Annotated in this window: 101 protein-coding genes, 1 tRNA gene and 1 pseudogene (2 of these 103 running past the window's edge); 46 read left to right on the top strand and 57 right to left on the bottom strand. The window is 70.7% G+C overall.

Features of this window, described 5'->3' with window-relative positions; all coding sequences use genetic code 11:
- Window positions 1-673 carry the 5' portion of a chromosomal replication initiator protein DnaA gene (gene dnaA, locus CP982_RS21605; RefSeq protein ID WP_150512041.1) on the bottom strand. Its footprint begins 1,277 nt before the window's first position, so 673 of the gene's 1,950 nt are visible here — the first part of the coding sequence; its start codon is at window positions 671-673; its stop codon lies off the left edge, out of view.
- Window positions 674-1,059: 386 nt separating this feature from the next.
- Between dnaA and rpmH the strand changes: the two genes are divergently transcribed.
- The 9 genes from rpmH (at window position 1,060) to CP982_RS21560 (ending at window position 8,168) form a co-directional block, all read left to right on the top strand.
- Window positions 1,060-1,197, top strand: a complete 138-nt coding sequence (rpmH, locus tag CP982_RS21600; protein ID WP_006348049.1) for a 50S ribosomal protein L34 — start codon at window positions 1,060-1,062, stop codon at window positions 1,195-1,197.
- A 21-nt stretch (window positions 1,198-1,218) separates the two neighbouring features.
- On the top strand, window positions 1,219-1,590 hold the full coding sequence (gene rnpA, locus CP982_RS21595; RefSeq protein ID WP_078868812.1) for a ribonuclease P protein component: 372 nt from the start codon (window positions 1,219-1,221) through the stop codon (window positions 1,588-1,590).
- Window positions 1,587-1,946 carry a membrane protein insertion efficiency factor YidD gene (gene yidD / locus CP982_RS21590; RefSeq protein WP_144319904.1) on the top strand — a complete coding sequence of 120 codons (360 nt, stop codon included), beginning with the start codon at window positions 1,587-1,589 and terminating at the stop codon, window positions 1,944-1,946. The genes rnpA and yidD overlap by 4 nt, the downstream gene beginning before the upstream one ends.
- 3 nt (window positions 1,947-1,949) lie before the next feature.
- Window positions 1,950-3,263, top strand: coding sequence for a membrane protein insertase YidC (yidC, locus tag CP982_RS21585; protein WP_150512040.1), 1,314 nt, complete (start codon window positions 1,950-1,952; stop codon window positions 3,261-3,263).
- 14 nt (window positions 3,264-3,277) lie between these two features.
- Window positions 3,278-3,793, top strand: a complete 516-nt coding sequence (locus CP982_RS21580) for a Jag family protein (protein ID WP_150512039.1) — start codon at window positions 3,278-3,280, stop codon at window positions 3,791-3,793.
- Between the two features lie 98 nt (window positions 3,794-3,891).
- Window positions 3,892-4,608, top strand: a complete 717-nt coding sequence (gene rsmG, locus CP982_RS21575; protein WP_138960696.1) for a 16S rRNA (guanine(527)-N(7))-methyltransferase RsmG — start codon at window positions 3,892-3,894, stop codon at window positions 4,606-4,608.
- A 379-nt stretch (window positions 4,609-4,987) separates the two neighbouring features.
- Window positions 4,988-6,061 (top strand): ParA family protein, encoded by a 1,074-nt coding sequence (locus tag CP982_RS21570; protein ID WP_078868827.1) that lies wholly within the window; start codon window positions 4,988-4,990, stop codon window positions 6,059-6,061.
- On the top strand, window positions 6,058-7,182 hold the full coding sequence (locus CP982_RS21565; RefSeq protein WP_150512038.1) for a ParB/RepB/Spo0J family partition protein: 1,125 nt from the start codon (window positions 6,058-6,060) through the stop codon (window positions 7,180-7,182). Before CP982_RS21570 ends, CP982_RS21565 begins: the two co-directional genes overlap by 4 nt.
- 368 nt (window positions 7,183-7,550) lie before the next feature.
- Window positions 7,551-8,168 (top strand): GNAT family N-acetyltransferase, encoded by a 618-nt coding sequence (locus tag CP982_RS21560; protein WP_150512037.1) that lies wholly within the window; start codon window positions 7,551-7,553, stop codon window positions 8,166-8,168.
- A 135-nt stretch (window positions 8,169-8,303) separates the two neighbouring features.
- Here the strand turns inward: CP982_RS21560 and trxA are convergent, their stop codons facing one another.
- The 7 genes from trxA to CP982_RS21525 form a co-directional block, all read right to left on the bottom strand.
- Complete coding sequence (gene trxA / locus CP982_RS21555) at window positions 8,304-8,633, bottom strand: thioredoxin (RefSeq protein ID WP_150512036.1); 330 nt, start codon at window positions 8,631-8,633, stop codon at window positions 8,304-8,306.
- A 43-nt stretch (window positions 8,634-8,676) separates the two neighbouring features.
- The gene (gene trxB, locus CP982_RS21550; protein WP_150512035.1) at window positions 8,677-9,639 is read right to left on the bottom strand and encodes a thioredoxin-disulfide reductase; all 963 of its coding nucleotides are present in this window, start codon (window positions 9,637-9,639) and stop codon (window positions 8,677-8,679) included.
- A 181-nt stretch (window positions 9,640-9,820) separates the two neighbouring features.
- On the bottom strand, window positions 9,821-10,897 hold the full coding sequence (locus tag CP982_RS21545; RefSeq protein ID WP_150512034.1) for an anti-sigma factor family protein: 1,077 nt from the start codon (window positions 10,895-10,897) through the stop codon (window positions 9,821-9,823).
- Window positions 10,894-11,643 carry an RNA polymerase sigma factor SigM gene (gene sigM / locus CP982_RS21540; protein WP_150512033.1) on the bottom strand — a complete coding sequence of 250 codons (750 nt, stop codon included), beginning with the start codon at window positions 11,641-11,643 and terminating at the stop codon, window positions 10,894-10,896. Before sigM ends, CP982_RS21545 begins: the two co-directional genes overlap by 4 nt.
- Before the next feature lie 34 nt (window positions 11,644-11,677).
- The gene (locus CP982_RS21535; RefSeq protein ID WP_150512032.1) at window positions 11,678-13,381 is read right to left on the bottom strand and encodes a protein kinase family protein; all 1,704 of its coding nucleotides are present in this window, start codon (window positions 13,379-13,381) and stop codon (window positions 11,678-11,680) included.
- A gap of 118 nt (window positions 13,382-13,499) precedes the next feature.
- Window positions 13,500-16,151, bottom strand: coding sequence for a murein biosynthesis integral membrane protein MurJ (gene murJ / locus CP982_RS21530; RefSeq protein WP_221515020.1), 2,652 nt, complete (start codon window positions 16,149-16,151; stop codon window positions 13,500-13,502).
- 47 nt (window positions 16,152-16,198) lie between these two features.
- On the bottom strand, window positions 16,199-18,619 hold the full coding sequence (locus CP982_RS21525) for a DUF6049 family protein (RefSeq protein ID WP_150512031.1): 2,421 nt from the start codon (window positions 18,617-18,619) through the stop codon (window positions 16,199-16,201).
- A gap of 227 nt (window positions 18,620-18,846) precedes the next feature.
- Between CP982_RS21525 and CP982_RS21520 the strand changes: the two genes are divergently transcribed.
- Window positions 18,847-20,322, top strand: a complete 1,476-nt coding sequence (locus CP982_RS21520; RefSeq protein WP_150512030.1) for a CCA tRNA nucleotidyltransferase — start codon at window positions 18,847-18,849, stop codon at window positions 20,320-20,322.
- 188 nt (window positions 20,323-20,510) lie between these two features.
- Here the strand turns inward: CP982_RS21520 and CP982_RS21515 are convergent, their stop codons facing one another.
- The 4 genes from CP982_RS21515 to CP982_RS21500 all read right to left on the bottom strand — a co-directional run bounded on the left by CP982_RS21515 (window position 20,511) and on the right by CP982_RS21500 (window position 24,332).
- The gene (locus CP982_RS21515) at window positions 20,511-21,041 is read right to left on the bottom strand and encodes an LppU/SCO3897 family protein (RefSeq protein WP_150512029.1); all 531 of its coding nucleotides are present in this window, start codon (window positions 21,039-21,041) and stop codon (window positions 20,511-20,513) included.
- Window positions 21,042-21,169: 128 nt separating this feature from the next.
- On the bottom strand, window positions 21,170-22,426 hold the full coding sequence (locus tag CP982_RS21510) for an MFS transporter (protein WP_150512028.1): 1,257 nt from the start codon (window positions 22,424-22,426) through the stop codon (window positions 21,170-21,172).
- Window positions 22,427-22,504: 78 nt separating this feature from the next.
- Window positions 22,505-23,587 (bottom strand): inositol-3-phosphate synthase, encoded by a 1,083-nt coding sequence (locus CP982_RS21505; protein ID WP_150512027.1) that lies wholly within the window; start codon window positions 23,585-23,587, stop codon window positions 22,505-22,507.
- Between the two features lie 58 nt (window positions 23,588-23,645).
- Window positions 23,646-24,332, bottom strand: a complete 687-nt coding sequence (locus CP982_RS21500; protein WP_150512026.1) for a PadR family transcriptional regulator — start codon at window positions 24,330-24,332, stop codon at window positions 23,646-23,648.
- 374 nt (window positions 24,333-24,706) lie between these two features.
- On the opposite strand from CP982_RS21500, the gene CP982_RS21495 reads away from it, so the two are divergent.
- Together CP982_RS21495 and CP982_RS21490 are read left to right on the top strand one after the other, a co-directional pair.
- Window positions 24,707-27,415: a transglycosylase domain-containing protein gene (locus CP982_RS21495; RefSeq protein ID WP_150512025.1), complete on the top strand. Its 2,709-nt coding sequence runs from the start codon at window positions 24,707-24,709 to the stop codon at window positions 27,413-27,415.
- 268 nt (window positions 27,416-27,683) lie between these two features.
- Window positions 27,684-29,159 (top strand): glycosyltransferase family 87 protein, encoded by a 1,476-nt coding sequence (locus CP982_RS21490; protein WP_425329809.1) that lies wholly within the window; start codon window positions 27,684-27,686, stop codon window positions 29,157-29,159.
- 229 nt (window positions 29,160-29,388) lie between these two features.
- Here the strand turns inward: CP982_RS21490 and CP982_RS21485 are convergent, their stop codons facing one another.
- The 3 genes from CP982_RS21485 to CP982_RS21475 form a co-directional block, all read right to left on the bottom strand.
- Window positions 29,389-30,420: an alanine racemase gene (locus tag CP982_RS21485; RefSeq protein ID WP_150512024.1), complete on the bottom strand. Its 1,032-nt coding sequence runs from the start codon at window positions 30,418-30,420 to the stop codon at window positions 29,389-29,391.
- A gap of 77 nt (window positions 30,421-30,497) precedes the next feature.
- Complete coding sequence (locus CP982_RS21480) at window positions 30,498-31,619, bottom strand: lipid II:glycine glycyltransferase FemX (protein WP_030676906.1); 1,122 nt, start codon at window positions 31,617-31,619, stop codon at window positions 30,498-30,500.
- Window positions 31,620-31,827: 208 nt separating this feature from the next.
- Entirely contained in the window at window positions 31,828-32,139 is a 312-nt protein-coding gene (locus CP982_RS21475) for a hypothetical protein (RefSeq protein ID WP_150512023.1), read from the bottom strand.
- Window positions 32,140-32,448: 309 nt separating this feature from the next.
- On the opposite strand from CP982_RS21475, the gene rpsF reads away from it, so the two are divergent.
- From rpsF to rplI, 4 genes are all read left to right on the top strand, one after another.
- Window positions 32,449-32,739 (top strand): 30S ribosomal protein S6, encoded by a 291-nt coding sequence (rpsF, locus tag CP982_RS21470; protein ID WP_006604399.1) that lies wholly within the window; start codon window positions 32,449-32,451, stop codon window positions 32,737-32,739.
- 101 nt (window positions 32,740-32,840) lie between these two features.
- Window positions 32,841-33,434 (top strand): single-stranded DNA-binding protein, encoded by a 594-nt coding sequence (locus tag CP982_RS21465; protein WP_150512022.1) that lies wholly within the window; start codon window positions 32,841-32,843, stop codon window positions 33,432-33,434.
- Between the two features lie 72 nt (window positions 33,435-33,506).
- Entirely contained in the window at window positions 33,507-33,743 is a 237-nt protein-coding gene (gene rpsR, locus CP982_RS21460) for a 30S ribosomal protein S18 (protein ID WP_003949403.1), read from the top strand.
- Between the two features lie 18 nt (window positions 33,744-33,761).
- Window positions 33,762-34,208 carry a 50S ribosomal protein L9 gene (gene rplI / locus CP982_RS21455; RefSeq protein WP_150512021.1) on the top strand — a complete coding sequence of 149 codons (447 nt, stop codon included), beginning with the start codon at window positions 33,762-33,764 and terminating at the stop codon, window positions 34,206-34,208.
- Between the two features lie 162 nt (window positions 34,209-34,370).
- Here the strand turns inward: rplI and CP982_RS21450 are convergent, their stop codons facing one another.
- Window positions 34,371-35,708: an MATE family efflux transporter gene (locus CP982_RS21450; protein WP_150512020.1), complete on the bottom strand. Its 1,338-nt coding sequence runs from the start codon at window positions 35,706-35,708 to the stop codon at window positions 34,371-34,373.
- A gap of 460 nt (window positions 35,709-36,168) precedes the next feature.
- Here CP982_RS21450 and dnaB point away from each other — a divergent pair, with 460 nt between their 5' ends.
- Window positions 36,169-37,632 carry a replicative DNA helicase gene (gene dnaB / locus CP982_RS21445; RefSeq protein WP_150512019.1) on the top strand — a complete coding sequence of 488 codons (1,464 nt, stop codon included), beginning with the start codon at window positions 36,169-36,171 and terminating at the stop codon, window positions 37,630-37,632.
- A 31-nt stretch (window positions 37,633-37,663) separates the two neighbouring features.
- On the opposite strand, the gene CP982_RS21440 is transcribed toward dnaB, so the two are convergent.
- The 3 genes from CP982_RS21440 to CP982_RS21430 form a co-directional block, all read right to left on the bottom strand.
- Window positions 37,664-38,227: a dihydrofolate reductase family protein gene (locus CP982_RS21440; protein ID WP_150512018.1), complete on the bottom strand. Its 564-nt coding sequence runs from the start codon at window positions 38,225-38,227 to the stop codon at window positions 37,664-37,666.
- A gap of 187 nt (window positions 38,228-38,414) precedes the next feature.
- On the bottom strand, window positions 38,415-39,545 hold the full coding sequence (locus tag CP982_RS21435; protein ID WP_150512017.1) for an NAD(P)/FAD-dependent oxidoreductase: 1,131 nt from the start codon (window positions 39,543-39,545) through the stop codon (window positions 38,415-38,417).
- 115 nt (window positions 39,546-39,660) lie between these two features.
- Complete coding sequence (locus CP982_RS21430) at window positions 39,661-40,533, bottom strand: RNA polymerase sigma-70 factor (protein ID WP_150512016.1); 873 nt, start codon at window positions 40,531-40,533, stop codon at window positions 39,661-39,663.
- A 194-nt stretch (window positions 40,534-40,727) separates the two neighbouring features.
- Between CP982_RS21430 and CP982_RS21425 the strand changes: the two genes are divergently transcribed.
- A complete protein-coding gene (locus tag CP982_RS21425) occupies window positions 40,728-42,101 on the top strand; it encodes a serine hydrolase domain-containing protein (RefSeq protein WP_150512015.1) in 1,374 nt (457 codons plus the stop codon).
- Window positions 42,102-42,298: 197 nt separating this feature from the next.
- Here CP982_RS21425 and CP982_RS21420 read toward each other — a convergent pair whose 3' ends face one another.
- Window positions 42,299-42,751 (bottom strand): GNAT family N-acetyltransferase, encoded by a 453-nt coding sequence (locus CP982_RS21420; protein ID WP_150512014.1) that lies wholly within the window; start codon window positions 42,749-42,751, stop codon window positions 42,299-42,301.
- Between the two features lie 91 nt (window positions 42,752-42,842).
- Entirely contained in the window at window positions 42,843-43,301 is a 459-nt protein-coding gene (locus tag CP982_RS21415; protein WP_150512013.1) for a MarR family winged helix-turn-helix transcriptional regulator, read from the bottom strand.
- A 146-nt stretch (window positions 43,302-43,447) separates the two neighbouring features.
- On the opposite strand from CP982_RS21415, the gene CP982_RS21410 reads away from it, so the two are divergent.
- Window positions 43,448-44,659, top strand: coding sequence for an MFS transporter (locus tag CP982_RS21410; protein ID WP_150512012.1), 1,212 nt, complete (start codon window positions 43,448-43,450; stop codon window positions 44,657-44,659).
- 84 nt (window positions 44,660-44,743) lie between these two features.
- Complete coding sequence (locus CP982_RS21405) at window positions 44,744-45,175, top strand: GlcG/HbpS family heme-binding protein (RefSeq protein WP_150512011.1); 432 nt, start codon at window positions 44,744-44,746, stop codon at window positions 45,173-45,175.
- 105 nt (window positions 45,176-45,280) lie between these two features.
- Here CP982_RS21405 and CP982_RS21400 read toward each other — a convergent pair whose 3' ends face one another.
- Together CP982_RS21400 and CP982_RS21395 are read right to left on the bottom strand one after the other, a co-directional pair.
- Window positions 45,281-46,159: a GNAT family N-acetyltransferase gene (locus CP982_RS21400; RefSeq protein ID WP_150512010.1), complete on the bottom strand. Its 879-nt coding sequence runs from the start codon at window positions 46,157-46,159 to the stop codon at window positions 45,281-45,283.
- Between the two features lie 5 nt (window positions 46,160-46,164).
- Complete coding sequence (locus CP982_RS21395) at window positions 46,165-46,746, bottom strand: DUF2269 domain-containing protein (RefSeq protein WP_150515619.1); 582 nt, start codon at window positions 46,744-46,746, stop codon at window positions 46,165-46,167.
- Window positions 46,747-46,822: 76 nt separating this feature from the next.
- Between CP982_RS21395 and CP982_RS21390 the strand changes: the two genes are divergently transcribed.
- Together CP982_RS21390 and CP982_RS21385 are read left to right on the top strand one after the other, a co-directional pair.
- A complete protein-coding gene (locus tag CP982_RS21390) occupies window positions 46,823-47,494 on the top strand; it encodes an HAD family hydrolase (protein ID WP_150512009.1) in 672 nt (223 codons plus the stop codon).
- 350 nt (window positions 47,495-47,844) lie between these two features.
- Window positions 47,845-49,563, top strand: a complete 1,719-nt coding sequence (locus tag CP982_RS21385) for a globin domain-containing protein (protein ID WP_150512008.1) — start codon at window positions 47,845-47,847, stop codon at window positions 49,561-49,563.
- A 28-nt stretch (window positions 49,564-49,591) separates the two neighbouring features.
- Here CP982_RS21385 and CP982_RS21380 read toward each other — a convergent pair whose 3' ends face one another.
- The 5 genes from CP982_RS21380 to CP982_RS21360 all read right to left on the bottom strand — a co-directional run bounded on the left by CP982_RS21380 (window position 49,592) and on the right by CP982_RS21360 (window position 53,429).
- The gene (locus CP982_RS21380; protein WP_150512007.1) at window positions 49,592-50,074 is read right to left on the bottom strand and encodes an NUDIX domain-containing protein; all 483 of its coding nucleotides are present in this window, start codon (window positions 50,072-50,074) and stop codon (window positions 49,592-49,594) included.
- A gap of 59 nt (window positions 50,075-50,133) precedes the next feature.
- Entirely contained in the window at window positions 50,134-51,039 is a 906-nt protein-coding gene (locus CP982_RS21375) for a LysR family transcriptional regulator (protein WP_150512006.1), read from the bottom strand.
- A 262-nt stretch (window positions 51,040-51,301) separates the two neighbouring features.
- On the bottom strand, window positions 51,302-52,510 hold the full coding sequence (locus tag CP982_RS21370; RefSeq protein WP_372503390.1) for a cystathionine gamma-lyase: 1,209 nt from the start codon (window positions 52,508-52,510) through the stop codon (window positions 51,302-51,304).
- Window positions 52,507-53,040, bottom strand: coding sequence for a low molecular weight protein-tyrosine-phosphatase (locus CP982_RS21365; RefSeq protein WP_150512004.1), 534 nt, complete (start codon window positions 53,038-53,040; stop codon window positions 52,507-52,509). Before CP982_RS21365 ends, CP982_RS21370 begins: the two co-directional genes overlap by 4 nt.
- An 8-nt stretch (window positions 53,041-53,048) precedes the next feature.
- Window positions 53,049-53,429 carry a phage holin family protein gene (locus tag CP982_RS21360; RefSeq protein ID WP_150512003.1) on the bottom strand — a complete coding sequence of 127 codons (381 nt, stop codon included), beginning with the start codon at window positions 53,427-53,429 and terminating at the stop codon, window positions 53,049-53,051.
- Between the two features lie 71 nt (window positions 53,430-53,500).
- Here CP982_RS21360 and CP982_RS21355 point away from each other — a divergent pair, with 71 nt between their 5' ends.
- The 4 genes from CP982_RS21355 (at window position 53,501) to CP982_RS21340 (ending at window position 56,159) form a co-directional block, all read left to right on the top strand.
- A complete protein-coding gene (locus CP982_RS21355) occupies window positions 53,501-53,818 on the top strand; it encodes a cupin domain-containing protein (RefSeq protein ID WP_150512002.1) in 318 nt (105 codons plus the stop codon).
- 213 nt (window positions 53,819-54,031) lie between these two features.
- Window positions 54,032-54,259, top strand: coding sequence for a DUF5326 family protein (locus CP982_RS21350; RefSeq protein WP_144319867.1), 228 nt, complete (start codon window positions 54,032-54,034; stop codon window positions 54,257-54,259).
- A gap of 647 nt (window positions 54,260-54,906) precedes the next feature.
- Complete coding sequence (locus CP982_RS21345) at window positions 54,907-55,620, top strand: IclR family transcriptional regulator (protein WP_184925175.1); 714 nt, start codon at window positions 54,907-54,909, stop codon at window positions 55,618-55,620.
- Window positions 55,621-55,721: 101 nt separating this feature from the next.
- Window positions 55,722-56,159 (top strand): SsgA family sporulation/cell division regulator, encoded by a 438-nt coding sequence (locus CP982_RS21340; RefSeq protein ID WP_150512000.1) that lies wholly within the window; start codon window positions 55,722-55,724, stop codon window positions 56,157-56,159.
- Between the two features lie 99 nt (window positions 56,160-56,258).
- On the opposite strand, the gene CP982_RS21335 is transcribed toward CP982_RS21340, so the two are convergent.
- Window positions 56,259-57,854, bottom strand: a complete 1,596-nt coding sequence (locus CP982_RS21335; protein ID WP_229879308.1) for a YibE/F family protein — start codon at window positions 57,852-57,854, stop codon at window positions 56,259-56,261.
- 209 nt (window positions 57,855-58,063) lie between these two features.
- Between CP982_RS21335 and thiC the strand changes: the two genes are divergently transcribed.
- A complete protein-coding gene (gene thiC, locus CP982_RS21330; protein WP_150511999.1) occupies window positions 58,064-59,848 on the top strand; it encodes a phosphomethylpyrimidine synthase ThiC in 1,785 nt (594 codons plus the stop codon).
- 173 nt (window positions 59,849-60,021) lie between these two features.
- Here the strand turns inward: thiC and CP982_RS21325 are convergent, their stop codons facing one another.
- The 3 genes from CP982_RS21325 to CP982_RS21315 form a co-directional block, all read right to left on the bottom strand.
- A complete protein-coding gene (locus CP982_RS21325; protein ID WP_150511998.1) occupies window positions 60,022-60,900 on the bottom strand; it encodes a hypothetical protein in 879 nt (292 codons plus the stop codon).
- 192 nt (window positions 60,901-61,092) lie between these two features.
- Complete coding sequence (locus CP982_RS21320) at window positions 61,093-62,466, bottom strand: metallophosphoesterase family protein (RefSeq protein WP_242785949.1); 1,374 nt, start codon at window positions 62,464-62,466, stop codon at window positions 61,093-61,095.
- Window positions 62,467-62,690: 224 nt separating this feature from the next.
- A complete protein-coding gene (locus tag CP982_RS21315; protein ID WP_030677002.1) occupies window positions 62,691-63,812 on the bottom strand; it encodes a LacI family DNA-binding transcriptional regulator in 1,122 nt (373 codons plus the stop codon).
- Between the two features lie 461 nt (window positions 63,813-64,273).
- On the opposite strand from CP982_RS21315, the gene hisC reads away from it, so the two are divergent.
- The 6 genes from hisC to CP982_RS21285 all read left to right on the top strand — a co-directional run bounded on the left by hisC (window position 64,274) and on the right by CP982_RS21285 (window position 75,238).
- On the top strand, window positions 64,274-65,353 hold the full coding sequence (gene hisC, locus CP982_RS21310; RefSeq protein ID WP_150511996.1) for a histidinol-phosphate transaminase: 1,080 nt from the start codon (window positions 64,274-64,276) through the stop codon (window positions 65,351-65,353).
- A gap of 418 nt (window positions 65,354-65,771) precedes the next feature.
- On the top strand, window positions 65,772-67,313 hold the full coding sequence (locus CP982_RS21305; protein WP_150511995.1) for a cytochrome ubiquinol oxidase subunit I: 1,542 nt from the start codon (window positions 65,772-65,774) through the stop codon (window positions 67,311-67,313).
- A 15-nt stretch (window positions 67,314-67,328) separates the two neighbouring features.
- Window positions 67,329-68,348, top strand: coding sequence for a cytochrome d ubiquinol oxidase subunit II (gene cydB, locus CP982_RS21300; RefSeq protein ID WP_150511994.1), 1,020 nt, complete (start codon window positions 67,329-67,331; stop codon window positions 68,346-68,348).
- A gap of 65 nt (window positions 68,349-68,413) precedes the next feature.
- Window positions 68,414-72,079 (top strand): thiol reductant ABC exporter subunit CydD, encoded by a 3,666-nt coding sequence (gene cydD / locus CP982_RS21295; RefSeq protein ID WP_150511993.1) that lies wholly within the window; start codon window positions 68,414-68,416, stop codon window positions 72,077-72,079.
- A 130-nt stretch (window positions 72,080-72,209) separates the two neighbouring features.
- Window positions 72,210-73,973 (top strand): GAF domain-containing sensor histidine kinase, encoded by a 1,764-nt coding sequence (locus CP982_RS21290; protein ID WP_150511992.1) that lies wholly within the window; start codon window positions 72,210-72,212, stop codon window positions 73,971-73,973.
- 125 nt (window positions 73,974-74,098) lie between these two features.
- The gene (locus CP982_RS21285; RefSeq protein ID WP_150511991.1) at window positions 74,099-75,238 is read left to right on the top strand and encodes a M23 family metallopeptidase; all 1,140 of its coding nucleotides are present in this window, start codon (window positions 74,099-74,101) and stop codon (window positions 75,236-75,238) included.
- A 32-nt stretch (window positions 75,239-75,270) separates the two neighbouring features.
- Here the strand turns inward: CP982_RS21285 and CP982_RS21280 are convergent, their stop codons facing one another.
- From CP982_RS21280 to CP982_RS21245, 8 genes are all read right to left on the bottom strand, one after another.
- Window positions 75,271-76,155, bottom strand: coding sequence for a Cof-type HAD-IIB family hydrolase (locus tag CP982_RS21280; protein ID WP_150511990.1), 885 nt, complete (start codon window positions 76,153-76,155; stop codon window positions 75,271-75,273).
- A gap of 175 nt (window positions 76,156-76,330) precedes the next feature.
- On the bottom strand, window positions 76,331-77,233 hold the full coding sequence (locus CP982_RS21275) for an LLM class flavin-dependent oxidoreductase (RefSeq protein ID WP_150511989.1): 903 nt from the start codon (window positions 77,231-77,233) through the stop codon (window positions 76,331-76,333).
- Between the two features lie 105 nt (window positions 77,234-77,338).
- Window positions 77,339-77,785 (bottom strand): hypothetical protein, encoded by a 447-nt coding sequence (locus tag CP982_RS21270; protein WP_150511988.1) that lies wholly within the window; start codon window positions 77,783-77,785, stop codon window positions 77,339-77,341.
- A gap of 44 nt (window positions 77,786-77,829) precedes the next feature.
- Window positions 77,830-78,408, bottom strand: a complete 579-nt coding sequence (locus tag CP982_RS21265; protein WP_229879317.1) for an RNA 2'-phosphotransferase — start codon at window positions 78,406-78,408, stop codon at window positions 77,830-77,832.
- A 174-nt stretch (window positions 78,409-78,582) separates the two neighbouring features.
- Window positions 78,583-79,539, bottom strand: a complete 957-nt coding sequence (locus CP982_RS21260) for a MerR family transcriptional regulator (RefSeq protein WP_372503518.1) — start codon at window positions 79,537-79,539, stop codon at window positions 78,583-78,585.
- 113 nt (window positions 79,540-79,652) lie between these two features.
- Window positions 79,653-80,585, bottom strand: a complete 933-nt coding sequence (locus CP982_RS21255; RefSeq protein ID WP_150511986.1) for a metal-dependent hydrolase — start codon at window positions 80,583-80,585, stop codon at window positions 79,653-79,655.
- On the bottom strand, window positions 80,582-82,357 hold the full coding sequence (locus CP982_RS21250) for an SDR family oxidoreductase (RefSeq protein WP_150511985.1): 1,776 nt from the start codon (window positions 82,355-82,357) through the stop codon (window positions 80,582-80,584). Before CP982_RS21250 ends, CP982_RS21255 begins: the two co-directional genes overlap by 4 nt.
- Entirely contained in the window at window positions 82,354-83,214 is an 861-nt protein-coding gene (locus tag CP982_RS21245) for a M24 family metallopeptidase (RefSeq protein WP_150511984.1), read from the bottom strand. The genes CP982_RS21250 and CP982_RS21245 overlap by 4 nt, the downstream gene beginning before the upstream one ends.
- A 312-nt stretch (window positions 83,215-83,526) precedes the next feature.
- On the opposite strand from CP982_RS21245, the gene CP982_RS21240 reads away from it, so the two are divergent.
- From CP982_RS21240 to CP982_RS21220, 5 genes are all read left to right on the top strand, one after another.
- Window positions 83,527-84,546 (top strand): ABC transporter ATP-binding protein, encoded by a 1,020-nt coding sequence (locus CP982_RS21240; protein ID WP_150515617.1) that lies wholly within the window; start codon window positions 83,527-83,529, stop codon window positions 84,544-84,546.
- Complete coding sequence (locus tag CP982_RS21235; RefSeq protein WP_150511983.1) at window positions 84,543-85,451, top strand: ABC transporter permease; 909 nt, start codon at window positions 84,543-84,545, stop codon at window positions 85,449-85,451. Before CP982_RS21240 ends, CP982_RS21235 begins: the two co-directional genes overlap by 4 nt.
- Window positions 85,452-86,363, top strand: coding sequence for an ABC transporter ATP-binding protein (locus CP982_RS21230; protein ID WP_150511982.1), 912 nt, complete (start codon window positions 85,452-85,454; stop codon window positions 86,361-86,363). It begins immediately after the preceding gene.
- A gap of 11 nt (window positions 86,364-86,374) precedes the next feature.
- Window positions 86,375-87,097: an ABC transporter permease gene (locus CP982_RS21225; protein WP_150511981.1), complete on the top strand. Its 723-nt coding sequence runs from the start codon at window positions 86,375-86,377 to the stop codon at window positions 87,095-87,097.
- 88 nt (window positions 87,098-87,185) lie between these two features.
- Window positions 87,186-87,425 carry an SGM_3592 family protein gene (locus tag CP982_RS21220; protein WP_150511980.1) on the top strand — a complete coding sequence of 80 codons (240 nt, stop codon included), beginning with the start codon at window positions 87,186-87,188 and terminating at the stop codon, window positions 87,423-87,425.
- Window positions 87,426-87,737: 312 nt separating this feature from the next.
- Here the strand turns inward: CP982_RS21220 and CP982_RS21215 are convergent, their stop codons facing one another.
- The 9 genes from CP982_RS21215 to CP982_RS21175 form a co-directional block, all read right to left on the bottom strand.
- Window positions 87,738-88,553 (bottom strand): HAD family hydrolase, encoded by an 816-nt coding sequence (locus CP982_RS21215; RefSeq protein ID WP_150511979.1) that lies wholly within the window; start codon window positions 88,551-88,553, stop codon window positions 87,738-87,740.
- Window positions 88,550-89,839 (bottom strand): serine--tRNA ligase, encoded by a 1,290-nt coding sequence (gene serS / locus CP982_RS21210; RefSeq protein WP_150511978.1) that lies wholly within the window; start codon window positions 89,837-89,839, stop codon window positions 88,550-88,552. Before serS ends, CP982_RS21215 begins: the two co-directional genes overlap by 4 nt.
- 663 nt (window positions 89,840-90,502) lie before the next feature.
- Window positions 90,503-91,438 (bottom strand): prephenate dehydratase, encoded by a 936-nt coding sequence (gene pheA, locus CP982_RS21205; RefSeq protein ID WP_150511977.1) that lies wholly within the window; start codon window positions 91,436-91,438, stop codon window positions 90,503-90,505.
- Between the two features lie 235 nt (window positions 91,439-91,673).
- Entirely contained in the window at window positions 91,674-92,939 is a 1,266-nt protein-coding gene (efeB, locus tag CP982_RS21200) for an iron uptake transporter deferrochelatase/peroxidase subunit (RefSeq protein WP_150511976.1), read from the bottom strand.
- 6 nt (window positions 92,940-92,945) lie between these two features.
- Window positions 92,946-95,036, bottom strand: a complete 2,091-nt coding sequence (locus tag CP982_RS21195) for a copper resistance CopC/CopD family protein (protein WP_150511975.1) — start codon at window positions 95,034-95,036, stop codon at window positions 92,946-92,948.
- 16 nt (window positions 95,037-95,052) lie between these two features.
- Window positions 95,053-95,724, bottom strand: a complete 672-nt coding sequence (locus CP982_RS21190) for a copper chaperone PCu(A)C (protein WP_184925139.1) — start codon at window positions 95,722-95,724, stop codon at window positions 95,053-95,055.
- Window positions 95,721-96,446, bottom strand: a complete 726-nt coding sequence (locus CP982_RS21185; protein ID WP_150511974.1) for an SCO family protein — start codon at window positions 96,444-96,446, stop codon at window positions 95,721-95,723. Before CP982_RS21185 ends, CP982_RS21190 begins: the two co-directional genes overlap by 4 nt.
- A 92-nt stretch (window positions 96,447-96,538) precedes the next feature.
- Complete coding sequence (locus CP982_RS21180) at window positions 96,539-97,294, bottom strand: YcnI family copper-binding membrane protein (RefSeq protein ID WP_150511973.1); 756 nt, start codon at window positions 97,292-97,294, stop codon at window positions 96,539-96,541.
- A 267-nt stretch (window positions 97,295-97,561) separates the two neighbouring features.
- Entirely contained in the window at window positions 97,562-98,395 is an 834-nt protein-coding gene (locus CP982_RS21175; RefSeq protein WP_150511972.1) for a hypothetical protein, read from the bottom strand.
- 320 nt (window positions 98,396-98,715) lie between these two features.
- Between CP982_RS21175 and CP982_RS21170 the strand changes: the two genes are divergently transcribed.
- Window positions 98,716-99,300, top strand: coding sequence for an ATP-binding protein (locus tag CP982_RS21170; RefSeq protein WP_150511971.1), 585 nt, complete (start codon window positions 98,716-98,718; stop codon window positions 99,298-99,300).
- 42 nt (window positions 99,301-99,342) lie between these two features.
- On the opposite strand, the gene CP982_RS21165 is transcribed toward CP982_RS21170, so the two are convergent.
- Window positions 99,343-100,176, bottom strand: coding sequence for an NAD(P)H-binding protein (locus tag CP982_RS21165; protein ID WP_150511970.1), 834 nt, complete (start codon window positions 100,174-100,176; stop codon window positions 99,343-99,345).
- A gap of 117 nt (window positions 100,177-100,293) precedes the next feature.
- Between CP982_RS21165 and CP982_RS21160 the strand changes: the two genes are divergently transcribed.
- Both CP982_RS21160 and CP982_RS21155 read left to right on the top strand, forming a co-directional pair.
- Entirely contained in the window at window positions 100,294-100,740 is a 447-nt protein-coding gene (locus CP982_RS21160) for a winged helix-turn-helix transcriptional regulator (RefSeq protein WP_150511969.1), read from the top strand.
- A 106-nt stretch (window positions 100,741-100,846) separates the two neighbouring features.
- Window positions 100,847-101,257: a cupin domain-containing protein gene (locus tag CP982_RS21155; RefSeq protein WP_150511968.1), complete on the top strand. Its 411-nt coding sequence runs from the start codon at window positions 100,847-100,849 to the stop codon at window positions 101,255-101,257.
- Window positions 101,258-101,364: 107 nt separating this feature from the next.
- Here CP982_RS21155 and pdxR read toward each other — a convergent pair whose 3' ends face one another.
- On the bottom strand, window positions 101,365-102,831 hold the full coding sequence (gene pdxR / locus CP982_RS21150) for a MocR-like pyridoxine biosynthesis transcription factor PdxR (protein ID WP_150511967.1): 1,467 nt from the start codon (window positions 102,829-102,831) through the stop codon (window positions 101,365-101,367).
- Window positions 102,832-102,878: 47 nt separating this feature from the next.
- Between pdxR and CP982_RS21145 the strand changes: the two genes are divergently transcribed.
- Entirely contained in the window at window positions 102,879-103,379 is a 501-nt protein-coding gene (locus CP982_RS21145; RefSeq protein ID WP_184925179.1) for a carboxymuconolactone decarboxylase family protein, read from the top strand.
- Between the two features lie 69 nt (window positions 103,380-103,448).
- On the opposite strand, the pseudogene CP982_RS21140 reads toward CP982_RS21145, so the two are convergent.
- From CP982_RS21140 to CP982_RS21130, 3 genes and pseudogenes are all read right to left on the bottom strand, one after another.
- A pseudogene (locus tag CP982_RS21140) lies at window positions 103,449-104,645 on the bottom strand (MFS transporter); the annotation flags it as partial.
- A 166-nt stretch (window positions 104,646-104,811) separates the two neighbouring features.
- A complete protein-coding gene (locus CP982_RS21135; RefSeq protein ID WP_150511966.1) occupies window positions 104,812-106,281 on the bottom strand; it encodes an aminopeptidase P family protein in 1,470 nt (489 codons plus the stop codon).
- Window positions 106,282-106,420: 139 nt separating this feature from the next.
- On the bottom strand, window positions 106,421-107,803 hold the full coding sequence (locus CP982_RS21130) for a PP2C family protein-serine/threonine phosphatase (RefSeq protein WP_245004350.1): 1,383 nt from the start codon (window positions 107,801-107,803) through the stop codon (window positions 106,421-106,423).
- 759 nt (window positions 107,804-108,562) lie between these two features.
- Between CP982_RS21130 and CP982_RS21125 the strand changes: the two genes are divergently transcribed.
- Both CP982_RS21125 and CP982_RS21120 read left to right on the top strand, forming a co-directional pair.
- On the top strand, window positions 108,563-109,315 hold the full coding sequence (locus CP982_RS21125) for a bifunctional DNA primase/polymerase (RefSeq protein WP_229879306.1): 753 nt from the start codon (window positions 108,563-108,565) through the stop codon (window positions 109,313-109,315).
- A gap of 54 nt (window positions 109,316-109,369) precedes the next feature.
- Window positions 109,370-109,996, top strand: a complete 627-nt coding sequence (locus CP982_RS21120; RefSeq protein ID WP_150511963.1) for a hypothetical protein — start codon at window positions 109,370-109,372, stop codon at window positions 109,994-109,996.
- Between the two features lie 537 nt (window positions 109,997-110,533).
- Here the strand turns inward: CP982_RS21120 and CP982_RS21115 are convergent.
- The 3 genes from CP982_RS21115 to CP982_RS21105 all read right to left on the bottom strand — a co-directional run bounded on the left by CP982_RS21115 (window position 110,534) and on the right by CP982_RS21105 (window position 113,251).
- On the bottom strand, window positions 110,534-111,499 hold the full coding sequence (locus CP982_RS21115; protein ID WP_150511962.1) for a DUF5926 family protein: 966 nt from the start codon (window positions 111,497-111,499) through the stop codon (window positions 110,534-110,536).
- Window positions 111,500-111,719: 220 nt separating this feature from the next.
- Window positions 111,720-112,364 carry an ATP-binding protein gene (locus CP982_RS21110; RefSeq protein ID WP_150511961.1) on the bottom strand — a complete coding sequence of 215 codons (645 nt, stop codon included), beginning with the start codon at window positions 112,362-112,364 and terminating at the stop codon, window positions 111,720-111,722.
- Between the two features lie 53 nt (window positions 112,365-112,417).
- Window positions 112,418-113,251 (bottom strand): glycerophosphodiester phosphodiesterase, encoded by an 834-nt coding sequence (locus tag CP982_RS21105; protein WP_150511960.1) that lies wholly within the window; start codon window positions 113,249-113,251, stop codon window positions 112,418-112,420.
- A gap of 353 nt (window positions 113,252-113,604) precedes the next feature.
- On the opposite strand from CP982_RS21105, the gene CP982_RS21100 reads away from it, so the two are divergent.
- A complete protein-coding gene (locus CP982_RS21100; protein ID WP_150511959.1) occupies window positions 113,605-115,215 on the top strand; it encodes a S1C family serine protease in 1,611 nt (536 codons plus the stop codon).
- A gap of 53 nt (window positions 115,216-115,268) precedes the next feature.
- Window positions 115,269-115,343 (top strand) — tRNA-Ser (locus CP982_RS21095) (it continues 10 nt past the right edge of the window).

Here is a 115,343-nt window from a genome sequence, read left to right as displayed (position 1 = left end):
GCTCCTGCGGCGGCTGCGGGCGGTAGTCGTGCTGAGGCTGTTGCCCGGGGCTCGCGTACGGGTCGCGCTCGGGGAAGCCGAGGCGCGGCTGCTGCCAGCCGTAGTCGTCCTGCGGCTGCTGCGGCCAGGCGCCGGGGCGCTGGTAGTCCGGATACGCCGGGCGGGCCGACGGCATCTGGTCCGGGCGCGGGCCCGCGGAGCGCTCGTCCCCGGGGTGGCGCCCGTACGCGTCGTACGTGTCATGCCCCTGCCCGGAGGCGGAAGGCATCTCCGGCTCCTCGTACCGGGGCGCGGGCTCTTCGTAGCGGGGCGGCTGCTCCTCGTAGCGGGAGGGCTGGTCCTCGTACCGCGGCTGCTGTTGCTGGACCGGCGGCGCGGGCGGGGTCTGCGGCTCGCCCATGGAGTCGTCGACCGTGATGGCGATGCGGATCGGGCGCCCGCACTCCCGGCTCAGCGTCTCGCTGACGACTGGGGCGAGGCGGCCCTCCAGGACGCCCTTCGCAAATTCGTTCGGAACGGCAAGGAGGGCGGTGTCGGCGACGAGCGCGAGCGGCTGGCACCGTCGGATCCAGTGCTCGTCCTTCGCCTCGACGCCCTGCCCCCGGCCTTCGCCCAGCAGCTGCTCCAGAACCCTTGGCCACACTGCGGCAAGATCGGCAGGTACGTCAGCCACAGGGCACGCTCTCTCACAGGTCCCACGAAGGTGTGGTTCTTGGGACGGGTCGGGACGGAAATCGGGAGGGGCAGGGGGAAGGGAACGAATCGGAGTTCAGCCACGGTAGTCAGGGCGACGGGTGCGGTTCAAGTTGTTGTCCACAGGCTGTGCACAGTGTCTCTCCCTGACGGCTGGTTTGACCGGATGGCGTAGCCCCGCGTACCGTAACCAGGTCGAGTTGTCGATGGCTGCTGCCGCCTGCCTCCGATGGGCAAAGATCACGGTCAGTGATTGTGAAGCGGTGCACTCGGTGCCTACACGCGAGCTTCTCCGAGCTTCTCGTGGGCGCACGGTGACAGCCAGGCGATACCCGCCAACACACGAGTCATTTCTGGAGCCCCCGAGTGAGCAAGCGCACCTTCCAGCCGAACAACCGTCGTCGCGCGAAGACCCACGGCTTCCGGCTGCGTATGCGCACCCGTGCCGGCCGCGCCATCCTGGCGTCCCGCCGTAGCAAGGGTCGCGCCAGCCTGTCCGCCTAAGCGCAACTAGGTCATGACGTCGTGCTGCCTACCGAGCATCGGCTGAGGCGGCGCGAAGATTTCGCGACCGCGGTACGCCGAGGACGCCGGGCCGGACGCCCGCTACTCGTCGTCCATCTACGCAGCGGTGCAACGGACCCGCACGTGCCGGGGGAGAGCCTTCCCCCGACGCGTGCGGGTTTCGTCGTGAGCAAGGCCGTGGGTGGAGCCGTCGTACGCAATACGGTCAAGCGCCGACTTCGCCATCTGACACGCGACCGGTTGGCCTTGGTGCCCCCCGGTAGCCTGGTAGTCGTACGAGCGTTGCCCGGCGCGGGCGACGCCACCTACGCACAGCTGGCCCAAGACCTGGACGCCGCCCTGCGGCGCCTCCTTGGAGGGGGCGCGCGATGAAGTACCCGCTGCTGGCGCTGATCAAGCTGTACCAGTGGACGATCAGTCCACTCCTCGGCCCGGTGTGCAAGTACTACCCGTCGTGCTCCCGCTACGGCTACCTCGCCATCGACCGGCACGGTGCGGTCAAGGGAACAGCGCTCACAGCCTGGCGCATCCTGCGATGCAATCCGTGGTCGCTCGGTGGTGTAGATCACGTTCCGCCGCGCAAGCGTCCGCGGTGGCACGAGATGCTGCGCGCCGCCTGGCGCGAACGCAAGGGCGGGCCCTCCGCCGCTGGCGTGCCGACCGGAGACCTCCCACCGGCTCCCCCGAGCCCGGCCGCCGAGACCCCGTCCCATGCTCAAGGAGCCTGATTAGTGGACACGATTGCCGGTTTCTTCAGCTTCATCACGACACCCGTCTCCTGGGTCATCGTGCAGTTCCACAAGCTGTACGGTGCGATCTTCGGCCCTGACACGGGCTGGGCCTGGGGCCTGTCGATCGTGTCCCTGGTGATCCTGATCCGAATCTGCCTGATCCCGCTCTTCGTGAAGCAGATCAAGGCGACCCGGGCCATGCAGACGCTGCAGCCCGAGATGAAGAAGATCCAGGAACGCTACAAGAGCGACAAGCAGCGTCAGTCCGAAGAGATGATGAAGCTGTACAAGGAGTCGGGTACCAACCCGCTCTCCTCGTGCCTTCCCATCCTGGCGCAGTCGCCGTTCTTCTTCGCGCTGTACCACGTGCTCAACGGCATCGCGTCCAACAAGAAGGTCGGCGTCATCGACCAGCAGCTGCTGGACAGCGCCCGTGACGCCCACATCTTCGGTGCCCCGCTCGCGGTGAAGTTCACGGACAGCGCCGACAAGGTCGCCTCCCTCGGCGCCTCGCTGACCGACGTGCGCGTCGTGACCGCGCTCATGATCATCCTGATGTCGGCGTCGCAGTTTTTCACCCAGCGCCAGCTGATGACGAAGAACGTCGACACCACGGTGAAGACGCCGTTCATGCAGCAGCAGAAGATGCTGATGTACGTCTTCCCCATCATGTTCGCCGTCTTCGGCATCAACTTCCCGGTCGGTGTCCTCGTCTACTGGCTGACCACCAACGTGTGGACCATGGGCCAGCAGATGTACGTGATCCGCCAGAACCCGACGCCCGGCTCCAAGGCCCAGGCCTCGTACCTGGAGCGCCTGCAGAAGCACATCACGGACGCGGGCAAGACCCGCAGCCGTGGCCAGGTCAGGGCCGTGAAGGCCATCGTCGCCAAGGGCCGCGACCGCAACGAGTACGAGCGGAAGTTCATCAACGGCCTGAACAAGGCCGGTTTCGCCGCCCAGGCCGACGGCACCGTGATCGTCAGCGAGCCCGAGGTCACCACGGCCGAGGACGGTACGCCCGCCACGCCCAAGCGGCAGCAGCCCAAGCGCCAGAGCAAGGCCAAGCGCCAGTCCGGCACCACCACGGGCGGCAAGGCCGACGGCGGCGCCACGAGTGACCCGGCCTCCGACGCTTCCGGCACGAAGACATCGCTGACCAAGTCCGAGGCCAGCGCGCCCCAGGACGCCCCGGCCAAGGCCAAGTCCACCGGCGGCGCCTCGGGCAACCAGCCCGGCCAGGGCACCCGCAGCAAAGCCAAGTCCGGACAGCGCAAGGGCCAGCAGCGGCCCAAGCACCCGTCCAAGAAGTAAAAGGAGTCCATCCCGTGACGGAAGGCACCACCACCTCCGCCGCAGCTGAGGCCGGCGACGCTCTGACCCGCCTCGAGCAGGAGGGGGAGATCGCGGCGGACTACCTCGAGGGTCTGCTGGACATCGCCGACCTCGACGGCGACATCGACATGGACGTCGAGGCCGACCGGGCCGCGGTGTCGATCATCAGTGACGCCGGCAGCCGCGACCTGCAGAAGCTGGTCGGCCGGGACGGCGAGGTCCTGGAGGCGCTCCAGGAGCTCACCCGCCTCGCGGTGCACCGGGAGACCGGCGACCGCAGCCGCCTGATGCTGGACATCGGGGGCTACCGCGCCAAGAAGCGCGAGGAGCTCTCCGAGCTGGGCGCCAAGGCCGCTGCCGACGCGAAGAGCTCCGGTGAACCGGTCAAGCTCAAGCCGATGACGCCGTTCGAGCGCAAGGTCGTGCACGACGCGGTCAAGGCCGCGGGCCTGCGCAGCGAGTCCGAGGGCGAGGAGCCGCAGCGCTTCGTCGTGGTACTCCCGGCCTGATCTGTACGTCTCATCCCGGCCCCGTCTGTTCGCAGACGGGGCCGGTCTTTGTCAGCCTGATAGTCAGCGATCCAGTGCGGTACGGAAGGACGGTCCCCGTGACGGAGGAAGCGGAGCTCCCCCCGGCGCCGGAGCAGGCGCGCGCGGTTTTCGGCGAGCGATTCCCGGACGCGGTCCGGTATGCGGAGCTGCTTGCCGAGGCGGGAGTGCGGCGTGGTCTGATCGGCCCCCGTGAGGTTCCCCGGCTGTGGGAGCGGCACCTGCTGAACTGCGCCGTGCTGTCCGAGGTGGTCCCCGAGGGCGTGACGGTGTGCGATGTCGGCTCCGGTGCCGGGCTGCCGGGCATCCCGCTCGCGCTCGTCCGTGAGGACCTCAAGATCACGCTCCTTGAGCCGCTCCTCCGGCGGACGAACTTCCTCAGCGAGGTCGTCGAGCTGCTGGGGCTGGACCATGTGACGGTCGTCCGTGGCCGCGCCGAGGAGGTCCTCGGCAAGCTTCAGCCCGTCCATGTCGTGACCGCGCGTGCCGTCGCTCCGCTGGACCGTCTCGCCGGATGGGGCGTCCCGCTGCTGCGTCCGTACGGAGAGATGCTGGCGCTCAAGGGCGACACGGCCGAGGAAGAGGTCAAGGCCGCGGGCGCCGCCCTGAGCAAGCTCGGTGCCGAGTCCGTCTCCGTGGTGCAGGTCGGTGAAGGGGTAGTGGACCCCCTGTCCACCGTGGTGCGGGTCGAGGTGGGCGAGAGCCCCGGCGGTGTGCGCTTCGCCGCCAAGCGGGCCAAGGCCGCACGGGTCGGACGGGTACGCCGCCGCCGCTGAGAGACGTGGGCGCTGCCGCAGACGCCGACGCAGACGATGAGGGCGGGGTGGAGCTGAGCTGCCTCACCTCATCGCTCGTCGACCGCATGGCTGATGCATGTTGACGTTCGTCGCTGATCCGTCCTGACGACGAGCCGTACTCCACAAAAGCTGTCAAACGTACGCGTACCGGGGTGTCGCACCAGCGGCACCCCGGTCGCCATGCATCGTGTTTCACGTGAAACGTCGCTCACTGCTGCATGGCATCATCAGTCGCGGTCGCGCTGCCGAACCTCGCGAGCGTCGGCCACTTGGTTCCCTCGATAAGGGAACGGAGTTGTCCACAGAGACGGATTCGTCCACAGAAGACCGGGCCTCGCTGGTTCACGACCCCGAAAGCATGGGAGGCTCTGTTCATTGCGAGCCTGAAGTCGAGGAGAGTGAATCCTTGCGGTCCGACGCCAACATCGCGGGACCGATGACCGATCCGGTCCCCGGTCCCCGTACCGAGTCGGCGGGGGAGGATGTTTCACGTGAAACACCGAGCCCGATGGACGACACCCCCATCGGTCGTGCGGCCCAACTGGCGGTGGAAGCCCTTGGCCGCGCGGGCGAGGGTCTGCCACGGCCCGAGCAGACCCGAGTCATGGTGGTCGCCAACCAGAAGGGTGGAGTAGGCAAGACGACGACGACCGTCAACCTTGCCGCCTCACTGGCCTTGCACGGCGCGCGCGTTCTGGTGATCGACCTGGACCCGCAGGGGAATGCCTCCACGGCGCTCGGTATCGACCACCACGCCGAAGTCCCCTCCATCTACGACGTGTTGGTCGAGAGCAAGCCTCTCGCCGAGGTCGTCCAGCCGGTCCCCGATGTCGAGGGCCTCTTCTGCGCCCCGGCCACCATCGACCTCGCCGGTGCGGAGATCGAACTGGTGTCGCTGGTGGCTCGGGAGAGCCGACTGCAGCGAGCGATCCAGGCGTACGAGCAGCCGCTCGACTACATCCTCATCGACTGCCCGCCGTCGCTGGGGCTGTTGACGGTGAACGCCCTGGTGGCCGGTGCGGAGGTGCTGATCCCCATCCAGTGCGAGTACTACGCCCTGGAGGGTCTCGGTCAGCTCCTGCGCAACGTCGATCTGGTGCGGGGCCACCTCAACCCGCGCCTGCATGTATCGACCATCCTGCTCACCATGTACGACGGCCGGACCCGGCTCGCCTCCCAGGTGGCTGACGAAGTGCGCAACCACTTCGGCGAGGAGGTGCTGCGGACGAGCATCCCGCGCTCGGTGCGCATCTCCGAGGCGCCCAGCTACGGCCAGACCGTGCTGACCTACGATCCAGGATCAAGCGGTGCCCTGTCGTACTTCGAGGCGGCGCGCGAGATCGCGCTGCGCGGAGTAGGCGTGCGGTTCGACGTGCAGCACGCCCACACGGGCATCCAGAACGACCAGAACATGACGGAGGGGATCCAGTGAGCGAGCGACGAAGAGGGCTGGGCCGTGGCCTGGGCGCTCTGATCCCTGCGGCTCCGACCGAGAAGGCAGCTACTCCGAGCACGGGTGGGGCGTCCACCTCGCCGACGGCCGTGCCGGTGCTCACGGCGGAGCGCGGAGTGGCGGCCGCCACGGTGGCCACGCTTCCGCAGAGCTCCCTTGTACAACCGCCCGTTTCACAGGAAACGGAGGCGCCCGGCAACGGGACGGTGGAAGAACTGCGGAGCCCGGCCGGTGCGCACTTCGCGGAGCTGCCCCTCGACTCCATCACGCCCAACCCGAGGCAGCCGCGTGAGGTCTTCGACGAGGACGCCCTCGCCGAGCTGGTGACCTCCATCAAGGAGGTCGGACTCCTCCAGCCCGTGGTCGTACGGCAGCTGGGTCCGTCGCGGTACGAGCTCATCATGGGCGAGCGGCGCTGGCGGGCCTGCCGTGAGGCGGGCCTGGAGCGCATCCCCGCCATCGTGCGGGCGACGGAGGACGACAAGCTCCTCCTGGACGCCCTCCTTGAGAACCTGCACCGCGCTCAGCTGAACCCGCTGGAAGAGGCCGCGGCCTACGACCAGCTGCTCAAGGACTTCAAGTGCACGCATGACCAGCTGGCGGACCGGATCGGCCGTTCCCGCCCCCAGGTCTCCAACACGCTGCGGCTCCTGAAGCTGTCGCCGAAGGTGCAGAACAGGGTCGCCGCCGGCGTGCTGTCCGCGGGTCATGCCCGCGCGCTGCTGTCCGTCGAGGACCCGGAGGAGCAGGACCGTCTCGCCTACCGGATCGTGGCCGAAGGGCTCTCGGTGCGGGCGGTCGAGGAGATCGTGACCCTCATGGGCTCGCGGCCGCAGACCAAGCCGAAGGCCAAGGGGCCCCGCGCCGGAGCGCGTGTGTCCCCCGCGCTGACGAGTCTCGCCACGCGGCTCTCGGACCGGTTCGAGACGCGGGTACGGGTCGATCTGGGCCAGAAGAAGGGCAAGATCGTCGTTGACTTCGCCTCGCTGGAGGACCTGGAGCGCATCCTCACCACCCTCGCTCCCGAAGAGGGCTCGGTCCTCAAGCGTGGTCTGGCCGAGGTAGCGGCCGAGGAAGCCTCGGAGGACGAGCAGAGCTGAGCTGCGAAGGCAGCGCCCTGAGGGCCTGAGTGCTGAGCGCGGGCATCGGCGGACTGTCGTAGCCGAATCCCGTGGCGCCTGTGAAAGCGGGCCGTGTCCGGTGTGTGCCGGAACACGGCCCGCTCTTTGCTTTCTTCCGGTATCGATGCAATCACATCGTGGATACGATGCGCTTGGGTATGGCGCAACACCTGACGGCACCTCTTAGGGGAGGCGGGGGCCATGCGATCGGTGAGCCGCACCGGATTGATGACCGCGGGGTTCGGCCTGGGCGCGGTCGGTGGGTTCGTCGGCAGCCTGCTCAGGGAACGGAGCGCACTGACAGCTGCTCGTGGCGTCGCGGGCGAAGGAAGTGAGGAACCGCCTTCATGGGGCGACGGCTCGTACCGCTCACGCTGGACAACCTTCCGGACCTTCCCAGGCGTTGCCGCGCGTGTGTCTTCTGGGAGCTGGACCCGGTCAGCGGCCAGGCCGCGCTGAAGGCCGGAACGCCCGAGCTGGAGAAGGAGGCGTGGATCTCCGCCGTCCTGCTGGAGTGGGGGTCCTGCGGTCGGGTCGTCTACGTCGACGAGGTGCCGGTGGGCTTCGTCCTCTACGCTCCCCCCGCCTATGTGCCGCGGTCCACGGCCTTTCCCACGAGTCCGGTCTCGCCGGACGCCGTTCAGCTGATGACTGCCTGGATCATGCCGGGCTATCAAGGGCAGGGGCTTGGCCGCGTCATCGTGCAGACGGTCGCCAAGGATCTGCTGCGCCGGGGGTTCAAGGCCATCGAGGCCTTCGGCGACGCGCGCTGGGAGAAGCCCGCGTGTGTGCTTCCCGCGGACCATCTCCTCGCGGTGGGCTTCAAGACGGTCCGCCCACACCCTGCCTATCCGAGGCTCCGGCTGGAGCTGCGGACGACGCTCTCGTGGAAGGAAGACGTCGAGCTGGCGCTCGACCGGCTGCTGGGAGCAGTGCAGAAGGAGCCCGCGCTTCGGCCGCTCTAGGCGGTCCCGGTGTACTCCAGCGGCGGTGAATCTCAGCGGACAGACGAATGGGCCGACCCCGTGGGGTTGGCCCATTCGTGTTTCACGTGAAACATCGCTCTCCGCCGATGCGGCGGACCCCGATGACGTGGTGCCTTACTCGGCGATGAAGTCGGCCAGGTCGCGCTCGATGGCCGCCTTCGGCTTGGCGCCGACGATGGTCTTGGCGACCTCACCGTTCTGGTATACGTTCAGCGTCGGGATCGACATGACGCCGTACTTGGCGGCCGTGCCCGGGTTCTCGTCGATGTTGAGCTTGACGATCTCGATCTTGTCGCCGTGCTCCTGCGCGATCGCCTCGAGCGACGGCGCGATCTGGCGGCACGGACCGCACCAGGCGGCCCAGAAGTCCACGAGTACGGGCTTGTCGCTCTTGAGGACGTCCTCGTCGAAGGAAGCGTCGGTCACGTTCTTCAGGTTGGCCACGGCGGGCTCCTCACATGGTGGTGCGGGTGGGGGCGAAACGAGGTCAGACAGCAGCAGCGGCCGCAGTCTCGCTGTCCGCGAGGGCGGCGAGGAAGCGCTCGGCGTCCAGAGCGGCGGCACAGCCGGTGCCCGCCGCCGTGATCGCCTGGCGGTAGGTGTGGTCGACGACGTCACCGGCGGCGAAGACACCGGTGAGGTTCGTCCGGGTCGACGGCGCGTCGACCTTCAGGTAGCCCTCACCATCCAGGTCCAGCTGGCCCTTGAAGAGCTCGGTGCGCGGGTCGTGGCCGATCGCGATGAACAGGCCGGTCACCGGCAGCTCGGACGTCTCGCCCGTCTTGACGTTGCGCAGGGTGAGACCGGCGAGCTTCTGCTCGCCCTTGATCTCGGCGACCTCGCTGTCCCAGACGAACTTGATCTTCGGGTCGGCGAAGGCGCGCTCCTGCATCGCCTTGGAGGCACGCAGGCTGTCGCGGCGGTGGACGACCGTCACGGACTTGGCGAACCGGGAGAGGAAGGTCGCCTCCTCCATCGCGGTGTCGCCACCGCCGATGACGGCGATGTCCTGGTCCTTGAAGAAGAACCCGTCGCAGGTCGCGCACCAGGAGACGCCACGGCCGGACAGCGCGTCCTCGTTCGGCAGGCTCAGCTTGCGGTGCTGGGAACCCGTCGTCACGATGACGGCCTTCGCGCGGTGCACCGTGCCGGCCGTGTCCGTGACGGTCTTGATCTCACCGGTGAGGTCGACGGAGACCACGTCGTCGGGCACGAGCTCGGCGCCGAAGCGCTCGGCCTGGGCGCGCATGTTGTCCATGAGCTCCGGGCCCATGATGCCGTCCTGGAAGCCCGGGAAGTTCTCCACATCGGTGGTGTTCATCAGCGCGCCGCCCGCGGTGACGGCGCCCTCGAACACCAGAGGCTTCAGGGACGCGCGCGCGGTGTAGAGCGCCGCCGTGTAGCCGGCGGGCCCGGAGCCGATGATGATCACGTTACGGACGTCGGTCACGGCTTGATTCCTCGTCTCTGAAGACTGCTGCGTACTGCTGGCGGGTGCCTGTCTCAGGGCTCTCACCCCACCCAACGGATCCTACGGGGCGCGCATTCCCAAACGTGTCCGAGCACACGGAAGCGCCGGGTGCGGGACAGCGGGGGTGAGATCGGCGCAAGTCAGCCGGGCCGGGCGCTGCTCAGTTCCGGTTGTAGGACTCGACGAGCAGTACCTTGCCGGTGGCGTCGGGCGACGAGGACTCGTTCACACAGGCGGCATCGACGATATACGCGGACACCTTGGTGCCGTCGGTCTTGTGCGGCACCACGACCAGGTAGGCGCTCTTGCCTTCGTAGGTGCCCTTGTCCGCGGCCAGGGGGGCTCCGCCGCCGAGGCTCCGCTCGATACAGGCGGGAATCTCGACGTAGTCGTCGGGTTCCGTCGCGCCCTTCTTCGGGCGGGCCGGGGTGGTCTGGGGGCCGATGCTCTGCTTGGGAGAGGGCGTGTCCTCGGTGCCGGCGATCCTCTGCTCGCCAGTGAGCATCTTGTTGACGCGGTCCTTGAGCTTGCCCTTGGAGAAGGCGTCGGCGCTTGCCGTTCGGCCCGCCGTGGCCTTCTGCGAGCCCTCTGAGTCGTCCCACGGCTGGATCAGCAGTGCACCCAGCCCCAGGGCGGCAGCGGTGAACACGGCACCGAGGGCCGCGGTACGCCGACGCCGACCCCGGAAACGACCGCCTCGCCCCGGACCGGTGGCCGCACGGGGACGTCCGGACGGGCCGTGGGTGCCGCTGCCACTGCCGGTTGCGGTACCGGCTGAGGTTGCGGACTTGCTCGATGAAGCGGTCGCTTCGCTCGGCTCGGAGGCCGATGTTTCACGTGAAACATGAGCGGCGCCCTCGGTGACGGATGCGCCGACAGGTTCGAGGCTCGGTTCGCGGCCGGATTCAAGGCTCGGTTCACGCCTGGAAGCGGTCTCGGCTTCGTGAGCTGACGGGGAAGCGCCCGCGTCGTCCGTGACCGCGGAGTCCAGGAGCGCCTCGGCCGCGAGGGCCGCGTCGATGCGCTCCGCGACATCGGCGGGCATGCGCGAGGGCCCGGGCAGCGTGCCGAGCATGCCGCGAATCTCTTCGAGGGAGTCGTAGACGTCGGTACAGAGCGCGCATTCGTCCAGATGCCGCCGCACATCGAGGGTGCGGGACGGCGAGAGCAGGCCCTCGGTGAGGTCGGAGATCTCGGAGACGTCCGGGTGCCCAGTCGAGTCCGTCGTCGTGGTCACGCTCGCCCACCTCCGCCCTTCACTGCCGCTGAATCGCCGGGTTCCGTGTCCTGGGACGACCCCGTACGCGGGGGGTCCGCTGCCGGTGGGACGGTTGTCCCCTGCGTCCGGTTCCTTCCTGGGGCGGCCCTTTTTCCTTCGCCCTGGCTGCCGGGGCCGCTTTCGCCCGGTGGCGCCGTCCGCAGATGGGTCAGGAGGGGCAGGAGCCTCGCTCTGCCCCGTGCGCAGCGGCTCTTCACCGTGCCGGTGGGGACGTCGAGCACCTGGGCTGCCTCGGCCACGGGATAGCCCTGCATGTCCACCAGGACGAGGGCGGCCCGCTGGTCGGGCGGCAGCGTGTTGAGCGCCCGCAGGAGCTCCCGGTGCAGATCGCCGCGCTCGACCGGTGCCGCGGCGGACTCGTGCGGTTCGAGGAGCTGGTCCAGGCGCTCGGTGTCGTCGACGGGCGAGGTCTTCCGGGAGGCGGCCTTGCGCGCCCGGTCGAGGCAGGCGTTCACGGTGATGCGGTGCAGCCAGGTCGTCACGGCGGACTGGCCGCGGAAGGTGTGCGCGGCCCGGTACGCGGAGACCAGGGCGTCCTGGACGGCGTCCGCGGCCTCCTCACGGTCTCCGAGGGTGCGCAGGGCCACGGCCCACAGCCGGTCTCGGTGGCGGCGGACGAGTTCGCCGAAGGCGTCCTTGTCGCCGTCGACGTGGCGGGACAGGAGGTCCTGGTCGCTCAGCTCACCGTGCGCGGCGTCGTCCACCTCGAACCCCCTCCCCACCCCGAGCCGCGTGGCCTCAGCCCTTGAGACCCTTGAACTGGACGCCCGTGATGCCCTGCCGGAAGCCGGCGCCCCGGTACTGCTCGGCCGGGACCGACGGAACCGCCGTCACCCAGAGGAGTACGTACCGGGTCTTCACCTTGGAGTTCGCCTTGATCTTCAAGGAGCTGCCGGTTGCTTCGCCCGAGCCGATCTTCTTCATCGAGCCGGCAGGTCCTGTGGGCGACATCGAGTCGGCCGCGTGCAGTGAGATCGTCGTGTGGTCACCGCTGTACAGGAGCTTGATCGACACGTCCGAGAGCTGCTTTTCCGATCCCAGGTCGTAGACGATGCCGGCACCCGGCTTGTACGGGGCGAGGTTGGGCCCCTCGTTGTACGTCGCGGTGCGCCAGAGCTCGGAGCCGCCCTCGGTGGACTTCTTGAATTCCCCGCCCATGCCGCTCGCCTGGGCGTTCTGGATCGTGATCGGCTTGCCCGGCTTGGGCTTGTTCTTGTCGCCGCCCTCGGACGTCTGCGAGGTGCCCGAGTCCCCCGACTTGTTGTCGTGGTCCATGAGGGCGTCCGCCAGCTGCCAGCTGCCCAGGCCGAGCGCGGCGATGAGCAGCGCCGAAACGGCCCATTTGAGGGCCTTGCCGGTGCGGCTCTGCAATGGGGGCGGCGGGGGCTGGATGACCTGCGTGGCGCCCGGAGGCGGTGCGCCGCGGCCGTACGTGCCCTGCTGGTACGTCGTGCGCTGGTACTCCGGCGGAGCCGTGAAGGAGGGCTCCGGCGGGCGGATGCGGGGCATCTCGCCAACGGCCTTCGCCAGGTCGTCCGGCGTGGTGCAGGCGGGCTCCTGGCGGGACGCGGTCGCGCCGTCGTTGGCGAGCGCGCGCATGGAGAGCTCCGACAGGCCCCGGTGCACACCCGCGCGGACCTGGTCGGGGGCGATGAGGCCGACGCCCTTGGGCAGCCCGGACAGGCCGTGTGCGTCGTTCTCGTACGGCCAACGCTGGGTCAGGGCGGCGTACAGGAGGGCGCCGATGGCCTCCGTGTCGGTGCGCTGCGGGGCCTCGGAGGTGATGCCGCGCAGGGCGGCGTTCACGGCGAGGCCGCGGATGCGGTACTGGCCCGATGAGGTGCGCAGCACGGCGCCGGGGGTCAGCCGCAGATGGGCGAGGCCCTCGCGGTGCGCCGCCGCCATGGCCTGGGCGACCTGGCTGACGAGCTGGTAGGCATCGTGGGCCTCCAGCGGACCGGCGGCCAGCAGAGCGGTGAGCTCCGTGGCGTCCGGTAGCCATTCGTGGACCACGTAGACGAGGTCGTTCTCCTCGACCGCGTCCAGGACCTGCACGAAGCGCGGGTCGCCGAGGAGGGCCGCGGACCGGGCCGCGGCGAGCACCGAGCGCCCGCGCGGATGGTCCGCGGGCAGCACGTGCACACCCACCGCCCGGCGGAGCTTCTCATCCACCGCGCGCCAGCTGCTGAAACCGTCCAGACGGGTGACGCACTCCTCGAGGCGATAGCGTCTGGCGAGTTTGTGGCCGCTGTGCAGTTCAGGGGGCGTGGTCGCCCCGGGCGGACTCGAGGGCCCCTTCGTCTCCGCCGCGCTGTCGTCCGCCGTGTCCCGCTCCCGGGTCTGGGCCACCCCGTCGGCCGTGGACTGCTCCGCCTTCGCGGTCAGCGGCTCGTCGCCGCTGTTGTCTGCCACGTCGACGGCAGCCGTGCTCCGTTCCGCCACCGTCGTTCCTGCCTCCCCATCCGTTGCGCTACGTCAGACGCCAAAGCCAATTGTGCCCACAGACCGCCGCTATGCACGACACGCGGTGGCCGCCGATGGTTGTGCGGACTTCCGCGCCTCAGCGTCCCAGGCGCCCCCGTACCGTGCCGACCAGGGAGTTGAGTTCCTGGATGCGCAGGCGCCGCGCGACGAGGAAGAAGACGCCGAACAGTACCGCGCAGCCGACGACCAGCGCGGCCAGTGAGCCGAAGACGCCCTGTCCCAGCGCCTTGGTGATCGCGTACCCGGCCGCGGCGCCGAGAATCGCACCCGGCACCGAGGCGATCACGAGACGGGCGTACGTACGGACCACGTTCGCACCGTCCAGATCGCCCCCCAGCCGCTTGCTTAGCCGTCGCCAGGCCACACCCACACCGATCGCGTAGGCGAGGCCGTAGGAAGCGGCCATGCCCGCTACGGCCCAGCGGGCGGGCAGCACCATGTAGCAGAGCGCGGAGGCGGCGGCGTTGAAGGCGGCCACGATGACGGTGTTGTAGAAGGGGGTGCGGGTGTCCTCGTACGCGTAGAAGGCGCGGAGCACGACGTACTGCACGGAGTACGGGATCAGACCGAGGCCGAAGGCCATCAGCATGTAGCCCATGCGAGTGGCGCCGTTGACGCCGGACGAGCCGAACATGAGCGTGCACATCGGGATGCCGAGTGCGACGAAGCTGAAGGCGATCGGCACGATCGCGACGGCGGAGGTGCGCAGGCCCTGGGAGATGTCGTCGCGGACCGCTCCGGCGTCGCCCTCGTGGGCCGCGCGGGCGAGCCGGGGCAGCAGGGCGGCCATCAGCGAGACGGTGATGATGGCCTGCGGGAGCCCCCAGATGAGCTGGGCGTTGGAGTAGGCCGAGAAGCCGGTGCCGTCCATGCCGGAGTGCTTGACGGCCGCGGTGCCCAGCTGGGTCACGACGATCGCGCCGGCCTGGTTGGCGAGGACGAAGAGGATCGTCCACTTGGCGAGCATGGCGGCCTTGCCGAGGCCCTGGCCCTTCCAGTCGAAGCGCAGACGCGGCTTGAAGCCCGTCTCCCGGAGGTACGGGATCATCGCGAGCGACTGGACGACCATGCCGAGCAGGACGCCGACGCCGAGGAGGCGCACACCGTCGTCGGGGATCGACGTGACGCGCATGCCCGACTTCTCCGAGGTGCCGTACACCCACAGGAACATGCCGAGCGTCGCGATGATGACGACGTTGTTGAGGACCGGCGTCCACATCATCGCGCCGAACTTCCCGCGCGCGTTGAGGATCTGGCCCATCACGACGTGGATGCCCATGAAGAAGATCGAGGGCAGGAAGTACCGGACGAAGGTGATCGCGACTTCGTTGGCCGCCGGGTCACTGGCGACCGGTGTCGACAGCAGGTGCACCAGGACGGGCGCGGCGAACCAGCCGACCACGGTGAGGAAGCCCAGCGCCACCATGACCAGTGTGAGCAGGCGGTTGGCGTACGCCTGGCCGCCGTCCTCGTCGTCCTTCATGGCACGCACGAGCTGCGGCACGAAGACCGAGTTCAGACCGCCGCCCACGGTGAGGATGTAGATCATCGTCGGCAGCTGGTAGGCGACCTGGAAGGTGTCGCCGAGGAGGCCGATGCCGAGCGCCGAGACGATCATGGCGGAGCGGACGAAGCCGGTGAGCCGGGACACCATCGTGCCCGCGGCCATCACGGCGCTCGACTTCAGCAGGCTGGACGCGCGGCCGCCGGACTTCGCCGCGGGCGCCGCGGGCGCGGGCTCCTGCGCCGGGGCCGGGGCCGGCACGGCGGGGGACTCGCCGGGCGGACGCGAGATGTCGTACTGCGGCGCGTCCTGGTACGGCTGGCCCTGCTGGTTCGGGTCCTGGTAGTAGCCGCCCGCCTGCTGGTTCGCGTACGGGGTGTTCTGGTGGTTCACGTACGGGGTGCCGCTCTGGGGGTAGTACTGGGGGTCGTTCTGCGGGTACGCGTACTGCGCGTTTCCCTGCTGCTGGTCGTACGGGGCCGCCGCGCCCTGCTGCTGGTACGGGTACGCGGCCTGGTCCGGGTAACCGGCGCCCTGCTGGCCCTGCTGAGCCTGGTACGCGGCGCCTTGCTGGTGGGCCGCGCCCTGCCGGTGCTGGTATCCGGCGTCCTGCTGCTGATAGCCGCCCTGGGGATGACCTTGATCGGGGTAGCCGCCCGCCTGGTACGCCTGGTTCCGCGGGTCCTGCTGGTAGCCGTCGCCCAGGTGCGGGTCCTGCTGGTGTGCTCCGGCGCGCGGGTCGGGGTAGCCGCTGCCCTGCTGGTCGCGGAAGAGGTGGGCGAAGGCGTCCGGCTGGTGCCGCTCCTCGCCGGCCTGGGTGACGAGGTCGTCGACGCCGACGTACTGCGTCGTGCGCGGGTCGTCGCCGTACGGAAGGTGCCGGGTGGCGCCGTCCGGCTCCGGGGGCGGCGTCTGGGCCCAAACACGGGGGTCCGGGGCGTGCTGGGGCGACGGCGGCTGGGCGTAGAGCTGCTGCGGGTCCTGGTACGTGCCGGGCGGGGGCGGGGGGTGCGCGGCACGATCGTAGAGCGCCTCGGCCACCGGGTCCTGGGCAGAGAGGTCCTGAGCGCGGTAGGGGTCCTGGGCGTAGGCGTCCTGGAGGTAGGCGTCGGGCGCCTGCTGCTGGGGCACCTGGCCGTCCTCATGGGGCCCTGGCGGCGGGCCCCCGGCAGCGCCGGAGCCGCCCGCGCCCTGGCCGCGCTCACCGTCGTACGGCGCGTTCATGGTTTACCCCACCTCATGGTCCCCGGGCCCACCGGCCACGACATCGCTCAACGGTCCACTCTCTCACCCGTGTGCGACGGCTCGGTGCTTTCCGGAGCGGTGTCCGGTGTCGGGTCACTCGGCTGCTCGGGTTCCCCCGCGTCGGGTCCCGTGTCGGGGGTGGGCTCGTCCGTGGCGTCGCCGTCGCCGTCGGGGCCGCCGTCCGGGCCCGCCTCCGCCCGCTGCCGCGCCGCGCGCTTGCGCTGGGTGTACATGCGGAACCCGGCGAGGACGAGCAGCAGGACGCCGCCGGCGATGACCAGCATCACCGTGGGGGTGACCTCGGTGACGTTGACGTCGAAGTACACGGCCTCGCCGTACGGCTGGTTGTCCTCGGTGTAGAGCTGGGCGTACACCTGGACCGGGCCGTTGGCGTTGGCCGTGGTGGTGAACTTCACCGACTGGGTGTGACCGCCGCCCGTGATCTTGACTGGCTGCTCCTCGTAGAGGCCGTCGCCGATCTTCAGACGTGTGGGGTTCGTCGACGTGAGCCGGAGCCTGAGGTGGTCGACGCCCTGGACGAGGTTGTTCTGGACCGTCACCGGGATCGTCGCGCTGCGGCCCGACAGCTTCGCGTCGGACTTCTTGATCAGCGAGACCTGGCGCATGAGGCTGGTCAGATAGCCCTGCACGCTCTTGCGGTAGCCCTGCGCCGCCTCCGCGCGACCGCGCCACGACGTGGACATCTCGCGGTCCATGGCCCGCCCGAAGGGCGTGATCACCCGGTCCGGCTCGGAGAGGACCATCTTGAAGACGTCGAGCTTGTCCTGGGTGCCCCGGATCTCCTCGAACGCCGACCGGGGCAGCTCCTGCCTGCGGAGCGAGGCCGGGTAGGAGGCGGCCGATGGCACCTGGGTGGTGGCGCCCGGATCGGGCTTGGCCTTCGCGGCCGTGGTCAGGTCCTGCGGCTGCGACCAGCGCTCGTCGTCGAGCGCGGTCAGTGCCTTGGCCATCGCCTGGGCCTGGCTCGTGGTGGGCGTGCGCTGCGGGGCGACGACGATGTTGCGCTGCTTGGTGTCCTGGAGCGTGATCATGAAGCTTTGGGCGAGGAACTCCTGGACCGCGAGGGTGGAGTTCTCGGACCGCGTCATGTCGCCCTGGAAGGCCGTGGAGAGCCGGGCGTCGGCGACCACAGCGGTAGTGCCGCCGCCGATGGGCCGGGCCGCGCTGGGCGTGTACAGCAGACCGTGGGTCTCACGCAGGCTGTCACTGCGGGTGATCACCCGGTGGGCGCCCGCCGAGGTCGCGACGTCGACGACGGACGGGTCGATGGCACCGTCGGCAGGCCAGGCGAAGTCGGTGGTCGGCTTCACGAAGAGGATGTCGCGCACGGCCTTGGCGCCGACCTCGGTGGCCTCCTTGAGGTGGCCGAGGGACCCGGAGACCGCCTTGCCGTTGTGCGCGAGCGAGGCGAGGTCGGGGTCGGCGAACGGCAGCGCGACGACCTTCTTGCCCTTCACCGTCTGTTGCAGCTCGGTGAGCCACTGCTGCGCGACCGTGTCGTAGCGGCCGGGAACCGTCGTCCCGTCCGGCCCCTCGACCTCGTACTTGTCCGCCATCGCCTCCACGGAGACCAGCAGGTCGGGATCGATGACCCAAGTGACGTCGAGCTGCTCGCCGAGCGTCACCAGCTGCTCGAGGCGGCCGCCCGGCTGGATCTCCTTGGCGAGGTCCTCGTTCTTGAAGACGGGCGTCTGCTGTTCGTCGGAGCGCGTCCGCGCGGTGAGGTGCGTGGTGGAGATGAGCGGCCACAGGTACGTGGTCTTCGTCTTCGTGTCCGCGGACCCGTCCTGCCACGGCAGGAACGTCCGCTCGATGCCGAGCACCTGCGGGTACGGCTGGGCCGCCGTCTGGCCCGTCAGCGTCACACCGAGCTGATAGACGCCGTCCATGCCGAGGTCGAGGGCGCTGACGGGCACGGAGATGCTGAAGCGCTGCGGGACGCCCGGGGCGAGCGCGGCGAACTTCTTTACGTACTTCCCGCCGACCTCGGTGCCGTCGGCACCCGGCTGGAACCCCTTGCGCTCCGCGGCCGTGTCGATCGCGGTGCGGCTGCCGAGGGGAGGCGCGATACGCAGACCGACCTGGGCCGCGGTCACCGCCTGGCGGCCGTCGTTCGTGACCGTGCCGGAGACGGTGACGGTGTCGCCCTTACGGGGCGCGCTGGGCGTCAGGGCGTCCAGGGAGACGTCGACGGTCCGAGATCCCGTGGCGGCGGCCTTCAGACCCGTCCGCACGCTGTTGGCGGTGCTCTTCGCCCCTGTGGGCGCGGTCTTCACGTCCGGTGTGGCGGCGATCGCGGCGGAGCCTGCGGGCACCTGGAGCAGACCGGCCAGTAGGGGCGCTCCGGCCAGCAGTGCCGCTGTGCGCCGGAGCCACCGGCGGGCAGGTGAGGGGGTGGTCCCCGGGAAGTCTGCCGCCTCGGCCACGCGTTGCCCGTCCCTCGTCGTCGTCAGCTGTGTCGGTGGTTGTCGGATGCTGCGTCCACGCATGGTAACGAGGCGCGCCGGGCCTGAGTGCCGCGGACCGCTTCACAAGATCGGAAGACCGTGTCCTGCGGCTGGCAAGGGCCGAGGTGAGCGCTGTGGACGGCCTTCGTGGAGCCCGGCGAAATCGGGGCGGCCTCGGGGCGCCGGGGCACGTACCCTTTTCTGTTGTGCCGAACGCCAACGAAGACAACCCCCGTGCCCTGAGTCAGGTGCAGCAGCGTGCCGTGAGCGAGCTGCTGCGCGTGTCCCCTGTCGCAGACGACCTCGCCCGCCGCTTTCAGGAGGCCGGGTTCTCGCTCGCCCTGGTCGGCGGTTCGGTCCGGGACGCCCTCCTCGGCAGGCTCGGCAATGACCTGGACTTCACGACGGACGCCCGCCCCGAGGACGTACTGAAGATCGTTCGTCCGTGGGCGGACGCGGTCTGGGAGGTCGGAATCGCCTTCGGCACGGTGGGCTGCCAGAAGGACGCCCGTGTCGACGGTGTCGAGCAGCGCTTCGAGATCGAAGTGACGACATATCGATCGGAGGCGTACGACAGGACCTCCCGCAAGCCCGAGGTGTCGTACGGCGACTCCATCGAGGAAGACCTCGTGCGCCGCGACTTCACCGTGAACGCCATGGCCGTGGCGCTCCCGGAGAAGGAGTTCATCGACCCGCACGGAGGGCTCGACGACCTCGCGGAGCGGGTCCTGCGCACCCCCGGCACCCCCGAGGAGTCCTTCTCGGACGACCCGCTGCGGATGATGCGGGCCGCGCGCTTCGCCGCGCAGCTGGACTTCGACGTGGCCCCGGAGGTCGTCGCCGCGATGACGGCGATGGCCGAGCGCATCGAGATCGTGTCCGCCGAGCGGGTCCGTGACGAGCTGAACAAGCTGATCCTGGCCGCGCACCCCCGCAAGGGTCTCGCCCTCCTGGTGGACACCGGCCTCGCGGCCCACGTGCTGCCGGAGCTGCCGGCGCTGCGCCTGGAGCGCGACGAGCACCACCGGCACAAGGACGTCTACGACCACACCCTGATCGTCCTCGAGCAGGCGATGGCCCTGGAGGCGGACGGCCCGGACCTGAGGCTGCGGCTCGCCGCGCTGCTGCACGACATCGGCAAGCCGAAGACGCGCCGCTTCGAGAAGGACGGCCGGGTCTCCTTCCACCACCACGAGGTGGTGGGCGCCAAGATGACCAAGAAGCGGATGACGGCTCTCAAGTACTCCAACGAGCTCGTCAAGGACGTCTCGCGGCTGGTGGAGCTGCACCTGCGCTTCCACGGCTACGGCACGGGCGAGTGGACGGACTCCGCTGTGCGCCGCTATGTCCGCGACGCCGGTCCGCTCCTCGACCGCCTGCACAAGCTGACCCGGTCCGACTGCACGACCCGCAACAAGCGCAAGGCCAATGCCCTGTCCCGGGCGTACGACGGCCTGGAGGAGCGCATCGCCCGCCTGCAGGAGCAGGAGGAGCTGGACGCTATCCGCCCCGACCTCGACGGCAACGAGATCATGGAAATCCTGGGCGTGGGCCCGGGCCCGGTGATCGGCCAGGCCTACAAGTTCCTGCTGGAGCTGCGCCTGGAGAACGGCCCGACGGAGCGGGATGCGGCGGCCGCGGCGCTCAAGGAGTGGTGGGCCGCACAGAACGCGGACAGCTGACGCAAAGCTGACCAAGAGAAGGGGCGCGATGTTTCACGTGAAACACCGCGCCCCTTCTCTTGGCTCTGAGGGCCCCTATGCCGGGGCCGCCTATGCCGAGGGGCCATGTTTCACGTGAAACATGGCCCCTCGGCAGGCGCACTGTCATCGACAGAGTCACACGGTCAGCCTCGTGACACTGCCAAGCCCTACTTGTCCGTCGAGCCTGACGGCACGTACGGCTTCAGGCAGAGGGTGAAGTCATCGCTGCCGCCCGTCTCGCGGTACTCGGCGTACTTGTTGCGGTCGCAGGCCCCGCTTTCCTTCTTCTCCATGACCTTGTACTTGGCCTTCTTGTCGCCGCAGTCGACGATCTTGAGGTCCGGGTCCGTGGAGTTCGCCGGGTTGCCGATGCTCATGCAGTCGCCGACCTTGGCTGCGGAAGGCTCGTCCTTGCCCGCCATGACGGCCGTGACCGCGAGGCCGATGACCACGGCGACCGCCACGCCGATGAATATGAACTTCTTCTTGCCCTTGCGCGGAGCCACCGGGTCCGGGCCGCCCTGGTAGAAGGGGACGCCCTGCTGCGGTGCGCCACCCGGGTGCTGCGGGTACGGCGGGGGCGTCTGGCCGTAAGGAGCCGCGCCCTGGGGGTGCGGAGCGCCCGGGCCCTGCGGCTGACCGTAGGGCTGCTGGCCCTGGCCGAATGGGTTCTGGCCCTGGGGCGGCGGAGTGGACACGGGGATCCCCCTAGAAGAGAAACAGGACGAAGGGATGGGAGCGCGAGGGCGCGTAAGACCTCCGTAAGTTATCCGGCTCCTGTGGGCGTGACGAACCTCAGCCGGGCTCTGTGGCATTGATGTGACACTTACTGAGCGTCAAACCTGGTCATAGCCCCAGCAATCGCCGCGTAGACCAGCGCTACCGAGGCAACCAACAGGACCGATTTGCCGTCAGGGGGCAGCATCAGCGCCGCTACACCCGCCGCCCCGACGAAGGCGACGTTGAAGAGCACGTCGTACAGGGAGAAGATCCGGCCGCGGAAGCCGTCGTCGGCCGCCGACTGCACGACCGTGTCCGTAGCGATCTTCGCGCCCTGGGTGGTGAGCCCGATGACGAAGGCGGCGGCGAGTATCGAGCCCGGCGCGAAGGGCAGCAGGAGCGCGGGGCCGAGGACTGCGGCGGTGGCCGCACAGACGATCATCCAGCCCCGGGCTCCGAACCTCCCGACGGCCCACGGCGTCATGACGGCGGCGGCGAAGAATCCGGCGCCGGAGAACACCACGGCGATGCCGAGCAGCGCGAGCCCGTCGTCCTCCGACGACGACCACGCGTACCGGCACAGCATCAGGACCATGACGGTCAGGGCGCCGAAGCAGAACCGCATCAGGGTCATCGAGACCAGGGCGTGGGCCGCCGCACGGCGCTCGGCGAGGTGGCGTACGCCTGCCAGCAGCCCGCGTGCGGTGCCGGCGAGCGCCACCGCCAGACGCGGCTGCACCAACTCCTTCTCGGGCCCGAGCAGCTCCCGCGGCATGCGCAGGGAGGCCAACGCCGAGCACAGATAGAGGGCGGCTCCGAGGAGGACGACGGCCGCGTCCGAGTCGGCGGCGACGATGCGGACGAGGAAGGCGAGGCCTCCGCCCGCCGTCGCCGCCAGCGTCCCCGCGGTCGGCGACAGGGAGTTGGCCATGACGAGACGGTCGGCGTCGACGACGCGCGGCAGCGCCGCCGAGAGCCCCGCCAGGACGAAGCGGTTGACGGCGGTGACGCACAGCGCGGAGGCGTAGAAGAGCCAGTCCGGCGCGTCGCCGAGCATCAGGACGGCCGTCAGGGACGCCAGGGCGGCCCGCAGGACGTTGCCGTACACGAGGACCTGGCGGCGCCGCCAGCGGTCGAGGAGGACGCCCGCGAAGGGGCCGACGAGCGAGTACGGAAGCAGCAGCACCGCCATCGCGGAGGCGATCGCCGCGGGAGAGGCCTCCTTCTCCGGCGCGAAGACCACATAGGTGGCGAGCGCGACCTGGTAGACCCCGTCCGCGCCCTGGGAGAGCAGGCGCACGGCGAGCAGCCGCCGGAAGTCCCGAAGGCGCAGCAGAACGCGCAGGTCACCGACGACAGCCATGGCGCACAGCCTCACATACGACAAGGGTCCCCGGGTCGACGACCCGGGGACCCTTGGCAGGTCAGGTGTTCAGCGCGGTCAGCGCTCGACCTCGCCCTTGATGAACTTCTCGACGTTCGCGAAGGCCTCGTCGTCGAAGTACTGCACCGGCGGGGACTTCATGAAGTACGAGGACGCCGAGAGGATCGGGCCACCGATGCCCCGGTCCTTGGCGATCTTCGCGGCGCGCAGGGCGTCGATGATGACACCCGCCGAGTTCGGGGAGTCCCAGACCTCGAGCTTGTACTCCAGGTTCAGCGGGACGTCGCCGAAGGCGCGGCCCTCGAGGCGGACGTACGCCCACTTGCGGTCGTCGAGCCACGCCACGTAGTCGGACGGGCCGATGTGGACGTTCTTCTCGCCCAGCTCGCGGTCGGGGATCTGCGAGGTGACGGCCTGCGTCTTCGAGATCTTCTTGGACTCGAGGCGGTCGCGCTCCAACATGTTCTTGAAGTCCATGTTGCCGCCGACGTTCAGCTGCATGGTGCGCTCGAGACGGACGCCGCGGTCCTCGAAGAGCTTCGCCATGACGCGGTGCGTGATGGTGGCGCCGACCTGGGACTTGATGTCGTCACCGACGATCGGGACACCGGCCTCGGTGAACTTGTCCGCCCACTCCTTGGTGCCGGCGATGAAGACCGGGAGGGCGTTGACGAAGGCGACCTTGGCGTCGATGGCGCACTGGGCGTAGAACTTCGCCGCGTCCTCGGAGCCGACGGGCAGGTAGCAGACCAGGACGTCGACCTTGCGGTCCTTGAGGATCTGGACGACGTCGACCGGGGCCTCGGCGGACTCCTCGATGGTCTGGCGGTAGTACTTGCCCAGGCCGTCGTGGGTGTGGCCACGCTGGACCTGCACGCCGGTGTTCGGCACGTCGCAGATCTTGATGGTGTTGTTCTCGCTGGCACCGATGGCGTCCGCGAGGTCGAGGCCGACCTTCTTCGCGTCGACGTCGAAGGCGGCGACGAACTCGACGTCACCGACGTGGTAGTCGCCGAACTGGACGTGCATCAGGCCCGGGACCTTGCTGTCCGGGTCGGCGTCCTTGTAGTACTCGACGCCCTGGACCAGCGAGGCGGCGCAGTTGCCCACGCCGACGATGGCTACGCGAACCGAACCCATTCCGGTTGCTCCCTGTGTGATCTCGGTATTCCGGATGGCACCCCGCGAGTGCGGGGTGTCACTTGGCGGTGTCGCCGGACGTATCCGGCGGCGGGTTGTCCCCCCGCCGCCGGGGCAGGACGTCCGACTCCCCAGATGTGCTGTTCTGCTGAGCGGAGCCCCCGGGACCGGACCGTTGCTGGTCGCGGCCCGCGCGCTCGCTCTCGATGAGCTCGTTCAGCCAGCGCACTTCGCGCTCCACGGACTCCATGCCGTGGCGCTGCAGCTCAAGCGTGTAGTCGTCGAGGCGCTCCCGGGTGCGGGCCAGGGAGGCGCGCATCTTCTCCAGGCGCTCCTCCAGGCGGCTGCGGCGGCCCTCGAGCACCCGCATCCGCACGTCCCGCGAGGTCTGGCCGAAGAAGGCGAAGCGGGCGGCGAAGTGCTCGTCCTCGTACGCGTCGGGGCCGGTCTGCGAGAGCAGCTCCTCGAAGTGTTCCTTACCTTCCGCGGTCAGCCGGTAGACGATCTTGGCCCGGCGCCCGGCGAGCGGAGCCGCCAGGGCCTCTGCGGTGGCGGTGCCCGACTCCTCGATCAACCAGCCGTTGGCAACCAGTGTCTTCAGGCAGGGGTACAGCGACCCGTAGCTGAAGGCGCGGAACACGCCCAGTGAGGTATTGAGCCGTTTGCGCAGCTCGTAGCCGTGCATCGGGGACTCGCGGAGCAGGCCGAGCACAGCGAACTCGAGGATGCCGGAGCGCCTGCTCATGGTCTCCTCCTGTCTGTCCCGGTCTGCCTCACACGGCCCTTTATGCCGAGCTGATGTATCGACTCGATACATCACGACGATAGAACGACGTGCCTGCTGCGACAAGAGGGGGGACGGTGAACGGCGTCACATCACCGATTCGTAGGAAGTAACTTGCCTGATTTGGGGTGAACTTCAGCGCTAAGAGGGTTTTGACGGTGCGTAGTCTGTGCGCCATGCGTACTGCCGGGAACCAAGTGACGTGAGATGGCGTTACTGTCCCGGTGCCGTGCGGACGAGTGCCGGAATGGACTCGTCCGTACGTCGGGGGGACCGGAAACCAGCTGCCGTTTCCAGGTGCGGATCACCGCGCCTGCCCGAGGAGTAGTCGTTCGATGAGCGAGCACCGTCGCAAGCCGCCGCAGGGCGGCGGACGCGCCGCGGCCAGGCGGGGCGCGTCCGGCGCGCCGTCCGGTCGTCGCGCAGCACCGCGAGGCGCCACCGGATCGCCGTCTTCGTCGTACGGACCTTCGTCGTCGTACGAGTCCGGCGCCACCGAGGACGAGGACCGGCCTTACGGGGGGCGCGCGGAGGCCAGGCGCGCCGCCCGCAACGGCTCCGTGAGCGGAGGCCGACGCCGGGCGCCGGAGAGCGGCGGACGCGGCCGCGGGCGGGGCTACGGCCCTCCCAAGAAGCGCTTCATCGACTATCCGCGCGCGGGTCGGAGCGGGCCGCGGCGCTGGATCCCGTCGTGGCGGCTGATCACGAGCCTGATCATCGGGTTCTTCGGCAGCCTGCTGGCGGTCGCGGGCATCGCGTACGCGCTCGTCGAAATCCCTGAGGTCGCCAACGCGGCCAAGGCGCAGAACAACGTCTACTACTGGGCCGACGGCTCGCAGATGGTCGCGACCGGCGGCGAGACCAACCGCCAGATCATCAAGTACGAGGACATCCCCGAGGCGATGCGCAACGCCGTCATCTCGGCGGAGAACAAGACGTTCTACAAGGACAAGGGCGTCGACCCGATGGGTATCGCCCGCGCCGTGGTGAACATGGCCAAGGGCGGCCAGACCCAGGGCGGCTCGACCATCACGCAGCAGTACGTGAAGAACGCCCGGCTCGACGACCAGTCGCAGACGTTCAGCCGGAAGTTCAAGGAGCTGTTCATCTCCATAAAGGTCGGCCGGACCGTCAGCAAGGAAGACATCATGGCGGGGTACCTCAACACCGCCTACTACGGCCGCAACGCCTACGGCATCCAGGCCGCCGCGCGCGCCTACTTCGGCAAGGAGGCGCAGAAGCTGAACCCGAGCGAGTGCGCCCTGCTCGCCACGGTCCTCAAGGGCGCCACCTACTACGACCCGGCGGGCTACCCCGAGATCGACCCCGCGGCCGGTCCGAAGGAGAACACGGAGCGCGCCAAGAAGCGCTGGGCGTGGATCCTCGACGAGGAGGTCAAGGACGGCAGCATGGAGGCCGCTGACCGGGCCAAGTACACCGAGTTCCCGACGCCGCAGAACCCGCGCTCGAACGTCAAGCTGAGCGGCCAGATCGGCTACCTGGTCTCGCTCGCCAAGGCGTACGTCGTCAACAACACCAACATCTCCGCCCGCGAGCTGGACCAGGGCGGCTACGAGATCCACACGACCTTCAGCAAGAAGAAGGTCACGGCGCTCGAAAAGGCCGTGCAGAAGGTCCGCAAGGAGAACATCAAGCCCAAGCTGCGCCCGGACAAGGACAAGCACGTCCAGTTCGGTGGCGCCTCGGTCAATCCCAGGACCGGTGCGATCGAGGCCATCTACGGCGGTGAGGACGCGACCAAGCACTTCACCAACAACGCCGACACGACCGGCGCCCAGGTCGGCTCCACGTATAAGCCCTTCGTGCTCGCCGCGGCCTTCAAGAACGGCATCCGGAGCAAGACCGGAGGCGCCGAGCAGGACAGCAGCCAGCGCATCATCATCAACCCGAAGAGCCTGTACAGCGGCAAGAACAAGCTCAAGATCCAGAATTACGACGGTACGGTCTGGACGGACAAGGACGGCAAGGAGTGGCTGCAGACCAACGACGGCCACCAGTCCTACAACCCGCCGTCGTACAAGATCGACCTGCGTGAGGCGATGCGGGAGTCGGTCAACTCCGCCTACGTCCAGCTCGGCATGGACGTCGGACTCGACAAGGTGAAGGCCGCGGCCATAGACGCTGGTCTGCGGGACGACAACTCCATGGCGGGCGCCACTTACCCATCCTTCTCCCTCGGTACGTCGTCCCCGAGCGCGATCCGGATGGCCGGCGCGTACGCCACGTTCGCGGCCAGCGGCAAGCAGAACGACCCGTTCTCGGTCAAGGAGATCGAGAAGGAGGGCCAGTCGGTCTACCGCCACGACACCAGGCCCAAGTCCGCTTTCGACCCCGCGGTTGCGAACAACGTCACGGACGTCCTGCGCACCGTCGTCGAGAAGGGCACGGGCACCTCCGCCAAGCTGCCCGGTCGGCAGGTAGCGGGTAAGACCGGTACGACCGACGGCAACAAGTCCGCCTGGTTCGTCGGCTACACCCCGCAGTTGTCCACGGCGATCAGCATGTACCGGATGGACGACGACGAGACCAACAAGAAGCGCAAGTTCCTGGAGATGTTCGGCACGGGCGGCCAGGAGAAGATCCACGGCGCCTCGTTCCCCGCCGAGATCTGGCAGGACTACATGGCCGTCGCGCTTAAGGACAAGCCCGCCCTGAGGTTCCCTACGCCGGAGCCCATCGGCGAGATCGTCGGCCAGCCCGTCGTGCCCTCGCCCACGCAGACCGAGGAGGAAGAGGAGCCCAGCGACTCCCCGTCGCCCACGCCCACGGAGACCAAGTCCTCCGCGCCGCCCACGACGAAGTCCCCCGACCCGACGGAGACCTGCAAGGAATGGGACCCGTCGTGCAAGGACGACGGCGGGGCCTCCGAAGGCGGGGACGACGACGGAGGCGTCATCGGTGATCCGGGCGGTGAGTCACCACCGCCGACGGGCGACGCGGACGGCGGCAACGGAAACGGCAACGGGAACGGCCACAACGGCAATGGTGGAGGGATCTTCGCCGGTCCTACCGGAGGGGACTGACCGCCGAGCACGCCGTGTGTTTCACGTGAAACAAGGCCGCCGCACCCGCGTGGTGCGGCGGCCTTGTCCGTGCCCGAAGGCTTGCCGGCGCGTGTGGGTGGCCTGCTGGAGCCCGGCTGAGAGTCCGCTGCCGCCCGGCTGGCGCCTCCGGGCGCCGATGCCACGGGACGGGGCACGTCGATGCTTCCAGGGCCTGACAGGGTCCGTACGGCAGGATGTGCGCCATGCCCAGCGCAGAGAAGACGCCCCCCACACGCGCACACCCCCCTTGAACGAACGGGTGCCGCAGCCCGCGCTTCCCACGAAGCAGGACGAGGTCGCGGCCTCCGGCAGTGAGCTGCTCGGCGGTCCCGTCGGCCGCAGAGCGCTCCTCACGGCGACCTGGTGGACGCCCGTACGTGTCATCGCACTGGTCGCCCTCGGCATGTTCGCCCTCGGCATGGTGCAGAAGGCACCGTGCTACAACGGCGCCTGGTTCGTCGGCGCGAGCTCGCAGTACACACACGCGTGCTACTCCGACATCCCCCACCTCTACCAGGGCCGTGGCTTCGCGGACGGGCTGACGCCGTACTTCGACAAGCTGCCCGGTGACATGGAGTACCTGGAGTACCCGGTGCTCACGGGGCTGTTCATGGAGGTGGCCGCCTGGCTGACGCCGGGCAGCGGCAGCCTGCAGCACCAGGAGAAGTTCTACTGGATGGTCAACGCGGGCATGCTGATGGCCTGCACAGTCGTCATCGCCGTCTGCGTGGCGCGCACCCACCGGCGCCGCCCCTGGGACGCGCTCCTCGTCGCCCTGGCGCCCGCCTTCGCGCTGACGGCCACGATCAACTGGGACCTGTTCGCCGTCGCTCTCACCGCCGCCGCGATGCTGATGTGGTCGCGCGGTCGCGCGGTCACCTTCGGCATCCTGCTGGGGCTCGCGACGGCCGCCAAGCTCTACCCCGCACTGCTTCTGGGCCCGCTGCTCGTGCTGTGCTGGCGCGCGGGCAAATGGCGGGAGTTCGGGTCCGCGCTCATCGCTACGACCGCCGCCTGGCTGGCGGTGAACCTGCCGGTGATACTGCGGGCGCCGGACGGCTGGGCGAAGTTCTACAGCTTCAGCCGGGAGCGGGGCGTCGACTTCGGCTCGTTCTGGCTCATCCTCGCCCAGCGCATGGACGACCCGCCGACCACGGACACGGTGAACAAGCTGGCGATGGCGCTCATGCTGCTCGCCTGTCTCGGCGTCGCCGCGCTCGGTTTCACCGCCCCCAGGCGACCGCGCTTCGCACAGCTGGCGTTCTTGTTGGTCGCCGCCTTCATCCTCACCAACAAGGTCTACTCGCCGCAGTACGTACTGTGGCTGGTTCCGCTCGCCGCGCTGGCCCGTCCGCGCTGGCGGGACTTCCTGATCTGGCAGGCGTGCGAGGTGGCGTACTTCCTGGGCATCTGGATGTACCTCGCGTACACGACGAGCGGAGACGCCCACAAGGGGCTGCCGACCGAGGGCTACCAAGTGGTCATCGCCATCCATCTGCTGGGGACGCTGTACCTGTGCGCCGTGGTCGTCCGCGACATCCTCATGCCGGAGAGGGACGTGGTGCGGCGCAACGGCGAGGACGATCCTTCGGGCGGCGTCCTGGACGGCGCGCCGGACGTGTTCGTGCTGGGTGCGGCCGGGCAGTCACCGCGGTACGACGGGGCGCGGGACGGCGAGGAGACGTACGTGAAATGGGGGACGCCGGGAAAGCGTTCGCTCTGAGCGAACGCGATGAGCCCCGGATGGCGGTGGGCCGGAGCGGCCGGGAGCTGTAGCCGACCGGTACGTGAGCAAGAGCTGTAGCCGACCGGCACCTGGGCGAGAGCGACAGCTGACCGGCACGTGGGCGGGAGCTGCAGCTGACCGGCACGTGAAAGGGCCGGGCGCGACAACCTCGCGCCCGGCCCTTTCGCCGTTCAGAGCCGCGCCCTCGGGCGCGGGAGCCGGAGGATCAGCGGTCGAGGATCCGGTCGAACTGCGTGGTCGTGTGGCGCAGATGGGCCACCAGTTCCTCGCCCACCGTCGGCTCAGGGGCGTCCGACGGCACGAACAGGATCGACACCTGCATGTGCGGCGGTTCCGCGAACCAGCGCTGCTTGGCACCCCAGACGAACGGCGAGAGGTTGCGGTTCACGGTCGCGAGACCCGCGCGGGCCACGCCCTTCGCGCGCGGCATCATCCCGTGCAGCGCCTTCGGAGCCTCCAGGCCGACGCCGTGGGAGGTGCCGCCCGCGACGACGACGAGCCAGCCGTCGGACGCGGCCTTCTGCTGCCGGTAGCCGAAACGGTCCCCCTTGGCGACGCGCGTCACGTCCAGGACGGAGCCCCGGTACTCGGTCGCGTGGTGGTCGCCCAGCCACAGGTGCGTGCCGATCCGCGCGCGGAAGCGGGTCTGCGGGAACTGCTGCTGCAGACGCGCGAGTTCATCGGCCTTGAGGTGGCTGACGAACATCGTGTGCAGCGGCAGCCGGGCCGTGCGCAGCCGGTCCATCCAGCCGATGACCTCGTCGACGGCGTCCGAGCCGTCGGGGCGGTCGAGCGGCAGGTGGATCGCGAAGCCTTCGAGGCGCACGTCCTCGATGGCGGCGTGCAGATGCGGCAGGTCCTGCTCGGTGATGCCGTGGCGCTTCATCGAGGACATGACCTCGATGACGACACGGGCGCCCACGAGCCCGTGCACGCCGTCCAGCGACGACACGGAGCGGATGACGCGGTCGGGCAGCGGCACGGGCTCCTCGCCCCGCCTGAACGGGGTGAGGACCAGCAGGTCGCCGCCGAACCAGTCCTTGATCCGAGCGGCTTCGTAGGTCGTGCCGACGGCCAGGATGTCGGCGCCGAATCGCGTGGCTTCCTCGGCGAGGCGCTCGTGGCCGAACCCGTAGCCGTTGCCCTTGCAGACCGGGACGATGCCTGGGAACTGGTCAAGCACGTGCTTCTGGTGTGCCCGCCAGCGCGCGGTGTCGACATAGAGCGTGAGCGCCATGGCTGGTCCCGGAACCTTTCTGGTGGCTGCGGTGTAACAGAGATATGGAAGGAATTGCGGAAGTCGACTGCGCGGGATCAGCGACGCGACATGTAGATGTCGAGCGCCTTGTGCAGCAGCTTGTTCAGCGGGAAGTCCCACTCGCCGACGTACTCGACGGCCTCGCCGCCGGTGCCGACCTTGAACTGGATCAGGCCGAAGAGGTGGTCCGTCTCGTCCAGCGAGTCGGAGATGCCGCGCAGGTCGTAGACCGAGGCACCCAGGGCGTAGGCGTCGCGCAGCATCCGCCACTGCATCGCGTTCGAGGGCCGGACCTCACGGCCGATGTTGTCGGACGCGCCGTAGGAGTACCAGACGTGCCCGCCCACGACGAGCATCGTCGCCGCCGAAAGGTTCACGCCGTTGTGCCGCGCGAAGTACAGCCGCATGCGGTTGGGGTCCTCGGAGTTGAGGGCCCGCCACTGCTGCTGGAAGTAGCTCAGCGGCCGCGGCCGGAACTTGTCGCGGATCGCCGTGATCTCGTAGAGCCGCTGCCACTCGGGAAGGTCGTTGTAGCCGCCCTGGACGACCTCGACACCGGCCTTCTCGGCCTTCTTGATGTTGCGGCGCCACAGCTGGTTGAAGTTCTTGAGGACCTCGTCCAGCGAGCGGTTGGCCAGCGGCACCTGGAACACATAGCGGGGCTGCACGTCGCCGAAGCCGGCGCCGCCGTCCTCGCCCTGCTGCCAGCCCATGCGGCGCAGCTTGTCCGAGACTTCGAAGGCACGCGGCTCGATGTGCGTGGCCTCGATGTCGCGCAGACGCTTCACGTCGGGGTTCTGGATGCCCGCCTTGATCGCGGGGGCGTTCCAGCGGCGGATGACGACCGGCGGGCCCATCTTCACCGAGAAGGCACCCTGCTTCTTCAGGTGCGCGAGCATCGGCTGGAGCCACTCGTCCAGGTTCGGCGCGTACCAGTTGATGACCGGGCCCTCGGGGAGATAGGCGAGATAGCGCTTCACCTTGGGCAGCTGGCGGTAGAGCACCAGGCCCGCGCCCACCATGTGACCGGTCCTGTCATCGAACCAACCGAGGTTCTCCGAACGCCATTCACTCTTCACGTCTGCCCATGCGGGGACCTGGCAATGGCTCGCCGACGGCAGGCTCTGGATGTACGCCAGATGTTGCTCTCGGCTGATGGTCCTCAGGGTCAGGCTCATTCGCGGCGCTCCTCGGGCTGGTCTGTCCCCATGGGTACAGGGGCTCCGGCTCTAGCGCCGAAGCCTACTGCGCCCTGCGAGCGCCCCGTCTGGGCGTATCGCACCTTCGCCCCTGGCCCGTCTCTGACCAGGGGTGGTGCGGATCGGTCAACGGCCGGTCCGGAGAAGGCCGTGCGGCCCCGGATCGCTCATCCGCGGCCGTCGCCGGTCACCAGAGTCCGCCGAAGAGGCCGCCGTGCGCCATGCCCAGGAAGAAGCCCATCGCACAGGCCCCGAGTCCGACGATGAGGAAGAAGCGTTCCCGTGTCGTCACCGAGATGAACTGCCCGTACGCGCCGGTGGCGATGCCCACCAGGCCGGTCCAGGAACTGAGCAGATGGAGGTTGTGGAACATCGCGGACACGAAGGCGATCGCGCCGAGGATCAGCGTGACGCCGAGCAGTGTGTCCTGGAGGGGATGGGGCTTGCCGTCGGTCGCGAAGAGAGAGCCGGCGGTGTCACGTCGCAATGTCTGTGCCATGGAGACACCTCCTGCGGAAGGCAGCGCATCGTAGCGCCATACACACCCGATGTGTACAGATTCTGCCCGCCCGCCGCCGGATTTCAACCGGAAGCCTAGGTGCGGGTAGTCTGTACCGTCTGCACCGGTGTCTGCCCAGGCCAGTCACTGATCCGTCACTGACTGGTACAGCCACACGGCACGGCTCCCCCTCGGATCTCCGCTCGGGGCGGTCGATTGTCAGTGGCGGCCGATACCGTTGCGTACGCATCACGACCCTCCTGCCACGGAACGACCGTGGCCGCTGAGTCCAAAGGAGGTGGGTTCCACATGCGTCACTACGAGGTGATGGTCATCCTCGACCCCGATCTCGAGGAGCGCGCTGTCTCCCCGCTGATCGAGAACTTCCTCTCCGTCGTCCGTGAGGGCAACGGAAAGGTCGAGAAGGTCGACACCTGGGGCCGTCGTCGTCTCTCGTACGAGATCAAGAAGAAGCCCGAGGGCATCTACTCGGTCATCGACCTGCAGGCCGAGCCTGCGGTCGTCAAGGAGCTCGACCGCCAGATGAACCTGAACGAGTCGGTCCTCCGGACCAAGGTCCTCCGTCCCGAGACCCACTGAGCCCCCTGGCTCAGATCCGTTGAGCCGAGAGGCTCGGCGGCACTCGGGATTCGAGTAGCAGCACCAGCAGCCAGCAGCAAACCCGCCGAGAGGTTCCCCCAATGGCAGGCGAGACCGTCATCACGGTCGTCGGCAATCTTGTCGACGACCCCGAGCTGCGCTTCACCCCGTCCGGTGCGGCGGTCGCGAAGTTCCGCGTCGCGTCCACTCCCCGCATCTTCGACAAGCAGACCAATGAGTGGAAGGACGGCGAAGGCCTGTTCCTGACCTGCTCGGTCTGGCGTCAGGCGGCGGAGAACGTCGCGGAGTCGCTCCAGCGAGGCATGCGCGTCATCGTGCAGGGCCGGCTGAAGCAGCGGTCCTACGAGGACCGTGAGGGCGTCAAGCGCACGGTCTACGAGCTGGACGTCGAGGAAGTCGGCGCCAGCCTGAAGACCGCCACGGCCAAGGTCACCAAGACCACCGGTCGAGGCGGCCAGGGTGGATACGGCGGCGGTGGCGGCGGCCAGCAGGGCGGCAACTGGGGCGGAAGCTCCGGCGGCGGTCAGCAGCAGGGCGGCGGCGGTGCTCCCGCCGACGACCCCTGGGCGACCGGTGCGCCGGCCGGTGGCGGCCAGCAGGGCGGCGGCGGTGGCGGCTGGGGCGGAAGCTCCGGCGGCTCCGGCGGCGGCTACTCGGACGAACCCCCCTTCTAGGACCCAGGGCCCAGCGCCCGGGACGAGAAGGCGGGTCGTACCCACACTTCTTGATCACACAGGAGAAACACCATGGCGAAGCCGCCTGTGCGCAAGCCTAAGAAGAAGGTCTGCGCATTCTGCAAGGACAAGGTCACGTACGTGGACTACAAGGACACGAACATGCTGCGGAAGTTCATTTCCGACCGCGGCAAGATCCGTGCCCGCCGCGTGACCGGCAACTGCACGCAGCACCAGCGTGACGTCGCCACGGCCGTCAAGAACAGCCGTGAGATGGCGCTGCTGCCCTACACGTCCACCGCGCGATAAGGGAAGGGTGACCGAAACATGAAGATCATCCTCACCCACGAGGTCTCCGGCCTCGGCGCCGCTGGCGACGTCGTCGACGTCAAGGACGGCTACGCTCGCAACTACCTGATCCCGCGGAACTTCGCGATCCGCTGGACCAAGGGCGGCGAGAAGGACGTGGCGCAGATCCGCCGCGCCCGCAAGATCCACGAGATCGCGACCATCGAGCAGGCCAACGAGATCAAGGCCCAGCTCGAGGGCGTCAAGGTCCGTCTGGCCGTTCGCTCCGGCGACGCCGGTCGTCTCTTCGGCTCCGTCACCCCGGCTGACGTCGCTTCGGCGATCGAGGCTGCCGGTGGCCCGAAGGTCGACAAGCGCCGTGTCGAGCTGGGCGCGCCGATCAAGACGCTGGGCGCCCACGCGACGTCCGTGCGTCTGCACCCCGAGGTTGCCGCGAAGGTCAACGTCGAGGTCATCTCTGCCTGAGTGTCGCGTTAGCGCCTCGCAGGACTGAGCAAGAGGGCCGCACCTACGGGTGCGGCCCTCTTGTCATGCGTGGACTTGTCGTGCGTGGAGGGGGCGCGGTATGCGGCCGGCGCTCAGCGAATGGTGCGCAAACAGAGGCCGTGTTTCACGTGAAACATCGCCTCAGCGCGTGGCCCCCGTGACGATCCAGCGACCCGAGCGCGAGCGTAGCCACAGGGTGACCATGCGCACGGTCATCATGAGCGTCATCGCGACCCACAGGGCGGTCAGCGCTCCGCCGAGCGTGGGGACGAGCAGTGCAGCGGGTGCGAACACCGCGAGGGTGATCAACATGGCCCACGCCAGATAGGGCCCGTCTCCTGCGCCCATGAGGACACCGTCGAGCACGTAGACGATGCCGCAGATCGGCTGTGCGAGGGCTATCACGATCAGGGCGGGCAGCGCGGCGTCCTGGACGGCGGCGTCGCTGGAGAAGAGCGGGACGAACACGGGCCGGGCCAGGACGACCAGCAGACCGAGGACGACGCCCGAGGCGAAGCCCCACTGCACCATGCGGCGGCAGGCGTCGCGGGCGCCGTCGGTGTCACCTGCTCCCAGATAGCGACCGATGATGGCCTGCCCGGCGATCGCGATGGCATCGAGGGCGAAGGACAGCAGGCTCCACAGGGACAGGATGATCTGGTGGGCGGCTATGTCGGCATCGCCGAGCCGGGCGGCCACGGCGGTGGCGATGATGACGATCGCCTTGAGAGAGAGCGTGCGCGCCAGGAGAGGGACGCCTGCCTGGGCGCAGGCCCTGATCCCCGCGGCGTCCGGTCGCAGCGAGGCGCCGTGGCGCCGGGCACCGCGGACGACGACGGTCAGATAGACGGCGGCCATCGCGCACTGGGCAAGGACGGTGCCCCAGGCGGAACCGGCGATGCCGAGGCCCGCTCCGTAGACGAGGAGCACGTTGAGCACGCCGTTGGCGACGAAGCCGCTGACGGCCACATACAGCGGGGTCTTGGTGTCCTGAAGGCCGCGCAGGACACCGGTGGCGGCGAGGACGGCCAGCATCGCGGGGATGCCGAGGACGGAGATCCTCAGATAGGTGACCGCGTGCGGCGTGGCCGAGTCCGAGGCTCCGAAGAGGCCCACGAGGGCGGGCGCCGTGGGCAGGGCGACGGCGATCACGACCGCGCCGAGCAGGAGGGCGAGCCAGATGCCGTCCATGCCCTGCCGGATGGCGGCCTGGAGGTCACCGGCGCCGACGCGGCGGGCGACGGCGGCGGTGGTGGCGTACGCGAGGAAGACGAAGACGCTGACGGCGGTCGTCAGGAGGGCCGAGGCGATGCCGAGGCCGGCGAGCTGAGCGGTGCCGAGATGGCCGACGATGGCACTGTCGGCCATGACGAAGAGGGGCTCGGCCACGAGTGCGCCGAAGGCGGGGACGGCGAGTGCGACGATCTCTCGGTCGTGTCGTCGCCGTGCGGCCTTGGGTGCCGCGGGAGCCTGTGTCATGAGCACCAATCTAATCTTCCACAGGTAAGAGATGCAATTGACTTAGGACCCTTACCTGAGCTGAGGGTGGGCGCGCGGACGGGCGCAGTTCGACAAGATCTTGGGCCGACTGGGGAAGTTTTTCTTCTGCACAGCCGGTGGATGGTAAAGATGCAGGTCAGAGCGGCTGTGGAAAGTCATCTGAGGGCTTGTTCACAGGGCTGTCCACCGGGCCGTGCACAGGTTTCCCGGGGTTCTCCACAGCATCGGGCCAGTCATCCACACCGCCTGTGGATAACCAGATTGGCTGACGGTGCCGACGGGCCTACGGTTGTGCGGCGCCCGCCTCGTCCTGTCATCGGCGAAACCACGCAAATCCGACGCGTCAGAACCGGAGTTGGGCCCCCTTATTTGTCAGTGTCGTGCCGTAGGAAAGAGGGGCACGGCGAGGTCCGCGCGGCGGACGGGAGGAGGTGGCCCGGTGAGTATTTCCGAGCCCTTGGACGACCCGTGGGCCGACAGCGGACCGGGGGACCGGCTGCCCGCATCCCGCCCGCGCCGCGACGGCGGTCGGGGCCGCGAGGAGCAGCACGAGCGGGGCTGGGACGGAGGCAGTTCCTCCTTCGAGCGCGTACCGCCCCAGGACCTGGACGCGGAGCAGTCCGTGCTCGGCGGCATGCTCCTGTCGAAGGACGCCATCGCCGACGTCGTCGAGGTGCTCAAGGGCCACGACTTCTACCGCCCGGCCCACGAGACGATCTACACCGCGATCCTCGATCTGTACGCCAAGGGCGAGCCGGCCGACCCCATCACGGTCGCCGCCGAGCTCACCAAGCGCGGTGAGATCACCAAGGTCGGCGGCCCCTCGTATCTGCACTCGCTGGTCCAGACGGTCCCGACCGCGGCGAACGCCGAGTACTACGCGGAGATCGTGCACGAGCGCGCGGTCCTGCGCCGTCTGGTGGAGGCGGGCACCCGCATCACGCAGATGGGATACGCGGCGGACGGCGACGTCGACGAGATCGTCAACAGCGCCCAGGCCGAGATCTACGCCGTCACCGAGCAGCGCACCAGCGAGGACTATCTGCCGCTGGGCGACATCATGGAGGGCGCCCTCGACGAGATCGAGGCGATCGGCTCCCGCAGCGGCGAGATGACGGGTGTGCCGACGGGCTTCACCGACTTCGACTCGCTCACCAACGGTCTGCACCCCGGCCAGATGATCGTCATCGCGGCCCGCCCCGCCATGGGTAAGTCCACGCTGGCCCTCGACTTCGCGCGCGCCGCCTCCATCAAGCACAACCTGCCCAGCGTGATCTTCTCCCTGGAAATGGGGCGCAACGAGATCGCGATGCGTCTGCTGTCCGCGGAGGCGCGCGTGGCGCTGCACCACATGCGGTCCGGCACGATGACGGACGAGGACTGGACCCGGCTCGCCCGGCGGATGCCCGAGGTGTCGGCGGCCCCGCTCTACATCGACGACTCCCCGAACCTGTCGATGATGGAGATCCGTGCGAAGTGCCGCCGCCTCAAGCAGCGCAGCGACATCAAGCTCGTGATCATCGACTATCTCCAGCTGATGCAGTCCGGTGGTTCGAAGCGCGCCGAGAGCCGCCAGCAGGAGGTCTCGGACATGTCGCGAAACCTGAAGCTGCTCGCCAAGGAGCTGGAGGTCCCGGTCATCGCGCTCTCGCAGCTGAACCGTGGCCCCGAGCAGCGCACGGACAAGAAGCCCCAGGTCTCCGACCTGCGTGAATCCGGCTCCATCGAGCAGGACGCCGACATGGTCATCCTGCTGCACCGCGAGGACGCGTACGAGAAGGAGTCACCGCGCGCGGGCGAGGCGGACATCATCGTCGGCAAGCACCGTAACGGCCCCACGGCGACGATCACCGTCGCCTTCCAGGGCCACTACTCGCGCTTCGTGGACATGGCGCAGACGTAGGCCCAGGGTGTGCAGGGTCTCGGATGGGCTCTCAGCGCCTCGTCTCGTACCTCGTCAGGATCACGCCGCACGGAAGAGTCCGCGTCTCCACCAGGTTCAGGTTCACCCAGCTGTCCAGCGCGGTGAAGAACGGCGTGCCGCCGCCCACCAGGACCGGCGCGGTGGCCAGCACGTACTCGTCGATCAGCCCGGCCCGCATGGCAGCCCCGGCGAGCGTCGCGCCGCCGATGTCCATCGGGCCGCCGTCCTCGGCCTTGAGCCGGGCGATCTCGGCGACCGCGTCGCCGGTGACCAGGCGGGTGTTCCAGTCGACCTTGTCGATCGTCGAGGAGAACACCACCTTCGACATGTCCCGCCAGCGGCGTGCGAACTCGATCTCCGCCGGGGTCGCGTTGGGCTGCTGGTCGCCGGTCGGCCAGTACGAGCTCATCGTCTGCCACAGCTTGCGTCCGTACAGCGTCAGGTCGGTCGCCTGCAACTGGTCGGACCAGAACTGGAACAGCTCGTCGCTCGGCACGCTCCAGCCGATGTCGTCGCCGGGCGCGGCGATGTAGCCGTCCAGGCTCAGGTTCATGCCGTAGATCAATTTCCGCATGGCGCCAGCCTTCCGTGAGTCGGTCTCACGCGTACAGACCGACGCGGCGCGGGAAACTCATCGGTGCGCGACCTGAGACCGATCTCGGGTGATGCCGCGGTGAGACAGCAGAGAACCAGCAGGTCGCAGAAGATCGACATGCCATCGGCGGCGAGACCCTACAGGGCCGCGGTACGCGCCTGCCGGGCTAGGCCTCCTTGCGCCCGCGCGGGGTCAGCTTCACGAGGCCCGGATGGCGCTGGGCCGACAGGGCGCCGCGGACGACGAACTCCTTGTACCAGGCGGCGACGCGGCCGGTGAGCACGCGTTCGACCGCGCTGTCGTCGTCCCGTACGAACTGGATGAGGCCGTCGCGGCGGCCCAGGCTGACGCACTGGTTGACGTACCGGAACCGCAGCGGGCGCGGGGTCCGGCCCGCCAGGCGGTCGCTGATCGACTGCGCCACGTGGGCCGCCGCCGGCAGGCCGGTGGCGCAGGCCATGCGCAGTTCCTGCCCGTCCTGCCGACGGGCCGCGGCCGCGTCGCCGATGGCGTAGACGTCCGGGTGCGAGACCGAGCGCAGCGTCGCGTCGACGAGCATGCGGCCGTGGTCGTCGCACGCGATCCCGGCCTCGCGTGCGATCTCCGGCACACGGAAGCCTGTCGTCCACACCACCGTGTCCGCGGGCAGCAGTACCCCGTCGGCGAGGAGCACGCCGTCCGCGCGGACCTCGGCGACCCTGGCGTGGTCCTGTACCTCTACGCCGAGCCGGGCGAAGACGCGCCGCAGATGGAGTCGGCCCCGCTCGGAGAGCGCCGCGCCGAACGCGCCGCCGGTGACAAGGCGCACCTTCAACTCCGGCTGCGTCTCGGCCAGTTCGGCCGCTGCCTCGATGCCGGTCAGGCCGCCGCCGACGACCGTCACGCTGCCGCCCGCGGTCAGCCGCGCGCGCAGGCGGTCGGCGTCCTCGGCGACGGCCAGCGGGTACGCGTGCTCGGCCGCTCCCGGCACGGCGTCGTGGGCGGCGCGGCTGCCCAGCGCGTAGACCAGCGTGTCGTAGACGAGGGGCGCGCCCTCGGCCAGGACGACCTCACGGCGTTCGGTGTCGAGGGCGACGACACGGTCGACGACGAACTCCACCGGCGAGCCCGTGAGCAGCTCGGCGATCGGACGCTGCCGCACCGGCTGGCCCACCGCGACCTGGTGCATCCGCACCCGCTCGACGAACAGATCGCTCGCGTTCACCAAGGTGACCCGGGTGCCGGGCTGCTTGGCGATCGACTTGGCCGCGACCACGCCCGCGTAGCCCGCTCCCAGCACCACGATGCGCGTTGCCATGACGTTCTCCCTCCGACGCCTGCCGACGATGGGGCGTCGAAGAGTTGACCGGACGGGGGTGCCGATCCGTGACATGTGCCGGCGAGACGTGAGTCACACACGTTGGGGCGGGCGGTCACACGGGCTGGGCCGACGCGAAGGCGAGCTTGGCCGGGTTGACCACGTTGCGCACGGCCGTCACGAGGCCGTTCTCGATCTCCAGATGCAGCACGGCGATCAGCTCGCCCGCCAGATGCGCCACGATCGCCGGTCCGCCGTTGACCGTACGGACATCCAGGGCCGCACCGGCCGCCCGCGGGTGCGCGGCGATGCCGATCAGCAGACGGGCGACCTTGTCCGCCCCGGCGACCGGACGGCGCGCGGCCGAGACCTGGCCGCCGCCGTCCGCCCACGCCACGACGTCCTTGGCGAGCAACTGTTCGAGACCTGCCACGTCCCCTTCCGCCGCGGCGGCCAGGAACCGGCGCACGATCTCCACACGGTGCTCCGGATCCGCGACGAACCGTCGACGTGGCTGCTGCACGTGCTCGCGAGCCCGTCGGTACAACTGGCGCACTCGTGTCTCCGGTACGTCCAGGACCTCGGCGATGTCCGCGTGCGGATAGCCGAAGGCCTCACGCAGGACGAACGCCGCGCGCTCGGCAGGTGTCAGCCGCTCCAGGAGGACGAGCAGTCCGACCGACACCGAGTCGCGCTGCTCGACCGTCTCCAACGGGCCCAGTTGCCCGCCGTCGGTGAAGACCGGCTCGGGCAGCCACGGCCCCACATAGCTTTCACGGCGCGCGCGTGCCGAACTCAGCCGGTTCAGACAGAGGTTGGTCACCACCTTGGTCAGCCACGCCGCGGGAACCTCCACCGGACCGCTGTCCGCCCAGCGCACATAGGCGTCCTGGAGCACGTCCTCGGCTTCGGCGGCCTCGCCGAGCAGCCGGTAGGCGAGGCCGAACAACCGCGCACGGTTCTCCTCGTACGTCGCCAGCCTGTCCATCGGCGGTGCTCTCCGATCGTGTCTCGCCAGCAGGAGGACCACCCTTTCCGGCTCAGCAGCTCGTGCGCAAGGGGGGAAGTTTCACGTGAAACATGGCGTGGTCAGGCCGGATGCGGACTGACGGCGTCCCGGTGGTCAGGGACGCGTTCGTAATGGACTCGACGCCCGGGGACGCGCCCGTATGAACTGTCCCCATGACTAACGAAGAGCTGCTTCCCGCTACCCGACGGGCCCTGACGCATCGGATTGCCACTGCTCAGACGGAGGGGCGAGCACCGTCCCTGGTCGCTGCCGTCGTACGCGGAGGCGAGCTGGTGTGGACGGGGAGCCGTACCTCGGTCGATGGCCATGGGCCGGACGAGAACGTCCAGTACCGCATTGGATCGATCACCAAGACGTTCACCGCCGTCCTGGTGATGCGGCTGCGCGACGAGGGTGTGCTCGATCTCGCCGATCCCCTGGAGAAGCATCTGCCGGGTACTGGCGTCGGTGAGGTCACCATCGCCGAACTCCTGTCGCACCGGGGCGGTCTCGCGGCCGAGACGCCGGGGCAGTGGTGGGAGCGCAGCCCCGCGTCACTGCGACCCGAGCTGAGTGACGTCCTCGGGGAGCAGCCCTTCAAGCATCCTGTCGGGCGCCGATTCCACTACTCCAACCCCGGCTACACACTGCTGGGTTCGCTGATCGAGGCGCTGCGTGGTGCGCCGTGGGAGGACGTGCTGCGCAGGGAGGTCTTGGAGCCGCTCGGCCTGAACCGTACGAGTGGGCAGCCGATGGCTCCGAGCGCGGGCGGCTGGGCTGTGCATCCGTGGGCCGATGTGCTGCTGCCCGAGCCCGTGGAGGACTTGGGTCTGATGGCTCCCGCCGGGCAGCTGTGGTCGACGACGGCTGATCTGGCGCGCTTCGCCGTGTTCCTGATGCGCGGCGATGACCGTGTGCTCTGTCTCGACTCGGTCCGGGAGATGAAGGCGCCGGCGGCGGTCGCGGAGCTCGGTGACACGGAGCAGACGTACGGGCTCGGCGTCAGCATCGTGCGGTTCAGCGGCGGCGCGCTCATCGGTCACACGGGTTCGCTGCCGGGCTTCGTCGCCAGCCTCTGGACCTGCGAAGAGGACGATGTCGCGGCCGTGGTCCTCGCCAACTGCACCTCCGGGCTCCCGGTGGCCACGGTGGCGGCTGAGCTCGTACGGATCGTGGCGGAGGCGGAGCCGCGCATCCCCGAGCCGTGGCGGCCGCTGCCCGAGGTCGACCCGTCCGTGCTGGAGCTGACCGGGCCCTGGCATTGGGGGACGAGCACGCAGGTGCTGCGCCTCGCGGCAGATGGCGCGGTCCAGCTGGGCCCGCTGGCGGGCGGCGGCCGTGGCTCGCGGTTCCGGCCGAACGGGGACGGGACATGGACCGGGCTCGACGGGTACTACGCGGGGGAGCTCCTGCGAGCCGTCCGACGGCCGGACGGCTCGGTGAGCCACCTCGACCTGGGATCGTTCGTCTTTACGCGAGAGCCGTACGACGCGAAGGCGCCGGTGCCCGGCGGGGTGGACCCGGAGGGGTGGCGGGGCCTCGCATAGGCCGGGAGAGGCAAGGACCGGGCTGCTGCCCTGTTTCACGTGAAACAGGGCAGCAGGGCACCCTGGTGCGCTTCGCCTCGCACGTCAGAAGCCGCGTTCGAAGCCGGGGCAGTAGCCGGTGGCAGACGCCGCGTCAGACGCCGCGTTCCGCGTTCAGAAGCCCCGTCAGCGGCCGCTCAGGAGTTTCGCCACCCGCTTCAGAGCTGGAGCTTGAAGCCCACGTGCGAGGCCGTGAACCCCAGGCGCTCGTAGAAGCGATGCGCGTCGGTGCGGGTGGCGTCCGAGGTCAGCTGCACCAACTGGCAGCCCTGGCGCCGGGATTCATCGACGGCCCACTCGATGAACCGGGTGCCGAGGCCGCTGCCCCGCTCCTCTGCGTGCACCCGCACGGCCTCGATGATCGACCGCGTGGCGCCCTTCCGGGACAGGCCCGGAATGATCGTGAGCTGGAGCGTGCCGACCACACGGCCTTCGCGGACGGCGACGACCAGATGCTGGTTCGGGTCCTCGGCGAGCCGCTGGAAGGCGGGGAAGTACGGGCTGAGGTCGTCCAGTGACTCGCGCTGGGCGCCCAGGGGATCGTCCGCCAGCATGGCCACGATCGCGGGGATGTCATCGGTGACGGCAGGTCGTATCTCAAGATCTCCCATGGCCGCAGCCTATGCGCAGGCCCCTGCGTGAGCCGTTGGGGTCTGCGGTGGCCTCGCGTGCTCCTTCGAGCCCGGTCCGGGGGCCCGTGTCTCACGCGGGCACGCGCGCCGTTTCGACGACCCTGACCAGCGGGGCGAGCTCGGGGTTCCGCGCGGCCTCGTCCAGGGCCTCGCGCAGGGCCGTGTCGTTGGTGGGCCGCGCCTCGGCGAGGAGCTGAAAGCCGCTCTCGCTGACGTTCGTGTAGATGCCGCGCCGGTCAGTCGGGCACAGATAGCGCGAGAGGAGACCGCGGTCCTCAAGGCGGGTGACCAGGCGCGTGGTGGCGCTCTGGCTGAGGACCACGGCATCGGCGACCTGCTTCATCTGCAGATGGCCGCCTTCGCCGTCGTGCTGGCGGCTGAGCACGTCGAGCAGGCTGTACTCCCGCACGCTCAGGCCGTGCTTGGCCTGGAGCGCCCGCTCCACATGGGACTCGATCTTCCCGTGGAGCAGGGAGAGCGCGCACCAGCCCTGGGCCAGCGCGGTGAGTGCGGGGTCGGTCGCTGTCATGGCTGTTCCTCCGTCTTCCTGCGTCCCGGAGCGGCTGCGTCCAGGATAGTCCACCGCTGCAATATCCAGCGCTTGCAATTATCCCGCGTCTGCAACTATTGTGGACGCACGTTAAGTGCTCCCGCAATCGTTTGGAAGGTAGCTCCATGCCTCTCGCGCTTCTGGCCCTGGCGATCGGGGCCTTCGGAATCGGGACCACCGAGTTCGTGATCATGGGACTGCTTCCCGAGGTCGCGGGTGACTTCGACGTCTCCATCCCGACCGCAGGGTTCCTCGTGACCGGCTACGCCCTGGGCGTCGTGCTCGGTGCCCCGCTGATGACCGCCCTCGGCACCCGCATCTCGCGCAAGCGGATGCTGATGCTGCTGATGGGCCTGTTCATCGCGGGCAATCTGCTCTCGGCCGTCGCACCGGCCTTCGGCGTGATGGTCGCCGGACGCGTCGTCGCCTCCCTCGCCCACGGTGCCTTCTTCGGCATCGGCTCGGTCGTCGCGGCCGAGCTGGTCGCCCCCGAGAAGAAGGCCGGGGCGATCGCCACCATGTTCTCGGGCCTGACCGTGGCCAACGTGGTCGGCGTCCCGCTCGGTACGTTCGTCGGCCAGGCCATCGGCTGGCGGTTCACCTTCGTCATCGTCGCCGCCCTGGGCGTGGTCGGCCTCGTCGGTGTCGCCAAGCTCGTGCCGGACCTGCCCAAGCCCGAAGGCGTGAGCCTGCGCCACGAGATCAGCGCGTTCCGCAATGTGCAGGTGCTGCTCGCCATGGCGATGACCGTCCTCGGCTTCGGCGGCGTGTTCGCGGCCATCACCTACATCACGCCGATGATGACGGAGGTCGCCGGCTACTCGGAGTCCTCGGTGACCTGGCTGCTCGTCCTCTTCGGTCTCGGCATGGTCGCCGGCAATCTGATCGGCGGCCGGTTCGCGGACCGCGCCCTGATGCCCATGCTGTACGTCTCGCTCGGTGCTCTGGCCCTGGTCCTCGCCGTCTTCACGCTCACTGCGCACAACAAGATCGCCTCTGCGGTGACCATCGTCCTGATCGGCGCGCTGGGCTTCGCCACGGTGCCGCCGCTGCAGAAGCGGGTCCTCGACCAGGCCTCCGGAGCCCCCACGCTCGCTTCCGCCGTCAACATCGGCGCCTTCAACCTGGGCAACGCCCTGGCGGCCTGGTTCGGCGGGATCGTCATCTCCGCGGGCTTCGGCTACACCGCCCCGAACTGGGTCGGCGCGGTGCTCGCCGCGTCCGCCCTCGTCCTCGCCTTCCTGTCGGCCGCTCTGGAACGCCGGTCCCCCGCGCCCACCAAGGTCGTCACGGGCGCCACGCCCATGCCCGAGCCGGCGGTCGCTGCCCACCGCTGACCCCAAGTCTCCCTCGCCCCGGCTTCCCCCGGCCCGGGGCGAGGGGCATCACCGAAACACCGTTCCGCCAAGGAGAGACCCCTCGTGAGCACCACCCCCGCCCCCACCGCCGTCGCCCCGCTGACCATCGCCGACGCCGAGGCCCTCGTGAGCGCCGCGCACCGTGCCGCCGACGCCGCCGGAGTCACGGTCAGCGTCACCGTCCTCGACGCCGGTGGCCATCTGCTCGCCTTCCGGCGCGACGACCGGGCGGTGCTGATCTCCGGCGAGACCAGCACCCGCAAGGCGTACACCGCGCTCCAGTTGAACGCCCCGACCGCAGACCTCGTCGACGCCGTCCAGCCCGGCGGCCTCTTCCACACGCTGCCGACGGCCCTCGACCGGCCGATGCTGTTTATCGCGGGCGGCCTGCCCGTCCACCGCGACGGCCGTCTCATCGGTGCCATCGGTGTCGGCGGTGGCGCCCCGGAGCAGGACCACGGATTCGCGACGACGGCCGTGGAGTCCCTCGCCTAGCTCCCCCATGGGCCCTCTCTGGGCCATGCAGAAGCCCGCCCTCACTGCCGGAAGAGTCACGGCACGTGAGGGCGGGCTTTCGCGTGGAGGCGGCTCTGCGTGTGGTCAGCCTGCCGCCACCGTCAGCGGAGCGAATCGGCGCGTCCAGTCGCCGCCCAGCTCCGGAATCCCGTACGCCATCACGGAGTTGAAGGCGACCGACTCCAGGCCACGCGCCTTGACCCATGCGAGCAGTTCCTCGTGGCGGACGTCGATGTCCGTGCGCAGCGGGCGGTCGGTCCGGGCGCCGAGTGAGGCGATGAGCGCCTTGGCCGTGTCCGTGTCCCTGGCGATCAGCGGGCCGACGACGTGGGTCTCCATGTTCGGCCAGGCCCCCGCGTAGCCGACGATCTCGCCGTCCGCCTCCGCGACCCGCAGCAGGTCGGTGAAGGCCGGGAGGCGGGTGAGGATGGGGGTGCGGTCGAGCCCGAAGACCTCTGTGTCGAGCCGGATCAGGGTGGGCAGGTCCTCCGCGGCCGCCGCCCGGGTGACGATGCCCGGTACCTCGCCCTCCGGGCCTTCGGCGGCGAAGCGGCCGCGGACCATCTCGGCCCGGCCGATCGTCTTGAAGCCGAGCTGTTCATAGAGGGGACGGCCGTTGGGCGTCGCGTGCAGGGTCAGCGGGGTGGTGCCCGCGGCCTCGACGACGTAGCGCATCAGATGGCGGCCGATGCCTTTGCGGGCGTGCCGTTCGGCGACCAGCACCATGCCGATCGCCGAGAGTCCTGGGTTTTCGTACGGTCCGTACTGCGTCACGACGCACGCGGCGACGAGGCCGGGGCGGTCGGGGTCGTCGATGCCGTAGCCCGTTCCGGCCGAGAGGAGCAGCCCCCATTTGTGTTCCTCGCGGGGCCAGCCGCGGTCCTCGGACAGATCGGCGCAGGCGGTGAGGTCGCGGGGGGTGAGCTTGCGGATGGGCAGTGCGGAGAGGGTAGGTGTCGACACGCGGGTCAGGCTGTCTGACGCATGACCTCGGCGTCCACCTCTTTGTGGGGAGAAGCACTCTGCTTTTCGGCGAGTTGTCTCTGACCACGCTGGTGAGCGGCGCGGAGGCGACGGCCGCGCCGGGTCTGTCCCCAGGGCTTGAGCACGGAGATGACCGTCATGAAGAGGTAGGCGCTGAGGGAGACGATCGGCCCCATGATGAGGTCGGTCGAACTGGCCGGTGCGTCCCCCGCGGACACGGTCGCGGCCGCTTCGTTGATCCCTGGCCGCAGCGCGAAGGCCGACGCGACCGTCGTCGCCAGTGTCAGCCAGAACTTCGTGTACACCCAGCGATGGCGGGCGAGACCCCAGGACGTGCCGAGCGAGAGCAGCAGACCGCTCAGCAGGGTGAGCAGCGCCAAGGGGAGTACGAGCCAGTCGGTGAAGACCTTCATCGCGCGGACGGAAGCGTCAATGGTCGGATGGGAATCCGTGGTGATCGCAGCCGTGGCGAGTGCGAGCAGCCCGAGGGTGAGCCCGAGCCAGCCGGCCGAGGCGGCGACATGGACAACGAGTGTGGCCCGGCGTGCGGGGCGACGTAGTTTCACGTGAAACACGGTGCCGGGAGCGGCGGACTTCGGCGTCTGACAGCGGGAGTAACCGCGGGTACTAGTCTCGGCGTACATGGCACGCCTACACCTCTTTGACCTGGACGGAACGCTGCTGTACGGCACTGCGGCGCCGGTGGAGATATCCCGGCAACTGGGCCTGGAGCAAGAAATAGCCGCACTTGAACGGGATTTCATCTCGGGGCGTATCGATTCGATCCAGTACGGAGTACGGGTCCATGCGCTGTGGGCGGATCTCACCGATGCCCAGGTGGGCCTGGCCTTCGACGGGGCGCCCTGGCTGTCCGGCATCCAGGACACCTGGGCCGAGATCCGGGCGAACGGCGACTACTGCGCCGTCGTCTCGCTCTCGCCCTCGTTCTTCGTCGAACGGCTCCTCGGCTGGGGCACCCATGCCGCGCACGGCTCCCGGTTCCCCTCGGTGCCGTTCAGCGAGCCCATGGATCCCACCGGCATCCTCAACGCGGCGGCGAAGGTGAAGATCGCGAACCGGCTCTGTGAAGAGTTCGGCGTGGCCAAGGACGACTGCGTTGCCTATGGAGACTCACTGTCCGACCTGGATCTGTTCGCCGCCGTGCCGGTTTCGGTCGCGGTCAACGCGGATCCGCGGCTGGTCGACCTGGCCACGCACTCCTATGTCGGGAGGGATTTGCGACAGGCGTACGAACTGGTGCGCACGTCGGCAATGGAGGCAATCGGAGAGTGCGGATTCCAGAATTCCGAATGAAGGAAGAGCACTTGTGTGTTCGACGGCTGCCGGTATGGTCGAGTCCGGTTCAAGCCGGATGGGTTCCGGTGCGCGCCGGGTGCGCGGGAGGCGCACCCCTGAAGGCGCGCACGGATCAGCAAAGTTTAACGGGGTAGAGAGATCGACAACCCGTTCTTCCGGCTAAGGGCCCCGCGTGACGGGCACGGATGCGATGCTGCGGGAGAGGTGACTGCGGCCAATGTCACATTCTTTCCCTACTTGTCCGTAAGGCGTGGGGCATCAAGGTTCAATGTGATCAACATGGGTTGCCGAGGCAAGGCGGGGAAGCAAGCACCTTCCGGTGGGGAAGTGCGCGGACCGACTGAGAGATGTTCGAGGCGAGGCACAGCATGGACGCTCCGACCACCACGTCGGCGGGCAACGGCACTTCCGGGCACGGCGGCGGCTGGTTCACGCCACGGAGGCCGCCGGAGCGGCCGGAGGCGGCCGCTGCCTCCGACGGGGGCGCGGACGGCCCAGACCACGCCGAGCAGGGGCAGGGCGGGCCCGAGGCCGGCCATCCCCAGGCGCCCGAGGGGCGGCGGGTAGCGACCATACGGCCCCTCGGCAGACCGGCCGCCATGGCTCCCGGGGCCGGGCGAATACCCCCTGCCGGGTCCGCCCCGCCGGAGCCGACTCCGGAAGCAGCCCAGGAGCGCGTGCCGGAAACGTCCCTCCGTACGGTGGTCGAGCCTTCTCGCCGGACGGCGGCGGAGAGCGTGCCAACGGGCCCCGAGGACACCGAGGTTGGTGCCGCTGACAGCAGTACGGAGGCACTTCCGGAACCTGAAGACGCGGTCGAGGTTCCGGGGGCGGAGGCCGAGGCCACGGCCGGGCGTCCGGCGCCCGAAGAGGCGGTCACGGCCGAGGCGGACGCGGGCCCGGACGGCACTGCTACGGCCCGGCCCGACTTCCCGCAGGCCTCCCCCGAGCCTGCCCCGTCACCCGACGCCGTGCTCGTGCAGCGCACCATGGCCGAGGTCGCTCCCATCGCCGACAAGGTCACCTCGTACTTCTACGCGCTGCTCTTCACCCGCCACCCCGACCTGCGCGCGCTGTTCCCCGCGGCGATGGACACCCAGCGCGACCGGCTCCTGACGGCTCTGCTGACCGCCGCGGAGCACATCGACGAGACCGACGTCCTCGTCGACTATCTGCGCAACCTCGGCCGCGGGCACCGCAAGTACGGCACGCAGGCCGAGCACTACCCGGCCGTCGGGGAGTGCCTGATCGGGGCGCTGAGCCGGTACGCGGGCGCGGTCTGGGACGACGACACCGAGGCCGCGTGGGTCCGTACGTACACGACGATCTCCCAGGTGATGATCGACGCGGCGGCGGAGGACGAACTGCGCGCGCCGGCGTGGTGGTACGCCGAGGTGGTCGCGCACGACCTGCGGACGCCCGACATCGCCGTCATCACCGTCCGCCCCGACCAGCCCTACCCCTTCCTCGCCGGGCAGTACACGAGCCTGGAGACCCCATGGTGGCCGCGCATCTGGCGGCACTACTCCTTCGCGTCGGCGCCCCGCTCCGACGGGCTGCTCTCCTTCCACGTCAAGGCGATCCCGGCGGGCTGGGTCTCCAACGCGCTCGTGCACCACGCGCGCCCCGGCGACGTGCTCCGGCTCGGCCCGCCGTCCGGCTCCATGACCGTCGACCACAGCACGGACAGCGGACTGCTCTGTCTCGGCGGTGGAACCGGCATCGCGCCTATCAAGGCCCTCGTGGAGGACGTCGCCGAACACGGCAGGCGGCGCCCCGTCGAGGTCTTCTACGGCGCCCGCACCAACCACGACCTGTACGACATCGACACCATGCTGCGGCTCCAGCGGACCCACCCGTGGCTGGCCGTCCGCCCCGTCGTCGACACCCGCGCGCAACTGCCGGACGCCGTACGCGAGTACGGCCCGTGGAACGAGTACGACGCGTATCTGTCAGGCCCGCCCGGAATGATCCGCAGCGGCGTCGACGCGCTGCGGGAGGTGGGCATACCGGCGGGCCGGATCAGGCACGACTCCGTGGAGGAACTGGTCTCCGCGGGTGGCTGACCGCTGGGGCAAGCCCGAGCCCAGAGCTTCAGCCCAGGTCAGGCGCGTGCATCGCGCGTACGCCCTCGATGTTGCCGTCCAGATAGTGCCGTAGTGACAACGGCACCAGATGGACCGAGGCGATCCCGACACGGGTGAACGGCACCCGGACGATCTCGTACTCGCCGCTCGGCTCCTCGACCTCGGGGCCGTGCCGCTGGCCCGGGTCCATGGACTCCAGACGGCAGACGAAGAAGTGCTGGACCTTCACGCCGGTGGCGCCGCCGTCCTCACCGATGTGCTCGACCGTGTCGACGAAGCACGGCACCACATCAATGATCTTGGCGCCGAGTTCCTCGTGCACTTCGCGGTGGAGCGCGTCCACCACCGTCGCGTCCTCGGCTTCCACCCCGCCGCCGGGAGTGACCCAGTACGGATCCACGCCTGGCTTGGTCCGCTTGATGAGGATCAGATTGTCCCCGTCCAGGAGGACGGCACGTGCGGTGCGCTTGACCACTGGTCGGACGGTCATGGGGGAAATGTGGCCCGGACTGTTCCACGTGAAACATCGTGAACCAGTCGGGGCTCGCCTTACGCCCAGTCGACCGCAGCACGCAGCAGCCACTCGTGCGCCCGCGCGATGTGCGGCATGGCGAGTGTGCCGGTGCGTACGACGAGGAAATAGGTGCGCAGGGGCGGCACCGCGGGGTCGAGCAGTGCCACGACCTCGCACCGCTCCAGGGCGGGCGCGCACAGATAGCGGGGCAGGACCGCGAGTCCGGCGCCCTGGATGACACATGCCAGTACGGCCCGCAGATCCGGCACGATGACGGCGCCCGCCGCGGCCGGGCGGGAGTCGAAGACGGCGGCCCAGTAGCGGGCGACGAGCGGCAGCGACTCGTGAACCTCCACGACCGGCAGGTTCTCCACCGTCAGGGCACCCTTGCGGCGCAGTTTGCCGGGGCCGATGCGGGCGGCCCAGCGCGGTGCCGCGACCAGGACGTGCTCCTCGTCGCAGAGCGGTGTCGCGGTGAGCAGCGCGCCACGGGGGCGGGCGGTGGTGATGGCCAGGTCGTGGTGCCCGGCGGCGAGCCCCTCCAGGACCTCCTCGGCGTTGCCGAACGACGCGCGCAGGGCGAAGCCCTGCCCATCGGCGCCGGTCAGCGCGGTCAGCGTCGGAAGAGCCCGCTCCGCCGTGAACTCGGGCGGTCCCGCGAGGTGCAGGGTGCGGACGGACGAGTCCTCGTCGAGCCCGGCCTCGGCGATCTCCACGAGCGCGTCGAGGTGCGGGGCGGCCTTGTGGGCGAGCTCGTCGCCGATGGTCGTCGGTGTGACGCCGCGGGCCTGGCGCAGGAAGAGCGGGCGGCCCAGCTGGCGCTCCAGCGTGCGGATCTGAGAGGTCACCGCGGGCTGGGAGAGACCGAGGAGGGCCGCGGCACGCGTGAAGGAGCCGGCCCGGTGCACCGTGACGAATGTGCGCAACAGGGCCAGATCCATGGTGTCTCCCTCTCCTCCGTGACGGCCCCCGGCGCAGCCCAACTATAAATTTGTCGATAGGTTGCTGTCGCTACTGTGATTGGACACTGACACAGAGTCAACTAGCCTTGTTCGCGCGGTTCTTCGCGCGCAGAACCGAGGGCGGTCCGAGCCACGAGGGGGGAGGCTCGGACCGTCCGATGTGCGTAGCCCCGACGCCCGCTACCGGGGCCCGATACGCGGGAAGTGCCTTGGTCAGGCGATGGAGGGCGCCCGGAGGGCATCAGTCCGCCGTCTCGTCCAGCGCACGCAGCACATCGGCCACCAGGTCCTCGCCGTCCTCAGCCCCGGCCGAGAAGCGGATGAAACCTTCCGGAACGGCGTCCCCGCCCCAGCGGCCGCGCCGCTCGGCCGTGGAACGTACGCCTCCGAAACTCGTCGCATCGTCCACGAACCGCAGCGCTTCGAGGAAGCGATCCGCACGCGCGCGTGAGGGCAGTGCGAACGACACCACGCACCCGAAGCGCCGCATCTGCCGCTCCGCGACCTTGTACGAGGGGTCGTCGGGCAGACCCGGGTAGCGCAGGCCGGTCACGTCGGGATGGCCGCGCAGCGCCTCGGCGAGAGCCAGGGCGTTCGCGTTCTGCCGGTCGACCCGCAGCTGGAGCGTGGCGAGCGAGCGGTGCGCGAGCCAGGCCTCCATGGGTCCCGGAATGGCACCGACGATCTTGCGCCAGCGCCGCACGGCGGCCGCGCGCTCGGCATCCAGGCAGGTCACGTATCCGAGCAGCAGGTCGCCATGGCCGGTGAGCTGCTTGGTGCCGCTGGCCACGGAGAAGTCGGCGCCGAGGTCGAGCGGGCGCTGTCCGAGCGGAGTGGCAAGGGTGTTGTCGACGGCCACCAGGGCGCCACGCGCGTGTGCCGCGTCGGCGAGACGGCGTACGTCACAGACGTCGAGGCCGGGGTTCGACGGGGTCTCCAGCCACAGCAGCCGGGCGCCGTCGAGGACGTCGAGCTGCGCGTCGCCGGCCGTGGGCGCGGTGCGGACCTCGATGCCGTACGCGGCGAGCTGCTCACGGACCAGGGGCAGCGCCTGGTAGCCGTCGTTCGGCAGCACCACGGCGTCGCCGGTGCGGAGCTGGGAGAAGAGCACCGCGGAGATCGCGGCCATCCCGGAGGCGAAGACCAGTGTCTCCGCCCCGCCGCCAGGGGCTTCGAGCTCCCCGATGGCCCGCTCCAGGAGCGTCCAGGTCGGGTTCTCGTCGCGGCCGTAGGTGTACGGGCCCGTGGGGTCGCCGGGCAGATGGAAGTGCGCGGCGAAGACCGGCCCCGGCAGCGTCGGCTCGTGCTTCACGGGCTCGGGAAGCCCGGCTCGCACGGCGCGCGTGCCGTCGCCGGGGCCCTTGGCCGCTGAAGGGCCCGTGCCGGCGTCGGCTCCCACCGCTCGTGCGGGGCCCGCACCCGTTGCCCGTATGCGCTCCGACTCCGTCATTCCGGCCGCCCTTCCACCGTGTCCCGTACGACGTCGAGCAGACCCTCGCACGCCGCTTCGACCATCTTCAGGCACTCCTCGAAGCCCACGAAGTCCCCGTAGTACGGATCCGGGACGTCGAGGTCGCCGGCCGCTACGGCCGAGGGGTCGAAGGAGCGCAGCAGGCGCACCTTGTCGGCGTCCTGGGGAGTCCGTGCCAGACGGCGCAGGGCGCGCTGGTGGCCGCGGTCGAGCGCGACCACCAGGTCGAGCCGCGCGAACCAGCCTGCCTGGAACTGACGGGCCGCGTGCGCGGTGTCGAAGCCCGCCGACGCGAGGACGGCGACGGTGCGCGGATCGGCCTCGTCCCCTTCGTGCCAGCCGTCGGTGCCCGCGCTGTCCACCAGGACGAGGCCGTCGAGGTCCGCGTCGCGCACCAGGGCGCGGAACACCGACTCGGCCATGGGCGAGCGGCAGATGTTGCCGGTGCACACGAAGCAGACGCTGAACGGCGCGGTGGCGGGACGGGACGACGGGGCGGAGGAGGCCATGGGGCGGCTCAGTCCTTGTGGTCGGGCAGGGCGACGTTCAGCGCCCAGGAGACGATCGAAATGATCAGGCCACCGAACACCGCGGTCCAGAAGCCCTCGACGTGGAAGCTGACGTCCAGTTTGTCGGCGAGCCACGACGTCAGGAGCAGCATCAAGGCGTTGACCACCAGTGTGATCAGGCCGAGCGTCAGAATGAACAGCGGGAAGGTGAGCACCTGTACGACGGGCTTGACCAGGAAGTTCACCAGACCGAAGAGCAGGGCGACGACGATCAGCGTGAGCGCCTTCTCGCCCGTGCTGTCGCCGGTGAGCGTGATCTTGTCGAGCAGCCAGACCGCGACGGCGAGGGCCACCGCGTTGGCGATCGTCTTGACTACGAAATTCTTCATGTGTCTGATCGTGGCAGACGTAGGTCAGCAGCGGTCGGTCCACGACCTGGGGCAAGGGGCGCACAAGAGCGATGAAGGCATTCCGACTGGACGAGCTGGAAGCGGAGCGAGCCGCGAACGACGGCGCGTATCTGCAGTTTCTGCGGGAGCGGAACATGTCGGTCGGGCTCTACGCGCTGGACGCCGGGGAGACCGATCCGCAGCAGCCTCATCGTCAGGATGAGGTGTACATGATCGTCAGTGGCCGTGCGTCGATCACCGTGGGGATGGAGACGACGTCGGTGGCGCGGGGCAGCGTGGTGTACGTCCCGGCCGGGGTGCCGCACAAGTTCCACCACATCACCGAGGACCTGCGGGTACTCGTCGTGTTCTCGCCGCCGGAGCGGTGACCGGCCCGGCTTTCGGCCTGGCCCCGTCTTGGGGACGGGGGTTGATCAGGGTCGGGGCCCCTGGGTTCCCTAGGGGACGAGTCAGGGGCGGACAAGGGATCTCGCGGCCCCGAACGGGCTCTTTCCGTCCTAGCATCGAATGCGAGACACAAGGAATCCGCGCAGAGGCGGAGAACCGAACGCAGTGATGGAGAAACGGGAAAGGGCGAGGCAATGCGAGAGATCTTCGCGGGTATGCCGTGGTGGGTGAAGTGGGTCGCGGTGCCGATCGTCGCTCTGGTCGTGTTCGGGGGGCTGATAGCGAGTGTCATCGGCTTCGTGTTCACCCTGCTCTTCAAGGCGCTGCTCTTCGTGGCCCTGGTCGGCGGACTGATCTACATAGTGCGGAAGTTCATATCCCGCTCGCCTTCGTCCCGGGGCTCGTCGCACGCCGACTGGTGAGCGCGGCGCAGGCTGCTCGATGAGCTTGGCGCATGTCGCCCGGTGAGTGTCGCCCGCGCCGATGTGGACTCCCGCAGCGAGCAGAGGGGGACTGGCAGCAGGCCGAGGGGACACCCAGCAGGCCGAGGGGACACCCAGCGGACCGAGGGAACAGCCGGCGGACCGAGGGAACAGCCGGCGGACCGAGGGGGACACGCAGCACGCCAGAGCGAGGGCGCGCGGCAACAGGCTGAGGGGGCCCAGCAGTAGGCCGACAAGGGCTGCTACCCACAGATCTGCGAAGTCCTCGCACACCGGCAGGTGAAGACCGCCGCGATTCCCTCCCGAGGGGGAAGTTTCCCCACGCGGAGCCCCGGAGCGGTGGCCAAGGGTTAGAGTCCGAAAACCGACGCGGGGCCGCCCCCGCAGGCGGGACCACTGCCCCCTCCCGTGTATCCCCGACACGGGTGGACCCCCATGTGCACCGGGAGTGACCCATGGCCACGGTTGACGCCTCACCCCCACACACTTCCCACCACGCCACCGCCCCCGCACGCGAAGCCAACACGTGCGGGAACGGCTCGACTTCCGCTTCGGCGGAGTCGACTGCGGCGGACACCGGCTCAACCGGAGTCGGCCCGACGCTGATCGGCTCCGTGCAGCGGGCGATGCGGCTGCTCGAGGCCGCCGCGTCCCACCCGGACGGGGCGCCCGCGAAGCAGTTGGCCCGTGAGTCCGGGCTCGCGCTCCCGACGGCGTACCACTTGCTGAGGACGCTGACCCACGAAGGCTATCTGCGCCGGGAGCACGGGGTGTTCGTGCTCGGTGAGGCGGCGGAGCGGCTGGGGGCCAGCGCGGCGCAGCAGAACCGGCGCTCCATGATCGGTGATGTGCTGGCGCACTGGCGGGATGCCATCGGTGTGCCGGTGTACTTCGCCATCTACCGCGACGGAGAGATCGAGGTCGTCTCCATCGCCGACACCTCGGGCAATCCGGCCGTCGAGGAGTGGGCCGACTTCCGCGAGACCGGTCACGCCCATGCGATCGGGCAGTGCCTGCTGGCCCAGCTCGACGACGAGGCGCGGCGCGAGCACCTCGACCGCCACCCGGTGCGGTCGCTCACGCCGAACACGGTGCGTGACGAACGGACGTTGCTGCGCAGGCTGGACGCGCTGGGGCGGATGACACCGGTGGTGGAGCACCAGGAGTACGCGCTGGGGACGGTCTGTGCCGCGATTCCGATCACGGTGGGGACCACGGCGGCCACGATGGCCATCTCCGTGCCGTCGGGTCAGGCGGACCGGTTGATGCCCGCGGCACGCGTCTTGCAGGGCGAGCTCGGAAAGCTACTAAGGACACTCGCCTTCTCTATCAGCATCTGAAAACTCACTCCTTGTGATCTGATGTGTACGTTGAGCAAGATGACACGAGTGTCAGGGAGTTGGTTCCTGGCCACGGAAGGCTAATGACGGGGTAGGCGGCGATGCGCGAGTCGGTCCAGGCAGAGGTCATGATGAGCTTCCTTGTGTCGGAGGATCTCTCGTTCCGGATCCCGGTGGAGCTGCGGTACGAGACGTGTGATCCCTACGCCGTGCGGCTGACCTTCCACTTGCCCGGCGACGCCCCGGTGACCTGGGCCTTCGGGCGGGAGCTGCTGGTGGACGGGGTGGGCAGGGCCTGCGGCGACGGCGATGTGCACATCGCGCCCACCGGCCCCGACGATCTCGACGAGGCGGTCATCAGGCTTCAAGTGGGGGGTGACCAGGCCTTGTTCAAGGTGGGGATTCCGCCGCTCCTTGCCTTCCTCGACCGGACGGACAGGCTGGTGCCGCTGGGGCAGGAGCGGACGCTGGCCGACTTCGACACGCATCTGGACGAGGCGCTGTACCGCATCCTCGCGGAGGAGCAGAGCGCGGGCTGAGTGCCGCTCGGCACTCGGGCGGGACGCGTGATGGCGGATTGGTGCTTTTCACGGTGAGTGACCGGGAGGGCGGGCAAGGGCCCGTCAGGTGAGGGGGGTTCAGGGTTTTCGACGGCGGCCTGTGCCGCCGCGGGTGAGGCGTGGGCGGGCCGGGGAGGCGCCCGTGCGGGGCGAGGCGACACCGGCGGGCCCTGCGGGGCCCACGCCCTCGGCCCCGGTCGGCCCGCCCGGTCCACTTGGCCCGCCGGGTCCACTTGGGCCACCTGGGCCACCCGGGCCGCCCGGACCACCCAGGTCACCCGGCCCACCGGGCCCCACCGCTCCGCCCGGGCCTGCCGGGTGCGAGGAGGCCGCGCCCGCGGTGCCCGGTGCCGCCGCCGGGCCCTGCCGGTCGGCGGAGACGACGAGGGCGGCGAGCGCGGTGGTGACGGGGACGGAGGCGACGAGACCGATCGAGCCGATCAGCGTACGGACGATCTCCTCGGCGACCAGCTCGCTGTTGGCCACGGTGCCCACGCTGCTCTGGGCGATGGAGAAGAGCAGCAGAAGGGGGAGAGCGGCACCCGCGTAGGCGAGGACCAGGGTGTTCACGACCGAGGCGATGTGGTCGCGGCCGATGCGGATGCCCGCACGGTACAGACCGCGCCAGCCCATCGTCGGGTTGGCCTGGTGCAGTTCCCAGACCGCGGAGGTCTGGGTGACGGTGACGTCGTCGAGCACGCCGAGGGAGCCGATGATGACGCCCGCGAGCAGCAGGCCGCTCATGTCGATGTCCGGGTAAAGGCCGTGAATCAGACCGGTGTTGTCGTCCGTGTTGCCGGTCAGGGAGGCCCAGCCGATGAAGAGCGAGCCGAGCAGGCCGATGAGGAGGAGGGAGATCAGGGTGCCGAGCACCGCGACCGACGTACGCGCTGTCAGGCCGTGGCACATATAGAGCGCGATCAGCATGATGGCGCTCGCCCCGATGACCGCGACGACCAGGGGGTTCGAGCCCTGCAGGATCGCCGGGAGGATGAAGAAGGTCAGGATCAGGAAGCTCACCGCGAGGGCGACCAGAGCCATGACGCCGCGCAGCCGTCCCACCACGACGACGGCCAGGGCGAAGATGCCGGCGAGCAGGGCCATCGGGACTTTGCGGTTCACGTCGGCGATCGAATACTGCAGGCCCTTGGGCGCCTTGGGCTCGTAGGCGACCACCACGCCCTGGCCCTGCTTCAGCTGCCGGGGGGAGTCCGGCTGGACGATCTCCGTGAAGGTGTAGCCCTTGTCCGGGCCGCTGGTCACTTTGATCGTGGCCTTCTTGCAGGTGCCCTTGGCGCGCGACTGCGCGGACTGGCCCTCGGGGGTGGAGGTGTCGCCGTTGGGCGGGGTCTGCGAGGCGTTCACGTCCTCGCAGGGGAGCGTGTCCACCTTCGCCACGGTGGCCGACTGGGTCTGCCGGTCGAAGCCGACGCCGGTGCGTTCGTGGTCGGGGGTGCCGCCGGGCCAGAGCACCACGAGGCCGACGAGGACGGCCGTGGCGAAGGGGATCAGGACGGCGGCGATGACCTTGCGCAGATGCCGGGAGACGGGCGCGGCCGGGCCGTGGCTGTGCGCGTGGCTGTGCCCGTGTCCATGGCCGTGGCCAGGCCCGTGGCCATGAGGACCCGGCGGCTCCGGCGGGGGCGGCGGTGTGGGGGGCTCTGTGGTGGTCACGGCCCGATCATCGCAAGAACGGCGGGGGCCCTCTGTTCACCGCGCCCGATATGACGCTAGCGTGGAGGCACCTTTGCACACGCGGGAGCTCGGAGCACCGGGCTGAGAGGGCGCTGACCTCCGTACGAACGGGAATCGGACCGTACGGAAGCCGCTGCGTCGACCGCCGAACCTGTTACCGGGTAATGCCGGCGTAGGGAGTAGGTCTCATGACCACATCGGACACACGCACGCCTGTCTCCGACCAGGGCGAGAGCCCGAGCGGAGCCGGGAAGTCCACCGGCTGGCACAAGGCGTACATCGAGGGCTCGCGCCCCGATCTGCGCGTGCCGGTCCGCCAGGTGCACCTCACCAACGGCAAGGCCGTGACCCTGTACGACACCTCGGGGCCGTACACGGACCCGGAGATCGACACCGACGTGCGCAGGGGGCTCACCCCCCTGCGGGAGAACTGGATCATCGGCCGCGGCGACACCGAGGAGTACGCGGGCCGCCCCGCCCGCCCCGAGGACGACGGCATCAAGCACACCTCGCCCCGCGGCGGCCTGCGCAACCTCGACGCGGTCTTCCCCGGCCGCCCGCGCCAGCCGCGCCGCGCCCGCGCCGGGCAGGCGGTGACGCAGCTCGCGTACGCGCGCCGCGGGGAGATCACTCCGGAGATGGAGTACGTGGCGATCCGGGAGAGCATGGCGCCCGAGGTCGTCCGCGACGAGATCGCGGCGGGGCGCGCGGTGCTCCCGGCCAATGTGAACCACCCGGAGATCGAGCCGATGATCATCGGCAAGAAGTTCCTGGTGAAGGTCAACGCCAACATCGGCAACTCCGCGGTCACCTCCTCCATCGAGGAGGAGGTGGACAAGATGACGTGGGCGACCCAGTGGGGCGCCGACACGGTCATGGACCTGTCCACCGGCCGCAACATCCACACGACCCGCGAGTGGGTCCTGCGCAACTCCCCCGTCCCCATCGGCACCGTGCCGCTCTACCAGGCCCTGGAGAAGGTCGACGGCAAGGCCGAGGAGCTGACCTGGGAGATCTACAAGGACACGGTCATCGAGCAGGCCGAGCAGGGCGTGGACTACATGACGGTGCACGCGGGCGTCCGCCTGCCGTACGTCCCGCTCACCGCGAACCGCAAGACGGGCATCGTCTCGCGCGGCGGCTCGATCATGGCGGCCTGGTGCCTCGCGCACCACAAGGAGAGCTTCCTGTACGAGCACTTCGAGGAGCTCTGCGAGATCCTCGCGGCGTACGACGTCACGTACTCGCTCGGTGACGGCCTCAGGCCCGGCTCCATCGCGGACGCCAACGACCGCGCGCAGTTCGCCGAGCTGGAGACCCTCGGCGAGCTGAACAAGATCGCCAAGGCGCACGACGTGCAGACCATGATCGAGGGCCCGGGCCATGTCCCGATGCACAAGATCAAGGAGAACATCGACCTCCAGCAGGAGATCTGCGAGGAGGCGCCGTTCTACACGCTCGGCCCGCTGACCACGGACATCGCGCCCGCGTACGACCACATCACGTCCGGCATCGGCGCCGCGATGATCGGCTGGTGGGGCACGGCGATGCTCTGCTACGTCACGCCGAAGGAGCACCTCGGCCTGCCCAACCGCGACGACGTGAAGACCGGCGTCATCACGTACAAGATCGCGGCGCACGCGGCGGACCTCGCCAAGGGGCACCCGGGCGCGCAGGACTGGGACGACGCGCTCTCGGACGCGCGCTTCGAATTCCGCTGGGAGGACCAGTTCAACCTGGCGCTCGACCCGGTGACGGCCCGTGAGTTCCACGACGAGACGCTGCCCGCGGAGCCCGCGAAGACGGCGCACTTCTGCTCGATGTGCGGGCCGAAGTTCTGCTCGATGAAGATCTCCCAGGACATCCGCAGGGAGCACGGGGGCACGCAGGCCGAGATCGAGCAGGGCATGGCGGAGAAGTCCGCGGAGTTCGCGGCCGCGGGGAACCGGGTCTATCTGCCCATCGCCGACTGACCGAGGGCCGGACGGGCGCGTACGGGCAGGGCGGAGCGGCCTCTTGGCGCGCCGGGGCGGGGGCCTGGCGCGCCCTGCGCGGGGGCCGGTCGCCCGTCCCGGAGTGGCCCCGTCGCCTGGGGGCGACCGGGCCGCTCCCGTCGCCTGGCGGCGACCGGATGACGTCCGTCGGGTTACTCGGGCCGGTGCTCGGGGCCGCCGTAGTCCGGGCTGGAGAAGTCCGGGCTGGAGTAGCTCGGCCGGGTGCCCGTGGTGGAGCCGCTGTCGGGGCTGCTGAAGCCCGGCCTGTGATAGCCGAGTTGCGGCATGCGCCCGGTCGGTCCGGTCGAGGGCGCCCTGGGTGCGGGCGGCCCGCCCGGGTCCGCGAGTGCCTCCCGCAGGAACGGCAGGATGCCGCGCTCCAGGAGAGCCCGGCTCCAGGCTTCCCTGGCCCGTTCCACCTCCGCGTTCCGCTCGTCGTGCGAGCCTGCCTGGAGGGAGGTGGAGCCGTTGCGCAGGGCGGTCAGGAGCAGGCCGACCGCGGCGACCAGGATGGCGCCCGCAGTGAGCGCGCCGAACAGCCACCCGGCGGTGAGCAGGGTGTCCGCGAAGGCGGGCTCGGGGTTGAGCATCTTCAGGATGTAGCCGACGAGAAGGAAGATCGCGGCGGCCGCTCCGGCGAGGACCGGCGCGAGGACCGCGATCACGGCGACCGCTCCGGCACCGGCGGTCTCGGTGACCTCGCCCATCGTGGCGAGGCCGACGCCGCCGGAACTGGATTCGGCCGGGGTGGAGCTGGAACCGTTCCCTTCACGGATGGATGGAGACGTGGAGCGTCCGGAGTCGCGCAGATCCTCACGGACCTTCACATATTGGCGGTATTCGGTCGCTGCTGCGGCCGTGATCAGTGCGGTGGCGTTGAGAGCCATGGTGCGCAGCTGCTCGGGGTTGAGTCGCTGGCCCACCGCGGCCAGCTCCGGGCGGTTCGGTGCGGTGCGCAGCGCCTCATCGAGGATCCGCGCGTATTCGGGGCGGTCCTCATTGAGCAGGTGTGGAGCGCTGTTCATGTGCATCCCCCGATGCTCCGTAGGGCTTGGGGCTCGCAGGATCACGAGCCGTCGGGCAGAAACGGAGGGGAGCCTGCTACGGATAGAGCGATGGTAGAGCCGTGACGGCACGCGGTGACAGGGGGTTTCCAGAATTGGCCCGCTGGCCAGCGAGATCCTGTATCGACGTGCTTACTCGTGCCCTTGCCCGGTGAACGCTCAGTTAGCCAGTGGCAGCTGACAGACCAGTAGCTTTCCGGCCATGGTCACTCCGCCGTCCATGGCGATGGCCAGGCCGTCGGCGTAGACGTGCGGTCCCTCGATGACCGGGCGGCCGTCGTCGTCCCCGTCGTACTCGGAGCCGACCTCGCCCAGGAGGTACGGGATGGGGCTGTGACCGTGGACGATGCGGCTGCCGCCGTAGACGTCGAGGAGTTCGCGCACGGCGGCCGGGCCGGAGTCGTCGCGGAAGGCGAAGCGCTTGGTGAACTTGCGGAACAGGTCCCAGTACTCGTCGGCGTCGTTGCGCGTGAGCGCCTCGCGGATGGTGTCGTTGACCTCTTCGATCGAGTCGCCGTAGTCGAGGTACGCGGTGGTGTCGGAGTGCACGAGCAGGTGCCCGTCCGCCTCCTCGATGGCGTCGAGGCGGGCCATCCACTGGAGGTGGTGGTCCTCCAGGCGCTCCATGTCTGTCTTCTGCCCGCCGTTCAGGAGCCAGGCGGCCTGGAACGTGGCGGTGCCCGCGCCCGAGTTGACCGGGGTGTCGCCGAAGCGCTTGGCGCCGATGAGCAGCAGCTCGTGGTTGCCCATGAGCGCCTTGCAGTAGCCGCCCGCGGCGGCGGCCTCGGCGGACAGGCGCATCACGAGGTCGATGACGCCGATGCCGTCGGGCCCGCGGTCGGTGAAGTCGCCGAGGAACCACAGCCGGGTGTTGCCCGCGCACCAGGTGAGGTCGGCGTCGATGAGTCCCTCGGCCTGGAGCGCCGCGACCAGCTCGTCCAGATAGCCGTGGACGTCGCCCACGACGTAGAGCGGACCGAGCTCGTCCCCGCCGGGGGCGGGCGGCGGCTCGGGCATCTCGCGCACCTCGACCTGCACGGTGTCCCCGCGGTTGATGACGGGCAGGTCGCGCTCGGTGGGGGTGTAGCCGGCGGGCATCTCGCCCGCCGCGCCCGGGTGGGCCGGGGCCGTCATGGCCTGCGGCACGGGCGCGGGGGCCTGCGCGGCCATCGGGTGCGCCTGGGCCTCGGGGGCGTGCGCGTGGCGCCCGGCGCCCGGCTGTGCGGGAATCCGCGGCGGGGTGGAGCCCGGCGCCCCGGAGGGAGTCTGGGGGGCGTACGGGGCCCGCTGGGCCTGCGGAGCGTGTCCGGTGGGGAACTGCCCCTGGGCGGGGCCGGGGCCCTGCCCGGCGGCGGGCGCCTGGGCGGCGGTCTGTTCCTGCTCGGCGGCGGCCCGGTCGCCGTGTTCGGCGGCCTGGTTGCCGGTCTCGCGGACGCCTTCGTACACGTACGCGGGTACGCGGAAGTCGCGCAGCGTCGCCGTCCGCACCTCGGGTCCCTGACCGGCCCCCTGAGTCATCGACCCCTCCACCACCATTGCGCCGCATCTGCACCGGGATCGGACTGCCTGGTCGCAGCGGCCCGCGGTGTCGTCCGCCCATCATAGGAATGCGGCTGTCGCTGTGTGGTGCACCAGGGGTGGTGAATCGATGGGGAGAGCCAGTTCACCACGGTTTTCTCCCGAATTGGCCCGAGGTTTCCCCGCAGGCCACGGGCCTGAGGCGATGGCCCCGGGCCCGTGGTCGGGAGCGTCGGCGGTCAGCCGTGGCCGGGGGCGCGGGGCGGACTGACGGTTGTGCGCGGGGGGCGTCGCTCGGACGAGGTGCGCACGATCAGCTCGGTCGGTATCACCTGCTCGACGGGTCGGCCGGTGTCCAGGCCCTCGATGGCGTCGATGAGGAGCTGGACCACGGCGGTGCCGATGCGGCGGGGCTTCAGCGAGAGCGTGGTGATGGGCGGCTCGGTGGTGGCGTACACGGTCGACTCGCTGCAGCACACGAGCAACAGGTCGTCCGGTACGCGCAGGCCGTAGCGGCGGGCCGCGGCGAGCAGATCGGTCCCGTTCGGGTCGAACAGGCCGTAGACGGCGTCGGGCCGGTCCGGCCGGGCGAGCAGCCGGTCGGCGGCGACGGCGCCCGCGCACGGGTCGTGCGCGGGGTAGGACTCGTACACCGGGTCCTGGCCGACGCGCTCGCACCAGCGCAGATAGGCGGTGGTGGACAGATGGGTGTACGTGTCGGTGGTGGTGCCGGTGAGCAGGCCGATGCGGCGGGCACCGGCCGCGGCGAGGTGTTCGAGGATCTCCAGGACCGCGGCCTCGTGGTCGTTGTCGACCCAGGCCGTGACCGGTAGGGACCCCGCCGGGCGGCCGTCGGAGACCACCGGCAGGCCCTGCCGGACCAGCTCGCTGACCACGGGGTCGTGGTCGGAGGGGTCGACGACGACGGTGCCGTCGAGCGCCACGTTCGACCAGACGTCGACGGGGCTGCGGCGCGAGGTCGCGGGCAGGATGACCAGGGCGTAGCCCCGGGCGAGCGCCGCGGAGGTGGCGGCTCTCGCCATCTCCGCGAAGTACGCGAACTCGGTGAAGGTGAAAGGTTCATCCCCGTACGTCGTCACGGTCAGGCCGATGAGGCCCGATTTGCCGGTACGGAGTGTTCGGGCGGCTGCCGACGGTCGATAGCCGAGGCGGTCGGCGACCTCGCGGACATGGCGTCGAGTGGCATCGGGCAGTCGCCCTTTGCCGTTGAGGGCGTCGGAGACCGTCGTGATGGAGACACCGGCTGCGGCGGCGACGTCTCTGATGCCGGCTCGGCTCTGCCGGTTGCCCCGGCGGGCGGTCTCCGCTCGGCTCACCTGGTGCTTCCCTGCTGCTGTCATGGCGAGCCGATAGTAGGGCTCATGGGGGTGGGTAGTGCGGGCGCATATTCACCCGTTGACAGGCACGATTCTGCATGGCGATTTTCCCTCAATGACCTTGGATTGCAAGGGAGTTGGGCGCGTGTCTCGGCATCGCCCCCTTGTCGTCGCATGGGGGCCTGCCAAATGGGCGAGGTCTCGAAGAGGTCTCAACTCACCTTGACGGGTGATGCGCGCCACGGAGTGAGCCACCGGCGCGCGCGTCCGCTGGGGGCGCCCCCTGGGTTCGTGCGCGGCGGGCGTGAGCCGGGCCGCGCCCCGGACGCTCCGTGGGATGACCGTGGGATGCCCGTGAGATGCCCGTGGGACGGCCGCTCGGGACGGCGTACGCGCTGATTGGGACGGCCAGGCCATTCGCAGCGGCCGCGAATCCTCATAAGGTGAGAATCATTGAAGGCCGGATGATCACGAGGAGGACCGCGGTGAGCGAGACGAGCCCGAGGCTGCGCGCCGAGTTGGAGGGCATTCCCACCTACAAGCCGGGCAAGCCCGCCGCGGCCGAGGGCCAGCAGGCGTACAAGCTGTCCTCCAACGAGAACCCCTATCCGCCGCTGCCGGGCGTGCTCGAGACCGCGATGGAGACCGTGCGGTCCTTCAACCGGTACCCGGACATGGCCTGTACGGGCCTGATGAGCGAGCTGGCCGACCGGTTCGGGGTGCCGGTGTCGCACGTGGCGACGGGCACCGGATCCGTGGGCGTCGCCCAGCAGCTGATCCAGGCCACGTCGGGCCCCGGTGACGAGGTGATCTACGCCTGGCGGTCCTTCGAGGCGTACCCGATCATCACGCAGATCAGCGGGGCCACGTCGGTGCGGGTGCCGCTGACCTCCGGGGAGGTGCACGACCTCGACGCGATGGCGGCGGCCATCACCGACCGCACCCGCCTGATCTTCGTCTGCAACCCCAACAACCCGACCGGCACCGCGGTCCGCAAGGCCGAGCTCGAGCGCTTCCTCGACGCGGTGCCGAGCGACATCCTGGTGGTGCTCGACGAGGCCTACCGCGAGTTCGTCAGGGATCCGGAGGTCCCGGACGGGATCGAGCTCTACCGCGACCGGCCGAACGTCTGCGTCCTGCGGACCTTCTCCAAGGCGTACGGCCTCGCGGGTCTGCGCGTCGGCTTCGCGATCGCGCACGAGCCGGTGGCGGCCGCGCTGCGCAAGACGGCGGTGCCCTTCGGGGTCAGCCAGCTCGCCCAGGACGCGGCGGTGGCCTCGCTGCGGGCGGAGGACGAGCTGCTCGGCCGGGTCGGGGTGCTGGTCGGCGAGCGCACGCGCGTCCTGGAGGGGCTGCGGACGCAGGGCTGGACGGTGCCGGACACGCAGGCGAACTTCGTGTGGCTGCGGACCGGCGACCGGACCGTGGACTTCGCCGGGGTGTGCGAGCAGGCCGGCGTCACCGTGCGGCCGTTCCCCGGCGAGGGCGTCCGCGTCACGATCGGTGAGGTGGAGGCCAACGACATCTTCCTGAAGGTGGCGGAGGCGTTCCGCAAGGAGCTCTAGGCCTCCGGCCGGATCTGCTCGGTCCGGCCCTGACGCCCCGCGTGGACCGCTGTGTCCGCGCGGGGCGTTCTTGTTGCGGCCGAGAGGCTCGCAAGCGCCCGCGAGATGGCATTCGCCCAGGTCACAGCAGAGATGCCCGTCCGGGTGGCGGAGCCTCGCGCGGGCCGCGCCAGGGCCGAACGGCAGCCGTACGGCCCCTGTGGCCCGCCATGACAGGGCCGAACGGCCCCACCCGCGATCACGTCGCCTACCCCGTTCCCTGCGGTAACGGGACCCCCCTTTCAAGCCTCGCAAGGCAGTACGACATAATGCTTGTGAATGTGAACGCGTTCACAAGCGTGTCCCACTTGCTCCGCAGTTGTCTATGACATAAGGGGCAAACTGCCGCTATGACAACGGCATGTAAGGAGAAGTCGACGTGGACCTGGCACTGGCGCCGGAAACACTGGCGCGATGGCAGTTCGGCATCACCACCGTCTACCACTTCCTCTTCGTCCCCCTGACGATCTCCCTGGCCGCCCTCACGGCGATCCTTGAGACCGCCTGGGTGCGGACGGGCAAGGAGCACTACCTCAGAGCCACCAAGTTCTGGGGCAAGCTGTTCCTGATCAACATCGCGATGGGCGTCGTCACCGGCATCGTGCAGGAGTTCCAGTTCGGCATGAACTGGTCCGACTACTCACGGTTCGTCGGCGACGTCTTCGGCGCTCCGCTGGCCTTCGAGGCCCTGATCGCCTTCTTCTTCGAGTCGACCTTCATCGGTCTGTGGATCTTCGGCTGGGACAAGCTCCCGAAGAAGCTGCACTGCGCGACGATCTGGATGGTGTCGATCGGCACGATCCTCTCGGCGTACTTCATCATCGCCGCGAACGCCTTTATGCAGCACCCGGTGGGCTACAAGATCGTCGAGCGGGACGGCAAGAAGCGCGCCGAGCTCACCGACTTCGCCAAGGTGCTGTTCCAGGAGACGACGCTCGTCAACTTCTTCCACGTCATCGCGGCGACCATCCTGGTCGGCGGCGCGTTCATGACCGGCATCGCCATCTTCCACCTGCGCAAGAAGCGGCACGTCCGCACGATGCGGATGTCGCTGCGGCTCGGCCTGGTGACCGCGTTCGTCGGCACCCTGCTCACCGTGATCAGCGCCGACACCCTCGGCAAGGTCATGTACGAGCAGCAGCCGATGAAGATGTCGGCCGCAGAGGCCCTGTGGGAGTCCGAGAAGCCCGCCCCGTTCTCGCTGTTCGCCTACGGAGATGTCGCCAAGGGCCACAACGAGGTCGCCATAGAGATCCCCGGTGTCCTCTCCTTCCTCGCCAAGAACAACTTCAGCGCGGAGATCCCCGGCATCAACGACCTCAACAAGGAGGCGCAGGACAAGTTCGGCCCCGGTGACTACCGGCCGAACATCCCCACCGCCTACTGGTCCTACCGCTGGATGATCGGCTTCGGCGGCGTCTCGATGGCCCTGTGCACCGCCGGACTCTGGCTCACCCGGCGGAAGGTGTGGCTCGCCCCGGAGCACCGCACGGGCGACGAGGAAGTGCCGAAGCTGATGCTCACCAAGAACAAGGAGCTGGCGCCGAAGCTCGGCAACTGGTGGTGGCGCCTGTCGCAGTGGACGCTGATCTTCCCGCTCATCGGCACCGCCTGGGGCTGGATCTTCACCGAGACGGGCCGACAGCCCTGGGTGGTCTACGGCGTCCTGAAGACCGAGGACGCGGTCTCCCCCGGTGTCTCGCAGGGCGAGGTGCTCACCTCACTGATCGTCTTCACGCTGATCTACGCGATCCTCGCCGTGATCGAGGTCAGGCTGCTGCTCAAGTACGTGCGGAAGGGCCCGCCCGAGCTCACCGACGCCGACCTCAACCCGCCCACCAAGATCGGCGGTCCGCCCGGTGGCGGCACCGGCAAGGACGCCGATGACGATGCCGACCGGCCCATGGCCTTCTCGTACTAAAGGAGCTGGGCGCACATGGAACTGCACGACGTCTGGTTCGTCCTGATCGCCGTCCTGTGGATCGGCTACTTCTTCCTCGAAGGCTTCGACTTCGGGGTCGGAGTCCTCACCAAGCTGCTCGCCCGTGACCGGACCGAGAAGCGGGTGCTCATCAACACCATCGGTCCCGTCTGGGACGGCAACGAGGTCTGGCTGCTCTCGGCGGGCGGCGCGACCTTCGCCGCCTTCCCCGAGTGGTACGCGACGCTCTTCTCCGGCTTCTATCTGCCGCTGCTGCTCATCCTGATCTCCTTGATCGTGCGCGGTGTCGCCTTCGAGTACCGGGCGAAGCGGCCCGAGGAGCGCTGGCAGACCAACTGGGAACACGCGATCTTCTGGACGTCGCTGCTCCCGGCGTTCCTGTGGGGTGTGGCCTTCGGCAACATCGTGCGCGGCGTGAAGATCGACGCGCAGAAGGAGTACGTGGGCAACGTCTGGGACCTGCTCAACCCGTACTCGATCCTCGGCGGTCTGGTCACGCTGACGCTCTTCACCTTCCACGGCACGGTGTTCACGGCGCTCAAGACGGTGGGTGACATCCGGATGCGGGCCCGCAAGCTCGCGGTCGTGCTCGGGCTCGTCACGGCGGCGCTCGCGCTCGGCTTCCTGATCTGGACGCAGCTGGACAACGGCGACGGCAAGAGCCTGGCCGCGCTGATCGTCGCCGTCGTGGCGCTCGTGGCCGCCATCGGGGCGATCCGACTCGGCCGTGAAGGCTGGTCATTCGCCCTGTCCGGCGTCACGATCGTCGCCGCCGTCGCGATGCTCTTCCTGACGCTCTTCCCGAACGTCATGCCGTCGTCGCTGAACGAGGACTGGAGCCTCACGGTCACCAACGCCTCGTCGACGCCCTACACCCTGAAGATCATGACCTGGTGCGCGGGCATCGCGACGCCCATCGTGCTGCTCTACCAGTCGTGGACGTACTGGGTGTTCCGCAAGCGCATCGGTACGCAGCACATCGCTCCCGACCTCCCGGTCGGCGGCGCCCACTAGCCCATGACCGCGTCCGCCGCGGCAACTGGCCCTGCTTCCCCGGTCCTTGGGAGGGTGTGTTTCACGTGAAACCGATCGACCCGCGCCTGCTCCGGTACGCCCGTGCCACCCGCTTCTTCCTGGCCGCGGTGGTGGCTCTCGGCCTCGCCGGGGCGGGGCTCGTCGTGGCCCAGGCGATGCTCGTCGCCGAGATCGTGGTGGGCTCCTTCCAGCAGGGGCTTGCGGTGGGCGAGTTGCGCACCCCGATCCTGCTGCTCACCGCGGTGGCCGTGGGCCGGGGGATCGTGGCCTGGCTGACCGAACTCGCCGCGCACCGGGCCAGCGCGGCGGTCAAGTCGGAGCTGCGGCGTCGGCTCGTCGAGCGGGCGGGGGCGCTGGGGCCCGGGTGGCTGACCGGTCAGCGGACGGGCTCGCTGATCAACCTGGCCACCCGGGGAGTGGACGCGCTCGACGACTACTTCTCGCGCTATCTGCCGCAGCTCGGGCTCGCGGTGGTGGTCCCGGTGGCGGTGCTCGCACGCGTCGTCACCGAGGACTGGGTGTCGGCGGCCATCATCACCGGCACGCTGCCGCTGATCCCGGTCTTCATGATCCTGATCGGCTGGGCGACCCAGGCCCGGATGGACCGCCAGTGGCGGCTCCTCTCGCGGCTTTCGGGGCACTTCCTGGACGTGGTCGCGGGGTTGCCGACGCTCAAGGTGTTCGGCCGTGCCAAGGCGCAGGCCGAGGCGATCCGCAAGATCACCGGCGAGTACCGGCGGGCGACCATGCGGACGCTGCGCATCGCCTTCCTGTCGTCGTTCGCCCTGGAGCTGCTCGCCACCATCTCCGTGGCCCTGGTGGCGGTCACCATCGGCATGCGGCTCGTCCACGGCGACATGGCGCTGTACGACGGCCTGGTCATTCTGATCCTCGCGCCCGAGGCGTATCTGCCGCTGCGGCAGGTAGGGGCGCGGTACCACGCGGCGGCGGAGGGGCTGGCCGCGGCGGAGGAGATCTTCGAGGTTCTGGAGACGCCCGTTCCGGCCGGGGGGAGCGGGCCGGTGCCCGCGGGCCCGCTGCACGTGGAGAACCTGAGCGTCCGCTATCCGGGCCGGGCGGTGGACGCCGTCAGCGAGGTCTCGTTCACCGTCGGACGTGGGGAGACCGTGGCCCTGGTCGGGCCCAGCGGCTCCGGCAAGTCGACCCTTCTGACCGCGCTGCTCGGCTTCGTCGAGCCCACCGGGGGGCGGGTGCGGATCGGCGCAGCGGACCTGGCGGACGTGTCTCTGGAGCGGTGGCGGGAGCAGGTGGCGTGGGTGCCGCAGCGGCCGCACCTCTTCGCGGGGTCCATCGCCGACAACGTACGGCTCGCGCGGCCGGACGCGGATGACACGGCCGTGCGGGAGGCCCTGCGGGCGGCTGGGGCGCTGGAGTTCGTGGACGCCCTGCCGCTCGGGGCGGAGACCGCCCTCGGCGAGGACGGGGCGGGGCTCTCCGCCGGGCAGCGGCAGCGGGTCGCTCTGGCGCGGGCGTTCCTCGCGGACCGGTCCGTGGTGCTGCTCGACGAGCCGACCGCCGCGCTCGACGGGGCGACCGAGGCAGAGGTGGTCGAGGCGGTTCGGCGCCTTGCGGTGGGGCGGACCGTGGTGCTTGTCGTGCACCGGCCCGCGCTGTTGGCGGTCGCGGACCGGGTGGTTCGGGTGGACCGGGTGGACCGGGTGGACGTCGGGCGGAACGGTGGCTCGGTGGCTGGGCGTGGTGCGCGGGTGGCCGTGGGCGGTGCTCAGGGGGGTGGGGACGGCGTCCAGGCCGCCGGGGGCGGTGCCCAGGCAGTCGGCGGCGGTGCGGGCGTCTCCCGGTCTCTGAGCGACCCGGCCGCCCCCGGCCCCGGCGAGGAAGCGGTAGCCGGTCACGGTGGCGACTCGGTGCTCCCCGCGACTGAGGACCGGTGGGCAGAAGGCCGTTCGGGCGGCGGGGTGTTGGCTCGGGTGCGGGGCGTGGCCCGGGTCCGGCGGGGCCGACTCGCCCTCGCGCTGCTGCTCGGCAGCCTCGCGCTCGGCAGCGCCGTCGGCCTGATGGCCACCTCCGGCTGGCTGATCTCGCGGGCCTCGGAGCAGCCGCCCGTGATGCATCTGATGATCGCCGTCACGGCGACCCGTGCCTTCGGCATCGGGCGTGCCTGCTTCCGCTACGCCGAGCGCCTGGTGTCGCACGACGCGGTGCTGCGGATGCTGGCCGACATGCGGGTCACCGTGTTCCGCCGCCTCGAGCACCTCGCGCCCGCGGGCCTGCGCGGTACGCGCCGCGGTGACCTGCTGTCCCGGCTCGTCGCCGACGTGGACGCGCTCCAGGACTACTGGCTGCGCTGGCTCCTTCCGGTGGGCGCCGCCGCGGTCGTGAGCGTCGGAGCGGTCGGCTTCACCGCCTGGCTGCTGCCGGAGGCAGGCGCGGTGCTCGCCGTCGGGCTGCTGGTCGCCGGGGTCGGGGTGCCGCTGGTGAGCGGCGCCGTGGCCCGCCGTGCGGAGCGGAAGCTGGCCCCCGCGCGCGGGGTGCTCGCCACCCGGGTGGCCGATCTGCTCACGGGGACGGCCGAGTTGACGGTCGCGGGCGCGCTGCGGCGCCGCACCGCGCACGTCGGGGACGCCGACGCCGAGCTGACCCGGATCGCCTCCCGGACGGCCAGTGCCACCGCGCTCGGCGACGGGCTCGGCGCGCTCGCGACGGGGCTCACCGTGGCCGCCGCCGCGGTCGTCGGCGTCCAGGGCGTGCACGACGGGCGGCTCAGCGGTGTCGCGCTCGCCGTGGTCGTCCTGACGCCCCTCGCCGCGTTCGAGGCCGTGATGGGGCTGCCGCTGGCCGTGCAGTACCGCCAGCGCGTCAAGAAGAGCGCCGAGCGGGTCCACGAGGTCCTGGACGCGCCCGACCCCCTGCCGGACCCCGCCCCCGCGTCCTCGGCCCCGCTCGGATCCGGGAGGCCCCAGGCGCCCCGGTCGCCCTTCCCGCTGCTCCTCGACGGTCTGCGGGTCCGCTACGAGGGGCAGGAGCGGGACGCGCTCGCGGGCGTGTCCCTGGCCCTCGAACGCGGCCGCCGCGTCGCCGTCGTCGGCCCCTCCGGCTCGGGCAAGACCACGCTCGCCCACGTCCTGCTGCGCTTCCTGGGCGCGTACGAGGGGACGTACGCCATCGGCGGCACCGACACCTCCCGGCTCGACGGTGACGACGTGCGGCGCCTGGTCGGCCTGTGCGCGCAGGACGCGCACGTGTTCGACAGCTCCGTACGCGAGAACCTGCTGCTCGCCCGCAAGGACGCGAGCGACGACGAGCTGTACGGGGTCCTCGCGCGGGCCCGGCTCGACGGCTGGGTGCGGTCCCTGCCCGACGGCCTGGACACGCTCGTCGGCGAGCACGGGGCCCGCCTCTCCGGAGGCCAGCGGCAGCGGCTCGCGCTGGCCCGCGCGCTCCTCGCGGACTTCCCCGTCCTCGTCCTCGACGAGCCCGCCGAGCACCTCGACCTGCCGACCGCCGACGCCCTCACCGCCGATCTGCTCGCGGCCACCGAAGGGCGGACGACGCTGCTCATCACGCACCGTCTCGCCGGACTGGACAAAGTTGACGAGGTGGTCGTCCTGGAGGCCGGTCGGGTCGTGCAGAGGGGCGCGTACGAGGAGCTGGTGGCCGTCGACGGGCCGCTGCGGCGGATGCGGGAGCGCGAGGCGGCGGCGGATCTGCTGACGCAGGCGGTGGGCTGACGTCGTGGGGCCCGGGCTGGGGCTGGGGCCGGGCTCGGGAACAGGGCTGGGCCCGGGAACAGGGCCGGGGCCGCGCCCGGCGCCGTCGCCTCGGCGTGCCACGGCAAAACGGACTAACTACGCTCAAGGCATGTCCGTCCCCCCGGCCTCCGCCGCGCCGCCGCCCTCCGAGGGCATGTCGGCCCCGGCAGACGAGGCCGAGGCCGCCGCGCGGGCCGGCCGTAGTCTCCAGGACCTCTCCACGGAGCTCACCGCGCGCGTACCGCAGCTCCTGGAGGCGATGCGGTCCGTCGGGACGGGTCTTGAGCTGCACACCACCCTGGACCGCATCTGTGAGACCGCCGCCAAGCTGACGAACGCCCGCTACGCCGCGATCGGCGTCGTGGCCGAGGACGGCGAGGGGCTCTCGGACTTCGTCTCCTACGGCATCGACGAGGCCACGGCCGAGCGCATCGGACGCCTGCCCGACGGCCACCGCGGGCTGCTCGGCGCGCTCATCCACCAGCCCGAGACGCTGTGCCTCGCCGACCTCTCCACCGACCCGCGCTCCTGCGGCTTCCCCGCCGACCACCCGCCGATGCGCACCTTCCTGGGGGTGCCGATCCGCGTCCAGGGCGAGATCTTCGGGAACCTGTACCTCACGGAGAAGCGCGTCGGGGCGGCTCCCGGGGAGGCCGCGGAGTTCAACGACTACGACGTGCACATGGTGCGGGTCCTCGCCACCGAGGCGGGCATCGCGGTCGGCAACGCCCGCCTGTACGAGGCCGCCAAGCAGCGCGAGCGGTGGATCGACGGCTCCGTGGCGGTCACCACGGCGCTGCTCTCGGGCTCCGACGCGGAGGACGCCCTCGCGGTCGTCGCGGAGCAGGCCCGGCACCTCGCGGACTCGGCGGCCGGGATCGTGCTGCTCCCGGACGACGAGGGCGGCATGGAGATCGTCGCCGTCTCATCGGACGAACCCAGCGGCGCGCTCGGCGTCACCGTCCCCCCGGAGAGCCGCATCATCGCCGACCTCCTCGACGGACAGGCGGTGTTCCTCGACGACGCGGCCACCGACCCGCGCATCATGACGGACCTCGCGCGCGGGTACGGCCCCGTGATGATGCTGCCCCTCCAGAGCGACGGCCGGGTCCTGGGGACCCTCGTCACGCCCCGCGCGCGGGGCGGACGGCCGTTCACCGAGACGGAGCGGACCCTCGCCACCCAGTTCGCCTCGCAGGCCGCGCTCGCCCTGATGATGGCCGAGGCACAGCGCGACCGGGAGCGGCTCGCGGTCTACGAGGACCGCGACCGCATCGCCCGCGACCTGCACGACCTGGTCATCCAGCGGCTCTTCGCCACCGGGATGATGCTGGAGAGCGCCCAGCGCCGGTCCGTGGTGCCCGAGGTGGTGCGGGGCGTCGGCAAGGCCGTCGACGAGCTGGACGTGACCATCCAGGAGATCCGCACCGCGATCTTCGCGCTCCAGCAGGGCCCCGCAGAGGCGCCTTCGGGCCTGCGGACGCGGGTCCTGCGCGAGATCAACATGGCCGCCGTGCCGCTCGGCTTCAAGCCCTCGCACCGCTTCCTGGGGCCCGTCGACACGGTCGTCAGCGAGCTCACCGGCAAGAACCTCATCGCGGCCCTGCGCGAGGCCCTGTCGAACGCGTTCCGGCACGCGGGCGCCGATCGCATCGACGTCGTCGTCGACGCCACCCTCGTGCTGCCCGACGGCCGCCAGGGCGTGCGCCTGACGGTGGCCGACGACGGCGTGGGCATCACCGAGGGCGGCCGCCGCAGCGGTCTGAAGAACCTCAAGCGACGGGCCGAGTCCCTGGGCGGCGCGAGTTGGTACGGGCCCGGCATCGGCGAGGACGGCGGCGGCACGACGGTGGTGTGGCAGGCACCGCACTGAGGCCCTGCCGCCGCTCTGCCCGGCCGCTGATCGGCGGTACGCGGGTGCACCGTACGGGTCACCCGGTCCCCCGCGCGTACGAGTCCGCCGGGCGACACGCGCGCGTGGGGGCAACGATCCGAGTCATGTGTGCCCGCCCGAGCAGCCCGAGCCGCCCGAGTCGTCCGCGCCGTGTCCGTACCCGCCGTCCGCGGCGCCTGGTCGCCGTGCCGGTCCTGCTGTGCGCGCTCATCGCCCTGGGCACGCCGCCGACCGCGGCCGCCCACGGGACCGACGGGACGGACAGGACGGACGGCCCCGAAGGGTCGGGCACCAGCGCCGAGGTGGTCCGCCTCTACGAAGAGGCGTCCAAGGCCACCGAGCGCTACGAAGTGGAGCGGCGCGCCGCCGAACTGCAGCGGGGCCGCGTCAAGAAGCTCGACCGGCTGCTCGCCGACGAGCGCTACCAGGTCGCCGTCCTGCGCGAGGACCTCGGTCGGATGGCCAGCGCGCAGTACCGCACCGGCGGCGGTCTTCCGCTCACCGCGCGGCTGCTGCTCGCGGACAGCCCCGACGAACTGCTGCGCGGCAGGCGCGCCCTCGGCCAGGCAGACCTCGCCGTCACCAACGCCGTCGCCAAGACCCAGCGGGCCGCCGCCCGGCTGACGACCGCCAGGCAGTCGGCGGAGCGGGCGCGCGGCGTTCTCGACCGGCGCACGGCACGCCTCGCGCGCCTGAAGAGGAACATCGAGACGAAGCTGGAGTCGGCGCGCTGGACCCTCCAGGGCGAGGCGGACGAGGCTGTAACGGCCGGTCAGTGCCGGGGCGCCGTGCGCCTGGAGCAACCGGAACCGGCCGCCACGCGCGCGTGGGTGGCGCCCGTGGAGACGTACGAGCTGTCCGCGGGCTTCGACAGCGCGGGCGAGCGGTGGGCGCGACGGCACACGGGGCAGGACTTCGCCGTCGACATCGGTGCCCCGGTACGGGCGGTGGGCGAGGGGCGCGTGGTGCGGGTCGCCTGCGGCGGGGCCTTCGGCATCGAGGTCGTGGTGCGCCACCCGGACGGCTACTACACGCAGTACGCGCACCTGGCGGCCGTGACCGTCGACCAGGGGGACGCGGTACGCGCCGGGCAGTGGGTCGGGCAGGCGGGCACGACGGGCAACTCGACAGGGCCGCATCTGCACTTCGAGGCCCGCCTCACCCCGGACCTGGGCTCGGGCGTGGACCCGGCGAAGTGGCTGGACGAGCGCGGGGTGAGCCTGGAGTCGGCCTCTACGGGCTGATCGGCCTCTAGGGGCCTAAGGGCTGATCAGCCTCAACCGGCCTCTACGGAGAGGCGGTCCGCCAGGATGCGTTCGATGACGACCGCCACGCCGTCCTCGTTGTTGGCGACCGTACGGCCCGAGGCGGCGGCGATCACGTCGGGGTGGGCGTTGCCCATCGCGTACGACACTCCGGCCCAGGAGAGCATCTCCACGTCGTTCGGCATGTCCCCGAAGGCCACGACCTCGTCCGGGGAGATGCCGCGCTCGGCGCAGCACAGCGCGAGGGTGCCCGCCTTGGTGACGCCGGGGGCGCTGATCTCCAGGAGGGCGGTCGGGCTGGAGCGGGTGATCTCGGCGCGCCCGCCCGCGGCTTCGCGCGCGAGTGCCAGGAAGGCGTCCGGTGCCATCTCGGGGTGGTGGGCGAGCAGCTTGAGGATGGGCTCCTCCGCGCAGGCGGCGTCCGCCATGAGGAGCTTCTCCGCGGGTGCCACGCTGCCCGCGGGGTCCATGCGCAGCGGCGGGTACTCCGGCTCGTGGTGCACCCCGCCCGTACGGTCGACGGCGAAGGACGTGCCGGGAGCGGCGGCGCGGAGCAGCTCGACGACCTCGAGGGCGTTCGGCGCGGCCAGGCCCCGCACCTTGGTGAAGCGGTGCGCCCCGGGGCCGCCGTGCAGGTCGACGACCGCCGCGCCGTTCGCGCAGATCGCCAGGCCGTGGCCGTGGACGTGGTCGGCGACCACGTTCATCCAGCGAGCGGGGCGCCCGGTCACGAAGAAGACCTCGATCCCGGCCGTCTCGGCGGCGGCGAGTGCGGCGATCGTGCGCTCGGACACGGACTTGTCGTCGCGCAGCAGCGTGCCGTCCAGGTCCGTGGCGATCAGCCGGGGCGGTACGGAGGGGTCCGGGGTCCGGGGCCGGGCGGTAGCTGAGGTCACGTAGCTGATTGTCCCGCATATGCGCGCACGGGTGTGTGGCGGGGCGCACATTTGAGTACAACGCGCCCCCGCACGCCCCGCCCGTACCCCGGACTACGGCGGACGAGCCCCCTCCGGCGGCGCCCACAGCCGCGCCGGCGCCTCTGTCACGGCTGCGCCAGGGCCTCCCTCTCCGTCACAGCTGCGCCAGGGCCTCCGTCGCGATGCGCTCGAAGACCTTCTCGTCCGCGGCGAAGTCCGTGCCCGGCAGCGGCCAGTGCAGCACGATCTCGTCGAAGCCGAGCGCGGCGTGCTTGCCCGCGAACTCCACGAAGGCGTCGAAGGACGCAAGGGGCCGGTCCGGAGTGAAGCCGGTGAGCAGGATCTTGGGCAGCTCGCCGGCGTCGCGGCCGACCTGCTCGCAGGCGGCGCCGAGGCGGTCGACCTGGCCGCGGATGGCCTCCAGGGACTCCTCGGGGGTGCCGGTCGCGGAGATCTTCGGGTCGCCGGTGGTCACCCAGGCCTGGCCGTACCGGGCGGCGAGCCGCAGGCCGCGCGGGCCCGTCGCGGCGACCGCGAACGGCAGCCGGGGGCGCTGCACGCAGCCCGGGATGTTCCGCGCCTCGTGCGCCGCGTAGTGCTCGCCCTCGTAGGTCACCGCGTCCTCGGTGAGCAGGCGGTCGAGCAGGGGCAGGAACTCCCCGAAGTGGTCCGCGCGTTCACGGGGTGTCCAGGGCTCCTCGTCGGCGCGGCGCAGCGCGGTGGCGTCGAAGCCGTTGCCGCCCGCGCCGATGCCGAGGGTGATCCGTCCGTTCGACACGTCGTCCAGCGTGATCAGCTCCTTGGCGAGCGTGACCGGGTGCCGGAAGTTCGGCGAGGTCACGAGTGTGCCCAGGCGCATGCGCTCGGTGGCGGCCGCGGCGGCGGTCAGCGTGGGCACCGCGCCGAACCACGGCCCGTCGCGGAAGGTCCGCCAGGAGAGGTGGTCGTAGGTGTACGCGGTGTGGAAGCCCAGTTCCTCAGCGCGCTGCCAGCGCTCCTTGCCGCCTTCGTGCCAGCGGGCCACGGGCAGGATCACGGTGCTCAGACGCAGACTCATGCGTTCGAGCGTACGGCGGCCCGGATCGGGCCCCGGCCCGCGGTCCGGGCGCCGTCGCGGGCCCGGCCAGGGTCGCTGCCAGGCACTTCGCCGAGTGCCTTGAGCTCAGCGGACCTTTCCGCTGAGCCAGGGAGTGAGCGAGATCATGGGAATCAGCTCCTTGTACGTCGCGTCCCCGGGCAGCGGCACGACCAGCCAGTAGCCGGGCGGGAAGCGCCGCCCCTTGACGTACGCCAGGCCGCCGAGGACGGACCGCAGGAAGGGCGGCACGTGGTCGCGCGGCACGTCGTGGCACTCGACGCCGTCGACGCTGATCACAGCGTCGTCGTCCGGGTAGAGCCGCACGGACACCCGAGGCGAGCCGCCGAACTCCACGAACGCCTCGTGCGGCAGCGAGCCGTCCGCGTCGGTGGTCACGGCGACCCCGGCCGCGGTGCGCCGGGACGTCCGGTCGGCGCCTATGTCGTGGCTGACCTCGAACTCCAGGTTGTACTCGCGGGCTATCTCCCGCAGTGCCCTCACGGCCGCCTCGGTGCTGTGCAGATGCTCCATGCTCATCGATCCTGCCCGGTCAGGGCCCGCCGTGCCGAGTCGGGTCAGTGGGGTGCCGGGAAGCGCAGATAGCGGGCGGGCACGGCGGCGGTGAGCCAGACGCCGTTGGCGCTGACGTGGAAGACGTGGCCGTCGCGGTGCATCGCGCCGGAGTCGACGGACAGGACGACGGGGCGGCCGCGCCGCGCTCCCACGCGCGTGGCCGTCTCGCGGTCGGGCGAGAGGTGGACCGCGTGCCGGTTCATCGGCCGCAGGCCCTCGGCCCGGATCGCGGGGAGATGGCGGGCCACCGTGCCGTGGTGGAGGTACGCGGGCGGGACGGCCGGGGGCAGCCGGAGGTCCACGGTGACGGAGTGGCCCTGGTTGGCGCGGATCCGGTCGCCGTCCACCGTGAACCGCTGCTTGTCGTTGGCGGCCACCACGTGGTCGAGCTCGGCCCGGGTGAAGCGGAACCCATGGGCCGCTGCGGCCGCGAGCAATGTGCCGATGTCCACCCAGCCGCTGTCGTCGAGGGTGATCCCGATGCGCTCGGGCTGGTGCCGCAGGTGCTTCGACAGGTATTTCGACACCTTTAGGGCGCGCTGGTCGCCCGGAGGGGCCTCTCCCGTGCCTCTCTCGTCCAGAGGGCGTCCTTCCGGAGCTTGTCCTTCTTTCATCTCTTCAGCGTCGCGGTCCGCCGTTCTCCACGCACTCGGTTTTCTGCCATCGACTTTTCACGGAGGAATTCAGCTTTCCAGGTTTGATCCACAGACAAGTCTGGTTATCCACAGGCCACTTGGAAATTCTGTGGACAACTCTCAGGCGAAAGGAGGCTTTTGGGGAACTATGCCGGAATCATTCCTAGTTGTCGTAAGTGCATCCAATGTCCGGCTGTGCAGCTCGCGTTCGGCTGCCGCCGTGATGAACGCGGCCATGTTCTCCTGCCCAACCAGCGCCTGGACCGCGTCCATTGTGCTGGCGGGCAGCGCCACGTACTGCAGCTCGTCACGCCGCTGCGGCGGCTCCTCCGCGGCCAGATGGCGACGGAGGTGACGGGTGGCGAACAGGCGCATGGCACGGGCCAGTTCGGCGTCGACCGACTTCTGCGCGAGCGGCCTCAGTCTGCGGATGAGGGAGGCCGCCTCCGCCGCGTCCGCCTCGCTCGGCGGATGGTTTCCCAGATAGCGCGCGAAGACGTGCTCATTGGTGAACTCCAGGAAACGCGCCGCTATGTGCTCGACCTGCCCCCGCAACTCCCGCAAATGTCCGCCGATCGCCGACAGCGGAACACCCGCCGCGTGCAACTCGGCGGCCACCGCCAGCTCCTGGGGGCTCGGCACCAGGAACTCGTCGTCCGTCCCCGGCAGCGGTTCGAGCACGCCGAGCGCCACGGCGTCCGCGACCGCGGCGTCGTCCGGAGTGCCGCCGAACGCCGCCGCCAGCTCCGCCCGGGTGATCCGGTCGGCCTTCTCGTCCGTCCACGGCCCGTCGACCTCGGCGACCAGACCGAGGACGCCGCCGAGGCCACGGCCCGCGTCCCAGGCTTCGAGCAGCTCCTTGATGGAGGCCAGGGTGTACCCCCGGTCGAGCAGGTCCGCGATCTGGCGCAGCCGCGCCAGATGGGCGTCGCCGTACACATTGGACCGCCCGCGCCGCTCCGGCCGGGGGAGCAGGCCACGGTCCTGATAGGCCCGGATGGTGCGCACCGTGGCTCCGCTGTGGTGGGCGAGATCCTCTATGCGGTACTCCACCCGGGGCGCGCCCGGCGGCTCCACCGGGGGCGGTCCCGGTGCCTCCGCGACCCGGGCTTCCTCCCTGTGCTCGTCCAACGCTCCCCGTCCTTTCCCGGCGGCACCGGCGGCACCAGCGGCCCCGGTCGTACTCGGCGCTAGGCGATCGCCGCGCGCCCGGCCGCCGCCACCGCGGCCCGCGCGGCGGGCGACCAGGCCAGATACTCGACGGCCCTGCGCAGCGAACCCTCCTGCGACGGATGGTACGACCGCCGCAGATAGCGGGGCACGGCCGCGCCTATCTGCCGCCAGGTCGGCAGCAGCCCCTTCTTGACCGCCCTGTTGTGTGCGAGCAGCGAATACCGCAGCCGCCCCGCCAGCCGGGGATCGTGGCGGACGAGATACGCGGCGCCCCACAGCCACAGGTACAGCATCACCGGGGCCGTGACCGTCATGCCCGCCACCCGGCGCACGTACCGGGCGGCCCCGGTGCCGCCGCAGTGCTGGTACATGTCGAAGGCGACGGCGCGGTGCTCGACCTCCTCCGCGCCGTGCCAGCGCAGCAGGTCCAGCATGACCTCGTCCGCCCGCGCCCGGTCGAGGCCCTCCGCGTGCAGCACCCAGTCGCCGAGCACCGCCGTGAACTGCTCGATGGCCGCGACGATCGCGAGGCGGAAGCGCAGCCACTCCTGCGTGGGCACGGGCGCGCCCAGCGGCGGCCGCTCGCCGAGGAGCTTCTCGAACAGGAAGTCCACGTACTTGGTGAACCCGGTGGTGTCCAGGCGCTGCGCGGCCAGGTGATCGAGCACGTACGCGTGCTGCACGCTGTGCGTGGCCTCCTGCCCCATGAACCCCTTGACGTCCGCGCGCAGCACCGGGTCGGTGATCAGCGGCAGGCCCTCCTTGAAGACCTTCACGAACCACCGCTCGCCTGCCGGGAGCAGCAGATGCAGGACGTTGATGACATGGGTGGCCGTGGGCTCGTCCGGGATCCAGTGCAGCGGGGTGGCGTCCCAGTCGAAGGAGACCCGGCGCGGAACGATCGTGTAGTGCTCCTCGGGGGGCGGCGTGGCGCGGTGCTCCGTGCTCACAGCGGTGGCTCCAATCGGGCCAGCGCGCGCAGGGCCCTGGGCGCGAAGCGGGACATGAGATGGGCGCCACGCGCCTCCGGGGTGACCGGCACCACGGCCTGGTTGCGGACCACGGCGCGCAGGACGGCGTCCGCGACCTTCTCCGGCGGGTAGTTGCGCAGGCCGTAGAGCCGGGCGGACTTCTTCTGGCGGCGGGCCTCCTCGTCGGCGGAGACCCCGGCGAAGCGGGCGGTCGCCGTGATGTTCGTGTTCACGAAGCCCGGGCAGATGGCGGAGACGCCGATGCCCTGGCCCGCGAGCTCGGCGCGCAGGCACTCGCTGAGCATCAGGACGGCCGCCTTCGACGTGCTGTACGCCGGCAGGGCGCGCGAGGGCTGATAGGCCGCGGCCGACGCGGTGTTCACGATGTGGCCGCCCTGGCCGCGCTCGGCCATCTGCTTGCCGAAGAGGCGGCAGCCGTGGATGACGCCCCACAGATTGACGTCCAGGACCTTCTTCCAGTCCTCGGCGCTGGTGTCGAGGAAGGAGCCGGACAGGCCGATGCCCGCGTTGTTCACCAGAACGTCCACCACGCCGTACTCCGTGGCGACCTTCTCGGCGAGCTTCTCCATGGCCTGCTCGTCGCTGACGTCGACCGTCTCGGCCCAGGCCGCGGGGGCGCCGTCGAGCCGGGACATCTCGGCGGTGCGGGCCGCGCTCTCCGCGTCCCGGTCCACGGCCACCACGCGCGCGCCCGCCTCGGCGAACGCGAACGCCGTGGCCCGTCCGATGCCGCTGCCCGCGCCCGTGACGAGCACCAGCTGGCCGGAGAACCGGTCGGCGTGCTTACCGGGGGCCGACGCCGCGCTCGCCACCGGCGGCACGCCGTCCTCGTGGGTGGTGACGAAATCCGTGATCCAGGCGGTCAGTTGGTCGGGCCTGGTGCGCGGCACCCAGTGCTTGGCGGGCAGCGTGCGCCGGGTCAGGTCCGGGGCCCACTGCTCCAGGTCGTCGTACAGCCGCTGGGACAGGAAGGCGTCGCCCGCGGGAGTGATGAGCTGCACCGGCACGTGCGCGTACGCGTCCGGGCGGGGGCGGCGCAGCCGGGCGCGGACGTTGTCGCGGTAGAGCCAGGCGCCGTGCGCGGCGTCCGTCGGCAGGGACGGCGTGGGGTAGCCGTCCGCGGGCACCTTCTCCACGCGCTGGAGGATCTTCGGCCAGCGGCGGCCGAGCGGACCGCGCCAGGCCAGCTCGGGGAGGACCGGGGTGTGCAGCATGTACACGTACCAGGACTTGGCGCCCTGGTTGATGAGCTGGGCGGCCCGGCGCGGGGTCGGCCGGGACAGGCGCTTCTTGATCCAGTGTCCGAAGTGGTCGAGGGACGGGCCCGACATCGAGGTGAAGGACGCGATCCGCCCCTGGGTGCGCTGGACCGTCACGAACTCCCAGGCCTGCACCGAGCCCCAGTCGTGGCCCACCAGGTGCACCGGCGCGTCCGGGCTGACCGCGTCGGCGACCGCGAGGAAGTCGTCGGTCAGCTTCTCCAGTGTGAAGCCGCCGCGCAGGGGCTTCGGGGCCGTCGACCTGCCGTGGCCGCGCACGTCGTACAGCACCACGTGGAAGCGCTCGGCCAGGCGCGTGGCGACCTCGGACCACACTTCCTTGGAGTCCGGATAGCCGTGCACGAGCAGCACCGTGGGCCGCCCGGCGTCGCCCAGCTCCGCGACGCACAGCTCCACGCCACCGGTGCGCACCCAGCGCTCCCGGGCGCCCTTCAGATCGACGGTCGTCATGCGGCAGCCCTCTCAGCGTCTTCCTCGGACCAGCGCCGCACATGCGGCAGGTCGTCGTCCAGCCAGAACGCGCTCTCCTCGGGGTCCCTGGAGTCCGTGACGACCAGGATCTCCTCGAACTTCGCTCCCGTGCCCCGGAATCCGAGGTGCGGCTCGACCGCCCACAGGCCCGGCTGCGGCGGATGGTCGGAGAACTTGTACGGCGACCACAGCGGGGACCAGCCGTCCCGGTGGCCGCGCAGCGCGTCGCTCGCGAGGCCCTTCAGGGACTGGGTGCCGAAGCCGAACACATGCGGCGAGAAGCGCCGCTGCCCGACCCGGTCGACCTTGTGCGCGATGACGCCGAAGGGATACGCGCGATGGCGGTTGGCGTACCCCTGGCGGACCATGAGGCGGTCCACGTGCTCGTAGATCTCGCGCAGCGGGCGCCGCTCGCGCACCTCGCGCAGGATCAGCTCGCGGTGCGCCTCCAGGTCGGCGAGGAGCTTGTCGTGCACCGGGTTGAGGCCGAGGCAGCCCGAGTAGCCGATGTCGGCGGTGTAGCCCTCGTACACCGGGGCCATGTCGAGGATGAACGGCATCCCCGGCTCAAGCCTGCGGTTGGTGGGGAAGAACTGCAGGGGGATCCGGAAGTTCACGAACGCCGTGCGGTCGCCGAACCAGGCGAAGGGCAGGTGGAACCAGTCCCGCACGCCCCGCTCGCGCAGCCACATCCGCTGCATCCGCGCCGCCTCGCGCTCCGTCACCCCCGGCTTGAGCTGGGCGGCGACCGCTTCCGCGCATTCGTACGCCAAGGTCTGCACGCGGCGGAACCCCCGCAGCTCCGCGGAGAGTTCACCCTTCACTGCTGAGGTCATGCCACCGTCCGTCCCGTGTCCGGTCCACGCCCGCCGAGGCGGCACCGCGTCACCGCCGCGTCACCGCCGTCTCCGTACGTGCTCGTAACTTGACACTGATGAATGTGACAATGCTTGGCGGCTGCGTCAATAGGTCTGCGTGAGCCTTCGGGTCCGGTCCGGAAGAACCCTGAGAGGGCCACCGGGAGAACCCCCAGGGGTTCGACTTCCGGACGACCCCTACGGGCCCGTAATACTCCAGAGTGAGGGCGGAGACAGCCTGTGGAGTGACGCCCCGGTGTGGCCCGCGCCACTACCGTCGAACACGTGACTGTGATCGCGACCGAAAGCCTGAGCAAGCGGTTCCCGAGGGTGACCGCTCTTGACCGGCTGACCTTGGACATCGGGCCCGGTGTGACCGGACTCGTCGGAGCCAACGGCGCCGGCAAGTCAACGATGATCAAGATTCTCCTCGGCCTGTCCCCCGCCACCGAGGGCACCGCGGCCGTGCTCGGCCTCGACGTCGCCACCAGCGGCGGCGAGATCCGCGAGCGCGTCGGCTACATGCCCGAGCACGACTGCCTGCCGCCCGACGTCTCGGCCACCGAGTTCGTCGTCCACATGGCGCGCATGTCCGGCCTGCCGCCCGCGGCGGCCCGCGAGCGCACCGCCGACACGCTGCGCCACGTCGGTCTCTACGAGGAGCGCTACCGCCCCATCGGCGGCTACTCGACCGGCATGAAGCAGCGCGTGAAGCTCGCCCAGGCGCTGGTGCACGACCCGCAGCTGGTCTTCCTCGACGAACCGACCAACGGCCTCGACCCCGTCGGCCGCGACGAGATGCTGGACCTGATCCGCCGCGTGCACACCGACTTCGGCATCTCCGTCCTGGTCACGTCGCACCTCCTCGGCGAACTGGAGCGCACCTGCGACCACGTCGTCGTCATCGACGGCGGCAAGCTCCTGCGCTCCAGCTCCACCACGGACTTCACACAGAGCACCACGACCCTGGCCATCGAGGTCACCGACAGCGACGAGCACCCCGACGGCACCGCCGCGCTGCGCGCGGCCCTGCACACCCGCGGCGTGACCACGCACGACGACGGGGGCGGGCTGCCCGGCGCGGGCCACATCTTCCTGCTCGACGCCGCGGACGAGACGGCGTACGACCTCGTCCGGGACACCGTCGCCGACCTCGGCCTCGGACTCGTCCGCATGGAACAGCGCAGGCACCACATCGCGGAGGTCTTCCGCTCCCAGGACGAGCAGCGGCCGGAGCAGGTCTCCGAGCGCGCCGCCGCCCGGGCGGCGACCGCGGCCACCGCCGAGCAGACGGGAGGCGACAAGCGATGACCGCCGAGTCGACACGGGCGCGCGACGCCGACTCCACCCAGATCCACAACATCGGGTACCGCAACTACGACGGCCCCCGCCTCGGCCGTGCCTACGCCACCCGCTCGCTGTACTCGCAGAGCCTGCGCGGTGCCTACGGCCTCGGCCGCTCGGCCAAGTCCAAGGTGCTCCCGATGATCCTCTTCGGGGTCATGTGCGCCCCCGCGCTGATCATGGTCGCGGTCGCCGTCGCCACCAAGGCCAACGAACTGCCCGTGGACTACACGCGCTACGCGGTGCTCCTCCAGGCCGTCATCGGCCTCTACTTGGCGGCGCAGGCCCCGCAGACCGTCTCCAGGGACCTGCGGTTCAAAACCGTGCCGCTGTACTTCTCCCGCCCCATCGAACGCGTCGACTACGTACGCGCGAAGTTCGCGTCCATGGCGTCGGCCCTGTTCATCCTCACCGCGGCACCGCTGATCGTGCTCTACGTAGGGGCGCTGTTGGCGAAGCTGGACTTCGCGGACCAGACGAAGGGGTTCGCGCAGGGGCTCGTCTCCGTCGCCCTGTTGTCGCTGCTCTTCTCCGGGATCGCGCTCGTCATCTCGGCCGTGACGCCCCGGCGCGGCTTCGGCATCGCCGCCGTCATCGCCGTGCTGACCATCTCCTACGGAGCGGTGTCCACCGTCCAGGCCATCGCGCACGAACAGGGGGGCAACGGCACCGCCATCGAGTGGCTCGGCCTGTTCTCGCCGATCACCCTCATCGACGGCGTGCAGACCGCCTTCCTCGGCGCGACCTCCTCGTTCCCCGGGAACGAAGGCCCCTCGGCGGGCGTGGGAGCCGTCTACCTCCTCGTCGTCCTCGCCCTCGTCGCGGGCAGCTACGTCGCCCTGATGCGCCGTTACCGAAAGGCCGGGCTCTAAATGACCAGCATCACCATCGACCACGTCTCACGCTGGTTCGGCAACGTGGTGGCCGTCAACGACGTCACGATGACCATCAGCCCAGGAGTCACCGGCCTGCTCGGCCCCAACGGCGCCGGGAAGTCCACCCTCATCAGCATGATGGGCGGCTTCCTCGCCCCCTCCACCGGCTCCGTCACCCTCGACGGCCGGCCCACGTGGCGCAACGAGGAGATCTACAAACACCTCGGCCTCGTGCCCGAGCGCGAGGGCATGTACGACTTCCTCACCGGCCGCGAATTCGTCATCGCCAACGCCGAGTTGCACGGCCTGGGCAAGAACGCCGCCCAGCGGGCCCTCGCCACGGTCGAGATGGAGTACGCGCAGGACCGCAAGATCTCCACGTACTCCAAGGGCATGCGCCAGCGCGTGAAGATGGCGTCCGCGCTCGTCCACGAGCCCTCCGTGCTGCTCCTGGACGAGCCCTTCAACGGCATGGACCCGCGCCAGCGGATGCAGCTCATGGACCTGCTGCGGAAGATGGGCGACGAGGGCCGCACCGTCCTGTTCTCCTCCCACATCCTCGAAGAGGTCGAACAGCTCGCCTCGCACATCGAGGTGATCGTCGCCGGGCGGCACGCCGCGAGCGGCGACTTCCGGAAGATCCGCCGCCTGATGACGGACCGGCCGCACCGCTACCTGGTGCGCTCCAGCGACGACCGCGCGCTCGCCGCCGCGCTGATCGCCGACCCGTCCACCGCGGGCATCGAGGTCGACCTCAAGGAAGGCGCGCTGCGCATCCAGGCCGTCGACTTCGGCCGGTTCACAAGCCTGCTGCCCCGCATCGCGCGCGAACACGACATCCGGCTGCTCACGGTCTCGCCCTCGGACGAGTCCCTGGAGTCGGTCTTTTCCTACCTCGTCGCGGCCTGAAGGGAGTCACCGTGTACGACCCCACTGTCGCCCGGCTCACCTACCGGGCCCTGCTCGGCCGCCGCCGGGCACTGATCCTCTTCGCCCTGCCCCTGCTGCTCATCGTGATCGCGGCCGCCGTGCGCGGCTTCAGCGGTGCCGACGACCAAGTGGCCTCCGACCTGCTCGGCGGCTTCGCGCTCGCCACCATGGTGCCGATCATCGGCGTCATCGCGGGCACCGGCGCCATCGGCCCCGAGATCGACGACGGCTCCGTGATGTACCTGCTGTCCAAGCCGGTCAAACGCCCCACGATCATCGTCACCAAGCTCACCGTCGCCATCGCCGTCACCATGGCGTTCTCGGCGGTCCCGACGTTCATCGCGGGCCTGATCCTCAACGGCAACAGCCAGCAGGTCGCCGTCGCGTACACCATCGCCGCCCTGGTCTCCTCCATCGCGTACGCGGCGATCTTCCTGCTCCTCGGCACGATCACCCGGCACGCCGTGGTCTTCGGGCTCGTGTACGCGCTCGTCTGGGAGGCCCTCTTCGGCTCCCTGGTCTCCGGGGCCCGCACGCTGAGCGTCCAGCAGTGGTCGCTCGCCGTGGCACAAAAGGCCACCGACGGCGGCGAACTCGTGACCTCCGACGTGGGCCTGCCCGCCGCCGTGATCCTGCTGATCGTGGTCACGGCCGGGGCCACCTGGTACGCGGGCCAGAAGCTGCGGACCCTGACGGTCGCCGGCGACGAGTAGCCCGGCGGGCCGACTTGACGGCGCCTTCACCCTCCTGCCGGGACACTGGTGGGAGGGGGATGCGCAGGAGTGTCTAGGAGGTGCCGCGATGGCATCGGACGAGGGACGGGGCGACGGTCCCGGGAGCGACGCCTGGGACGAGGTGGTCCTCGACGACGACTTCATACGGTCCGCCGAGACCGCCGAGCCCTCCGCGCGGGCCCGGATGCTGACCGCCCGCTGGCGGCAGCGGGCCCCCGAGCCGCAGCCGTGGCGGTCCGACGAGCCGCCCGCCGGGTGGTTCTTCAGCCGGGCCCGCAAGCGCAGGCGCAGACGGCGCGAGAGCTGATCCGGGAGCGTGCCAGGGCCGGGCGAAATTCAGTGGCGGGCCCTCACCCGGCCCGGCACAGTAGGGGTGTCACCACGCGCCGGAAGCACCCGAACTGGCGCTCTCCTACCGGGAGTGGAGCCGACGGCCCGCAAGGGTCATCGCGCTTCCAGCAGGGCGGTCCGCGGTGGCTCCGGAGTCATCACCCACTCCGTCGAGCACCGTCACGGGGGAGACCGCCCGGGGGCGGCCGCTTCGAGCGCGCGTCACTGCGCGGGCCGCCCCTCCCGGAGGGGGTGTCGCCAGGCGGGAGCCCGGCGCCCTGCCCAGGGCCTAAGCCAGCAGCCGTTCAAGCACCACGGCGATGCCGTCCGCCTCGTTGGACGTCGTCACCTCGTCCGCCACCGTCTTGAGCTCTTCATGGGCGTTGGCCATGGCCACGCCGTGGGCGGACCAGGCGAACATGGGGATGTCGTTGGGCATGTCGCCGAAGGCGATGGTGTCCACGGCCTTCGCGCCGAGCCGACGGGCCGCCAGGGACAGGCCCGTCGCCTTGGTCAGACCCAGCGGCAGTATCTCCACGATGCCCTCGCCCGCCATCGTGACGCCCACCAGGTCCCCCGCGACGTCCCGCGCCACGGCCGTGAGCGCGTCGTCGTCGAGGCCCGGGTGCTGGACGTACAGCTTGTTCAGCGGGGCCGACCACAGGTCGGCCGGGTCGGACAGCGGGACGGCCGGGAGCGGGCCGTCCTGGACCACGTACCCGGGGCCGACGAGGACCTCGCCGTCGATGCCGTCACGGCTCGCGGCGAGCGCCAGCGGGCCGATCTCCGCCTCTATCTTCGACAGGGCCAGGCCCGCCAGCTGCCGGTCGAGCGTGACCGACGTGAGCAGGCGCCGCTCGCCCGCGTGGTAGACCTGCGCGCCCTGGCCGCACACCGCGATGCCCTCGTAGCCGAGGTCCTCGAGGACGTGCCGCGTCCAGGGCACGGAGCGCCCGGTGACGATGATGTGGGCCGCGCCCGCCGCGGTGGCCGCGGTGAGCGCGTCACGGGTGCGCGTCGAGACCGAGTCGTCCGGGCGCAGCAGCGTCCCGTCGAGGTCGGTGGCGACGAGCTTGTACGGGAAGGCGGGACCGGCGGAACTCACTTGGCGAGGGGCTCCAGGATCTCGCGGCCGCCCAGGTACGGACGGAGGACCTCGGGGACGCGCACGGAGCCGTCCGCGAGCTGGTGGTTCTCCAGGAGCGCCACGATCGTGCGCGGCACGGCGCACAGCGTGCCGTTCAGAGTGGCGAGCGGCTGGACGTTCTTCTTGCCGCCCTGCTCCTCGCGCATGCGCACGGAGAGCCGGCGGGCCTGGAAGCTGTCGCAGTTCGACGCGGAGGTCAGCTCGCGGTACTTGCCCTGGGTGGGGATCCACGCCTCGCAGTCGAACTTGCGCGAGGCGGACGCGCCCAGGTCGCCCGTGGCGACGTCGATCACCTGGAAGGGCAGCTCAAGGGCGTTCAGCCACTGCTTCTCCCAGTCGAGGAGCCGCTGGTGCTCGGCCGCGGCGTCCTCCGGGGCGACGTACGAGAACATCTCGACCTTGTCGAACTGGTGCACCCGGAAGATGCCGCGGGTGTCCTTGCCGTACGTGCCCGCCTCGCGGCGGAAGCAGGGCGAGAAGCCCGCGTACCGCAGGGGCAGCTTGTCGGCCTCGATGATCTCGTCCATGTGGTACGCCGCGAGCGGGACCTCGGAGGTGCCGACCAGGTAGAAGTCGTCCTTCTCCAGGTGGTACACGTTCTCCGCGGCCTGGCCGAGGAAGCCCGTGCCCTCCATGGCGTGCGGGCGGACGAGCGCGGGGGTCAGCATCGGGATGAACCCGGCCTCGGTGGCCTGCGCGATGGCCGCGTTGACCAGGGCGAGCTCCAGGAGCGCGCCGACGCCCGTCAGGTAGTAGAAGCGCGAGCCGGAGACCTTGGCGGCGCGCTCGACGTCGATGGCGCCGAGCGCCTGGCCGAGCTCCAGGTGGTCCTTCGGCTCGAAGCCCTCGGCGGCGAAGTCGCGGACCGTGCCGTGCGTCTCCAGGACGACGAAGTCCTCCTCGCCGCCGACCGGGACGTCCGGGTGCACGAGGTTGCCGAGGCGGAGGAGGAGGCGCTTGGTCTCCTCGTCGGCCTCGTCCTGCTCGGCGCCCGCCGCCTTGACGGCGGCGGCCAGCTCGCCCGCCTTCTTCAGGAGGTCGGCCTTCTCGTCGCCGGAGGCCTTGGGGATGAGCTTGCCGAGCGCCTTCTGCTCGGACCGGAGCTCGTCGAAGCGGACCCCTGACGACCTGCGCCGCTCGTCGGCGGAGAGCAGGGAGTCGACGAGGCCGACGTCCTCTCCACGGGCGCGCTGCGAAGCGCGAACACGGTCGGGGTCCTCACGGAGCAGGCGAAGGTCAATCACCCCCCCAGGCTACCTTCGTGCGCTTCCGGCCCACGACTTGATTTTCCCCTGCCCTCCGTTATGACCGATATGCCGGAATGTGAATTTCTCGCCCGTCGCTTCGGCTTTCACGGGTGGGGACGGGCGCCTGCCGGGTGCTCGGCGAGGCCGTCGCGCGCGGCCCGACGGGGTCAATAAAACGGGCGTCATTCCCCGAATCGGGGCAGACGGGCCTTGTCGCCTTGACCGGATTGCCTTGTGGGAAACGGGACTTGGGGAGCCGGTTGTCCACAGGAATGGGGCTGTCCGGAAAGTTATCCACAGGCTGTGCGAAAGATCTGTGGATGCAGGATCGGGGCTCTTTCCATGGTTCCCCATGCTGAAGGATTCCCTTCCCAAACCTGCTCAGCGCCAACTTTCGAGTGGAATTGGTTAACTCCAAAGTGTTGCCGCATGGAAAAAGGTGGACGAAGGAGTGACGAGAGTGGCTGTGGGCGGACTTGGGTGCTGGGTACCGATTTGTCGACGATGTCGTGCTGCCGTGTCGACTTGTCCCCAGGTCGAGAAGGGAACCTGTGGATAACTTCTGTGGACAACATAAATCTGCAGGTAGGACTGCAGATCCAGGCCTGTGTACGGGCAGGCCGAAGCACCGGGAAGACCCGGTGACGGAGCTCTAAACGCTCAGAATCGGCCGTCCTGGCAGCGCGCGAGCCAGTCCGACGCCGACGTGAACTCCTCGTCGGACGTCCCGGGGCGCGGCGGCCGTACGTCCTCCGGGGCCACGCCCGCGCGCGGATACGAGCCGAGGAAGCGCACCTTCGGGCAGATCCTCTTCAGGCCCATCAGCGCCTCGCCCACACGGCGGTCCGTGATGTGCCCCTCGGCGTCCACGGAGAAGCAGTAGTTGCCGATGCCGCGCCCCGTCGGACGGGACTCGATGCGCATCAGGTTGACGCCGCGCACCGCGAACTCCTGGAGCAGTTCGAGAAGCGCGCCGGGGTGGTCGTCGCCGAGCCAGATCACCAGGGACGTCTTGTCCGCGCCCGTCGGCGCGGCGGGCCGGGCCGGGCGGCCCACGAGGACGAACCGCGTCGCCGCGTTCGCCGCGTCGTGGATCTCGGTGACCAGCGGTTCGAGCCCGTACGTCACCGCGGCGAACTCGCCCGCGAACGCCGCGTCGAACCGGCCCTCCTGCACGAGGCGGGCGCCGTCCGCGTTCGACGCCGCCGACTCCCACACCGCGTCCGGCAGCTGGGCGGCCAGCCAGTTGCGCACCTGCGGCTGGGCCACCGGGTGCCCGGTCACCGTCTTGACGTCCTTGAGCGCGGTGCCCGGACGCACCAGGAGCGCGAAGGCGATCGGCAGGACGACCTCGCGGTAGATCATCAACGGCTCGCCCTTGGCCAGCTCGTCCACGGTGGTCGTGACGCCGCCCTCCACCGAGTTCTCGATGGGCACCAGCGCCGCCGCGGCCTCGCTCGCGCGCACGGCGTCGAGGGCGGCCGGAACCGAGACCATCGGCACCAGCTCGCGGGCCGCCGCCTCCGGCAGGGTGCGCAGGGCGGCCTCCGTGAAGGTGCCTTCAGGGCCGAGGTAGGTGTAGCGCGTCGCCGACATGACGTCACCCTAATGCGGCGGATGGGGCGGGCGTCACGCGTTGGCGGAGGCGGGACCGCCCACGGCCGCGGAACGCCTCGGTGCGGGGGCCGCCCGCGGTTGCGGAACGGCTGGGCGCGGAGCCGCTCACGGTCGCGGAACGCCTCGACGCAAGGCCGCCGTGGCCGCGGAACGCCTCGGTACGGGGGCCGCCCACGGCCGCGAAACGGCTGCCCCCGCCCGCCCCGCCCTCCGCTCACCCCTCCAGCAACGCCTGCCCCACATACCCACCGGCTTCCGCCCCGCCGGGCACCGCGTACACCCCGCTCGCCTCGTGCCGGATGAACTTCGACAGGGCGTCTCCCCGGTCGAGCTTCCGCTGCACCGGGACGAAGCCGCGCAGCGGGTCGGCCTGCCAGCAGATGAAGAGCAGACCCGCGTCCGGCTCGCCCTTGTCGGTGAGGCCGTCGTGGTACGAGAACGGGCGGCGCAGCATCGCGGCGCCGCCGTTCTGGTCGGGGCGGCTGATGCGGGCGTGCGCGTTGAGCGGGACCACGAGGTCGCCGCCCGCGGTGGTCTTCTCCAGCTCCATCTCGGTGGTCTCCGTGCCACCGGTCAGCGGCGCCCCGTCGGCCTTGCGGCGGCCGATGACGCCCTCCTGGGCCTTGGCGGAGAGCCCCTCCCAGTCGTCCAGGAGCATCCGGATACGGCGTACGACGGCGTACGAGCCGCCCGCCATCCAGGCGGGGTCGGCGTCGGCGGCCTTGTCGGGCACGAAGATCCGCTTGTTGAAGTCGTCCTCGGACGGCTTCGGGTTGTTCGTGCCGTCGATCTGGCCCATGAGGTTGCGCGTCGTCATGGGGCGGGCGGTGGCGCCGGGCGAGCGGTTGAAGCCGTTCATCTGCCAGCGGAGCCTCGCCGCCGAGCCCGTCTCCTTCTGGAGGGCGCGCAGCGCGTGGAAGGCGACCAGGGAGTCGTTGGCACCGATCTGCACCCACAGGTCGCCGTTGCCGCGGGCCTTGTCCAGCCGGTCGGAGGAGAACTCCGGCAGCGGGTCGAGCGCGGAGGGGCGCTGCTTCTCCAGACCGGTGCGGCCGAAGAAGCTGTGGCCGAAGCCGAAGGTCACGGTCAGCGAGGACGGCCCCGCGTCGCGCGCGATGTCGGTGTCCCGGCCCTGGCCCTGGCCCTCCACCGGCTTGCCCGCCATCAACCGCTCGGCCACCGCCGACCAGCGGCGCAGCAGGGCCGCCGCCTCCTTGCGCCCGGAGCCCGGGGCGAGGTCGAAGGCGACCAGATGGCCGCGGGACTGCACGGGCGTGGTGATCCCCGGCTGATGTTTCCCGTGAAACATCACCTCATCGGCCCCGAGTGACGTCAGCGGCGTGCCCGTCGTGTCCGAGCCGCCGGTCGAGCCCGAGGACGCGACCGCGTATCCGGCCGCGCCGCCTGCCGCGCCGAGTGCGAGGCCGGTGGCGCCCGCCGTACCGAGCAGGCGCCGTCGCGAAATGGTGTGGTCCGCCATGGTGGTTCAGCCGATCTGCACGTTCTTGTCGAGGGTGACCTGGTCGATGTCGGAGGTGCGGACGGTCACCGCGACCTTCCAGTCGCCGGCCATGGGAATCTGCACTCCGCTCGCGCTCCAGTGTCCGGTGGCGATGCGGTCGGGGGCCACGGGCAGGGGCCCGACGTCCTTGGCCTTGAGCGTGAAGGCGATCTTCACCTCGGGGATGTCGAAGGCGCTGCCGTTGGGCCGGGTCGCGTACACGTGCAGGTCGTTGCTGCCGGTGCGGCCGGGGTCGAGTTCCAGGCGCACGGTGCCCTTGCCGTCCTGGCCACCGGTGTCGAACGGGATCTTGATCTTGACGGGCCCCGCGGTCCGCGGCGCGGACGAGACGGCGTTCTTGGCCTCCTCCTCGGTGCGCCCCGGCTCGGTGCTGGTCAGGGCCGTGGTGACGGCGAGCAGCACGACGGCCACGCCGACCTCGGCGAGCACGGAGCGGCGCAGGCCGGAGCGGTGCGGGTCGGCGTCGCGGACGCGCTTCTCCCGGGCGGCGTCCACGGCGGCCCGCTGCCGGGCGAGCTGGGCGGCGCGCTTGTCGTCGCCACCGTCCTTGGCGCCGGTCTTGGCGCCCGCCTTGCCGCCGTCGGCCCTGTCGTCGGCCCTGTCGTCGGTGTCCACCGATGCCGCCACCCCGGTCTTGGAGCTGTGCGCGACGGCGACGGGCTTCTTCTTGGTGGTGGCGCCCTTGGCGGTGGTGGCCTTGGTGGTGGCGCTCTTCGCGGCTGCGGAGTTCTTGGCGCCGACGGTCCCGGTGCGCTGTTCGACGACCGCCGTCGCCGCCGCCTCCGGGGCCAGGCCGCCCGCCTCGGCGATGATGCGCCCGGTCCAGCGCCGGGACACGGAGGCGATGCCGACGAGGACGACGACGAGCCCGATCTTGATCAGGAGCAGCTGCCCGTAGTCGGTCTCCACCAGCGCGGTCCAGGAACCGACCTGCCGCCACGACTGGTAGAGCCCCGTCGCCGCGAGCGCGATGACGCTGCCGAAGGCCACCGCGGAGAACCGGCGTACGGCACTCGCGTCGATCAGCGGCGCCCGGTACAGGCACAGCAGCAGGGCCACGACCCCGCCGAGCCAGACGGCGACGGCGATCAGGTGCAGCACGTCGACGGGCATGGCGAGCCCGGCCTGGATACCGGTCGAGGCGTGCTCGGCGAGCGCCCAGGTCGCGGCGATGCCGATGGCGACGACACCGCCGCCGACGGCCAGACCGAAGGCGAGGTCCCGCTTCTCCTTGGGGTCCTCGCGCTTGTCGTACGCGCCGAAAAGGACGGCGATGAACAGCGCGGCGGCCGCGAGCAGCAGCAGCCGCGAGACGAGCGCGGCGCCCGTCTTGGTCTGCAGGACGTCGCCCAGCTTCGCGAGGTCGAAGGCGTCGGCGAGCTTGCCGGAGCCGGTGTAGGGCGCGCGGAGCAGGAGCGTCGCGAGAGTGGCGCCGGTCAGGGCGAGCCAGCCGGAGACGACCAGGCGCTGGAGCGGCCGGACACCGGCGCCGCGCGGCCAGCAGCCGAGGACGAAGGCGGCACCGCCGACGACGACGATGAACCCGGCGTACGCGAGGTAGCGCGCCGTGTCGTAGAGCTTGCCGACGAGGCCGCCGCCGACCTCCTGGTCGGGCAGCGCGACCTTGGTGTCGGACGGCGCGCCGATGGAGAAGGTGAAGGCCCCGGCGATGGGGTGGCTGTCGGCGGAGACGACCTGGTAGGCGACGGTGAAGGTGCCGTCGGGCAGGCCGGGCTTCAGCTTCACGCCGTACGTGGTGGAGCCGAGGTCGGTGGTCTTGCCGGTGTCGGCGCGCTTGCCCGCGGGGTCGAGGACCCGTACCGAGCCGTCGGACATGGCGACCTTCTCGGAGAAGGTCAGGGACACCTGCTCGGGTGCCTTGGCGACCACCGCCCCCCGCTTGGGATCGCTGTCGGTCAGCGCGGCGTGCGCGCCGGCGGGCGCCGCGGTGGCGAGGACGGCGCCGAGCCCGGCGGCGACCAGGGCCGCGACGACGAGCAACAGACGCCCGAGTCCGGCGAGGTCGGGACCCGGGCGGGGAGCGGTGGTCCGCATCAACTCTTCAGTCCCCTCAGTGCGACGAGTGCGAGGCGTGCGACGAGTGCGAGGCGTGCTGGTCGGCCTTGGAACCGTCGGCCATGGAGCTGCCGGCCTTGGAACCATCGGCCGTGGAGCCGTCGGCCATGGCGTGCTGGTCGTGCTCGGCGTGCTTCTTCGGGTCGCCGGAGTGCGGCTTCGGGTTGTACGTCGCCTCCTTCACCGGCATCTCGACCGTGATCGGGGCCGACTTCTCGAAGCGGAGCGTGACCTCCACCTTGTCGCCCTGCTTGGGCTTGTGCTTCAGCTTTTCGAGCATGATGTGGTTGCCGCCGCGGGCGAAGACGAGCCGGCCGTTCGCGGGCACGGCGAACGACTTCTGCTCCTTCATCGTGCTGCCCTTGGTGGCGTGCAGGGTCACGCTGCCCGCGAGCGGGCTGGACGCCGAGACGAGCTTGTCGGCGGCGCCCTTGTTGGTGAGCGTGAAGAAGCCGCCCGCCATGTCGTCCATGGCGGGGACGGGGACGTAGGCGCCGCTGACCTTCAGCTCGGGCTTCGTGGCCGCGTCGGCCGAGGCCTCGGAGCTCTTGGTGCCCTTGTCGCCGTTGTCGTCCTTGTCGTCGTTGCAGCCGGTCAGGGCCAGGCCCGCGGTCAGGGCTATGGCACAGCCGGTGAGGAGGCGGCGCCGGGTGGTGCGGTGGTTCACGGGTTCTGTCCCTTGATGATCTTGGGGAGGTCCTGCGCGTACTCCTCGGCGCGGGTGTCCTGGCCGTTGTAGACGACGTATCCGGCGTCGGTCTTCGGGGAGAACGCGATGACCTGGGTGCCGTGCATCGACTCGATCTTGTCGTTCTTGAGCTTCTTGGACGGCTCGATGCTGATGCCGACCGTCCGGGCGCTGGCCTGGATGGTCGGGAAGTCACCGGTCAGGCCGATGAACTCGGGGTCCTGGGCCTTCAGCCACTTGCCGAGTTCCTTGGAGGTGTCGCGCTCGGGGTCGGTGGTCACGAAGACGACCTGGAGCTGGTCGAGCTCCGCCTTGGTGACGGCCTTCTTGCGCAGCATGTCCTTCTTGGCGACGGCGATGTTGCTCATCGTCAGCGGGCAGACGTCCGGGCAGTTGGTGTAGCCGTAGTACAGCAGCACCGGCTTGCCCTTGGTCCGCTCGCGCAGGTCGTACTTCTTGCCGTGGGTGTCGGTGAGGACCAGGTCCGGCTTCTTGAACGGCTTGTCGAGGACGGTCGCGGCCTGCTTCGACTCCGCCTCCACGGAGACGTCGGCGATCGGCTTGTCCTTCTTGTCGCCGTCGTCACCGCCGCAGGCGGTCAGCGTGAGCCCCGCGGCGGCGAGCAGGGCGGCGCCGGCCAGCGCGCGCCTCTTCGTGGTCTTCGGGCCCGACGTGGTGGTCTGGTTGCTCAACTTGCGCATACGAAAATGTCCCAGATGTGAGGGGGCCGGGACGCGCCGGGGCCGGGTGTCCGGCGTCGGCGCGTCCCGAGGGCGGCCGAGGCGGCGACGCCTCAGCTGGTGGCGCGGCGGCGCTGGGCGACGACGCCGAAGGCCACGCCCGCGACGCCGACGACGATGCCGACGATGCCGAGGGTGCGGGCGGTGGTGTCGCTGCTGTCGCCGTCCGAAGCGGTCTCCTGCTTGGCGTCACCCGACTTGGCGCCGGACTTGTCGTCCTTGGCGGCGGAGGCGCCGTGGTGGTCGTCGGACGCGGCGGTCAGCTGGAGCGTCGGCGCCGGGTACTCCGGCTCCTCGTCGCCCTTCTGCGGCTCGATCCAGCGGACGACTTCCTTGTTGTCGTACGTCTGCAGGGCCTTGAAGACCAGCTGGTCGGCGTTCTCGGGGAGCTGGCCGATGGACAGCGGGAACTTCTGGAAGTAACCGGGCTCGACGCCCTTGCCGTCGGCGGTCCAGGTGACCTTGGAGACGGCCTCGTTGATCTTCTCGCCGTGGATCTCGATCGGCTTCTGGAGCTTGGTCTTGGTGACCTTCGCCTTCCAGCCGGGCACGGGCTGCGGCATCACGGACGCGAGCGGGTGGTCGGTGGGGAAGGTGACTTCGAGCTTGGTCGTCGAGGCGTCGTCGCGCTCGTTCGGGACCTTGAAGTTGACGGTCGCGTAGCCGCCCTTGGCCGCCTGCCCCTCGGGGCTGACGCTGACGTGCGCGAAGGCGGGCACGGAGAGCAGCAGGACGGCGGAGGCGGCGACGCCGCCCACGACGGAGGCGCGGGTGAGGGCGGCGGACTTCGGGGACTTCTGGGTCGTCATGGCGGAGTGCTCCAGTTTCGGCAGGAGTGCGCGGCGGCCGGACCGTCGTGGCGGGACCCGTGGGGCCCACGTGAGCGAAAGGCACGGCTGTGCGGACGAGAGGTGTGCGGAAGGGGACGCGCTGCGGCGGGCCCGAGGGCCACGCGCAGGTGCGGACGCGCCGCGCGGCACCCCTCCCACAGCAGTACGTCAGTACGGCCGTACGTCACTCAGTACGTCGGTACGTCATGGCGTACGCGTACGGCGGCGCAGGTGGAGCGGTCCGCGTCAGGCGGCGAGCGAGAACGCGGCGGCCGCGGGCGGGCCGCGCCGGATCACCGTGTGCTGGAGCACGGCCGCCCGGAGCTTCGGCGGCACCAGGGTGCGGGCCGCGCGCGCCGGTCCTGAGGCCTGCTCGGGCGCGCCGGGAAGCCCGGCGCGCAGCGCGCGGACAAGCGCGAGGGCGGCGCGCAGGGAACGCATGAGCGCCCCTTGGGCGACTCCCTGCGCCCCCTGGGCGGAGAGCCTGACGAGCCGCATGAGCGCGACGTCGCCGCGGCGCAGCAGCCAGCCCGCGGCCACCGCCGCGAGCACGTGCGCGAGCAGCATCGGCAGCGACGGCAGGACGGACATCGCCGAACCCGCCATCGTGGTCTGCGCGGCCGCCGCCTCACCGGTGGCGTGGGCGTGCGCGCCGTGGCCGCCGGACGGGTCGACGCCCGCGGTTTCCAGGATCTGCCGGGCCTGGACGGGGGTGATGGTGGCTCCGCCCGCCCCGCACACGATGCTGGCCGCGCGCTCGACGAGCGAGCCGCCGCCCGTGCCGCCCGCCGCCATGGCCGTGCCGTGCTGGCCGAGCCCGAACAGCGCGTGCAGCCCGAGCTGTCCGACCGCGAGCGCCCCCGCGATGCCCGGAAGCGACCGCTCCCGTCCGGCGAGGGGCACCGCGAGCGCGAGCACGGCGAGGAACCCGGCGCCGAGCGTCCACAGCGGGACGGTGGCGCAGGAAGCGAGTACATGGCCCCCGGCGGACAGCACGAGGCAGACCGCGGCGAACATCGCGGCCCGCAGCAGCCGGAGATCGGCTCCGGCGCGCGCCTGGCGCTGGTGGGGGGCAGTCATGGCCGGGCCATCATCGCACTGGGCCGCCCGACCCCGTGCGGCAGGTCCGCAAGCTCCCGTCCATGCCGCAAGGCGACGGAATCAACCGAAATGAGCGATAAGGGTGACTGCGTCCCTGAGGGGGACCGGCTCCGGGAATCCGTGGTGCCGTGCCGGGTAGGCGCAGCCGTATGTCCCGCTACACCGGACACAGCCCTCGCCGCGTCCGCCGTATGGGCGGCGTCACGTCAACTGGGCGCTTATCCCGGGGCACTGGCGGCAATACGTATCGGTATGTCGAGCCGCGGCCAGAGGGCTGGAGCATGCCAGGAGGCTGAAGCATGAGCATCTGGTGGTCCCTCCATTTGCGGCGCGAAGCCGCGAGCGTCCCGCTCGCGCGGCGTCTGCTCATCGGCACGATGGAGACGGCCGGGGTGGACCCGGACGTCTCGTACGACCTGTCGCTCGCGCTGACCGAGGCCTGTGCGAACGCGGTGGAGCACGGCGGTGCGACGGGCGCCACGGCGGGTGCCTACCGCGTCACCGCCTATCTCGACGGCGAGAAGTGCCGCATCGAGGTCGCCGACTCCGGCCCCGGCCTGCCGCCGGGCCGGGTCTTCATGAGTGCCGCGAACACGCCCGCCACGAGGGTGAAGGGCAGGCGCGGCACCGGGCGCGGCCGCCGCACGCGCCGCCGTGCGGGCGCGGGGACCGCCCAGACCCAGCGCAAGGCCCGGACGCAGGGCCCGCCCGCCGCGCCCGCGCCGCCTTCCGAGTCCGCCGAGAGCGGCCGCGGTCTGTGTCTCATCCGGGAGCTGGCCGACGACGTGCACTTCGGCAACAGGCCGGGCCGCGGCGGCGGCGCGGTGATCAGCTTCGACAAGATCCTCAAGTGGCGTGAGGACGCCCCGCTCGCGGCCGTGTGAGCCGCCCGGGGCCCGCAGGACCCGGCCCGGGACGCGCCGGACTCAGCCCCGGACCGCCGTCACATACGCGTCGAGCGCGGAGCGGGGGGCGCGGCCGAGGAGCGTGCGCAGGGCGTTGTCCGCTATGGAGGTGCCGTCGAGGAAGCCGCCCGCTATCGACGAGTACGTGCTGAGGAGCATCGGCACCTGGAAGGGCAGGGCCTGACCGGCCCCCGTGATCGCGGCGCGGGTCGCCTCCAGACCGCCGGGCTCGTACGAACCGCCGGTCGCCGCGGCCAGGTCGGCGCCGCCGAGCGGCTCCTCACCGACCAGCTCGTACGTGCGCCCGGCGTGGGCGGCGGGGGCCGTGGCCACGCGGACGGCGACCTCGGCCAGGTCCTCGCGGGCGACCGCGGCGAGCCGTCCGTCGCCGAGCGGCGCGGCTATCGTCCCGTCCGGGCCGGGCGCGGCGACGGCGGCGAGGAACTCCGCGTACAGGCCGTTGCGCAGCACCGTCCAGGCGAGGGTGGAGCGGCGCAGCCTGCGCTCGGTCCAGCGGTGGGCGAGCGCGTACGTCAGGTGGTCGCCGTCGCCGCTCAGGCTGGTGTAGACGAGGTGGCCGACGCCGGCCTTCTCGGCGGCGGTGATCACGGCCTCGTGCCGGGCGATGACGACGTCGTCCTCGGCGGCGCCCGCGGAGATCACGAGGAGCGTGTCCACGCCGGTGAAGTCCAGGGACTCCGGGTCGTCGAAGTCGACGCGGCGCTGACCGGGCGCGGGATCGCGGGTGCCGACGACGAACGGCGCGTCGGTGCGGCCAGCGTGGTCTGCGTGGTCCGCGAGCTTCGCGGTGATGAGCCGGCCGAGTGCGCCGGTGGCGCCGGTGATGAGCAGCATGGGAACGATCCCCCGGAACGAGCGGTTGAATGAGGTGACGACCGGTGCGGAAGTGCTGTGCATTCGGTACGTGACCATCGTGTTCGATGGTGGGGGATCGCGTAAGGAGGCACTTTGATGTCAGCGGGGCACACGGATGTAACCACCCTCAAGACGCTCGTCGGCGAGCCCGTGATCGCGTGCGAGACGCCGCAGGAGGAGTGCGGGGTCAGGGACGTCCTGGACCGGCTCGGCGACAAGTGGTCGGTGTACGTCGTGGTCGAACTGGCGGGCGGCGTACTGCGGTTCAAGGAGCTCCAGCGCCGCATCCACGGCGGCATCTCGCAGCGCATGCTCACGCTGACGGTGCGCCGCCTGGAGCGGGACGGCCTGGTGAAGCGGACGGTGCACCCGACGATCCCGCCCCAGGTCGAGTACGAGCTGACGGAGATGGGCCACAGCCTGACCCACCTCATCAAGTCGCTCGCCGACTGGTCGATAGCCCACCGCCCGGCGATAGCGGCGGCACGGCAGGCGTACGACGGGGCACAGGACGGGGCACAGGGAGCCACCGACTCCCGTTAGGAATGCCCGAGTTGCCGTTATGGCAACAATGGTTGCCGCTTCCGATGTGTCGATCGCAGTCTGGACCCAGTCCGGAAGACGCTCGAAACCGTCAGGAGGCCACACCATGTCCACGCACGACACACCGCCGAACAACCGCGTCCACCACGTCCGCGCCGGGGAGCTGGACGGCTACACCGCCCTCAGCGGCGGCACGGTCGGCGCCCGGAACCTGTGGATGGGGCTCGTGCGGCACGAGCCGATGAGCAAGACCGACGACCACCACCACGGCGCGTCCGAGGCGGGTATCTACGTAGTGAGCGGCCACCCGGTGTTCGTCTTCCACGACGGCGAGCAGGAAGTCAGGATCGAGGCGGGCCCGGGCGACTTCCTGCTCGTGCCCCCGTTCGTCCCGCACCGGGAGGAGCACCCCGACCCGGACGAGCCGGTCGTGGTGGTGATCGCGCGCACCACCCAGGAGCCGATCAAGGTCTCCGTGCCGGAGCTGTACCAGCTCACGGCGGCGGACGCGCGCTGAGCGCTCCGCCGGATGTGCCGCACCATGCCATCGGGCGCCTGCGGGTTCGTCATGGCTGCTCCCCCGTAGGGGATACGAGCGTAGGCGGTACGAGCCTTCGTGCGCCGCTAACGTCCGACGGTTCGGACGCCCCTGTCGGGGTCGGCGGCGGGCGGCAGTGCCCGGCACAGGGCCTCGATCGCGGCTGTGTACGCGTGCTCGGCGGGTGTCGCGTAGCCGACGACCAGCCCGTCGGGGGCCGTTGCCGTCGCCTCCGGGTGCCGGTATGCGGCCAGCCCCTCCAGGCCCACGCCGTGCCAGGCGGCGGCCTTCACGGCGGACGCCTCGGTGCCGGGCGGGAGCTGGAGCACGGCGTGCAGCCCCGCCGCGATGCCGGTGACGGTGATGTGCGGGGCGTGTTCGGCGAGCGCGGCCACGAGCTGGTCGCGGCGGCGTCGGTAGTGCTGGCGCATGCGGCGTACGTGGCGGTCGTAGCTCCCGGACGCGATGAACTCGGCGAGCGTGAGCTGGTCGAGGACGCTGGCCCACGCCTCCCGCTCGCCCTTGGCGGTGACGACGGCGTCCACGAGGTGCTCGGGCAGGACCATCCAACCGAGCCGCACGGCCGGGGACAGGCTCTTGCTCACCGAGCCGACGTAGAGGACCCGTTCGGGGTCGAGCCCCTGGAGGGCGCCGACGGGCTCGCGGTCGTAGCGGAACTCCCCGTCGTAGTCGTCCTCCAGGATCAGCCCCGCGCGCGTGCGGGCCCAGTCGACGACGGCGGTGCGGCGCGCGGGGTGCAGCGGCCCGCCGGTCGGGAACTGGTGCGCGGGCGTGAGCAGCACCGTACGTACCGGACTCGTGGCGTCCGGCAACTCCTCGACGCGGGCGCCGTGTTCGTCGAGGGACAGCGGAACGGGCCGCACCTTGGCCGTGGAGAGCAGGGAGCGGTGGAAGCCGAGCCCGTACGCCTCCACGGCGAGGGGGCCGCGCAGCACTCCGCCGGAGCCCGTGCCGAACAGGAGCCGCAGCGCGTGCGCGAAACCGGAGCACACCACGATCCGCTCCGGGTCCGTCCGCACCCCGCGCGAGCGCGCCAGATAGTCCGCGAGCGCGCGCCGCAGCTCGATGCGGCCGCGCGGGTCGCCGGGCCCGAACGCCTCGTTGGGCGCGGCGGTCAGCGCCCGCCGGGCGGCGGCGAGCCAGGCCGTGCGCGGGAAGGAGCCGGCGTCCGGCTGGCCCTGCACCAGGTTGTGCGCGGGGGGCGCGGGCACGGTGGGGGCGCGCTTGGGGACCCGTACGCGCGGGGGCGGCGCGACGCGCTCGGCGACCCGCGTCCCCGAACCCTGGCGGGCGGTCAGCCAGCCCTCGGCGACCAGCTCCGCGTACGCGTCGGCGACGGTGTTGCGGGCGATCCCGAGGTCGGCGGCGAGGGAGCGGTACGGCGGCAGACGGGTGCCCGGAGCGAGCCGCCCGGAGCGCACGGCCTCGCGCAGGGCCCCGATGAGGGCGGCGCGACGGCTACCGCTCCCGGAGAGGTCCACGTGCAGGTCGGCGCCGATGCGCTCGGCCGAATTGACCCATGATTCCACCATGGAAGTGCACCCTACCCAAGGTCTTTGTGGCTCGTAGATTCATGGTCATGACGAACAACACCGCAGTCATCGAGACCGCCGCCCCCGCCGCCCAGACCCCCCGCCTCAACTTCGCCAAGGTCGCCCCGAAGGTCTTCAAGGCCGTCATCGGCCTGGACGCCGCCGCCCGCGACGGCCTCGACCCCGCCCTGGTCGAGCTGATCCAGATCCGCGCCTCGCACCTCAACGGCTGTGCGTACTGCCTGCACATGCACACCAACGACGCGCGCAAGGCGGGCGAGAGCGAGGACCGGCTGCACATGGTGGCCGTCTGGCGCGAGGCCAGGAACTTCTTCACCGCCAAGGAGCAGGCGGCGCTCGCGCTGACCGACGCGGTGACCCGCCTCGCCGACGCGGGCGTCCCCGACGCCGTCTACGCGGAGGCCGCCGCCCACTTCGACGAGGCCGAACTGGCCCAGGTCCTGTCCCTGATCTTCGCGATCAACACGTGGAACCGGATCGCCCTGGCCACGGCCAAGGTCGCCGGCACGGACGAGCGCCAAGGCTGAGCCGCCACGCTGGACAGTTGCCTTCCCCGGGGCACTCCTGGCTTGTCGGCCTGCGGCCGAGCGCGCAGCGCGATCGGTCTCCGCCCAGCGGGCCGCAGGCCCCATCGCGTACGACGCCGCGAGGATCATCCCGCCCAGGACCAGCCACCCCGGCGTCCCCCACTCCACGAGCAGTGCGGTGAGGACCATCGGTCCCAGGGTGCGGGCCACGGTGACGCCGGTGCCGAAGAAGCCCTGGTACTCGCCGATGCGCCCGGCCGGTGCCAGGTCGAAGCCGAGCTGCCAGGAACCGGCGGACTGGAGCATCTCGGCGGCGAGCAGCACCAGGGACCCGACGACGAGCACCCCGGCCGCCTCCCACGGCCCGGCGTCCACGGCCGAGAGGGCGAACACCGCACATGTCAGGAGCATCAGCAGACCCGACCTGCGCACGGCCCGCACCGCCGTCGGAACCCCGGAGACCGCACGGGCGGTGCGCACCTGGAAGGCCATCACCCCCAGCGTGTTGAGCACGAACAGGGCCGAGACGAGCCACGCGGGCGCCTGGGTGCGCTCGGTGAGCCACAGCGGAACGCCCAGGCTGAGCAGCGGCATTCGTAGCAACAGCACGGTGTTGAGGGCGGTCACGACCACATACGGGCGGTCCTTGAGCACCACGAGCCGGTCGCCCGGGACGGCTGGGGCGGGGGCGACGGCGGGCAGCCGCCCCAGGACGTACGCGCACGCCACGAAGCTCGCCGCGTCGAGCGCGAACACCGACAGATAGGCGGCCTCGCCGCCGTGGTGCAGAGCGAGCCCGCCGAGGGCCGCGCCCACCGCGAGTCCCGCGTTGAGCGTCGACTGGAGGTGGGCGAGGGCGCCGGTCCGCTCGTCCCGGGTGACGAGCCCGGCGAGCAGCGCCTGCCGCGCGGCGGCGAGCCCCGACTGGGCGGTGGCGTAGACGAGCGCGGACAGCACGAAGGGCACGAAGCCACGCACCACGAGGAAGGACGCCACGGCCGCCGCGGTCGCGAGGGCGAGGAGCACGGCGGTGCCGCGCGGCCCGCGCCGGTCGGCGAGTCGTCCGAGCGGCACGCCCACGACCGAGCCCACCGCCCAGGCGACGGTGAGCCCGAGCCCGATCCTCGCCGGGGCGAGGCCGACGACGTGCGTGAAGTACAGGGCCGAGGTGACGTAGTAGGCCCCGTCGCCCACGGAGTTGCTGAGCTGGGCGAGGGCCAGAAGCCGGAGCGGACCGCGGGCGGGAAGGAGCCGGGGCGTCGTCATGTCCCGAACATTAGGGAGCCGGTGGCACCCTCAAGTGGTCCATTTCCCAGGCCGGTTCATGGGCCACTTCTCGCACTGGTACGCAAACGCCGGACGGGCGACAAATAGCCCGTCCGGCGTTTGAGGACGAGGCCGAAGGCCGATAAGACAGCGTCCGAAGCGGGCGTCAGCCCTTCAGCCCGGCCATCCACGACTCGACCTCGTCCGCGCGACGCGGCAGCGCAGCGGACAGGTTCCGGTTGCCGTCCTCCGTGACGAGGATGTCGTCCTCGATGCGCACGCCGATGCCGCGGTACTCCTCGGGCACGGTCAGGTCGTCCGCCTGGAAGTACAGACCGGGCTCGACCGTCAGGCACATGCCGGGCTCAAGCGTGCCGTCCACATACGTCTCCGTGCGCGCGGCGGCGCAGTCGTGGACGTCCATGCCGAGCATGTGACCGGTGCCGTGCAGCGTCCAGCGGCGCTGGAGACCCAGCTCCAGGACGCGCTCGACCGGGCCCTCGACGAGGCCCCACTCGACCAGCTTCTCGGCGAGCACGCGCTGCGAGGCGTCGTGGAAGTCGCGGTACTTCGCGCCCGGCTTCACGGCCGCGATGCCGGCCTCCTGGGCCTCGTACACCGCGTCGTAGATCTTCTTCTGCAGCTCGCTGAACCGGCCGTTGATCGGCAGCGTGCGGGTGATGTCCGCCGTGTAGTACGTGTGCGTCTCCACACCGGCGTCGAGCAGGAGGAGGTCGCCGGAGCGGACCGGGCCGTCGTTGCGCACCCAGTGCAGGGTGGTGGCGTGCGGGCCCGCGGCGCAGATGGAGCCGTAGCCGATGTCGTTGCCCTCGACGCGGGCGCGCAGGAAGAACGTGCCTTCGATGTAGCGCTCGCTCGTGGCCTCGGCCTTGTCGAGGACCTTCACGACGTCCTCGAAGCCGCGCACCGTGGAGTCCACGGCCTTCTGCAGCTCGCCGACCTCGAACTCGTCCTTGACCAGGCGCTGCTCGGAGAGGAAGACCCGCAGCTCCTCGTCGCGCTCGGCGGTGACCTTGTCGGTCAGGGCCGCCTCGATCCCGGCGTCGTAGCCGCGCACGACGCGGACGGGCCCGGTGGCCTCGCTCAGCTTGCCCGTCAGCTCGCGCACGTCCGAGGCGAGGATGCCGTACAGCTTCGCGGCCTCGGTCAGCGAGTTCCGGCGGCCGACCCACAGCTCGCCCTGGCCGTCGAGCCAGAACTCGCCGTTCTCGCGGTCGGAGCGCGGAAGGAGGTAGATCGTCGCCTCGTGGCCGTCCCGCGTGGGCTCCAGGACGAGGACGCCGTCCTCGGTCTGGTTGCCGGTGAGGTACGCGTACTCGACGGACGAGCGGAAGGCGTACTCCGTGTCGTTCGAGCGGGTCTTCAGATTGCCCGCGGGGATCACCAGGCGCTCGCCGGGGAAGCGCGCGGACAGCGCGGCACGGCGGGCGGCGGTGTGCCCGGCCTGGGCGATCGGCTCCAGGTCACGCAGCTCGGTGTCGGCCCAGCCGGACTTCATGTTCTCGGCGAGCTCGTCGGAGACACCGGGGTAGAGGCCGTTCTTGCGCTGCTTGATCGGCTCTTCTTCGGTCTCCACCAGCTCTTCCGGGGTCTCCGGGTTGAGGGCGTCCGACACGGTCTGCCTCCCTATGTACGACAACGGACCCTCCTCATCGTACGGCGGTCCGGAAGGGGTTCCAGAGGCAGAAGGACCCTTACACAGCGCAGTCGGAAGGTCACGCGGACGCCGGTCGCGCGCCGCGCCCCGCGGCGGCCTACTCGAACCGGGCCGCGAGCAGCACCACGTCCTCGTCGCACGCGGTGGCGTCCTTGTCGCCGCCCTCGCCGTCGAGGCCCTCGGGCAGCACGGCCCGCAGCACGTGGTCGGCGATCGCCCCGGGGTCCTCGCGGGCGGCCTTCGGCACGCTCGCCGCCGCCGCGTGCAGCCGAGCGAACGCCCGGTCCATCGCGTCGCCGGTGCGGTGCAGCAGGCCGTCGGTGTAGAGCAGCAGGGTCTCCCCGGGCTCCGGGCGGATCTCCACGCTCGGCGCCTCCCAGCAGGCGAGCATGCCGAGCGGCGCGGACAGGGAGGTCTCCACGAACTCCGTGCGCCGCTCCCCGATCAGCAGCGGCGGGCTGTGCCCGGCCCCGGCGACGACGACCTTGCGCAGCGCGGGTTCGCAGTACGCGAACAGGGCCGTCGCCGACCGCGCGGGCTCCGTCAGGCGCAGCAGCAGCTCCAGGTCGGACAGGACGGCGACGGGGTCCTCGCCCTCCATCACCGCGTACGCCCGCAGGCTCGCGCGCAGCCGTCCCATCGCGGCGACCGCGCTCGGCCCGGACCCGGTCACCGAGCCCACCGCGAGGCCGAGGGCCGCGTCGGGCAGCGGCAGCGCGTCGTACCAGTCGCCGCCGCCGCGCGCCCCGGCGCGGTGCCGCGCGGCCAGCTGCACGCCCGCGACCCGCGGCAGGCGCGAGGGCAGCAGCTCCTCGCGCAGGGTCGCCACGGTGGTGCGGGCGCGGGTGAGCTCGACGAGGCGGGCCAGGTGCTCGGCGGCGTAGCGGACGTACAGGCCGATCAGATGGCGGCGGCGCGGCGCCGGTTCGGCGGGCTCGTCGTACAGCCAGACGGCCGCGCCGACGGCGCCGGTCGCCTCGGCGGCGAGGGGCAGCGCGTAGCTCGCGGCGTAGCCGAGGCGGCGGGCGACCTCGCGGTGGCGCGGGTCGAGGCCCTCGTCGGCGAAGAGGTCCGGCTGCGCGACCTCCGCGAGGGGGGTCCCCGCGGCGTTCGCTTCGAGGAGCCGGCCGTACGAGGTGGCGGCGCGCGGCACCGTCTCCAGATACCCGAGGTCGGCGCGGGCGAAGCCGAGGCCGACGGTGGTGTCGGGGCCGAGGCCGTCGGCGGGCTCCACGACGACGAGGCCGCGGCGGGCGCCGACCAGGGCGGCTCCCGCGCGCAGGAGCTCGTTCAGGGCCTCGTCCAGGGTGGCCGTGCGGGACAGGCGCTCGGTGAGTTCGTGCAGCGTGGTGAGGTCGGAGACCCAGCCGGCCAGGCGGTCCTGGATCAGTGCGCCGGGGGCGCCGGGGGCCTCCGGGGAGGGCGCGACAGGCGGGACAGTGTGCGCCGGTGGGGGAACAGTGGAATCGATTCCGGCCACTTTCGGCAGGTGAGGGGCGTTCATGGCTGACCGCTTTCCGGCCAGTGCGTATTGCTCAATAGCATCGCAAACCCCCTGTCATTCTGCGCCGCTAGCAATGTCTCCACATCTACACGCAGTGGAGAGGGGATGTCCAGCATTGTCCTGCTGGGATTCCTGGTGTCCAGTGCGCCGCGTGTGAATTCTGTGAACTGAAAATGATCTTGAGAACTTGGCTCAAAACTGTTGCAGGGAAGGGCATATTGCGGTCGACTGACATTGTTCGAAGGAGCGTCACAGCGGCCGTGATGGGTACGGATTCAAGTGGTGGCTCGGGGTCGGCCAGGGGCAGTTGCGCGACGCCTGGAACCTGCCGCCGGACCCGGACGTCTTAACCCACGGCGACCGCGCCCCATCGTCCCGTGGCACCGGGGGCAGGAAAAACGCGGGACGGCAAACGCCAGGCGCCGCCACCCCACGCCACGTCAACGCTCGGCCCATAGGGGTTCCCCATGCCGCAGGCTGGGGTGTGACGCGCCAGCTTGTACGCACCTTGCATGCACCTTGTACGCGCACCTCGTACACAGCGATAGAGATCCACACATGGTGTGATGTGGCCCGAAGTGTCCCTCTGCGTGTAACGGAAAGGAACGAGCGCTCATGCGCGAGATCCTCGGAAGGCGACGCAGGCTCCTGTCCTGGCGAATCGGTAGGAAGTCTGACCAGAGTCCCTCTCTGATCGGTGCGGCCCTGACCTTCGCGACAGCATGGGGCTGGCCCGTGCTGCCCGGTGTCGGAATCGAAGGGCAGAGCAGGCAGCTCCTCGACGACATCGCCGGACTCGAAGGGCGCTCCGGACCCGGCGAGCGGCAGGGCGACACGCGCGGCAAGAGCAGCAGAAGGAGCGGCAAGCGGGGCGCGAAGCGGGGGTCGCGCGCCGCCCGGCGAAGCGCGGCGGACGAGCGGCCTGAACTGCCGCTCACCTCGCGCGACGCCGCTCGCGGCGGCCGGGTGCGGTGCGCCTGCCCCGACCCCGAGTGCGTCGTTCCGGGCGCCCACCCGCTCGACCCGGGGCTCCTCGCCGCCACCACCGACGAGCGCATGGTCCGCTGGTGGTGGACCAACCGGCCCGGCGCACCCGTCCTGCTCGCCACCGGCGGACGCGCCCCGTGCGCCGTGAGCCTGCCCGCGGCCGCCGGCGCGCGCGCCCTCGCCGCACTCGAACTCGCGGGCGTCCGCCTCGGCCCCGTCGTGGCCACGCCGGCCCGCTACTTCGTCCTCGTCGCGCCGTACTCCATGGAGCGCCTGGGCGAGCTCCTGTACGCCAAGGACCGGGTGCCCGGCTCGCTGCGTTTCCACGGGGACGGCGGGTATCTCCCGCTGCCCCCCTCCGAGACCGGCCAGGGCCAGGTCCGCTGGGAACGGGGCCCCCTGCCCGGCTCTGCCGCCCCCTGGGTGCCGGATGTGGAAGTCGTCGTGGACGCCGTGGTCGACGCGCTCACTCATACGGGTGTGAGCGCGCCCGAGTTCTAAGGGAATCGGGCGCGCGGCGCCGGGGCGGGCGCCCGGGGTCGTTATCTTCGGCGCATGCACCCGCGCCCGGCCGTGAACCCCCGCCTGCTCGCGCTCCTGGGCATCGTGGCCGCCGCCGCGCTGCTGCCCCTCGCCGGGGCGGCCGCCGGGCCGGTCTTCGAGGACGCCAAGGCGCCCGCGGACCCGGGGCGCGCGGGGGCGCTGCCCCCGCGGACGGACGGCGGCGCGCAGGAGGCCGGTGCCCACCGGGCGTCCCCGGCCGAGCCGGTTGCCCGGCCGCAGTCGGCAGGGGGCGGCAGTACCGCGCACTCCGCCGCCGATGCCGCGCCCCTGCCCGACACGCTCTCCCGCTGCGGTCCCGAACTCTCCTCGCCCGACGGCGTCGAGGCCCAGACCTGCGTACTGACCCAAGGCGCGGACACCTGGGCGCGCACCTACTACCGCAATGTGACCGGTGAGGCCCTGGAGGCCGTCCTGAGCGTGATGGGCCCCAAGGGGCGCACGGTGCAGATGCACTGCGTGGTGGGCGCGGGGGACGAACCGGGGGCGTGCGACACCCCCAGGGAGCGCACGTCGGGGACCGCGGCGCACTACACGGCGGTCGCGGAGTTCGCGAGTGAGAGCGGGGACGCCCTGTTGCTGCGGTCGGGCAGCAACTCCGGCGGGCCACAGGGCAGTTGAGCGCGTGACTACTGTCCGGGCATGGAAACGCCCGGTTGCTGGCGACGGGGGATGCACCAGCAACCGGGCTACCTGAACGGTAACAAGAGATCTGCGCTTGGCAAATTCGATCTCAGTTATCCGGACAGGGATTCACCTGCGCCCATGGGGAGTTGTGACAGGAGTCACGCGTTCGGCCTGACTGACTGGTGAGTCAGTGCGGCAGAGGTGAGGCGCCTGCGCGGCCTCAGCCCGGTCACCGGGCGCACTCGCCCGGTTAAGAACGCGTGACGACGTGACGGCGAAACGCCGTTACCCGGCGCTCGGCACCGCCCACCCGTTCGAAATCCGACGCGAGAGCTCAGCCGAATGTCATCCGTGAGCGGGGCAGGGGGGTTGGCGAAGCGCCGGTGGGAGGTCCAGTGTGAGGTTCGGGAAGCGTGCGCGGAAGCGGTGCTCCCGCGCGCGGGGAAGGAACCCCGCGCGCGGTGCCGGGCCCCCGGGACGGCGGCCCGGATGGCGGCGAACCTCCGGCTCAGCCGCCGTACCCCGAGTGGATCAGCTGAGCGTGACCTGGCGGTTGGTGAGGCCGCCGCGGGCGCGCCGCTCCTCCGCGGTCAGCGGCTCCGTGACCGCGAGCGCCGCCGCGAGCCGCTCGGCGAACTCGGCCGCGGGCTTCTCGACGTCCTGCGCCCCCATGCCGCTGGGCAGGTCCCACACCGGCACGGTCAGGCCGTGCGCGCGGAAGGAGCCGACCAGGCGCGTGCCCTCGCCGAGGCTCGACGTACCGGCGGCGTGCAGGCGGGCGAGCGCGTCGAGCAGCTCGTCCTCGCCGTGCGGCATGACCCACCGCAGGTGGTTCTTCTCCGGCGTCTCGCACCAGTACGCGGAGTCGGCGCCGGCCAGCTTGACGGTCGGGATGGCGGCGGCGTTCGCCCGCTCCAGGGAGGCCGAGACCTCCGCCGACGCGTTCTCCGCGTCCGGCACCCAGAACTCGAAGCCGGAGTGCACGACCGGCTCGAAGGGCGCCTTGTCGTCGAGGACGTCCTGCAGGCGCGGCCCGTCGGCGGGGGCCCTGCGGCCCGCCACCGGCTGGCCCGGCTCCGTGGTGAGCGCGCGCGCCAGCGTGTCGGCCAGGTCGCGGCTGAGGTCGCCGGACGCGGTGTCGTTCTGCAGGCCGAGCAGGACCGAGCCGTCCTCGCGGCGCAGCGCGGGCCAGGCCATCGGCAGGACCGTCGCGAGGGTCACGGAGGGCACGCCCTCGGGCAGCCCGTCCTTCAGGGTCAGCTCGACCGTGGCGGCGGGCACCAGCTCGCGCAGCGCCACCCAGTCGCATTCGCCGGACAGCCCCTCGAAGGGGCGCTGCACCAGCTCGGTGACCGCGTGCGCGGCGGCCCGGCCGTGGCAGGCCTTGTAGCGGCGGCCCGAACCGCAGGGGCAGGGCTCCCTGGCGCCGACCACCGGGACCTCGTGGTCCTTGAGCTGCGGCTGCTTGCCCTTCGTCTGCGGGCGCTTCTTGGCCATCGTGGGTGTCTCCCGGTTACGGCTCACTTGCGTACGGGCGCGAGCCTAGCCGTTCAACGGTGGACCGACGGGGTCACGGGGTGCGGCGGCCGCCGGGCGGCGGCCCGGGTCCGACCGCCCCGGTCCGGGCGTCGCACGGAGTCGCACGGAGTCGCCGTACAGCCGTACAGAGGCGCGGCTTCGCCGGTCCGCGTACGTACGCTCGTCAGTGCCGGGCTCGTCAGTCCACGTCGTCGAAGGGGTCCGTGAAGCCCAGCTCGGCTATCGCGGAGGCCGACGGGGCGGCGACGCGCGTAGCGAAGTCCTCGGAGCGGTGCCCGGCGTGCACCAGGGCCCAGACCGTGACCTCCCCGCGGGCGTCGTCCCGGACTCCCCAGGACTCGGCGAGGGCGGTGATGATGTTGAGCCCCCGGCCGCCGTGGGCGGTGACCGACGGCGTGGCCGGAACCGGGCGGGTCGGGCCGCCGCCGTCCGTCACCTCGACCGTGAGGCGTCCCGCCTTGTCGACCTGCCAGGCGGCGCGCACGTCTCCGTCGCCGCTGCCGTCACTGTCCTTCGGGCTGTCGTGCAGCCCCTTGCCCAGAGGCCTGCCGTGTCGGCAGGCGTTGCTGAGCAGTTCGGAAAGGATCAGTACGGCGTCGTCGATGACCGTCTCCGACACCCCGCTGACGCGAAGCTGATCGCGCATCCGGTGTCTGGCTTCCCCCACGCCCGCAGGACCATGGGGTACGGCCATGCTCGACGACGTGGGCACTTCCCGTGCCACCACAAACGCCACCCCCGAGACCTCCTTTGCCCCACGCCACGGAGTGGATGCCCCAATGGACTGGACCGGAAACCGGCCAACACCGGGATGGTGACGCACTCGTCACGATCGAATACGGAACGAACGCGCCGGTGCACTCCCCGTAACGAAAGTCAGTCGCGGCCCAGTTGGGACAGAACCTGCTTCGGGCGGTTGGTGATGATGGCGTCGACGCCCAGACGGGCGCAGAGTTCGACGTCCTGGGGCTCGTTCACGGTCCACACGTGGACCTGGTGGCCCGCGCGCTTGAGCTTGTCGACGTACCCGGGGTGGCTGCGGATGATCCGCATGCTCGGTCCCGCGATACGCACCCCTTGAGGCAGGCGTCCGTCGCGGTGGCGCGGCGAGACGAACTGCATCAGATAAACGGTCGGCAGAGTCGGCGACGCGGCACGCACGCGCTGCAGCGAACGCGCCGAGAAGCTCATCACCCGCACCGGAGACGGCTCCTCCGGAGAGGGCGCGTCCAGACCGAAGCGCTTCAGGAGGTGCAAAAGGCGCTCCTCGACCTGGCCCGCCCAGCGCGTGGGGTGCTTGGTCTCGATGGCGAGCTGAAGGCGACGCCCGGAGGCGTTGTTTTCGGCCACGAGCTCCAGGAGGCGCTCCAGGGTGAGGACCGAGGTGTCCTCCGGAGCCGGCCCCTCCTCCCAGTCGGGGTCCTCGGCGTACGGGCCCTGCTCGCGGTTCTTCCAGGAGCCGAAGTCGAGCGCGGCCAGCTCGGCGAGCTCCAGGGCCGAGACGGCGCCCCGGCCGTTCGACGTGCGGTTGACGCGGCGGTCGTGGACGCAGACGAGGTGCCCGTCGGCGGTGAGCCGGACATCGCATTCGAGGGCGTCCGCGCCGTCCTCGACGGCCTTCTTGTAGGCGGCCAGTGTGTGCTCCGGGGCGTCCTCGGAGGCCCCTCGGTGGGCGACGACCTGGATGAGGTGCTGTCGTGCGTGGGTCACCGCGTCATGGTGCCACCGTCCGGGGGCGGGGGCCCGCGGGGGCCGGTGCGCGGTCTTTCTCAGCTTCCTCTCACGTGGCCTTCAGGTGGCTCTGTGACTCGGCTGTGAACCTTCGGATGAGCTTTCCGGAGCGTCCGGGGGCTTCCGGAGGGTGCCCGAGGCCTTCCGGGGCCTTCCGAAGCTTTCCGAATGTGGCGGTTTCGCCCGCCGTGAACGCACAGCGTCGGCTTATGGTGGCCTGACAGCCCATGGGAAAAGCTGACTGGGACAACTGAACGGTTGACCGGGTGTCCGACCTGTGCCGCCCCTGGCCGTGACCGAGTACGACAGCGTGGACCGAGGAGAAGAAAGCTGTGAGCACCGAGAACGAGGGCACCCAGGTCCCCCCGGCCCCGTCCGCACCTCCCGTGCCGGTGGATACTCCCGCTGCTCCCGCCCCCACCGCCGACACGCCGTCCGGGCCTCCTGGACCGGAGGCGTCCGCGAGGCCGGAGCCCGCGCCGGCCGGTGAGCCCGAGCACGCGCCGCGGGACGCCGCGCCGGAGCCGGCCACGCCCCAGGCTCCCGCCGCACCTCCGGCGCCCGCGCCCCAGATCCCCGACCCGTACGCCCACACGACAGGCACGCACGCGATGGGCACGCCCGCGCCGGGCACGCATGCGACGGGCACGCACCCCGCCGCCGCGCACGCCCAGGCACCGGCCCCCGCCTCCGTGGCCGCGTCCGGCGGCGCCTGGCCGCCGCCCCCGCCGCCCGCCGTGCCGTCGTACGCGCAGGGCGGAGGCTCCGGTTGGGGCACCTCCTGGACGGCCGAGCAGCCGTCCGCGCCCAAGCCGGGCGGCCGCCGTCGCGGCGGCCTGGTCGCGGCCGTGCTCGCGGCGGCCCTCGTCGCGGGCGGCGTGGGCGGCGGCATCGGCTACTGGGCGGCGGACCGCAACGACGACAACAGCACGGACTCCACGACGGTCTCCGCGTCGGACGCCCCGGCCGACCTCAAGCGCGAGCCGGGCTCGGTCGCGGGCATCGCGAACAAGGCGCTGCCGAGCGTGGTCACCCTGGAGGCCCAGAGCGGCAGCGGCGAGGGCGGCACGGGCACGGGCTTCGTGTACGACAGGGAAGGCCACATCCTCACCAACAACCACGTGGTGGCGTCGGCCGCCGAGGGCGGCAAGCTGTCGGCCACGTTCTCGAACGGCAAGAAGTACGACGCCGAGGTGGTCGGCCGCGCCCAGGGGTACGACGTCGCGGTCATCAAGCTCAAGAACAAGCCGTCGGACCTGCGCCCGCTCGCGCTCGCCGACTCCGACAAGGTCGCCGTCGGCGACTCCACCATCGCGATCGGCGCCCCCTTCGGCCTGTCCAACACGGTCACGACGGGCATCGTCAGCGCCAAGAACCGCCCGGTGACCTCCAGCGACGGCGGCAGCAGCAAGAGCTCGTACATGAGCGCCCTGCAGACCGACGCCTCCATCAACCCGGGCAACTCCGGCGGCCCCCTCCTGGACGCGCGCGGCGCCGTCATCGGCATCAACTCCGCCATCAAGCCCGCCGAGAGCGGCGGCCTCGGCGGCGGCCAGTCCGGCTCCATCGGCCTCGGCTTCGCCATCCCGGTGAACCAGGCGAAGAACGTCGCGCGGCAGTTGATCAAGACCGGCCAGGCCACGTACCCGATGATCGGCGCCTCGGTCTCGCTGGCCGACGCCTCGGGTGGCGCGGTGATCTCCGACCGCGGCGCCACCGGCTCGGGCCCGGCCGTCGAGCCGAACGGCCCCGCGGCCAAGGCGGGCCTGAAGTCCGGCGACGTCATCACGAAGCTCGACGAGACGGTCATCGACAGCGGCCCGACCCTGATCGGCCAGATCTGGACCCACAAGCCGGGCGACACCGTCAAGATCACCTACGAGCGCGACGGCAAGGAGCGCACGGTCGACGTGACCTTGGGCGAGCGCAAGGGCGACAGCTGACCCGCTACTCTTGACCCCGCGCCAGGCCGTCCGATCACACGGCGGCGGCGCGGGGTGGGTTGCCCGAGCGGCCTAAGGGAACGGTCTTGAAAACCGTCGTGGCGCGAGTCACCGTGGGTTCAAATCCC

The sequence above is a fragment of the Streptomyces spectabilis genome (genome assembly GCF_008704795.1).
Taxonomy (GTDB): Bacteria; Actinomycetota; Actinomycetes; order Streptomycetales; family Streptomycetaceae; genus Streptomyces; species Streptomyces spectabilis.
The sequence above is the reverse complement of the archived record's forward strand: the minus strand, read 5'-3'. Positions and strand labels throughout refer to the sequence as shown.

Bases quoted from the DNA above. Each gene is read 5' to 3' on its own strand.
- yidD (WP_144319904.1), top strand. From the start codon at position 1,587: ATGAAGTACCCGCTGCTGGCGCTGATCAAGCTGTACCAGTGGACGATC.
- CP982_RS21570 (WP_078868827.1), top strand. From the start codon at position 4,988: ATGGGAGGCTCTGTTCATTGCGAGCCTGAAGTCGAGGAGAGTGAATCC.
- CP982_RS21560 (WP_150512037.1), top strand. From the start codon at position 7,551: ATGGGGCGACGGCTCGTACCGCTCACGCTGGACAACCTTCCGGACCTT.
- murJ (WP_221515020.1), bottom strand. From the start codon at position 16,151: ATGAACGCGCCGTACGACGGTGAGCGCGGCCAGGGCGCGGGCGGCTCC.
- CP982_RS21510 (WP_150512028.1), bottom strand. From the start codon at position 22,426: ATGGCTGTCGTCGGTGACCTGCGCGTTCTGCTGCGCCTTCGGGACTTC.
- CP982_RS21505 (WP_150512027.1), bottom strand. From the start codon at position 23,587: ATGGGTTCGGTTCGCGTAGCCATCGTCGGCGTGGGCAACTGCGCCGCC.
- CP982_RS21500 (WP_150512026.1), bottom strand. From the start codon at position 24,332: ATGAGCAGGCGCTCCGGCATCCTCGAGTTCGCTGTGCTCGGCCTGCTC.
- CP982_RS21495 (WP_150512025.1), top strand. From the start codon at position 24,707: ATGAGCGAGCACCGTCGCAAGCCGCCGCAGGGCGGCGGACGCGCCGCG.
- CP982_RS21485 (WP_150512024.1), bottom strand. From the start codon at position 30,420: ATGGCGCTCACGCTCTATGTCGACACCGCGCGCTGGCGGGCACACCAG.
- CP982_RS21480 (WP_030676906.1), bottom strand. From the start codon at position 31,619: ATGAGCCTGACCCTGAGGACCATCAGCCGAGAGCAACATCTGGCGTAC.
- CP982_RS21475 (WP_150512023.1), bottom strand. From the start codon at position 32,139: ATGGCACAGACATTGCGACGTGACACCGCCGGCTCTCTCTTCGCGACC.
- rpsF (WP_006604399.1), top strand. From the start codon at position 32,449: ATGCGTCACTACGAGGTGATGGTCATCCTCGACCCCGATCTCGAGGAG.
- CP982_RS21465 (WP_150512022.1), top strand. From the start codon at position 32,841: ATGGCAGGCGAGACCGTCATCACGGTCGTCGGCAATCTTGTCGACGAC.
- rpsR (WP_003949403.1), top strand. From the start codon at position 33,507: ATGGCGAAGCCGCCTGTGCGCAAGCCTAAGAAGAAGGTCTGCGCATTC.
- rplI (WP_150512021.1), top strand. From the start codon at position 33,762: ATGAAGATCATCCTCACCCACGAGGTCTCCGGCCTCGGCGCCGCTGGC.
- CP982_RS21450 (WP_150512020.1), bottom strand. From the start codon at position 35,708: ATGACACAGGCTCCCGCGGCACCCAAGGCCGCACGGCGACGACACGAC.
- CP982_RS21440 (WP_150512018.1), bottom strand. From the start codon at position 38,227: ATGCGGAAATTGATCTACGGCATGAACCTGAGCCTGGACGGCTACATC.
- CP982_RS21435 (WP_150512017.1), bottom strand. From the start codon at position 39,545: ATGGCAACGCGCATCGTGGTGCTGGGAGCGGGCTACGCGGGCGTGGTC.
- CP982_RS21430 (WP_150512016.1), bottom strand. From the start codon at position 40,533: ATGGACAGGCTGGCGACGTACGAGGAGAACCGTGCGCGGTTGTTCGGC.
- CP982_RS21425 (WP_150512015.1), top strand. From the start codon at position 40,728: ATGACTAACGAAGAGCTGCTTCCCGCTACCCGACGGGCCCTGACGCAT.
- CP982_RS21420 (WP_150512014.1), bottom strand. From the start codon at position 42,751: ATGGGAGATCTTGAGATACGACCTGCCGTCACCGATGACATCCCCGCG.
- CP982_RS21415 (WP_150512013.1), bottom strand. From the start codon at position 43,301: ATGACAGCGACCGACCCCGCACTCACCGCGCTGGCCCAGGGCTGGTGC.
- CP982_RS21410 (WP_150512012.1), top strand. From the start codon at position 43,448: ATGCCTCTCGCGCTTCTGGCCCTGGCGATCGGGGCCTTCGGAATCGGG.
- CP982_RS21390 (WP_150512009.1), top strand. From the start codon at position 46,823: ATGGCACGCCTACACCTCTTTGACCTGGACGGAACGCTGCTGTACGGC.
- CP982_RS21385 (WP_150512008.1), top strand. From the start codon at position 47,845: ATGTTCGAGGCGAGGCACAGCATGGACGCTCCGACCACCACGTCGGCG.
- CP982_RS21380 (WP_150512007.1), bottom strand. From the start codon at position 50,074: ATGACCGTCCGACCAGTGGTCAAGCGCACCGCACGTGCCGTCCTCCTG.
- CP982_RS21375 (WP_150512006.1), bottom strand. From the start codon at position 51,039: ATGGATCTGGCCCTGTTGCGCACATTCGTCACGGTGCACCGGGCCGGC.
- CP982_RS21370 (WP_372503390.1), bottom strand. From the start codon at position 52,510: ATGACGGAGTCGGAGCGCATACGGGCAACGGGTGCGGGCCCCGCACGA.
- CP982_RS21365 (WP_150512004.1), bottom strand. From the start codon at position 53,040: ATGGCCTCCTCCGCCCCGTCGTCCCGTCCCGCCACCGCGCCGTTCAGC.
- CP982_RS21360 (WP_150512003.1), bottom strand. From the start codon at position 53,429: ATGAAGAATTTCGTAGTCAAGACGATCGCCAACGCGGTGGCCCTCGCC.
- CP982_RS21355 (WP_150512002.1), top strand. From the start codon at position 53,501: ATGAAGGCATTCCGACTGGACGAGCTGGAAGCGGAGCGAGCCGCGAAC.
- CP982_RS21350 (WP_144319867.1), top strand. From the start codon at position 54,032: ATGCGAGAGATCTTCGCGGGTATGCCGTGGTGGGTGAAGTGGGTCGCG.
- CP982_RS21345 (WP_184925175.1), top strand. From the start codon at position 54,907: ATGCGGCTGCTCGAGGCCGCCGCGTCCCACCCGGACGGGGCGCCCGCG.
- CP982_RS21340 (WP_150512000.1), top strand. From the start codon at position 55,722: ATGCGCGAGTCGGTCCAGGCAGAGGTCATGATGAGCTTCCTTGTGTCG.
- thiC (WP_150511999.1), top strand. From the start codon at position 58,064: ATGACCACATCGGACACACGCACGCCTGTCTCCGACCAGGGCGAGAGC.
- CP982_RS21325 (WP_150511998.1), bottom strand. From the start codon at position 60,900: ATGCACATGAACAGCGCTCCACACCTGCTCAATGAGGACCGCCCCGAA.
- CP982_RS21315 (WP_030677002.1), bottom strand. From the start codon at position 63,812: ATGACAGCAGCAGGGAAGCACCAGGTGAGCCGAGCGGAGACCGCCCGC.
- cydB (WP_150511994.1), top strand. From the start codon at position 67,329: ATGGAACTGCACGACGTCTGGTTCGTCCTGATCGCCGTCCTGTGGATC.
- CP982_RS21290 (WP_150511992.1), top strand. From the start codon at position 72,210: ATGTCCGTCCCCCCGGCCTCCGCCGCGCCGCCGCCCTCCGAGGGCATG.
- CP982_RS21285 (WP_150511991.1), top strand. From the start codon at position 74,099: ATGTGTGCCCGCCCGAGCAGCCCGAGCCGCCCGAGTCGTCCGCGCCGT.
- CP982_RS21275 (WP_150511989.1), bottom strand. From the start codon at position 77,233: ATGAGTCTGCGTCTGAGCACCGTGATCCTGCCCGTGGCCCGCTGGCAC.
- CP982_RS21270 (WP_150511988.1), bottom strand. From the start codon at position 77,785: ATGGAGCATCTGCACAGCACCGAGGCGGCCGTGAGGGCACTGCGGGAG.
- CP982_RS21250 (WP_150511985.1), bottom strand. From the start codon at position 82,357: ATGACGACCGTCGATCTGAAGGGCGCCCGGGAGCGCTGGGTGCGCACC.
- CP982_RS21245 (WP_150511984.1), bottom strand. From the start codon at position 83,214: ATGACCTCAGCAGTGAAGGGTGAACTCTCCGCGGAGCTGCGGGGGTTC.
- CP982_RS21235 (WP_150511983.1), top strand. From the start codon at position 84,543: ATGACCGCCGAGTCGACACGGGCGCGCGACGCCGACTCCACCCAGATC.
- CP982_RS21230 (WP_150511982.1), top strand. From the start codon at position 85,452: ATGACCAGCATCACCATCGACCACGTCTCACGCTGGTTCGGCAACGTG.
- CP982_RS21220 (WP_150511980.1), top strand. From the start codon at position 87,186: ATGGCATCGGACGAGGGACGGGGCGACGGTCCCGGGAGCGACGCCTGG.
- pheA (WP_150511977.1), bottom strand. From the start codon at position 91,438: ATGTCGGCGACGCGCTACACCTACCTCGGCCCTGAAGGCACCTTCACG.
- efeB (WP_150511976.1), bottom strand. From the start codon at position 92,939: ATGGCGGACCACACCATTTCGCGACGGCGCCTGCTCGGTACGGCGGGC.
- CP982_RS21195 (WP_150511975.1), bottom strand. From the start codon at position 95,036: ATGCGGACCACCGCTCCCCGCCCGGGTCCCGACCTCGCCGGACTCGGG.
- CP982_RS21185 (WP_150511974.1), bottom strand. From the start codon at position 96,446: ATGCGCAAGTTGAGCAACCAGACCACCACGTCGGGCCCGAAGACCACG.
- CP982_RS21180 (WP_150511973.1), bottom strand. From the start codon at position 97,294: ATGACGACCCAGAAGTCCCCGAAGTCCGCCGCCCTCACCCGCGCCTCC.
- CP982_RS21175 (WP_150511972.1), bottom strand. From the start codon at position 98,395: ATGACTGCCCCCCACCAGCGCCAGGCGCGCGCCGGAGCCGATCTCCGG.
- CP982_RS21170 (WP_150511971.1), top strand. From the start codon at position 98,716: ATGAGCATCTGGTGGTCCCTCCATTTGCGGCGCGAAGCCGCGAGCGTC.
- CP982_RS21165 (WP_150511970.1), bottom strand. From the start codon at position 100,176: ATGCTGCTCATCACCGGCGCCACCGGCGCACTCGGCCGGCTCATCACC.
- CP982_RS21160 (WP_150511969.1), top strand. From the start codon at position 100,294: ATGTCAGCGGGGCACACGGATGTAACCACCCTCAAGACGCTCGTCGGC.
- CP982_RS21155 (WP_150511968.1), top strand. From the start codon at position 100,847: ATGTCCACGCACGACACACCGCCGAACAACCGCGTCCACCACGTCCGC.
- pdxR (WP_150511967.1), bottom strand. From the start codon at position 102,831: ATGGTGGAATCATGGGTCAATTCGGCCGAGCGCATCGGCGCCGACCTG.
- CP982_RS21145 (WP_184925179.1), top strand. From the start codon at position 102,879: ATGACGAACAACACCGCAGTCATCGAGACCGCCGCCCCCGCCGCCCAG.
- CP982_RS21120 (WP_150511963.1), top strand. From the start codon at position 109,370: ATGCACCCGCGCCCGGCCGTGAACCCCCGCCTGCTCGCGCTCCTGGGC.
- CP982_RS21115 (WP_150511962.1), bottom strand. From the start codon at position 111,499: ATGGCCAAGAAGCGCCCGCAGACGAAGGGCAAGCAGCCGCAGCTCAAG.